Below are 91777 nucleotides of genomic sequence, written 5' to 3'. Positions count from 1 at the left end.
GCAGCAAACCCCGCACATACAGCCCACCCGTGGCGCGCTGATCCGACCGCGGCAATCCCGCGAACACCTCAGCCGCGAACTCCTCCAACCGCGACCGGACCGCGGTGATCTCCCCAGACCTCACACAAGATCATCGCCACCAAGATCACAAACGTAACAAAGCACTACTAGGGCCTGTCTCGAAGTCCCCGTCCGTAGCGAGCGGCGTCCAGGCGGCGCGTCGCAAGGCGGAGGAGGGAGTCAGCCTGGTGTTGGCTGGCGACCGACGACAACGCGGCGAGGCGTCGTCTGGACACCGCGCAGTAGGACAGCGGGGCTTTGAGACAGGCCCTAGCCGGCCGTGCTCCCGGCTTCCTCTTCCTCGATCTGGCGGTTCCACTCGCGCTTGCCGGCGCGCCAGCCCTCGTCGTCGGTGCCGTATCGCCAGTAGCCCGAGATGGACAGCTGCTCCAGCGGAACGCCGCGCTCGACGCGCAGGTGGCGGCGCAGGCGCTTGACGAAGCCCGCCTCGCCGTGGACGAACGCGTGCACCTCGCCGTCCGGGAACTCCAGCTCCTGCACCGCCTCGACCAGCGCGTCGCCGACCGGCGCGTCGCCGCGGTGCAGCCACACCAGCTTCGCGTCGCCCCGGGTGGTCAGCTCCTGCTCCTCCCCCGGGCCCGACACCTCGACGAACACCCGCGCCGGGGCGCCCGGCGGCAGGGCCTCCAAAGACGCGGCGATGGCCGGCAGGGCGCTCTCGTCGCCGACCAGCAGGTGCCAGTCGGCCTCCGGGGACGGCCGGTAGGCGCCGCCCGGGCCGAGGAACAGCACGTCGTCTCCCGGCTGGGACCCCGCGGCCCACGGGCCGGCCAGGCCCTCGTCGCCGTGGTAGACGAAGTCGATGCTCATCTCCAGCGCGTGCGGGTCCCAGCTCCGTACGGTGTAGGAACGTGTGCGGGGCCACTGGTCGCGGGGCAGGTCACGGTGGATGACGTCCATGTCGAACGGCTCGGGGTAGCTCACGCCCGGCACCGGGAACAGCAGCTTGACGTAGTGGTCGGTGAACGCGCCCGCGCCGAAGCCGGCGAGGCCCTCACCGCCGATGACCAGGCGGATCATGTGCGGGGTTATCCACTGGACCCGCAGGACCTTCGCCCGGGTCAGCTTTCTGCCCTTGCGGGCCGGTCGGTCGTTCGCCATCGAAGACTCCTCAACGGGTTGCTTAGGTCAACCTAACTAACGCCCCTGTGTGACAGGTTATCCCCTGCGGCAAACGCGCGCCGCTACGAGGCGAGCCCCGCGCCGAGAAGGTCGGCGATGCCGGCGAGGTCGAACGCCGGCAGGCCGACGTCGCGCCAGTGCGCGTGGTTGAGCAGGGCGACGGCGAAGGTGGTGGCGGCGGCGGTCCGTCGGCCCTCGGGCACCGCGGGGTCGGCCAGCGCGCCGTCGACGGCCCGGCGTACGAGGCCGATGAGCTTGGCGTTCACCTCGGCGAGCGCCCCGCTGACCTCGGGGTGGGTGGCCGCCTCGCGGAACAGGATGAGCCGCACCCCGGACGACCGGGTGTACCAGACGTCGAAGTCGGCGGCCACATTGCGCAGGGTCGCGGGGACGTCGCCCGGCACCACCTCGGTCTCCAGCGACGCGATCTGCTCGATCGGCACCCGGTCGACGAGGGCCAGCAGGATGTCGATCTTGCGGGCGAAGTAGTGGAAGACGAGCCCCTTGTAGACGCCGGCGCGCTCGGCGATACGCGACGTGGGCGTGGCGTCGTACCCCTCCTCGGCGAAGAGCGCCTCGGCCGCGTCCAGGATGCGCGCCCGGCTGTCCTCGGCCGACCGGACGCGTGAGGTGCCGGGCATGGGGACTCCTCCCTGAGATACGGCTCTCCGGGGATACGGCGAGGGGCCGGGCTGCCCGCCCGGCCCCTCGTCAGGGTACGTGTGTCGGTGGGGATCAGTGGGTGACGGCCCGGCGGTGCGTCAGGTCGCCGGTGACGCCGACGCCGAGGCCGGCCAGTACGGCGATGACACCGACGATCCAGGAGGTCCACGCGGCACCGCTGTGCGACGTGTAAGTGATCACCCAGGGGGCGACGAAGAGCAGGACGCCCCAGAGAGCGATCAGCCACTCCGTCACGGCACCGGCCGCGCGGGCGAGGGAGACGAGGCTCGTGACCACGAGCAGCGCACCCAGAACGATCAGCGAGGCCACGGCTCCGCCTTCGTGCGTGGTGTCGACCCAGATCGGAGAAAGAGCCGCGTACAGACCCGCGACCAACGCCACCCAGTCCTGCCATCGAGTCCAGGCTTTCATGATGCCACCTCCGTCTCGTTTGACTGGCCGGACGGTCAATCACCTCGTCATAACTGGCCGCCCGGTCAATCGATTCCCCACGGAGGAATGTGATGTGCGTCTCAGGTCGGCGATCCGTCGTCTGTGCTCGCCGGGAGGAACTCCGTACGCCGCCTTGAACGCCCGGTTGAAGGTCGCGGCGTCCTGGAAGCCCCATTGCGCGCCCACGTCCGCGACGGTCCGGTTGATCAGCCGTGGGTCGGCGAGGTCGGCGCGACAGCGTTCAAGGCGTTGCCGGCGGATGAGTTCGCCGAGGCTCCGCCCGTCCTCGTGGAACAGGTGATGGAGGTACCGCACCGAAATATGGTGTGCCGCGGCGATCATCGCAGGCGACAAGTCGGGGTCGTGGAGGTTGCCGAATACGAATGTCTTGATCTGCTGCAGGAGTGCCTGCTGCCGGGTCTGCGGCGGAATCTGGCATTCCGTATCGGTCAGGCCGGCGAGGAAGGCCGTCGCGAGACCGATGGCCGCGGACTCCAGCCGGTCGGTCACGCCGCGCCGAAGCACGGTCGCCTGTTCGGCGAGCCCTTCGAGGAATCGGGCCATGAGGACCCCCGCTCCCGCTCGCGACGGCATCGGCCGCGCCACCAGACTCCGAAGCGCCTGCTCCGGAACCGGCAGGGCCTGCCGCGGTAGGTGCAGCATCACGGAATGGGTGTCGCCTACGCCACGAATGGCACCTGATTCGTACGGCCGGGACGTGTCGTACATCACCAGGTCGCCGGCCTCCAGACAAGCCCGGTTACGACCCTGCTCGATCCAATAGGAGCCCTCGAGCACCAGCATCAGCTCCCACCATTCCGGGTCCGAACGCTGGACCAGATGGTGGGTGCGCACCACCGATCGCACCCCGGAGCACTCCAGCACCAACGCGGTGAGACGTCCCAGCTCCAGCTGCCGCGCAGAGGTCCGGAAATCCGCCACCGAGTCGACGGCGAACCGTGTGGGCACCAGGTCCTGAGCCGTCAGCTCACACCACCAGTCGAATCGGTCGGCGACCGGTACGTCGGAACTGCACACCTCCATCAACCGGAATCACCTCCCGTTGCCGTTGCCCTCCACGTCAATGATTCGTGCGCTCAGCGCCAATGACCTTCGAGTCACTCCCAGCAGACAATCAAATCGTCTCAGCCAATACATCGTGGAAAACCCTGATGTGGGCGATCCCGCCATGACCGAAAGGTGAAGTGAAATGATCAGGAAAGGCATGGCCGCGGGTGCGATTGCGGCCATCGGCTTGCTCACCGTGACGGCCGCCCCCGCGAACGCGGCCGCCACCACCCCCGCCGCTACCACCCGTGCCGCGTGCACGTCTTGGCGGACCGTTCACACCGCACGATCCGGGGCAGATGAGGTCGCCCTTCAATACAACTCGAATTGCCACTATGTACGCGCGTACATGATCGATTGGGACGACTCTCCCGGATGGGAGATCTGGGTGTACAACAAGGTCTCCGGGGCGACCGCTGCGGCTTACAACCCGCACGTCGTCACCACCTCGGTCAACGACTGGGGCATGCTCTCGCACGCATGCGTGCAGCAGCGGGGACGCGCGAAAAGCTGCACGCCGTACTACTGATCCCTGAGCACAGCGCCCGCTACTTCCGCGCCGGCTCGTTCGCGAGTGTTCCGCGGCCGGGCCATGCGATGTCGTCGACGGCGAGAAACGGCTCGGCGGCCACGGTCGCGGGGGTCGCCCCGGTGAACGCCATGACGTCCCGATGCAGGTGGGACTGGTCGGCGTAGCCGGCGTCGGCCGCGACCCGGGCCGCGCCGTCACCCGCGACCAGACGGTGGGCGGCATGGTCGAAGCGGACCAGCCTCACGGCGCGCTTGGGCGGCAGGCCGAGCTGCGACCGGAACCGGGACCACAGCCGCTTCCGGCTCCACCCGACCTCGGCCGCGAGTCCGTCGACCCGGGCCAGGCCGCGGCTGCCGACGATCCGGTGCCAGGCCCAGGCCACCTCCGGGTCCACCGGTGGCCCCTCTTCATACCGGCGGGCGAGCAGCGCGTCGATCAACGCGAAGCGCTCCTGCCACGACGAGACATCGCTCAGCCGCTCGCGGATCCGTGCCGCCTCCCGGCCCCACAGGTCACCCAGGGGCACGACGGCGCCGTCGAGGTCGGCGGGCGAGGCGCCCAGAACCGCGCCTGCGATCACCGGGGACAGGCGCACCTGCACGCACTCGACGTTCTGTCCCCGCGCCCGGAGCGCACCTCCGGAGCCGAGCCCGGGCCCCGCGACGAGGCTCCCCCGCTGCTGCCGCCCGGCCGCACTGCCAAGGACGGGCGAACCGGCGCCGAACTCCAGGAGCACCGTCACGGCCGGATGCGGGACCATCCTGAGCTCGTCCAGGTCACGGACCCGGAACCCGGCCATGGTGACCCCGGCCACCCGGCTGGGCCGCCGCGGGCACGCGACATCCCACACCGCCGCACCGTGCACGAACGTCCGCACCGTCCCATGCTACGGGAGTCGGTTCGAGGGGAACATTTGTCCAATCCTCCGGCGCGTGCCGGAGACGACAGTGGGCTCATGACCCTTTCTGACGGCGGTCCGTACGTGAACGGCGGCGCCGGGACCACGACCCTGTCGCTGGACGACGGCGACATCCACGTGTGCCAGGACGGCCCCCGCGACGCCCCCGCACTCCTGCTCATCCACGGGACCGCGTCCTCGACCCGCTCATGGGACGCGCTGGTTCCGCTGCTGGCCGGATCTCACCGCCTCATCCGGATCGACCTGCTCGGGCACGGCCGGTCCTCCGAACCCGCCGACGGCGGCTACGCGCTCCCGGACCAGGCACGCCGGGCCGGCGTGGTACTGGACCGGCTCGGCGTCGAGCGTGCCGTGGTCGTCGGTCATTCCAGCGGCGGCGCGGCCGCCACCGCCCTCGCCGAACAGCGGCCCGACCTGGTGACCGCGCTCGCGCTCATCAACACCGGACCCGGCCTGAACGCCTTCATCGCACCGGAGACGGCCGCGCCCTCGCAGTGGCCGCCGACGGACGAGCAGCTCCGGCTGTTCGCGAGCACCGGTTTCAGCCGCGCGGGCTACCAGATCCCCGAAGAGCTCCTGGACGACGCGCGCGGGATGACCCACCACACGCTCATGGCGACGATGCGGGCCACCACCTCCTACCTGGAGCAGCAGGCGCTGCCGGATCGGCTGGCGGTCCTCGGCAAGCCGCTGCTGGTGATCTTCGGCGAGGACGACCGCCGATGGCGATCCTCATCCGCCGCCGACTACCGCGCCGTTCCGGGCGCGAGGGTCGAGTTGCTGCCCGGTCTCGGGCACTCGCCCCTGCTCGAGGACCCGCCGCGGACCGCCGCCCTTCTGCTGGCCTTCACCGTACGGGGGACCGAATGAGGACGAGGGGTGCCAAGCGGGTTCTCGTCTCCGGCGCCAGCATCGCCGGCCCGGTGCTGGCGTACTGGCTCACCCGGCACGGCTTCTCCGTCACCGTCGTCGAGCGCGCGTCGGGTCTGCGCAAGACCGGCGGCCACGCGGTCGATCTCTTCCGGCCCGCGATGAACATCTCGGAGAAGATGGGCGTGCTGCCGCGCGTCGAGGAGCGGGCCACCGGCACGAACCGGATGACCGTCCATCGGGAGGGCGCGCGGCGTCCCGTCCGGGCGGACCTCTCCAAGATCTTCAGCGCCGCCTCCGACCGGCACGTCGAGGTCATGCGCGACGACCTGAGCGAGATCTACTACGACGCCACACGCGAGGACGTCGAGTACGTCTTCGACGACTCGATCACCACGATCTCGCCCGACGGCGAGGTGCGGTTCGAGAACGCCCCGCCGCGCCGTTTCGACCTCGTCGTCGGCGCGGACGGGCTGCACTCCAACGTGCGCCGCCTCACCTTCGGCGAGGAGTCTCGCTTCAGCAGCCATATCGGGGCCTACTTCGGGGTGCTGTCCCTGCCCAACACCGCCGGCCTCGACGGCGAACTCCTCATGCACGTCGGCGTCGGCCGCACGGCCGGCATGTACGGCGCGCGGCACCTCGGCGACGCGCGGGCGTTGTTCCTGTTCCGGAGCGAGCGCGAACTCGACCACCACCACCGCGACGTTCCCCGGCAGAAGGAGCTGCTGCGCGAGGCGTTCGCCGGCCTTCACCCCGACGTGGACCGCTGGCTGGAGGAGCTCGACCGCACCCCGGCGTTCTACTTCGACTCGATCAGCCAGCTCCACATGGACACCTGGTCACGGGGGAGGGTGACGCTCGTCGGCGACGCGGGCTACTGCCCCGGCCCGGCCGTCGGCGGCAGCACCACCCTCGCCGTCGTCGGCGCGTACGTCCTCGCCGGGGAGCTGGCACGGGCGGACGGCGACCACGAGGTCGCGTTCCCCGCGTACGAGCGTGCGATGGCGGACCACGTGCGCGCGAGCCGCGCGGTCGCGCTGAGCGCCGCGAGGACCCTGATCCCCACCTCACGCCTCGGCGTGTCCGGACTGGCCCAGGGCGCCCGCCTGATCTCCGCCCTCCCCGCGGGCCCCGGCCGCGCGCTCCTCCGCCTCACCACCGGAAGCGCACGTCTCTACAACTCCATGACGGTCGACGACTACCCGCCGTCGCCCGCCGTGCCAAGAGCCCGGGTCGAGTAGGGCGGGTCGACGAGCCCGGCGTACAGCTCGCGGGTGCGCTCGGCGATCCGCGCCCAGGAGAAGTGCTCGACCGCCCGGCGGCGGCCCGCCCGGCCCATCGCGGCGCGGTCCGGCGAGGCGATCAACGCGTTGACCCGCTCGGCCAGGTCGGCGACGAAACGCTCGGGGTCGACCGGCAGGCCCGTACCGTCGGCGACCTGCTCGATCGGCACCAGCAGCCCGGTCTCCCCGTCGGCGACGACCTCGGGGATGCCGCCCGTCGCGGTGGCCACGACCGGCGCCTCGCAGGCCATCGCCTCCAGGTTCACGATGCCCATCGGCTCGTAGATCGACGGGCAGGCGAACACGCTCGCGTGGCTGAGCAGTTGGACGACCTGCGGGCGGGGCAGCATCTCCGCGATCCACACGACTCCGTCGCGTTCGCGGCGGAGGCCGTCGACGAGCGCGTCGACCTCGGCGGCGATCTCGGGGGTGTCCGGCGCTCCGGCGCAGAGCACGAGCTGCACGGACGGGTCGAAGGACCGGGCCGCCCGCAGCAGGTACGGCAGCCCCTTCTGCCGGGTGATCCGGCCCACGAACACCACCGAGGGCCGGCCGGGGTCCACGCCGAACCGCTCCAGCACCTCCGTGCCGCGGTCGGGCGCGTACTGCGCCGTGTCGATCCCGTTGTGCAGCACGGTGACCCGCTCGGGGTCGACCTCCGGGTAGCAGGCGAGCACGTCGCGGCGCATGCCCTCGGAGACCGCGACGACCGCGTCGGCGGCGAGGATGGCGGTGCGCTCGGCCCACGAGGAGATCGCGTACCCGCCGCCGAGTTGCTCGGCCTTCCACGGCCGCAGCGGCTCCAGGCTGTGCGTGGTGACGACGTGCGGGACGCCGTGCAGCAGCTTGGCGACGTGTCCGGCCAGGTTGGCGTACCAGGTGTGGCTGTGGACGAGGTCCGCGCCGGCGCAGGCGGCGGCCATCTCCAGGTCGACGCCCAGCACCTGAAGTGCGGCGTTGGCCGACTCCAGGCCGTCGGGAACGCGGTGGCTGGAGACGCCCGGCTCGTCGCGCTCGGCGCCGAAGGCGTGCACCCGGACGTCGCAGAGCGCGCGCAGCTCCCGCGCGAGGTACTCCACGTGCACCCCGGCGCCGCCGTAGACCTCCGGCGGGTACTCACGGCTGAGCAGATCGACGCGCATGCTCAGTAGGGTAGAGCGAAAGATCCCATCACGTCTGTTCCGGGGGTGACCTGGGCGGTTATGGTCACTCCATGGCGACGCCTCAGGTCCTTTCCATGGTGCTGGCGGGTGGCGAGGGCAAGCGACTCTTGCCGCTGACGGCCGACCGGGCCAAACCGGCGGTGCCCTTCGGCGGCATGTACCGGCTCATCGACTTCGTGCTCTCCAATCTGGCCAACGCCGGTTACCTGCGCATCGTGGTGCTGACGCAGTACAAGAGCCACAGCCTCGACCGGCACATCTCCCGTACGTGGCGTATGTCGACCCTGCTGGGCAACTACGTCACCCCGGTGCCGGCCCAGCAGCGGCTGGGCCCCCGCTGGTTCTCCGGCTCGGCCGACGCGATCCTGCAGAACCTCAACCTCATCGAGGACGACTGCCCCGACCACGTCGTGGTGTTCGGCGCCGACCACATCTACCGCATGGACCCGCGGCAGATGGTCGACCAGCACATCGCGTCCGGCGCGGGCGTCACGATCGCGGCGATCCGCCAGCCGCTGTCGCTGGCGGACCAGTTCGGCGTCATCGAGACCGGCCCCGACGGGCGCGGTGTCGCGGCGTTCCGGGAGAAGCCGAAGGACGCCGTCGGCCTGCCCGACGCGCCCGACCAGATCTACGCCTCGATGGGCAACTACGTCTTCGACACCCGCGTGCTCATCGACATCGTCAAGCGGGACGCGCTGGACACCGCGAGCCGGCACGACGTGGGCGGGGACATCATCCCCAAGCTGGTCGAGGCCGGGCAGGCGCAGGTGTACGACTTCGCCGACAACCAGGTGCCCGGCTCCACCGACCGTGACCGGGGCTACTGGCGCGACGTCGGCACCCTGGACGCCTTCTACGAGGCGCACATGGACCTGATCTCGGTGCACCCGATCTTCAACCTCTACAACCGGCGGTGGCCGATCTTCTCGGGCCACGACCCGCTTCCGCCGGCCAAGTTCGTCTTCAACGAGGAGGGCCGGCGCGGGTACGCGGTCGACTCGATGGTCTCCCCCGGCGCGATCCTGTCCGGCGGCACGGCCGAGCGGTCGATCCTGTCGCCGGACGTCCACCTGGACTCCGGCGCGTCGGTGTGCGACTCGGTCCTCATGGACGGCGTACGGATCGGGCGCGGCGCCGTCGTACGGCACGCCATCATCGACAAGAACGTGAGCGTCCCCGACGGCGCGCGGATCGGCGTGGACCTGGAAGAGGACCAGGAGCGCTTCACCGTCACGCCGAACGGCGTCCGCGTGATCGAGAAGAACCAGATCATCCCGGGCTGACGCCGGGGGCCGCGGCCCCCGGCACGGGACGCTCAGGACCGGCGGACGTTGTAGGCCAGGTGGGTCACGCCCTGTCCCTCGATGACCTCCGGGCCCTCCAGCCGGGCCGGCGCCGTGGCGAGGTTCTCGAACCACCGGACGCCGGTGCCGAGCAGCACGGGCACCAGGTCGACGTGGATCGCGTCCAGCAGCCCGGCGTCGAGGCACTGCTGGGCGATCTTCGCGCTGGCGATCACGACGTTCTTGTCGCCCGCGGCCTCGCGGGCGACCTTCACCGCGCTCTCGACCGAGTCGGCGAAGGTGAAGGTGTCCGGGTTCGGCTTGTCGGCCGGCGGCTCGTGGGTGACCACGACGACCGGCACGCCCAGCGGGTGGGTGCCGCCCCAGCCGTGCGTGATGTCGAACAGGTGCCGGCCCGCCACGAGGGCGCCGACGCTCGCCATCGACTCGCGCATGTACGCCGCGCTCGCCGGCGACATGCGGAACGTCGCCCACTCCACGGCGGTGGGCACCTCCACCTCGCCGCTGCCCATCCAGCCGAACAGCTCGTCGATCCCGTCGGCGGGGTCGGCGATGAAGCCGTCCAGCGACATCGACATGTTCGCGATGACCTTGCCCATTTCGAATCTCCTTAGGTGTTCTCTCGGTGACGTGTTCAATGCTGGCGGAGCGCGCGACGCGGAACATCGGCCACCTGGCCGATGCCGGGAGCCCGGGTGGGTGAGGGCGGCTGGCAGACTGTGCCGAGATGTCCGCGATCCGACCTGACCTCCCGGTTCCGCCGACGACCTTCGTCGGCCGCGAACCGGAGCTGCGCGCCCTCGCCGCCGCCCTGGGCGACGCGCGGCTGGTCACCATCGCCGGGCCGGGCGGCTGCGGCAAGACCCGGCTGGCGATCGAGGCGGCGGCGACGGAGGCCGTACGCCGGCCGGACGGGGTCTGCTGGGCGGATCTGACGACCACGGCCGACGCCCTCATCGTTCCCGAGCTGGTCGCGACGGCCGCCGGGGTCCTCCCGGCGGCGGACCGGGACGCGATCCCCTCGCTGGCCCGGCAGCTCGGCGACCGCCGGATGCTCGTGTGCCTGGACAACTGCGAACACGTCGTCGAGGCCGTCGCGGAGCTGGCCGCCGCGCTGACGCGCGCCTGCCCCGGCGTGACGGTGCTGGCCACGAGCCGCGAACCGCTCCGCCTGCCGGGCGAGGTCGTCTGGCGCGTTCCGCCGCTCGGCGCCGAGGACGCGGTCGCGCTCTTCGAGGAGCGCGCCGGACCGGTGCCGGCGCCGGACCGGGACGCGGTGCGCACCGCCTGCGCGCGGCTCGACGGCATCCCGCTCGCCATCGAGCTCGCCGCGGCCTGGTCCGGCACTCTGTCGGCCCGGGAGATCCTCCAGGGCCTGGACGACCGGTTCTCCCTCCTCGTACGGGGCCCGCGCGGCGTCGCGGCGCGGCACCAGACGCTCGCCGCGTCGATGGCGTGGAGCCACGACCTGCTGGAGGAGGACGACCGGACCCTGTTCCGCCGTCTCGGGGCCTTCCACGGAGGTTTCACGCTCGACGCGGCGCGCGGGGTCTGCGGGTTCGGCCCGCTCGACGGGATGTCGGTGCTGGCCGGTCTGGGGCGGCTCGTCGACAAGTCGCTGGTCGTCGCGGACACGCGAGGCAGCGTCGCGCGGTACCGCATGCCCGAGACGGTCCGCGCCTACGCCGTGGCGCTGCTGGAGGCATCGGAGGAGGCCGACCGGGTCCGCGACCGGCACCTCGACACGTACCTGGCGCTGACGGACGACGTCCGTCCCCTGCTGGCCCGCGACAAGGACGCCTGGCGCGCCGCCGTCGGCGCCGAGCACGAGAACCTGTGCGCCGCCGCCGCGTGGGGCCTGTCCCGGGACGATCCCGGACGCGGCCGTCTGCTCCTGGCGGGCCTGCCCTGGCTGTGGCACCTGAACGGGCGCGGTCACGAGGGCCTGGAACTGCTGCGGCGGGCCGTCGACCGCGCGCCGGACGACCGCACCGCGCTCCAGGCCCGCCTGCTGACCGGCCTGGCGCTGGTCGCCGACACGACCCACCCGGCCGGGCCGGACCATGACGCGGCGGCGACGGCGCTGGACATCGCGGTCGAGGCCGGTGACGTCGCGACCGCCTGCCTGGCGCGGCTGCTCCGGGCCGTCGGCCTGTTCTTCGGAGACTTCGACACCGCCTGGAAACTGGCGGAGACGGCGCGGAGCGAGGCGCGGGAGTCCGGCGAGGAGTTCGTCGCCGACGGCGCGACCGCCCTCATGGGGATGATCCGGCACCTGCGCGACGAGCACGACGAGGCCGAGGACCTCTTCCGGACCGCGACGGAGGGCCTGCTGCGGCGCGGAGACCGCGGTGTCGCCTCGACGACGCTCGGGTTCTGGGCCTGCGGGGCGCTCTACACCGGCGACGTCGAACGGGCCCGCGCGCTCGCGGCCGAGGCGGTACGGACGGCCCGCCCGCTCGCCGACCACCATCGCGTCGGGTCGGCCGCCAGTGTGCTGGCGACCGTGGAGACGGCGGCCGGCCGCCTCGACGAGGCGCGTGCGGCCCTCGCCCCGCTGGTCCGGCTGGTCGAGGGCGCCGAGCGGCCGCCGTTCGTGCCCGGCCTGGCGCGGGCCATGGGCGAGCTCGAACTGCGGTCCGGCCGGCCGCATGAGGCGGTCGCCTGGTTCCGGTCGGAGACGAGCTGGCTCGGCGACGGCGCCGGTCAGGAGGCCGCCCTGTCCCCGCAGACCCTGACCGGGCTCGCCGCCGCGCTCCAGGCCACCGGGGACGACGCCGCCGCGGCGTCCGCCTGCGAACGCGCTCTCACCGTCGCCCGCGCGGTCGGCATGCCCGGGGTGATCGCCGACGCGCTCGAACGGCAGGCCCGCCTCGCCGAGCCGGCCGGCGCGGAGCGGCTGCACCACGAGGCCCTGGCGTTGCGCGCGGAACACGGCCTGTGGCTCGGCTGCGTCGGGAGTCTGGACGCGCTCGCCCGGATCGCGGTCGCGGCCGGGGCGCACGCGGAGGCGACCCGGCTGTTCGCCGCCTGCGACCGCGCGCGCACCGACATGGGCCTCGCCCCCGTGCCCGCCGATCCGGGCCCGCGCGCGGCGCTGGGCGAGACCGCGTACGCGGCCGCGTGGGCCGAGGGCGGTGCGCTCGACGTACCCGCGGCGGTCGAGTGGGCCCGGCGCGCCCGCGGCCCGCGCCGGCGGCCGTCGAGCGGCTGGTCGGCGCTCACCCCGGCCGAACGCAGCGTCGTACGGCTGGCCGCCGAGGGCCTCAGCAACCCCGGCATCGGAGCGCGGCTGTTCATGAGCCGCAGCACGGTCAAGACCCACCTGTCCCACGTCTACGCCAAGCTCGGCGTCACGAACCGCACCGAGCTCGCCGCGCTGGCCACGCCGCACCTCGCCGAAGACTGACCGCGTCCCGGTCATCCGCGCATCGGCGCGTACCGCTCGAAGGCGCACTCGAGCAGGCCCTCGCCGTGGGTCAGCCCCGGCAGCCGCCGTTCGAGCTCGTGCACTCGTGCCGCCGGGATCTCGCCCTCGACCGTACGGACCGTGCCGTGCACGTCGGTGGTGCGCGGCACGGCGCCCAGCCGGGCCAGCACCGGCGCGAGCCCGCCGTACGTGTCCTCGGGCACCTCCAGGTGGAACCGCTGCAGCGGCTCGCAGACGACCGTGCCGGCCCGCCGCAGCGCCGCCGTCAGCACCGACGGCGTCAGGCCGCGGAAGTCGCCGGCGGTGCTGGCCGGGGGGAAGTAGCCCGCCCGGGTCATGGTCACCGTGCAGTCGACGACCTGCCGGCCGCTCAGCCCCCGCCGCAGCGTCGCGCGCACGGTCTCCTCGACCGCGGCGAAGAAGGCGTACGGCAGGCAGCCGAGCTCGACCTCCAGCCCGAAACGCGTGCCGGAGCCCGCCGGGGCCGGATCGACGCGCAGCCCGATCGTGGCGAGGAACGGGTTGCCGTCCTTCTGCCCGACCGCCACGGCCTCTCCGGTGCCGGCGGGCCGCTCGACGCAGATCGTCGTGGTGTCGCGGAACTCCACGTCGAGGCCGAACTCACCGGCCAGTGTCGCCTGGATGACCTCCTTCTGCACCTCGCCGTAGAGGGACACGGAGATCTCCTGGCGGAGGTCGTCCTGCCGGAGGCCGATCAGCGGGTCCTGCTCGGCGAGTTCGGTGAGCGCGGCGTGGAGCGCGCCCCGGTCGGACCGGCGGCGCGGCACGACCACCGTCTCCAGCGTCGGGGGCGCGAAGTGACCGGTGGCGTCGCCGGACGGTGGTTCGCCCAGCGAGTCGCCGATCCGGACGCCGACGAGCCCCCACAGCCGGGCGATGTCCCCCGGTCCGGCGCGGCCGCGCGGCACCGCCCTCCCGCGGTCGAAGACGCTGAGCGCGGTCACCTTCGACTCTCTCTTGTCGCCGTACCGCAGCGCGTCCCGCACCCGGACGGTGCCGTTGAACAGGCGCGCGTAGGCGATCCGCTCCCCCGCCGCGCCCCGCTCGATCTTGAAGACGGTGCCCGAGACCGGGCCGTCCGGGTCGCCTCCGGCCCGGGGCAGCAGGTCGCGGATGCCGGCGGTCAGCGCGTCCACGCCCGTCCCGGTGATCGCCGAACCGAAGAACACCGGATGCGCCAGCCCCTGCCGCACCTGGGCGGCGAGCGCCCCGCCGAGCCGGGCGTGGGTGACCGCCGTCTCGTCCTCGACGTACGCGGCGAGCAGGTCGTCGTCGCGCCGGGTGAGCAGGTCGGCGAGCGCGGCGCGGAAGTCCTCGTCGGCCGGGCCGTTCGGGGTGACGGCCGCGTGGCGTGTGCCGAGGCCGCGCACCCGGCCCATCGGCACGATCGCGGGCGTCAGCCGCTCGGCCAGCGCCCGCAGCAGGCCGTCGTACCGCGCGCCCCGCCGGTCGACCTTGTTCACGAAGACGAGCGTGGGGATGCGCAGGCGACGCAGGGTGCGCATGAGGATGCGGGTCTGCGCCTGCACGCCCTCCACGGCGGAGACCACGAGCACGGCCCCGTCGAGGACGCAGAGCACCCGCTCCACCTCGGCGATGAAGTCCGGGTGGCCGGGCGTGTCGATCAGATTGACCGTGGCGTCGCCGAGACGGAACGACACGACGGCGGACTTGATCGTGATGCCGCGCCGTCGTTCGAGCGCCAGGGAGTCGGTCTGGGTACTGCCGTCGTCGACGCTGCCGACCGCCTCGATGACACCGGCGGCGTAGAGGAGCCGCTCGGTCAGGCTGGTCTTACCGGCGTCGACATGCGCGAGAATCCCGAGGTTGAGCGTTGTCACCGAGCGTCATGTCCTTGAGGTAGGCGATAACTCCTTCGCGTGTGGACATGGACGCCTGGCGCATTGGTCTCTCCGTGGGTCGGCTACCTGACAGCGGGATTACAGCAGGTGACCGCCCGGAGGGCAACGGAATTCACGCGGCCCCCGCCGGTCGCCGGGCGACGCGCCCGGCGCCGGGCGGGACGGTCGCGTCAGACGCGTTCGAGGACGACGACGGGGATCTCCCGCTCGGTCTTCTTCTGGTAGTCGTCGAAGGCGGGCCAGGTCTCGGCCATCGCCTTCCACAGCTCGGGCTTCTCCTCCGGCGTCGCCGTACGGGCCCGAGCGGCGAACCTGTCGCCCAACACCTGGACCTCGACCTCCGCGTTGGCCTGCAGGTTCGTGAACCACAGCGGCGGCTCGTCGGCCCCGCCCTTGGAGGCGATCACCGTGTAGGCGTCGTCGCCCTTCCTGCGGTAGATCAGCGGCGTCGTGCGCTTCTGCCCGCTCTTGCGGCCGACCGTCGTGAGCAGCAGGGTCGTCGTGCCCTGCCAGTCGTGCCCCTCGGCGCCGTCGGTCTCCTGGTAGCGCTCGACGTGCTCGCGGCCGAACAGCATGTGCCTCACCTCATCTGATCGAGATCTCCGTGCCGCACAACCAACGAGCACCCGCGATCCTTCCCCGGGCCCGTTGTCGCCCGGCGGCCTCCGTTGATCGATACTGGCTTCGTGAGCACCGATGAGACCGGGACGGTCCAGCTGGTGGAGGAGTACGGACCCGAGTGGGCGCCGGGCGTGTTCGAGCGCGGCACCGACGGTCCGCTGATGATCCTCGCCGGCGTGGACGGCTCGCCGACGGCCATGCGCGCCGGCGCGTACGCCGCCGGGCTGGCCCGCCGCCAGCGGTCCCGCCTGGTGTTCGTGTACGTCGCGGCGCCGTCGCTGTGGACCGGCATGTCGGCCGGGCCGGCGGTCGCCGCGCAGGAGCAATTGTTCGGGGAGCTGATCGACGAGCTGCGCACGCAGATCCGCGAACGCGCCGACGAGATCGCCGTGCCGATCACCTTCGTCGTACGGCGCGGCGACGCGTTCGTCGAACTGCGCGACGCCGCGACCGAGCTGCACGCCGACATGGTGGTGGTCGGCTCGTCCGAGCAGGCGGGCCACCGGCTCATCGGCTCGGTCGCCTCCCGCCTGGTCCGCGCGGGCCGCTGGCCGGTGACGGTCGTCCCCTAGACGAGGGGATCTTGGTGTCGGCCTTCAGTTGAGCTGCTCCGCCAGTCCAACGACGATGCCCTCGGGGCCGCGGACATAGCAGAGCCGGTAGACGTCCTCGTACTGCTCCAGCTCGCCGACGAGTTCGGCGCCGTGGGTGCGCAGACGGGCGATGACGTCCTCGATGTCGTCGACGGCGAACATGACGCGACGAATGCCCAGCGTGTTCGCCGGCGCGTCCTTCGGCTCGGGGGTGATGGCCCTCGGCTGGTGGAACTTCACCAGTTCTATCCCGTTGTGGCCGTCCGGGGTCCGCAGCATGGCGACGTCCTGGCGGACGTCCTTCAGCCCGACGACGCGTTCGGCCCCAGGCCAGTCGAGTGGCCCCTTGCCCTGCAGCTCCATCCCGAGTTCGACGAAGAACGCGATGACCGCGTCAAGGTCTTCGACGACGATGAGAACGTTGTCCATCCGCTGGATCGCCACGCTGGGCCCCCTTCGCTTGGTACGGCCACGGTGGCCGCGCCTGCCCCTGAGACGGAGCCGGCGAGCCATTATCGTCTTCGGCCCCGACGAAATTCGGTCGCCGCCGGCCGGGGTGGCTGTCTAGGGTCGGCCGGGTGCTGAGCGACGCGCAGATCAAGGAGTTCGCCGAGCGCGGTTACGTCCTGGTCCCGCAGGTGGTGCCGGGCGACCTCCTGGACGAGGCGGCCCGGCGGATCGACGAGGTCGCCGCGGCCGACCCGCCCGCCGAGGACGAGCGCGGGCCGCACTTCTACTTCCTGGAGACCAAGGACGAGCCGGCCCTGATCGCGCCGCTGACCGGCAGCCCGGCCTTCGGACTCGCCGAGGACCTGGCCGGCCGTGGCACGCTGGACGTCCCCTGGCAGGTCCAGGTCGCGCTGAACATCCCGCCGTACTCCCACCGCCCCGGCGGGCCGCACATCGACGCCGCCCACGCCGAGCCGGAGGACGGGCCGATCCGCGGCACGTTCACCCTGCTGGCCGGGATCCTGATGACCGACCAGCTCACGGAGAACGCCGGCAACCTGTGGGTCTGGCCGGGAACCCATCTGACCCATGCCGCGTACTTCCGCGAGCACGGCCCGCGCATGTTCTGCGCCTACCCGCCGATCGACCTGCCCGAGCCCGAGCAGATCACCGGACGCGCCGGCGACCTGCTGCTCGCGCACTACCTCCTCGGCCACAACATCGGCGGCAACTACGAGTCCGACCAGACGCGGCGCGCGCTGTACTTCCGGCTCAGCAACACCGACCACGCGTCCCACCGGAGCGCGTTCCTCCAGGACGCGTGGCTGGACTACGAGCCGATCAGGTCCCACCCGGCGACCGCCTGACGGCTCCGCGCTCTCTCAGGCGGGTGTTGTTCACGAGGAGCCGGCGCATCGCTCCGTAGCTCATGCCGAACTCCTCGGCGACGCGCCGGATCGACCACCCCTGGTCGTACAGGCGTACGGCGTCCTGTTCGGTTCGCTCTCGTCCGGAAGAGCGGACGGATCGCAGGGCCGCGGTGATCTCGGCACGGCGGTAACGGCGATGGCCGCCCGGCGTCGCCACGGCGGAGAGGATTCCGTCGCGCGCCCATCGGGCGATCGTCGTCGTGCGTACGCCGAACATCTCGGCGACCTCACGCGGCCGGAGCAGATCATCATCGGGCGAAGTGCTATGGGGAGGCACAGAGGAAGACCAATCCAGTTCGTCGGGAGAGAGAGGGGAACGGCATTCGCATTCATGGAGTCTTCGGCGTGCCGGCGAGAATGGCCCACACGCACTTGCCGGAGGTTGCGACGTGACACCCCCACGACTCCGCGAGGGCAGAGATCAGGTGCATGCCCCGCCCGTGCTCCTGCTCGAAGTCGATCGGGAGCACGATCGGACGGTGCGGCGACGAGTCCCATATCTCAAGGCGAACCCTTCCGCCGTTCCAGTCGACGGCGACGACATAGTCCGCACTCGGCGCGTGGATGAGAGCGTTGTTGAACATCTCGCTGACGAGCTGAACACCGTCGTCCACCTGGTGTGACCGCCCCCAAAGGCGAAGCCTGGAGGCGACGAAGTCACGCGCCACACCGGCAGAGGCGAGAAAGGGCGGCAAGCACCGTTCCTGCCGAAGTGGATTATCGGAATTATGCAGGATTAGTCCGAATTGTGGCGCGTTACAGCGGTCCATACTTGCCTCCTGGCTTTCTTTTAAGAAAGCCTGGCCCCATCACGCGAGGCGGCGATACCTTTTCTAAAGGACGGAAAGTCGAAAGGGGTCACCATGGTCGATGAACTGGTCGATCCGGATTCGTCGCTGTGGGCCTGGCTGGCTCACGACGTACGCTTCTATCGGAAGAAATACGGCCTCACGCTGCATCAGCTGGCCACGGTCATCCAGAGCAGCGGTCCGAATGTTTCAAATATCGAAGCCGGGCGGAGGAAGCTCACCGACGAGCAGGCCCTCGCCCTCGACGTGCGATTCAAGACCGGCGGCCACTTCTCCCGGCTGCTGCGGTTCGCTCGCCGGGGCCATGACCCGGACTGGTTCAAGCAGTACGCCCACCTCGAAGCCAAGGCCCGCCTGATCAAGACCTACCAGGCCATCACGGTGCCCGGCCTTTTCCAGGTCCCGGAGTACGCCACCGAACTGTTCCGAGCTTTGGGCATAGTCGACGTCGAGGACCCGCTGAGCAAGCGCATGGCGCGGGCGGACGTGTTCAAGAGGACTGACCCACCGCTGATCTGGGCCATCGTCACGGAGAACGTGATCGACTGGCCAATCGGCGGACCGGAGGTGATGCGAAAGCAGCTTGCCCACCTCCTGGACCTGTCCAATCTGCCCAACGTCAGCCTCCGGGTTGTGCCTCGGATCGCAGGGGCTCATGCTGGCATAGATGGATCATTTTCCCTCATATCGGGCAAGGACGGAGATGTCGCTTATACCGAGTCGCCAGGCGGAGGGAGGCTCGTGGCCTCCACCGATGAGGTCCGGGAATACGGACTCCAGTACGACCGAATCGGACAGGCGGCATTACCCGCATCAGCGTCTCGAGAAATGATCCGGCGAATCATGGAGGCTCTCTGATGGACAAGCAGGTCACCCACGATGGATGGCGGAAGAGCAACCGCAGTGGAAGCACTGAGTGCGTCGAAGGCAAGGTCGTCACGCGGGAAGAGGCCGAGTCTCTCGGGATGAAGTAACCACTTCCGACACTCGCGTCCCCCCGACCTCTGTGGCCCGACCTGCGTGTTCGCGAGCGCCCGATGTGGCGTGGACCTCAGCGGGCGGATGCTAGAGATGGCGAAACCGGGGTAGCGGAGGGCTCGTGACCCCATGGCAGCGACATGTCGAACAACGATTCACCGACGTCGCCGGGCTGCGCGTCCCGCTGCCCGGCAGCGGGGAGACGCGTGAGCGCTGGGCCCTGTTCGCCCTGCTCGCTGAGGAGGATCTCTCCCTCGCCCGGCTCAGCGAGGGGCATTTCGACGCTCTGGCGATCCTCGCCGAGCTGAACGGGCCGCGACCGGCCCCCGGCGACCTCTGGGGCGTGTGGGCGGCCAAGCCGCCGAGTCTGGAGGCCGACGGCGGGCGGGTCAGCGGCGTCAAGCCGTACTGCAGCGGAGCCCGCGTCTGCACGCGGGCGCTGGTCACCGCCGGCGACCTGCTGTTCGCGGTGGAGCCCGGCGAGCCGGTCGAAGGCACCTGGCCGGCCACCGGCATGGCGGCCAGCGACAGCCTCGACGTGCGGTTCGAGGGCGTTCCGGCCGAGCAGGTCGGGCCGCCGGGCGGGTACACCGGGCGGCCCGGGTTCCATCACGGGGGCGTCGGGGTCGCGGCGGTCTGGTACGGCGGGGCCCGTGCGGTGGCCCGTCCGCTGCTCGGTGTCCGCGAGCCGCACGCGCTGGCGCACCTGGGCGCGGTGGAGATCGCGCTGACCTCGGCGCGCGACGCGCTGGAACGGGCGGCGGACGAGATCGACGCGGACCCGCTCGACCACAAGGAGCAGGCTGCGGCGCGCGCCCTACGGGTGCGGTCCCTGGTCGCCGAGGTCGCGGCGGAGGTGCTGGACCGTACGGGCCGGGCTCTCGGCGCGGGACCGCTCTCCCACGACGAGGCGCACGCCCGGCGGGTCGCGGACCTGACCGTGTACATCCGCCAGCACCACGCCGAACGCGACCTGGCCGCCCTCGGCGCGATGGTCACCGGGGACGACTGGTGAGCGCCGACCCCATCGAGCCGAACCCCATCGACGCGCCCGGCACGACAGAGGACGAGTGGCGCGCGTGGGACGGCCTGGCCGAGCTGCCCGCCCTCGACGCGTCCGCGTGGCGCAGCGTCGTCGTGGTCGCGGCGCACCCGGACGACGAAATTCTCGGCGTGGGCGGCCTGATGGCGATGCTCGCCGACCGCGGCGTACGCCTGCGGCTCGTCGCCGTCACCGACGGCGAGGCCTCTCACCCCGCCGTCGCTCCCGAGGAGATCGCCGCCCGCCGGATCGCCGAGTCGGCCGCCGCGCTGGCGCACATCGGCGCGTGCGAGACCGTACGGCTGGGGCTGCCCGACAGCGGCGTGAAGGACGAGGAGCTGCGCCGGCTGCTGCCCGGCCTGATCGACGGCTTCGACGCGTGCCTCACCCCGTGGGAGTACGACGTGCACGCCGACCACGAGGCCGTGGGGCGCGCGGCGCTGGCCTGCGGCGGCCAGGTGTGGCGGTTCCCCATCTGGACCTGGCACTGGGCGCGGCCCGGCGACCCTCGGCTGCCCTGGGAACGGGCCGTACGGGTGCCGTTGCCGCCGCCGGCCCGTGAGCGGAAGCGGGCGGCGATCGACTGCTTCACCAGCCAGTTCGAAGGCGCCGAGCCGATCCTGCCGCCGGGCGTCGTGGCGCACTTCACGCGGCCGTGGGAGGTGCTCTTCCATTGACGCTCGGACCGGAGTACTTCGAGCGCGTCTACGCCGCCTCGTCCGACCCGTGGGGGTTCACGAGCCGCTGGTACGAGGAGCGCAAGTACGCGCTGAGCCTGGCGATGCTGCCGCGCCGGCACTACGAGGACGCGTTCGAGCCGGGCTGCTCGATCGGCGTGCTCACCGCGATGCTCGCGCCGCGCTGCGACCGGCTCCTGTCCTGCGACGTCTCGCCGGAGGCGGTACGGCAGGCCCGCGAGCGGGCGCCCGGAGCGCGGGTGGAGCGGCGGACGCTCCCGCAGGACTGGCCGGACGGAACGTTCGACCTGATCGTGTTCTCGGAGTTCCTGTACTACCTGGGCACGGCGGACCTGGGCCGGGTGCTCGACCTGGCCACCAAGTCCCTCAAGCCGGACGGCACCCTGCTGGCCGTGCACTGGCGGCACCCCGTGGCGGACTACCCGCAGACCGGCGACGCGGTGCACGCGGCCCTGGCCGCCACCGGCCTGGCCCGGCTCGCCGAACACCGGGAGGCCGACTTCGTCGCCGAGGTGTACGTGAACGGCGAACCGGTCTCAGTGGCCGCCGCCGAGGGCCTCACGTGATCACCCGAGCGGGAGCGACGGAGCGAGTGGAGTGGTCGGTGAGGGACGAGCCGCCCGCGGAACGAGTGAGGAGCGGACGCGACCAGGAAACCCGAGCGGGAGCGACGGAGCGAGTGGAGTGGTCGGTGAGGGACGAGCCGCCCGCGGAACGAGTGAGGAGCGGACGCGACCAAAAAGCCCGAGCGGGCGTGGTGGTGCCCGCGCACGACGAACAGGAACGGCTGCCGGCCTGCCTGGCCGCGCTCCGTGACGCCCTGGTCGTGGTCGTCGCCGACGCCTGCACCGACCGTACGGCCGAGGTGGCCCGCCGGCACGGGGCGCAGGTCGTGGAGATCGCCGCGCGCAACGTCGGCGTCGCCCGCGCGGCCGGCGTCCGGGCGCTGCTGCGGCACGGGGTGTCGTGGGTGGCCACCACCGACGCCGACACGCTGGTGCCGGCGGACTGGCTCGACTCCCAGCTGCGGTACGCGGCGCGGGGCTGGGACGCGGTCGTCGGCACGGTCAAGGTCACGGACTGGGCGGGGCATCCGCCCCGGCGGGTCGCCGCCTACGCCGGCCACTACGCGCGCGACCCCGCTCCCGTGCACGGCGCGAACCTCGGCTTCACCGCGCACGCGTACGTCACGTCCGGCGGATTCCCGCCGGTCCGCACGGGCGAGGATCGCGCGCTCGTCGCCGCGATGACCGCCGCCGGCCACCGCGTGCTGCACACTCCGCAGGTCGAGGTCATCACCTCCGCGCGGCGCCGCTACCGGGCACCGCAGGGCTTCGGCCACCTCCTCACCACGCTCGGCTGAGCGCATGAACGGCGGCCGCTGGGTAGGGCTCCAGGCGAGAGGAGGCCTCATGAGCAATATCGGGATTCTGGCGGTCATCGGGCTCATCCTGATCGTGATCGTCCTGATCGGCTGGATCTTCATGACCGTGCGAGCGAACCGGCACCCGATGAAGAGCAAGGACCCGGGCGGCAGGCTCAAGCGCGGCCCGGTCTCGGGCGGGGCGATCCACGGCGACCCGGGGCAGAACATCCTGACCGGTGAGGCCCCGCGTCAGGACGCTCCCGAGGAGCACCGGAAGAACGTTTAGTCACGTCCGTAACCTGGGTCGCGCCGGGCCTCCTGGGTGAGATTCCGGCGCGGCGGGTAGAGCGTTACCCATGCGCATCGGTGTCCTCGACGTCGGATCGAACTCCGCCCACCTGAAGATCGTGGAACTCCGGCCCGGGCGGCCGCCTCGGCCGGTCCGGTCGGTCAAGCACCCGACGCTGCTCGCCGACGCGATCACCCCGGACGGGCGGATCGGGGCACCGGCCGTCGAGCGCCTGGTCGAGGCGGTCGGCGCGACCGCGCGGGCGGCCGAGGACGAGCACCTCGACGAGCTGATCGCGTTCGCCACCTCGACGGTCCGCGACGCGGCCAACCGGGAGCCGATTCTCGAACGGGTGGCGGCCGAGACCGGGATCCGGCTGGGACACCTGTCCGGCCGGGACGACGCGCGCCTGACCTTCCTGGCCGCCCGCGCCTGGTACGGCTGCTCCGCCGGGCGGATGCTGCTGATGGACATCGGCGGCGGGACCACCGAACTCGCCTACGGCGACGGCGAGGAGCCGGCGCTCGCCCTGTCCCTGCCGCTGGGCGCCGGCCGGCTGACCCGCGCGTACCTGCCGGGCGACCCGCCGTCTCCCCGCGACGTACGGCTGCTGCGGCGGCTCGTGTACGAGCGCCTGGCCGAGGTCGGCGGGCGGATCCGCGGCCTGCCCCCGGCGCGGCGGGTGGTGGCGACGTCCAAGACCTTCAAGCAGCTCGCCCGCCTGACCGGTGCGCCGGGAGGCGCCGCCGGCCCGTACGCGCGCCGGGTGCTGAGCCTTGACCTGCTGCGCGAGCGGATCCCCGAGCTCGCCGCGTACGACGACCGGCGCCGGGCCCGGCTGCCGGGCGTCGCGAAGAGCCGGGTGCACCAGCTCGTCGCGGGAGCGATCCTGGCCGAGGCCCTGATGACGACGCTCGGCTTAGAGGACGCCGAGGTCTGCCCGTGGGCCCTGCGCGAGGGGATCGCGGTCCGCCGCACGCGGACCTCCCCGGCGCTCACGGTCACCGACGAGCTGGGCGGCCTGATCCAGCACTCCTTCGGCCGTCGGCGTCCCCCGCCGGCGTACGCCCGGGAGCGGGCCGGCCGGAACGCCACGGTCGCCGCGGGCCGGTCACGATGAACCGCCGTGGTCGGTGAGGATCTCCCAGACGGCCTTCTCCGCCGGCCCGCGCGTGGCGAGCTCGCCGAGGTCGCGTCCCTTGCCGAGGTCGGCGAGCGCCGGCTCGATCGTGATGCCCTGCTCGTACAGCTCGATGATCCGCGGGTCGATGTAGGAGGCCCGTGCGACGGCGGGGGTGTTGCCGAGGTACTCCGAGACCTCGCGGACCACCCGGACGACCGCACGCTTGCGCGCGTTCTCGCTGGTCGCGGCCGGTTTGGAGACGGCGAGTCCCACCGCGGCGAGCACGGTGGCGTGCCAGGTGCGGAAGTCCTTGGCGGTGAAGTCGCCGTCGGAGATCTCCCGGAGGTAGTCGTTGATGTCCCCGGCGGTGACGTCGTGCCAGCGCGGACCGCTCCGGTAGGCCAGCAGCTCGTCCCCGCCGCTCCGCCGCCGCTTCAGGCTTCGTACGACGGCCATGACCTGGTCGTCGACGAGGGCCTGCTCGCGCTCCTTGGCGCCCTTGGCGGTGTAGTCGAAGACGATCTCTCCGTGGGAGCACGTCACGTGCTCGCGGCGGATCGTCGCCAGGCCGTACGTGCCGTTCTCCGCGGCGTACTCCTCGCCGCCCGGCCGGAAGAAGCCAAGGTCGATCAGGCGTATCGCGGCGGCGAGCACGCGTTCGCGGCTCAGCCCGGACCCGCTCAGGTGGCGCTCCACCCGCTCGCGGACCCGGGGCAGGGCGGCGCCGAACGCCAGCATCCGGTCGTGCTTCTCCCGGTCGCGCTGCTCACGCCACCGGTCGTGGTAACGGTACTGCCGCCGGCCCGCCGCGTCGGTGCCGACGGCCTGGATGTGCCCGTTCTCGTCGGGGCTGATCCACACGTCCTCCCACGCCGGGGGGATCACCAGCGCCTTCACGCGGGCGAGCGTCTCGGGGTCCTTGATCGCGACGGCCTCTCCGTCGAAGTAGCGGAACCCGCGTCCGCACCGCCTCCGGCGGATGCCGGGGCCGCCGAGGTCGCTGCGCGCGAGCTCGACCGTCACGACGTCCTCCTGCGTGTCACTCACCCTCTTCGCGTTACCCGCCTCTCTTCCTGCCTATCACCGCGCCGGCGCGTACCCGTCAGCAGGTGTGAAACGCACAGAGCGGGTAGGCGAACGCGTGACGGCCGACCGCGAAAGGAGCACCTCGATGCCGAGAGCACAGATCAAGGACGAGAAGACCTACCAGAAGCTCCGCGACAAGGGCGAGAGCAAGGAGAAGGCCGCCCGGATCGCCAACGCGTCGGCGGGCAGCTCACGCTCCTCGGTCGGCAAGAAGGGCGGCAAGAGCCCGTCGTACGACGACTGGAGCAAGGATGACCTGGTCAAGCGCGCCCGCGAGATCGGCGTCAAGGGCCGCTCCACGATGACGAAGGCTCAGCTCGTCAAGGCCCTGCGCGACCACTAGGGGGTCGACGGAAGGCGGGCGCGGGTCAGGCCGCCCGTGGCGAAGACCACCGCGCCCGTACCGTCGATCAGGGCCGCCCGTCGCCAGGTCGGCAGGAGCGCCACCGCACCCGCGCACGTCGCCGCGTGGAGCAGGTCCACCGCCACGCCCGCGCGGGCGAGACCACGTGTCGGACGGGCCAGCTCGACGCCCGCCTGCAGGAGGTGGCGGGTGCCGAGCACCCGCAGGACCCGTGTCTGCGACCGCGTCGCCGGACGGCCCGTGAGCGTACCCAGGACCAGGTCCGGCCTGGTCACGAGCAGCCCGCCCCACGCGAGCCGCGCCGCCGCGAGGCCCCTCACCGGCACCGGCCCCGCAGCAGGCCCAGGCCGGCCAGGCCCAGTGCCGCGCCCGCGGCCGTCGCGAGGGCGACCCGGTGCTGCGCGGCCCACAGCTGGTAGCTGCGCGGATGGGCCCTGTCGTCGAAGTCGCCGTGCGCGCCGTAGTCGTGGCCGTCCTTGCCGTCGGCGGGTTTCCACAGGTTGGCCGGCTGGTGCGGGTCGCGCGGCTGGTCGGTCTGCTGGGAGTCAAAGCCCGTACGGGCGAGGTAGCGGTCCAGCAGGCCCGGGATGACCCGGTTCGCCAGCAGGGTCGCCACGGTGCTCCCGCCGACCCAGTACTCCCGCCGATTCGGATGGTCCGCGGCGTACACCAGCGCCCGCGCGGCCACCTCCGGCTGGTAGATCGGGGGCACCGGCTGGGCGTGGTTCGGCAGCTTCGACTCCACCCAGTCGAACTGCGGGGTGTTGACCGCCGGCATGTGCACGATGGTCGTCCGTACGTTGGTGCCCCGGTGCAGCAGCTCGGTGCGCAGCGACTCGTGGAAGCCCTGGACGGCGTGCTTGGCGCCGCAGTACGCCGACTGGAGCGGGATGCCGCGTTTGGCCAGGGCCGACCCGGTCTGCACGATCGTGCCGTGGTCGCGCGGCAGCATGAGGTCCAGCGCGACCTTCGTACCGTGAACGAAGCCGAGGTAGGTGACCTCGGTGGTCCGCTTGAACTCGGCCGGCTCGATGTCGACGAACTCGGAGAACACCGAGCTGAACGCCACATTCACCCACACGTCGATCGGGCCCAGCACGGCCTCCGCACGCTCGGCGGCGGCGCGTACCTGGTCGAAGTCGGCCATGTCGGTGGGAATGGCCAGCGCCTCACCGCCGGCCGCGCGCACGTCCTCGGCGGCGGCGTTCAGGCCGGTCTCACCCCGTGCCAGCAGGGCGACCTTGTCACCCTGGGCGCCGAACGCGCGGGCCGCCGCACGCCCGATTCCACCACTCGCGCCGGTCACCACCACGACCCGCTTACCGCCCATCGAGCTCCCCCTCGGTCACGTTCCTCTCCGTCCACGGTCACCGCTACCCACCCGCGCCGACGCCATGCCGGTGCCCGGTGTGATCCACTATTGGCATGGGGGGTGCGCTCACGAGCCTGGTCGCGGTGGCCGGCACGCTGCTCGGCTCGGCTCTGACCTATGTCTTCCAGCGACGAACCGCGGGGCGCGCCGAGCGGTTCGCGCGGGACGAGCGGCTGCGGCAGGAGCGTTTGTCGGCGTACAGCGCATTCGCCGAGGCGGTCATGGAGTACCGGCACGAAGAGCTGAAGGTATGGCTGCACCGTCATGGGGAACTCACCCATCCTCTTCCGGAGCGCTTCGAGGTCGAGCAAGGGCGTCTCCGCTCGGTGGCGTTGCGAGCGAGATACCGCGTCCAGCTCCTGGCCGATGAACAGGGACTGATCGAACTCGCCGACCAGTCCATCGATGCGGTGGCCGACATTCACCGCGCCAAAGACGCGACCGAGCTGATGGAGCACGGCGAGCGTACAGAGCGACAGGTCGAAGGCTTCATCCGAGCGGCGGCCGCCGAGGTGCGTTGAACCACCCGCGGCCCGGCGCCGCGCCCGCGCCTGGCATCCTCGAAGCGAGCGGACCGATGACGGCCAGGAAGGGAACGAAGCCGATGAACAGCGCCGAACTGCTGACCGACGCCTTCGAACGCGTTCGCGAGACCGTGCACGAGGTCGTGGACGGCCTGTCCCCGGACCGGCTCGCCGCGCGCCTGACGGAGGACTCCAACTCGATCGCGTGGCTCGTCTGGCACCTGACCCGCGTGCAGGACGACCACATCGCCGACGTGGCGGGCGTCGAGCAGGTGTGGACCGCCGGAGGGTGGGCGGAGCGGTTCGGCCTGCCGCTGCCGCCGTCCGACACCGGGTACGGTCACGACGCGGAGGCCGTAGCGGCGGTCCGCGTCGAGTCCGGCGAACTCCTCACCGGCTACTACGACGCCGTGCACGAGCAGACCCTGCGGTACGTCGCCGGGCTGAAGGACGCCGACCTCGACCGCGTCGTCGACGAGGCGTGGGACCCGCCGGTGACGCTGGGCGTGCGGCTCGTCAGCGTCATCAACGACGACACCCAGCACGCCGGCCAGGCCGCCTTCCTCCGCGGCATCCTTCCCTGAGGTCTGCGCGGCGGACGACGACGGCGGAATTGTCACCGTCGGCAATTACACGGCGCACGACTCTGGCTACGGCACTACTTTCCGTTATTAGTACCTTCCTTACCGAATAGTTGACATCAAGCCAGAATTCATGCTTTCATCCGCCAGCGCCATTCGCCGTACACCCCCGGCCCCTCAGGATCATTCGTGCCACGGAAATCCGCTCGATGGACGATCGCCGCCCTCGCCGTCCTTCTCGCCGGTGGTGTGTCCGCGCTGCTGACCTTCCCCCGTGACGGGCACCCCTCCAGAGCGCGGGCCGCGCTCTCCGCCCGGGCGACGGCCGTCGACCTGAATGACCCGCGCGAGAAGGACATCGCCATGCAGGTGGTCTCCAGCGCGGAGAACTCCTCGCTCGACTGGCGGGCGCAGTACAAGTACATCGAGGACATCGACGACGGGCGCGGCTACACCGGCGGCGTCATCGGCTTCTGCTCCGGCACCGGCGACATGCTCAAGGTCGTCCAGGCCTACACCGACGCGGAGCCGGGCAACGCCCTCGCCGAGTACCTGCCGGCGCTGCGCGCGGTGAACGGCACCGACTCCCACGAGGGCCTCGACCCGGGATTTCCCGCCGCCTGGCGCAAGGCCGCCGCCGACCCGGCGTTCCAGCGGGCCCAGGACGACGAGCGCGACTCGGCGTACTTCGACCCCGCCGTCCGGCAGGCGAAGAGCGACGGCCTGCGGGCGCTCGGGCAGTTCATCTACTACGACGCCATGGTCATGCACGGGCCGGGAAATGACGCGGACAGCTTCGGCGGAATCCGCGCGGCCGCCCTGGCGAAGGCCGAGCCCCCGGCACAGGGCGGCAGCGAGGTCACCTATCTCAACGCGTTCCTCGACGCGCGGAAAGTCGCGATGAAACGCGAGGAGGCGCACAGCGACACGAGTCGCGTCGACACCGAGCAGCGCGTCTTCCTGAACAACGGAAATCTCGACTTCACCCCGCCGCTCACCTGGAAGGTGTACGGCGACGGCTACGCCATCGGCGCATAGAACTCCGGCGGGCGAACACGGCTCCCGACCGCGTCCGCCCGCCGGTCCGCCGACCCCGGCTCAGCAAGGGCGCAGGCCATCGAGTACCAGGTCGAGGAGCCGTCGCCAGTCGCCGCTGCCGGTGCGGATGGCCGCGGAGAGCGAGCCGGCGATCATGTAGACGTCCCCGACCGTGCAGTCTTCGCGGAGCGCTCCCGCGGCCTGGTCTTTTTCGATCAGGAGTCGCACGGTCGATTCAAGGTCGGCGCGTACGGTTCCCCGGGGTTCGCTTCCGGGCGTGGCACGGGACGTTTCGATGGCGATGGACAGTCCCCGGTCGCCCGCCAGGACCTCTCCGACGTGACGTAGGTAGCACGCCAGCGCCGTACCCGGGCTCGCGTTGTCCAGGCATTCGGTGCGGGCGAAGTCCTGGATTTCGGCGAACCGGTGGTCGGCGGCGGCCTCGATGAGCGCGCGCTGAGTCGGAAAGTGCCGGTAGACGGTGCCGATCCCGACGTCGGCGGTCCGCGCGATCTCGGGCATCTGGACCTCGGCGCCGCGTTCGGCGAAGAGCGTACGCGCCGCGTCCAGTATGCGGAGGCGGTTGCGCTCGGCGTCGGCACGCGGTCTACGGCTGGCGGATGGCGGCCTTGACAAGGATGACGCTCCTCTGCGACGCTCCCCGAAACGGAAGCGGATTCCTATTCCATTTATCTACCGAAGAGGATACTACCGATGTCTGAAGATCGTTTCCTTGTGCTCGAGCCCGGCGAGGCGCGGCCGGGCCGTGTACCGATGCCCCCCGCGTTCGCGGTCAAGGCGATGACCGAGGACACCGAAGGACGGTTCTCGTTGCTGGAGGTCCGCCTGGAGCGCGACATCCCCCGGCACACCCACCACGTGGCGGACGAGTGCGTCTACGTGCTGGACGGCGACCTCGGGGTCGACTTCGACGACCGGAGTCTCACGGTGACCAAGGGGTCCTTCGTCCTGCTACCGCACGGGGTGCCGCACGCCCTGCGCCGCGCCTCCGATCCGCCGCCCCGTGTGCTGCAGATCTCCTCACCCGGCGGATGGGAATGCTATTTGGCCGACCTCTTCGAGGCCGGTCCGTCGGTACTCACCGACGGCGCACTGGACCCGGCGAAGATCAACCCGATCGCCGCGAAGTACGACATCCACTACGAGGTACCGCCGAAGCCCTAGCGGCGCTAGGACACCCGAAACGAAATGGGCCCGGCCCTTTCGGGCCGGACCCACGTACCGCCGTACCGGGCCGGGAGCGATCAGTGCCCCTCCCCCGGCCGCCGGCCCGGCAGGAGCTGGACGAGCGCGGCCGTGACGAGGCAGCAGGCGATCACCGTCGTGAGGCCGGCGACGAACGCGGCCGAGAAGCGGGTCGTGCCGAGGACGTCGTAGAAGACGACGCCGACGACCGCGACGCCGATCGCGCCGCCGGACTGCAGCGAGGTGGAGACGACACCCGCGGCCGAGGCGGCGTACCGCGGCTCGACCCCGGTCAGCGCGGTCGCGGGCAGCGGCGCCATCACCAGGCCCATGCCGCAGCCCGCGAGGAGCAGCCCGGGGATCAGCCAGCCGATCCCGCCGTCGGTCGCCCCCGCGACGAGGGCCAGCAGGCCGTACCCGAGGGCCATGGTCAGCGCGCCGAGGGCGAGGACCTGACGGCCGAGCCGGGCCGCGACCTGCACCGCCCGCGAGGACGAGACGAAGTAGCCGGCCCCGAGCGCCAGGAAGATCAGGCCCGACTCCAGCGGCGACAGCCCGCGGCCCTGCTGGAGGTACAGCGCGAGGATCAGGAAGAACGAGGCGACGGCCATCTGGCTGAGCAGCGCGATCACGGCGCCCACGCTGAACGCCCGGTGCCGGAACAGGCCGAGGTGGATCAGCGCGCGCTCACCGGCACGCCGCTGGTACACGGCGAAGGCGGCGAGGACGAACGGCGCCGCGCCCAGGCACAGCCAGGTCCACAGCGGCCAGCCCTCCTGGCGTCCCTCGACGAGCGGCAGCACGATCAACACCAGCCCGGCGGTGACGAGAAGGGCGCCCACCACGTCGAGCCGGGCCTTGCCCGCCCGCGACTCCGGCACCAGGCGCATCGCCGCCGGCACCGCCACGAGCCCCACCGGCACGTTGATCAGGAAGACGGTGCGCCAGCCGAGCCCGGCGATGTCCGCCTTGATGAGCAGCCCGCCGATGAGCTGCCCGAACACGCCGCCGAACCCCATCGCCAGCCCGTACGCGTTGAAGGCGCGCGCCCGGCGCTCGCCGGTGTAGACGGTGCCGATGATGCCGAGCACCTGCGGCATGAGCAGCGCCGCCGCCATGCCCTGCGCGACGCGTGCCCCGACGAGGAACCCGGCAGTCGGCGCGAGCCCGCACGCGAGCGAGGCGAGGGTGAACAGGGTCAGCCCGAGCGTGTACATCCGCCGCCGGCCGTACAGGTCACCGAGCCGTCCCCCGGTGATCAGCCCGGCGGCCAATGCGAGCCCGAAGCCGGCGACGACGAACTGGATGGTGGACGGCCCGGCGTGCAGGTCCCGCTGGGTGGCCGGGATCGCGACGTTGACGATGAAGAAGTCGAGCGTGGTGACGAAGGTCCCGGCGAGCAGGACGAGCAGTGTCCCGAGGCCGGGTACGGCGGCGGCCCGCTCCTGGGCCGGTCTTTCGATGATCGCGGTGCTCATGCCGTAAGGTTCGCCGCCGCGGGGTCATCCGGTCGATTACCTCTCAGGTAAGCCGGATGCGTTCCATGAAGCCTGCCATCTCACCGGCGAGGGCCCTCGGACGTCACGGGTCGACATGATCGCGCGGTGAGACCAGCCGATTCTCATACGCGTACACGACGGCATGGACCCGATCGCGCAGGTCCAGCTTGTCCAGCGCGTGACCGAGATGGGTCTTGACGGTGGTCTCGGCGATGCGAAGCGCTCGGGCGATCTCGGTGTTGGTCCGACCTGCGACGACCAGGTCGAAGACCTCGCGTTCACGGGCGGTCAACCGGGCGAGTGCGGCAGGGGGACGAGCGGATGCGGGGGGCCGGGTGGTGAATGCCCCGATGAGGCGCTTGGTGACGGCCGGTGAGACCAGCGCACCGCCTTCGGCGGCGGCGCGTACGCCGAGGAGCAGTTCCTCCGGCGGCGCGTGTTTGAGCAGGAAGCCGCAGGCCCCGGCGCGGAGGGCGTCGTAGACGTACTCGTCCAGGTCGTAGGTGGTGAGGACGACGACCCTGGGCGCACTGGCCGAGGCGCCGGTGACGATCCGGCGGGTCGCCTCCAGGCCGTCCATGACGGGCATCCTCACGTCCATCAGGACGATCTCCGGTGCGAGCTCGTGGGCGAGGGCGATGGCGTCGGCGCCGTTGGCGGCCTCGGCGACGACGGTGATATCGGGTTGCGACGTCAGGAGCGCGACGAGGGCCGCACGGACCATCGCCTGGTCGTCGGCGACCAGCACCTTCAGCGGCCCATCGGGCTTCACGGCCGTCCCCCGCGGTCGTCGTAGGGAAGCGTGGCGGCCACCGCGAACCCGCCGGACGCCGCCCTGGCGTGCAGCCGCCCACCGTAAGGCTCCGCCCGCTCTCGCATGCCCGGCACTCCACGGCCGCCCGTGCCCGGACGCGCCACCGCCGTCCGGATCACGGCGGTGGCGTTCCCCTGCGGAGGGGGTCCGTTCACGACCCGCAGCGCCAGGTGGTCGGTCTGATAGCGGAGGGTCACGAAGGTTCGGGCGCCCGGGGCGTGCTTGAGCACGTTGGTCAGTGATTCCTGCACGATCCGGTAGGCCGACAGCTGCAGGCCCGGACTGAGATCCCGCTCCGGTCCGATGACCGCCAGGTCCGCCGGGGTACCGGCGTCCCGGGCGGCTTTCAGGAGCGAGCCCAGCTCGGCCAGGGAGGGAGCCGGACGCCGGCCCGGGTGGTCCGCGTCGTCGTCTCGGAGCACACCGAGCAGGTGATTGAGTTCGGTGAGCGCTTCGCGGGACAGCCGTTCGACCGTGGCGAGCGCGTCAGGGTCCGAGCCGGTGATCCGGGCCACGCCGGACTGGAGGGTGATCGCCGAGAGCTGGTGCGCGAGAACGTCATGGAGCTCGCGGGCGATCCGGGTGCGTTCGGCCAGGTGGGCGGCCTCCGCGGCGGCAGCGGCCTCGTTACGGCGCGCGGCGGCCGCGTCGCCGGCCAGGAAAGCGGCACCGATCAGCGCGAACGGCAGGCCCGCCATCCGATCGTTGTTGAACGTCACCCCGATCACGGCGGCGATGATCAGGCTGAGCCGGCCGAGCCGACCGGCGTGGCGCCCGGCGCCGGTGGAGTAGGCGCCCAGCCCGTACGCGGCCACCAGCACCGCGGCGAACGCCGCGATCTGGTTCTGGTGCAGTGCGTGGCGGGTCAGGAGCACCGCGGCCGCGAGTGCGAACACCAGAACGGGAGAACGCCGGCGCCATGCGAAGGGAACCGACGCGGCCAGCGCCAGGACCAGGTACCCCAGGACGACCGGGGTGGCGGGTACGTGTCCGGCCGGCCGCCACCACCACGGCACGTCCGGAGCCGCCCACGCGAACAGTCCTACCGCCATGAGCAGGTCGACCCGCCGCGCGGTGGCCGGATTGAGCGGCATGATCCGACTGTGGGTTCTCATCAGGTCACCTCGGCGCGGCGGAACAGGGCCAGGGCGGCCACCCCGCACACGGCCAGCGTCGCGGACAGTCCCACCAGGCCGAACAGATGGCCGGGCGTCGCGCCGCCGGAGCCGATGAACCGGGACCAGAAGTTGTCCGGCAGCGCGGTGATCGAACGCTGCCCGGCCGCGAATCCCATCCAGCCCTGCACCCAGGTGGCGGGCGTCCACCGGCCGATGCCGGGCACCGCGGCCGCGACGAGCATCGCGATGTCGATCCCGGCGGAGGTCGCCATCGTGCCGATCGTTCCGCGGGTCACGGCGGCGGCGAGCAGGCCGATCCCGGCGAACGCGGCGAGTACCAGCAGCGACCGTCCCGCCTGGGAGCCCGCCCACGTCGCCGCCTGTCCCACCGGCTCGTGCGGATCCGGCAGCCGGTACGCACGGGTGAGGATCGGGCCGGCCACCGTGAGTGCCGCCCAGCACGCGGCGATCACTCCGACGCCGGCCAGCCAGAGGCTGACGAACTTCGCGACCAGCACCCGCCACCGGTGGCCGCACTGGGTGAGCACGTTCTTCAGCGTGCGGCCCGACCATTCCCCGCCGACATGCCCTCCGGCCAGCAGCGCGAGAACCAGCGCCCCCGGCAGGGAGGCCATGAGCCCGGCGGCCTCGGCGCCGGCGGCCACCGGATTCAGCTGCGCGGAGGTGCGCGTCGCGGCCGACAGCATCTGGCGGCGGTTCTCGGCGAGCCGGTCCCCCATCCGTGCCCGTACATCCGCGCAGGCAGGCCCCTCGGGCACGCCCATCGCCGAGCAGGAGACCGGACGCGTCGCCTCCACCGTGTACCGGTGGGCGTTGGCGGCACCGCCGATGGCCAGCAGCACGCAGAACAACATGGCCGCGAGCGTCACCCCCCACAGCAATGGCCGGTTGAGTTTGCGCAGTTCAGCTCGCAGAAGACGCATCGCGTTCCTCCTCGGTGAGGGTCAGCCGCAGGAAAGCCTCTTCAAGCCCAGGGCGCTCGGTCCGGATCTGCCGCGCCCACACTCCACCCCGGCCCAGCGTCTGGTTCACCTCACGCCCGTCCGCACCGTCGACCACGAGCATCCGCTCACCGTCCGTGCGTACCGGCCATGCGGAAAGGAGCGCCTGCGCGGCGTCCTGCTCGGTCTCGTCCACGGCGACACGCACCCTCGGCCGGGTCGCCGCCAGCTCACCGACACGGCCGTGTTCGACGAGCCGACCCCGGCTCATCACGGCGACCTGGTCGCACACCTGCTCCACCTCGCTCAGCAGATGGCTGGACAGGAACACCGTCATGCCGTCGCCGGCCAGGGAGCGCAGCAGGTCACGGAACTCGCGGATGCCGGCCGGGTCCAGGCCGTTGGTCGGCTCGTCCAGAAGCAGCAACGCGGGCTCGCGCATCAACGCCGCCGCCAATCCCAGCCGCTGCCGCATGCCCTGGGAGTACGCCTTGACCTTCCGCCGCGCGACGGCGGTCAGGCCGACCCGCTCCAGCGCGGCGGGGACGCCGTCGGGGTTCGGCAGCGGCGGCCCGTGCAATGCCAGGACCTCGAGGTTGCGCTGGCCGCTCAGCCATGGATGGAACGCGGGCTCCTCGACCATCGCTCCGATCCGGGACAGCCCGGAGGGATCCGGAAGCCGCCGCTCGTTCACCCAGGCTCGCCCGCTGCTCGGTCTGATCAGGCCGAGCAGCATCCGCATCGTCGTCGTCTTGCCCGACCCGTTCGGCCCGAGAAAACCGAACACCTGACCGGATTCGACGACCAGATCCAGGCCGTCGACGGCGACCGTGGATCCGTACCGCTTGGTCAGCCCCTCGCATCGGATGACTCGCATGACGCGAACGTAGGCCGGGGATTCCGCGGCGTCCTCATCCTCCGCGACGAATCCCGTCTCGTCGATTCGACGAGGGGCGGTGCGGCGTCAGGTCAGGAGTCGACCCAGCCGCGGTCGCGGGCCAGCTCCAGCAGGTGCCGGCGCAGCTGGAGTATCTGTTCGCCGGTCAGGCTGGGCACGCGGAGGAGCACTTCGGTGATGTCCTGGGTGAACTCACCGGCCGAGAGCACGTCGCACAGCTCGTCGGCGTCCGGCAGGTCGCCTCGCCGGGACGGCGGGCCGGACTGCCGTACGAGGCGCACGGTCGACGCCTTGAGTCCGCGGTCGCCTTCGGAGATGTCGAACTCCACCCGGGCGCCGACCTTGTACAGGGCCTTGTCCGCCACGAGGTCGTTGGCGTGGACGAAAACGTCCTCCCCGCCACCCTCCGGCGCGATGAAACCGTACCCGCGAACCTCGTCGAACCGCACAATGCTGCCAGCCGCCACCGCACAACCTCGTTATCCGCAAACTCCCCATCAAAGGCGAGGCCATGCTACCTCCGCCCCTGCACCGGCCTAGCCTAGAATGACGTTCTAAAAAACGCTTCCGCGATCAACGGAGGGGCCGATGGGCGGCGAGTTGAAGGTCACGTGCGATCCGGCGGATGTGGGCCTCGATGCGGGGCGGCTGCGCCGCATCGACTCCCACTTCGCCCCCTACGTCGACGACGGACGACTGCCCGGCTGGCTGACTCTGGTCAGCCGGCGCGGTGAGATCGCCCACCTGTCGGCGTACGGCGCGCGCGACCTGGCCTCCGGCGCTCCGGTCGAGACCGACACCCTCTTCCGCATCTACTCGATGTCCAAGCCGATCACCTCGGTGGCGGCGATGATGCTGTACGAGGAGGGTGCCTTCGAGCTGACCGACCCGATCAGCCGCTTCCTCCCGGCGTTCGCCGACATGCGGGTGTACGAGAAGGGCACGGCCGAGGCGCCCATCACCCGCCCCGCGGCCGAGCCGATCCGTGTCTGGCACCTGCTCAGCCACACGTCCGGGCTCGTGTACGGGTTCCAGCACGTCAGCGTGGTCGACGAGCTGTACCGCGCGGCCGGCTTCGACCGGTCGACGCCGCGCGGCCTCGACCTGGCCGGCGCGGTCGACCGGCTGGCCGAGCTGCCCCTCCTGTTCGAGCCCGGCTCTCAGTGGAACTACTCCATGGCGACCGACGTCCTCGGGCGGCTGGTCGAGGTGGTGTCCGGGCAGCCGCTGGACCGCTTTTTCGCCGAGCGGATCTTCGACCCCTTGGGGATGACCGACACGGCGTTCCACGTCGGCACGGACGACGCCGACCGGATGGCGTCCCTGTACTTCGCCGGCGCCGACGGCCGCGCCAAGCTGCTCGACATGGGCGACACCGCCTTCCGGCCGCCGCGCGCGCTGTCGGGCGGCGGAGGCCTGATCTCCAGCGCGGGCGACTACCACCGGTTCTGCCAGATGCTGCTGCGCGGCGGAGAACTGGACGGCGTACGGCTGCTGGGCCCGCGCACGGTCGCGTACATGACGCGCAACCACCTGCCGGGCGGGGCCGACCTGGAGGAGTACGGCCGTCCGGTGTTCGCCGAGGTCTCCTACGCGGGGATCGGCTTCGGCCTCGGGTTCGCGGTCGTGGAGGACGCGGCGAAGACGAAGTCGCTGACGTCGAAGGGCGAGTACAACTGGGGCGGCGCGGCGAGCACGGCGTTCTGGGTCGACCCGGCCGAGGAGCTGACGGTCGTCTTCCTGACCCAGCTGCTGCCCTCGAACACCCACCCGATCCGCACCCGGCTGAAACAGCTGGTCTACCAGGCCCTGGTCGACTGAGCCGGCCGGGTCACGCCCGCGCGGCACGCGTCTCGCTGCGGAAGCTCCGGCCCAGCTCGGGGCCGAGGCCGAAGTAGTGACGGAAGTTGTAGATCAGCGGGCTCCAGCGCGCCGGGTCGACGTGCTGGGTGCCCGGCACGACGAGCCGGGGATCGGCGTGGACCCGCAGGACGTGCGCCTCGACGATGAGGAACGCGTCCGTGCTGTCGGGCCGTACGTCGGCCGCGCGGGCCTCCAGCTGGATCGGGCACTCGGCGACGCGCGGCGGCCGGACCAGCTCGGCGGGCAGCGGACTCAGTCCCGCGGCGCCGAACTTGGCCGGCTCGTACCGGAACGTGCCCCGCTTGTGCGGGGGAACGGGATCGTGCCCGGTCAGCGGCGCCAGCCGTTCGACGGCCGCCCAGTGTTCGGGCGCGGGCAGGTTGATCACGACCTCGGGACGCGCGAGCAGGTTGCGCCCGGTCTGTCCGTGCGCGCCGAGCCCGAGGACCACCGTCTGCCCGAGCGCCCAGGCCGACGACATGGGCGCGAGGTTGGCCGTGCCGTCCTCGTTCTCGGTGCTGAGCAGCACGACCGGCGTGCCGAAGTACAGGATGCTGGGCGTGATGACCTGGTGTTCCGCCGTGTGGATCTCCATGAGCCGAGACCGTAGCCGCGGATCATTTCCACGCCGGTCGAATCGTCGGCGCTCGGCCCCCTGGCGGCCCGCCGTCTTGGTCAGAGCCAGCCGGCGTCGCGGGCGATGCGGATCGCGTCAAGTCGGTTGCGGCCGCCGACTTTGCTGATGGCGTGGGACATGTAGTTGCGCACGGTGGCCGGCGAGAGGGCGAGTTGTCTGGCGATCTGATCGGTGGGCTTGCCGCTCTCGGCTGCCAGTAGCACCTTGCGTTCCTGGTTCGTCAGCGGGGAACTGCCGGTCTCCAGCGCGGCTGCGAGCAGGTCGGGATCGATCACGCGGTCGCCGGCCGCGACCCGCCGGATGCCATCGATGAGGGTATGGGCCGGCGCGTCCTTGACGATGAAGCCGCGTACATGGACCTTGAGCGCGCGCAACAGATTGCCGGGCTGGCTGAGGCCGGTGAGCACGAGGATTCGGCAGCCCGGCAGCTCGGCCGCGAGCTGTTCGGCCACGGCCAGCCCGTCCATGCCGGGCAGGTCGATGTCGAGCACGGCGACGTCCGGGCGGGTCCGCAGCGCGGCGGTGAGCACCTCGTCACCACGGTCGAGCTCGGCGACGACCTCGAGGTCGGCTTGCAGTGACAGCAGGGCGACCAGGGCGGCGCGGATGATGTGCATGTCCTCCGCGAGCAGGATTCTGATCATCGTGTCTTCCGGTGGGGAGCATGGGGAATCGAGACGCCCAGACGGAAATGTTCGCCGTCGTGGGAGGCCGTGACGGTCCCGGACAGGGCGCGGGCCCGATCCGCGAGGCCGGCCAACCCGCTGCCGCGGCCCCTGTCGGCCGAGGCACCGTCGTTGACGATCGTCAGTTCGACGGTCCCGGCTCTCGGGGCGATGGTGATCGCGCAGGTGCGAGCTCGGCTGTGGCGCAGCAGGTTGGTCACGCCTTCGCGGACGGCCCAGGCCAGGAGCCTCTCCTCCGGTGACCCGAGGTCGGCCGGGAGATCCGCGGTGATGTCGGTCTGAATGCCGGCGGTGTCGAGTAGCACGGCGGCGCCGTCGAGCTCCGATCGGAGTGACACGGAGTGTTCGCCGCGGGTGATGGCGCGAATGTCGCGCAGCGCGTCGCGAGCCACCTCGGCCATGCCCGCCACCTCCGCGCGAGCCATGAGACGGTCCTGGTCGAACAGGGCGAGCGCGAGATCGCCCTTCAGCGAGACCGCGGACAGGCTCTGGCCCAGCAGGTCGTGCAGGTCACGCGAGAGCCGCAGCCGCTCTTCGCTGACGGCCGCCGCCGCCAGCGCCGGCCGGGTCTCCCGCAGTTCCTCGACCACCTGGACCAGGAGCACCGATCCGTAGAGCGAGCCTGCGGCGACGGTCAGCGCCGCCAGGTCGTAGGCCGCGCTCAACATGCCGAAGAGCGGGCCCAGCCGGACCGCGTCGATCAACGCGGGAGCGATCAGCAGCCCGGCCGCGATGGGCAGCCACAGCTTCGGACGCGGCCGCAACAGCAGGGCGAGCGAGGCCACGCCGAAACACTGGGTGCTGACCCAGCTCCAGCTCCACCACTGCAGCGGCAGGTAGACCAGGACCATCAACAGTGCAAGCGACACCGGCCATCCCGGCGATGGGCCGCCGCGCAGGCAGGACATCGCGTGCCACACATGGAGCGCTCCGACGGCGAGGGCGATGACGACCACGAGCAGCGGGTTTCCGACGCTCGTCCCCGGTTCCTGCCCGGTGACCGTGTACGCCACCGGTGGCACCAGCCAGGCGACGGTGACCGCCACGATGAGCCACCGGGAGCCGCTCATCGGCCGCGCTCACGCAGGATGACGTCACCGTCGGCATCGATGGTGAGGACGTACGAACCGCCGGGTCGCCGAAGCAGCTGGGCCACGGCCTCCCGCACTGCCGGCCGCGCCCGCTCATCGGCCGTGGGGCGCAACGGCTGACGCGGCGCCACGACACCGACCGACACACCGGCGGCCGCCAAGAGCGCGACCGCCGTGTCGAGTTCGCGGCGTAGCGACGGCTGCTGGTAGCCGCGGATCAGGAACCGGGCGCCGGCCAGGGTCCGCCGGGACGCGGCCACGAGGTCGTCGAGTTCGGGAGTCACCGGCCGGTCCGTGACCGCCAGGGCCTGCGCCCTGTCCGCTATGGCGGCCAACTCGGCTCCGATCGAGTCGCGCAGTTCGTCGTCGACGCGCTCGCGCTCGCGTACGACCGCCTGCGCCGCCAGCAACTGCCGCGCCGATTCCAGTCGGCCGATGGAGCGCGCCAGCAACAACAGCACATACGGGCCCAGCACGGCGTTGACGCTCAACGAGCCCCAGATCCACTCCTCCGGCGCCCCCAGCAGCAGGTCGACCGGGATCGGCGCCACCAGGAGAAGCCCGTAGAGCATCGGCGACCACGGTCTGCGGACGACGATCAGCACGGCCAACGCCAGCGGCCCGAACGAGCGCGGCCACAACGGCCCGGCCCACGGAGCCAGGCCGATGATGATCAGCGCCATCGCCACCAGGAGCCACCATGCGTGCCCCGGCCGCCGGCCCTGGGTTTCCCTCCACACCAGGCGGAGGAAGAACGGCACGTACAACGCGGTGCCGATGGAGTAGATGACCAGCGGCGACCGCGACGTGGTGCTCAGAAAGACCGCAGTGATGTTCATCGCCGGCACGGTGAGGCTGAAGACCCGCACACCCACGATGGCCCAGCGGGGCAGCCGCGCGGTCATCCGGTCCAACGTGCCCTTCACCGCCTCCGATGCGTCCCGGCGTGCCACGGCGTGCCGGGCATCGGGGGCATTCGCTGCCGCCGACACCGAACAGGGGTGGTGCCCAGCGGCGGCGAGCATCACGGTCATGCCCGCATCCTGCACCGTCACCGGCCGCGAGAGCAGATCCAGATGTCGTCGATCACTGATGACGAACATCATCGCCTATCTGCGACTTCGGCATCTACCGGCCGGGCGGACGCGTCCTCCAGAGTTGGCCACGTCGCCGGACGACATCCCCTCACCGTCCGGGCCGGCGATCACAATCATGGAAAGGATCTGCGATGACCTCCACCGTCGCGCTCAGCGATGAGATCAAGACCGTTTTCGACCAGGTGTACGCGGCCTGGGCGGCCGGGGACGCCGACGCGTTCGCCGCCGTGTACACCGACGACGTCACCGTGGCGATGCCCGGGGTGTTCAACAAGGGGCGCACGGCCGTACGTGAGCACATGGCCGCCGGGTTCGCCGGACCGCTGAAGGGTTCGCGCGGTGTCGACCAGCCCCTGGACATCCGGGTGTGGGGCGACACCGCCATCGTCGTCAGCAGGGCCGGGATCGTGCTGGCCGGCGAGACCGAGGTATCGGACGACCGGGAGGTCCGCGCCACCTGGGTCCTCATCCGTGCGGACGGCCAGTGGAAGGTCGCGGCCTACACCAACACCCCCGCGAACCGATGACCACGCTCACCAACGTCAGCACCGGCACCGGCGCATCGGCCATCGTGCGCCGGCGGCCGATGCTGGCCGTCCTGCTGCTCGGGCAGTTCATGGGCCTGCTCGACGTGTTCGTCGTCAACGTGGCCATGCCGGTGATCGGCGTCGAACTGCCCGCGTCCGGCAGCTCGCTGCAACTGGTCGTCGGCGGGTACACCGCCGCTTACGCGATGTCGCTGGTCACCGCCGCGCGGCTGGGCGAGATCTTCGGCCATCGGCGGATGTACCTGATCGGCGTCATCATGTTCACCGCCGCGTCGCTGTGTTGCGGACTGGCACCCGGCAGCCTGGCGCTGATCGCCTCTCGGATCGTCCAGGGCGCCGGCGCGGCCGTGATGGCACCACAGATCATGAGCATCATCCAGACCAGATTCGAAGGCCCCGAGCGAGCCAGAGCCCTGTCCGCGTACGGGGTGGTCCTCTCCATCGGCGCCGTCGCCGGACTGATCGCCGGTGGCCTGCTGGTCAACGCCGACCTCTTCGGCACCGGCTGGCGCCCGGCCTTTCTGGTCAACGTCCCCATCGGCATCCTGCTCGCCGTCCTGGTTCCGCGTCTGGTCCCCGCCGACCGGCCGGCGCGGCGCCGCGGGCTCGACCTCCTCGGACTGCTCATCGTCGCGCCGGCGGTGTTCCTGGTGGTCCTGCCGCTCGTCCTCGGACGGGAGCTGGGCTGGCCCGCCTGGACCTTCGTCGCCATCGGCGCGGGTCTCGTCCTCGCAGGCCTGTTCGCCCCCGTCCAGCGACGGGTCATGGCGCGCGGCGGCGACCCGCTGCTGGACCTCGGAGTCCTCCGCGCGCCCGGCCTTCGCGCCGGCGTAGCGACGTTGTCGGCGATGCAGGTGACTTACGGCGGGTTCCTGTTCGTCTTCACTCTGCACCTGGAGAACCGGCTCGGCGCCGGTCCACTGATGGCCGGCCTGACCTACCTGCCGATGTCAATAGCGTTCGGCCTGGTCGGATTCTGCTGGCGGCGACTGCCCCATCGCCTGCACTCCATGGTGACCCCGGCCGGTCTCGCCCTGTGCGCGCTGGCGTACTCGGCCATCGCCATCGACGGCGACCACAGCGGTCCGCTGACCTGGACCGCGTTGATCCTGACAGGAGTAGGCATGGGGCTGTCCGCCAGCCCACTGCTCACCCAGTCCTTGCGGCAGGTGCCCCACGGCCAGGCCGCCGACGCCAGCGGTCTGCTCGGCACCACCATGCAACTCGGGCAGGTCATCGGCGTCGCCGCCTTCGGGACCCTCTACCTCTCCCACGGCAACACCACCGCATTGCCCACCAGCACCCTGTGGATGGCGATCGTCAGCGTCGCCGGCGTCCTCGCCGCGACCAGACTCGCCCGAACACTCCAGTCATGATCGGTGCCGGCCGGTCGAACCATCAGCGCCGCGAGCGGCGGGGGCAGGCCTTCGCCCGGGTCAGCAGGGCGCGCATCTGCAGCACGCCGTGGGCCGGATTGCGCAGCGGGACGGGGAACGGCAGGCGCACGTCGTGGTACCCGCTCGCCCGGCTGAGGCGCAGGACGATGCCGTAGCGGTCGACCCGCAACGGGTCCACGCGGGTCACGCCGAGCAGCGACCGGTGGTCGACCAGCTGGGCCAGCAGCTCGACGGCGTCCCCGTGGGCGCCGGCGAGGTGGGTGAGCAGCTCCGCCTCGGTCGCCGCGAGCGGGTCGGGTTCGGCGGCGGTCAGCTCGTCCACCTCCAGCTCGAACCGCCGCCCGTCGTGCCCGAGCTCGGCGGTCACCGTCTCGAAGCACAGCGCCTCCGCGTTCGCGCGCTGCCCGTCGACGCTCAGCCATCCGCCCAGCAGCACGCGCGCGCGGATCCGGTCGGGCACCGACACCGGCGCGACGTCGATGAACTCCAGCGAGGCCGCCAGGTCACCGCCCGGCGCCCGGGCGACCTCCGCGCCCACGTGGCTGCCGGCCGGCACGTTGAGCAGCAGGCGGCCGGGGGCCTCCAGCGAGTGCAGGCCGACGAGGTCGACGCGGTGCGCCTCGGTCGTCAGGGTCAGGGACCGGGCCGCGGCGAGCACGGAGCGGACCAGCTCGGCGGGGGTCGGCTCCGCGACGGGCGCGGTGGGGTGATCGGTGGCGGACATCCAGCCTCCCTAAGTAAGGTAAGCCTAACCTTAGTCACCGAAGGGACGTCCGTGAACAGCTCACGCCCGAAAACCAAACGCTCCCGCGCCCTGGGGATCCCGCTCACGCCCAAGTGCGTCCGCTACTTCGAGCGCCGCCCGTACCCGCCCGGCCAGGTTCGCCCGCACGATCTACCAGGCCCGGCAGTTCGTCTCCCACCGGCACATCCTGGTGAACGGCGAGCGCGTCAACGTGCCCTCCTATCGCGTACGGCCCGGCTCGGTGATCAGCGTGGCCGAGCGCAGCCGGGCGATGCCGCCCTTCCGGGAGGCCGCGGCGGGCGCGCACGCGCCGGAACGCCTCCCGGACTACCTCCAGGCCGACCATCCCCGGTTGGCCGCCCGGTTCGTACGCCTCCCGGAGCGGCACGAGATCCCGGTACGGTGCGACGTCCAGCTCGTCGTGGAGTACTACTCACGCTGACCGAGGACCTCGGGCACGGGGGCGCCCAGGCGCTCCAGGAGGGCGGCGAGCCGGTGGTCCAGCTCGACCCCGACCGCGGCGATCGCCGCGTCGCCGAAGCTCGCGAACCGCGTGCTCGGCTGGTCCACCGCGAACCACGTCCGGCCATCGGCGTCCTCGTAGATCGCGGTGCGCAGCGGGGCGTACAGCATGACGGCCGGGTCCCGGGTGAACATCCGCTGCGCGGTCGTGTGGTCGCCCATGAGGTACTCCACGCAGTTCCACCGGTCGCCGGCGAGGTTCATGAGCGGGGTGACGTCAAAGCCCCAGTAGCGGAGGAACCCGTGCGGCGCGCTCTCCTCGGTGGCCCGCCGGACGGTCTCCCACGGCGCGCCGGCCCGCTGGAGTTCGGCGAACCGATCGGCGTCGAACGCCGGCACCGCCCGCTCGTACCGTCGGCGGAACTCCCCGTAGGGCACGCCGGCGGCGACCTCCAGTCGGTTCACCTCGTGGGTGACGCTCCGGATCACAGCACGGGTCATACCCCGGTCGCACGGCCCCCGCCCACGTCAGCGCGCCGGGACGGACCAGCAACGGGTCAGGAATCACTTCACAACTTTAATCAAGCCAATAAAGAAGCGATTAACCAGCGAGTTCGATCTCTTGACGGGTCTGTTTTCCCCTTGTTTAATCACGCCATGAATTAAGCCCCAGACCGTGTGGAGACCCCAGGCCCCGCCAGAGCCGCCCGGTCTCCACTCCCCCTCAGGAGACGATCCATGAGATCTCTGCCCCGTCCCCGCGTGGCCACGGTCCTCTGGGCCATGGTCGTCGCACTCACCGTCATGTTCGTCGCCCCGCCGCGGGCCGCCCACGCGGCGGACACCCTGCTCTCGCAGGGCCGGCCCGCCACCGCCTCCTCCACCGAGAACGCCGGCACCCCCGCCTCCGCCGCGGTGGACGGCGACACCGGCACCCGCTGGTCCAGCGCCTTCAGCGATCCCCAGTGGCTCCAGGTCGACCTCGGCGCCTCCGCCACCATCAGCCAGGTCGTGCTCAACTGGGAGGCCGCGTACGCCACCGCGTACCAGATCCAGGTGTCGGCGGACGGCTCCAGCTGGAGCACCGTCTACTCCACCACCACCGGCGCCGGCGGCACGCAGACGCTGACCGTCAGCGGCACCGGCCGCTACGTCCGGATGTACGGCACCGCACGGCACACCCAGTACGGCTACTCGCTGTGGGAGTTCCAGGTGTACGGCTCCACCGGCGGCGGCACGCCCCCGCCCGCCGGCGGTGGAGACCTCGGGCCGAACGTCAAGGTCTTCGACCCGTCGATGTCGAGCAGCAGCGTCCAGAGCCAGCTCGACTCGGTCTTCAGCCAGCAGGAGAGCAACCAGTTCGGCTCACAGCGGTACGCGCTGCTGTTCAAGCCGGGCAGCTACAACGTCAACGCCAACATCGGCTTCTACACCTCGATCGCCGGTCTGGGCCGCAACGTCGACGACGTGACCATCAACGGCGGAGTCACCGTCGACGCCGGCTGGTTCAACGGCAACGCCACCCAGAATTTCTGGCGTTCGGCGGAGAACCTGTCGATCACCCCGTCCGGCGGGTACGACCGCTGGGCGGTCGCGCAGGCGGCGCCGTTCCGCCGCGTCCACGTCCGCGGTGACCTCAACCTCTCCCCGACCGGGTACGGCTGGGCCAGTGGCGGGTACATCGCCGACTCCAAGATCGACGGCACCGTCCAGCCGTACTCCCAGCAGCAGTGGCTCACGCGCGACAGCCAGATCGGCGGCAACCTCAACGGTGTCTGGAACATGGTGTTCTCCGGGGTGGTCGGCGCGCCCGCGCAGAGCTTCCCCAACCCGCCGTACACCGTCCTGGCCAACAGCCCGGTGACCCGGGAGAAGCCCTACCTGTACGTCGACGGCGCGGGCAACTACAACGTGCTCGTGCCGAGCCTGCGGACCAACTCGCGCGGCACCACCTGGGCGAGCGGCTCGACCCCGGGCACGTCGATCCCGCTGAGCCAGTTCTACGTTGCCCATCCCGGTGACAGCGCCGCCACCATCAACGCCGCGCTGAGCTCCGGGCTGAACCTGCTGTTCACGCCCGGCGTCTACCACGTCAGCCAGTCGATCAACGTGACCCGCGCCAACACCGTCGTCCTGGGCCTCGGCTACGCGACGATCGTGCCGGACGGCGGGGCGACCCCCATGACGGTCGCCGACGTCGACGGCGTGAAGATCGCCGGGCTGCTGTTCGACGCCGGGACGACCAACTCGCCGGTGCTGCTCCAGGTCGGCCCGAGCGGCTCGTCGGCGAGCCACGCGAGCAACCCGACCTCGATCCAGGACGTCTTCTTCCGCATCGGCGGCGCCGGGGCGGGCAAGGCGACCAACAGCCTGGTCGTGAACAGCGCCAACACGATCATCGACCACATCTGGGCCTGGCGCGCCGACCACGGCTCGGGCGTCGGCTGGACCACCAACACCGCCGACACCGGCCTCATCGTGAACGGCGCGAACGTCACGGCGTACGGCCTGTTCGTCGAGCACTACCAGAAGTACAACGTCATCTGGAACGGCCAGGGCGGCAAGACGATCTTCTTCCAGAACGAGCTGCCGTACGACCCGCCGAACCAGGCCGCCTACATGAACGGGAGCACGCGCGGCTACGCCGCCTACAAGGTGGCCGACAACGTCACCAGCCATGAGGGCTGGGGCCTGGGCAGCTACTGCTACTTCAACGTCGATCCGTCGATCGTCGACGAGCACGGCTTCGAGGTGCCGAACAACTCGGGAGTGAAGTTCCACGACCTGCTCACGGTGTCGCTCGGCGGCAACGGAGTCATCAACCACGTGATCAACAGCACCGGTGCCGCCGCGCAGGGCACCGACACGGTGCCGGTGGACATCACCAGCTACCCGTGATCGCGGCGTCGGCCGCGCCGCAGGGCCCGGCCGGCGTGTTTCAATGAGCGCGAACCGGTCGGCCCGTGCCCACCATGGCTGGGTGCGGGCCGACCGGTTCCCGGCCTCAGCCCCAGGCCAGGAACCGGTAGTGCAGCCCGGTCGACGATTCCTGCCACGCCCCGACGGAGTCCGGCGGGCGCCCCACGTCCGGTGCGTGCGTGTCACCTTCGAAGGACTCCCGGATCTCGGTGACCACGATCCGGTCCGCGAACGGCAGCGCCGCCCGGTACACCGCGGTGCCGCCCATCACCCACACGTCACCGGACACCGCGGCGAGCGCCTGCGGCAGGTCGGGGAACGTCTCCACGCCCTCCTGCGGCGTGCGCGACAGCACGAGATTGCGCCGGCCCGGCAGCGGCCGGAACCGCGGCGGGAGCGACTCCCAGGTGCGGCGGCCCATGAGCACGGCCGCGCCCGCGGTCAGGGAGCGGAAGTGCTTCTGGTCCTCCGGCAGGCGCCACGGCAGCGTGCCGTCGCGGCCGATGACGCCGTTCGCCGACTGCGCCCAGACGAGCCCGATCACACCGCCACCGGTGCCTTGATGCCGGGGTGCGGGTCGTAGCCGTCGAGCGCGATGTGCTCGTAGGTGTAGTCGAACAGGCTGTCCGCCGGCTTCAGGCCCAGCGTGGGGAACGGCCGCGCCTCGCGGGCGAGCTGCGTGCGGACCTGGTCCTCGTGGTTGTCGTAGATGTGACAGTCGCCCCCGGTCCAGACGAAGTCACCGACGCCGAGGCCCACCTGCTCGGCGATCATGTGCGTCAGCAGCGCGTAGCTCGCGATGTTGAACGGCACGCCGAGGAACAGGTCCGCGCTGCGCTGGTACAGCTGGCAGGAGAGCCGGCCGTCGGCGACGTAGAACTGGAAGAACGCGTGGCACGGCGGCAGCGCCATTCGCGGGATGTCGGCGACGTTCCACGCGGACACGATGATCCGCCGGGAGTCGGGGTTCTCGCGCAGCGTGCGGAGCACCTCGCCGATCTGGTCGACGTGCCCGCCGTCGGGCGTCGGCCACGACCGCCACTGCACGCCGTAGACCGGGCCGAGGTCACCGTCCGGCGCGGCCCACTCGTCCCAGATCGTCACGCCGTTCTCCCGCAGCCACGTGACGTTCGCGTCGCCGCGCAGGAACCACAGCAGCTCGTACGCGATCGAGCGGAAGTGGACCTTCTTGGTCGTGATCAGCGGGAAGCCGTCGGACAGCCGGTAGCGCAGCTGGTGCCCGAAGATCGACCGGGTGCCCGTACCGGTGCGGTCCTCCTTGCGGGCGCCCGTGTCGAGCACGTGGCGGAGCAGGTCTTCGTACTGGGTGTCCGGCATGCCCGTGACCTTAGTGCCCCCGCCGTACCGGGAGGGTCGCCAGCCGGTTGATGATCAGGGACGGCAGCCGTTCCAGCGACTCGGCGGGCACCGCGAGCGTGAGGTCGCCGAACCGGCGCAGCAGCGCGGCCAGCGCGATCCGGGTCTCCAGCCGGGCCAGCGGGGCGCCCAGACAGTGGTGGACGCCGTGGCCGAACGCCAGGTGGCCGCCGGCGTCGCGGGTCAGGTCGAGGACGCCGGGGTCGGGGAAGCGCGCCGGGTCGCGGTTGACCGCCAGCAGCGCGACGACGATGTTCTCCCCCGCCGGGATCCGCCGCCCGGCCACCTCGATCGGCTCGGCGGTGATGGCCGGGATCGGCACCTGTGCCGGAGAGTCGTAGCGCAGCAGCTCCTCGACCGCGGCGGGCAGCCGCTCCGGCTCGGCCCGCAGTAGCGCGAGCTGGGCGGGATCGGCGAACAGGGCGTTCATCCCGTTGGCGATGAGGTTGACGGTCGTCTCGTGCCCGGCGAGCAGGAGCAGGTGGACCATCGAGGTCAGTTCGTCCTCGGTCAGCCGGTCCTCGCCGTCGCGGACCGCGATCAGCGCGGACAGCAGGTCGTCGGCCGGGTCGCGGCGCTTGTCCGCCAGCAGCCCGCGCAGGAACGCCACCATCTCCTCCGACGCGCGGTGGTAGGCCTCGTACCCGGCGAACCGGCCCGCCAGCAGCGGCCCGGCCCACGCGCGCACGTCTTCCCGCGATCCGGGCGGCACGCCGAGCAGCTCGCAGATCACCGTGATGGCCAGCGGCGCGGCGAACGCGGTGATCAGGTCCGCCTCGCCCTCCGCCTTCAGCGTCTCCTCCAGCCCGTCGAGCAGTTCGTCGCAGATCCGCTCGATGCGCGGCGCCAGCGCCTCGACCCGCCGCCGGGTGAAGGCGGCCGACACCAGGCGCCGCAGCCGTGTGTGCTCGGGCGGGTCGGTGTTCAGCATGTGGGAGTCCAGCGCCGTCACCAGCTCGGCCGGCAGCTCGGCCCCGTACGGCGAGGTGGACGCGCCGCTCTTGACCACCCGCGGGTCGGTCAGCACGGCCCTGGCCTCGGCGTGACCGGTCACGACCCAGGCGTCCGCGCCGGTCGCGAGCCTCAGGTGGTGCACCGGGCCGGCCGCGGCCAGCTCGGCGAGCGCCCGGTGCCGCGCACCGTCGCGTACGGCGATGAAAGGGTCGTCAGCGGTCGTCATGCGGCGATCCTGCCATGATCCTTCCGGAACTCGCAGCCGTCAGTGGGTCACGTAGGGGGTCAGGGCGTCACGGATCTGGCGGATGTACGGGGTGCCCTCCCGCACGCTGCCACGGGGGTCGTTCGCGTGGACGACCGTCGCCGGTGAGCAGGGGTCGCCGTTCTCGTCCTCGTCCGCGCCGAACCGGTCGCCGGAGAACCGCGCGGTGGCGACGCGTGCGCCGGTGCGGGCCGCGTACAAGGTGACGCGGAACTCCGTTTTGTACAGGTCGACGGAGTAGTTGCCCGTGGGCCCGCCGGGGCCTCCGAGCGGGCCGTCGATGGGCCCGGACTGCGCGGTGTAGTCGCAGCGCTTCACGAACGCGCCCCGGCCGGCGGTGTCGACGCACGCGACGAGCTGGACCTTCGCGGGATCGGCCGGATCCCAGACGTCGAGCGCCCCGGCGCCGAACGCCTCCGGATGGTCCTCACGCACGTTCCAGTAGCCGTACACGAAGACCGGGTGCGGTTGCGTCGCGGAACGCGCCGCCGCCTGCTTGAAGCCGTGCGGCTTGTCGCACATGGCGCGGTAGCGGGAGACCGTGAACGTCTCGTCGTCGTGGAACAGCGCGAAGGCGCCGCCGCCGAGGACGACGACTCCGGCGAGCACACCCGCCACGATCGTCAACCGTCTCACCCGTTTGATCCTTCCGCCCGGCCCACCCCCACCCGACCGTACGGCAGAGCCGCCGTGCGTCAAGTGCCCGTCGCCCGGCCGGGCGACGGTCATCGTGCGGCCGGGGCCGACTCTCGTCCACGGCCGCCCCGGCTGAGGAAGTCGGCGAGCGGCAGCGTCGCGGCGCCCACCGTGACGGCGTCCGGGCCGAGCCGGCCCAGCTCGATCGTGGTGCGTTCGACCGGGTGGCGCAGGGCGTACGCGCCGGCCGCCCGGCGCACGGCGGGCAGGGCGTGCCGCCCGAGCATGAGACCCGCCCACCCGCTGATGATGATCCGCTCGGGGTTGAAGAGGTTCACCAGGTCGGCGATGCCGGCGCCCAGGTACTCGGCGGTCTCCTCCAGCAGCGCGGCGGCCTTCTCGTCCACGGCGCCCCGGTCGCCCTCGTCGGCGGGCGCGGCGGACGCGAGGAACGCGGCGAGCGCGGTCTCCTCGTCGGCGTCACCCGGATCGCCGCCGATCTCTGCCCAGCGTTCCAGGACGGCCTCGGCGGAGGCGTACGCCTCCAGGCAGCCCCGCGCGCCGCAGCGGCACGCCCGGCCGCGCACCTGCATCGTCGTGTGGCCCCACTCGCCCGCGCTGCTGTGCGCGCCGCCGTACAGGACGCCGTCGGTGATGATGCACGCGCCGACGCCGGAGCCGATCAGCGCGATCACCGCGTGACGCGCTCCCCGGCCCGCGCCGAACCACATCTCCGCCTGGCCGAGGGTCTTCGCGCCGTTGTCGATGAACAGCGGCACCTCCGGCGGCAGGGCGGCGGCGTCGCGCAGCAGCGACTCGATCGGCACGGCGTCCCAGCCGACGGTCTGCCCGTGCACGACCGCGCCGCCGGGCGAACTGCGGTCGACGATGCCGGGCACGCCCACGCCGACGCCGAGCAGCGACTCGGGCGCGACGTCCGCCTCGCGCAGCACGTCGGCCACCGCGTCGCGGATGAACCCGACGATCCGGTCGACGTCGTACCCGCGCGCGGCGAGCGGCCGCTCGGCGCGCGCCAGCTCGGTCAGCGCGAGGTCGAACAGCTCCACGCGCACCCGCGTCTCACCGACGTCGACGCCGATCAGGTAAGCGCTGCGGCGCGCGACGCGCAGCAGAGTGCGGGGGCGGCCTCCGTCCGAGCCGACCGAGCCGGCCTCCTCCAGCAGCCCGTCGGCGGTGAGCTCCGCGACGACGTTGCTGATCGAACCGGAGCTGAGCCCGGTGGCCGGTGCCAGTTCCTGCCGGCTGAGCGGCCCGTCGAAGTAGAGCTTGCGCAGCACGGCCGAGCGGTTGGTGCGGCGCAGATCGCGCACCGTCCGCTTCTCTCGATCCCTCATCACGGCCATCCTCCCCGATGACGCAACCTACCGCCCCCAAAGTCTTGACGAGGATCTTCTCTCACGTCTTAACTCATAACCTAAATTAACTTCCCCGCCGAAGTCGCCTCCGGAGAGGGCCCCGACCATGCGCAGGACCCGGATCACCGCTGCGATAGCAGCCATCACCGTCGCCACCGCCGCCCTGACCGCATGTGGCGGCGGCACCGCCACCGGCAACGGCGGTAACAAGAGTCCCAAGACGCTCACCTACTGGGCGAGCAACCAGGGCAAGAACCTCGACGATGACAAGCAGAAGCTCACGCCCGAACTGCAGAAGTTCGAGAAGCAGACGGGGATCCACGTCAAGCTCGAAGTGGTCGGCTGGCCGGATCTGCTCAACCGCATCCTGACCGCCGCCTCCTCGGGCCAGGGCCCCGACGTCCTCAACATCGGCAACACCTGGTCGGCGTCGCTACAGGCCACGGGCGCGCTGCTGCCCTTCGACGACGGCAACTTCAATGCCATCGGCGGCAAGCAGCGGTTCGTGGCCTCCGCGCTCGGCTCGACCGGCGCGGCCGGCAAGGACCCGGCGGCCGTGCCGCTCTACTCCCTCGCCTACGGCCTCTACTACAACAAGAAGCTCTTCAAGGACGCCGGCATCGCGAACCCGCCGGCCACCTGGTCCGAGCTGATCACCGACGGCAAGAAGCTGACCGGCGGCGGAAAGTACGGCCTGGCCATCGAGGGCGCGAACAACGCCGAGAACATCCACCACGCGTACATCTTCGCCAAACAGCACGGCGGGGACTTCTTCGACGCCGCCGGCAACCCGACCTTCACCTCCCCCGGTGCCGTCGCGGGCGTCAAGCAGTTCGTCGACTTCATGGCCAGCGACAAGATCACCGCGGCGGGCGACGCCGAGTACGCGCAGAACCAGTCGCTGGAGGACTTCGCCAAGGGCAAGGCCGGGATGCTGCTCTGGCAGGCCGCGGGCGTCCAGCTCGCGCAGCGCGGCATGAAGGCGGACGACTGGGGCATCGCCCCGGTGCCCGTGCAGTCCGGCGCGCCGGGCCAGGGCACCCAGGTCGACACGATGGTCGCCGGCATCAACCTCGCCGTCTTCAAGAACACCCAGAACCGCGACGGCGCGCTGAAGTTCGTCAAGTTCATGACGAGCGACGAGGAGCAGAAGATCCTCAACGGCAAGTACGGCTCGATCCCGCCGGTGACCTCCGCGCAGTCGGACCCGCAGTTCTCCAACCCGGAGCAGACCGTCCTGCGTCAGGGTCTCGCCAAGAGCGCCGTGGCGCTCCCCCAGGTGGCGAAGGAGTCGCAGTTCGAGGACGTGGTCGGCCCCGCGCTGAAGGACCTGTTCGCCGACGCCGCGGCCGGCCGGCCGGTCACCGACGACTCGGTCCGCAAGCGCCTTGAGAAGGCCCAGCAGCAGATGGCGGGCTGAGGTCGCCCCATGGCCGCGACCACCAGCGCGACCGCGCCGAGCCGGGAGGACGGTTCTCTTCCCGGCTCGGCGCGGGGGCGCAAGAAACCTCGGCGGAGCTACTCGGTCGGCCGGGGCGCCGTTCCGTACCTGCTCGTGCTGCCCGCCATCCTCATGGAGCTGCTGATCCACCTGGTGCCGATGGTCGTCGGCGTCGTGATGAGCTTCAAGGAACTCACCCAGTTCTACATCCGCAACTGGGGACAGGCGCCCGGGGCGGGCCTGCGCAACTACCGCGTCGTCGTCGACGTCAACGGCGCGGTCGGCAGCGCACTGCTGCACTCCTTCCTCATCACCTGCGCGTTCGCCGTGCTCGCCGTCGGGTTCTCCTGGCTGCTCGGGATCACGGGGGCGATCCTGATGCAGGACACCTTCCGCGGGCGGGGCTTCCTCCGCGCGCTGTTCATGACGCCGTACGCGCTGCCCGTCTACGCGTCCGTCATCATCTGGGCGTTCATGCTCCAGCACGACAACGGCCTGGTGAACCACGTGCTGCACGACCAGCTGCACCTGACCTCCAAGCCGGCGTTCTGGCTGATCGGCGGCAACAGCTTCATCTCCGTGGTCGTCGTCTCGGTCTGGCGCAACTGGCCGTTCGCGCTGCTCGTGATCATGGCCGGCCTGCAGAACATCCCCGACGAGCTGTACGAGGCCTCCGCGATCGACGGCGCCGGTATCTGGCAGCAGATCCGGCGGATCACCATGCCGTCCCTGCGCCCGATCAACCGCGTGCTCGTCCTCGTGCTGTTCCTGTGGACGTTCAACGACTTCAACGTGCCGTACGTGCTGTTCGGCCAGTCGGCGCCCCCGGCGGGCGACCTGATCTCCGTGCACATCTACCAGGCGTCGTTCCACACCTGGAACTTCGGCTCCGGCTCGGCGATGTCCGTGCTGATGCTGCTCTTCCTCCTCGTGGTGACCGCGGCGTACCTGGCCGTCACCTCCCTGAGCAACCGGAGGAGCAATGCCTAGCGCGTACCGGTCGCCGACCGCCCGGCCGATGTCGTTCGTGTGGACCCGGCGGATCGTGCTGACCCTGATGGGGCTCTTCGCCGCCGTGCCGGTCTACGTCATGATCAGCACGTCGCTGAAGCCGCTGCAGGACGTCACTGACAAGTTCCGCTGGTTCCCCGGCCGCCTCACGCTCCGCCCGTACGTGGACATCTGGCACACCGTGCCGCTCGCGCACTACTTCGTGAACTCCACGATCGTCTCCGCGGCGGCGACCGGCCTGTCGGTGCTCATCGCGATCTTCGCGGCGTACGCGGTGAGCCGCTACCGGTTCAAGGGCAAGCGGATCTTCACGATCACGGTGCTGTCCACCCAGATGTTCCCCGGCATCCTGTTCCTGCTGCCGCTGTTCCTGATCTTCGTCAACATCGGGAACGTCACCGGCATCGCCCTGTACGGCTCGCGGGGCGGGCTCATCATCACCTACCTGACCTTCTCCCTGCCGTTCTCCATCTGGATGCTCGCCGGGTACATGGAGTCGATCCCGCGCGGCCTGGACGAGGCGGCGATGGTCGACGGGTGCGGGCCGCTCGGCGCGCTGTTCCGCGTCGTCATCCCGGCCGCCGTTCCCGGCATCGTCGCCGTCGCCGTCTACGCCTTCATGACGGCGTGGAGCGAGGTGCTGTTCGCCTCCGTCATGACCAACGACGTCACCCGGACCCTCGCCGTGGGCCTCCGCGGCTACTCCACCCAGTACGACGTCTACTGGAACCAGGTCATGGCCGCCTCGCTGGTCGTCAGCGTGCCGGTCGTCGCCGGGTTCCTGCTCCTTCAGCGCTACCTCGTCACCGGCCTCACCGCCGGGGCCGTCAAGTGACCCACACAGAAGGGCAGTCCGTGCACGACCTCACCTCTCTCCCGGCCGACTTCGTCTGGGGCACGGCCACCGCCGCGTACCAGGTCGAAGGCGCCGTCGCGGAGGACGGCCGATCGCCGTCCATCTGGGACACGTTCTCCCACACCCCCGGCAAGATCGACGGGAACGACAACGGCGACGTCGCCTGTGACCACTACCACCGCTGGCCCGAGGACATCGAGCTCATGAAGCGGCTCGGCGTGAACGCCTACCGCTTCTCGATCGCCTGGCCGCGCGTCGTGCCCGGCGGCGACGGCCCGGTCAACCCGGCCGGCCTCGCCTTCTACGACCGGCTCGTCGACGCGCTCCTCGAGGCCGGCATCACGCCCTACCCGACCCTGTACCACTGGGACCTGCCCCAGGTGCTCCAGGACCGCGGCGGCTGGCCCGCCCGCGACACCGCCGAGCACTTCGCCGCGTACGCCGCCCACGTCGCCGCCGCGCTCGGCGACCGGGTGACCCAGTGGACCACGCTGAACGAGCCGCTCTGCTCGGCGTGGATCGGCCACCTCGAGGGCACGATGGCGCCCGGCCTGTCGGACATCGCGGTCGCCGTGCCGGCGTCGTACCACCTGCTCCTGGGCCACGGCCTGGCCACCCAGGCGATCCGCGCGGCCGTACCGCACGCGCAGGTCGGCATCGTGAACAACCTCGGGTACGCCGAACCGGCCAGCGACTCCGAGGCCGACGTCGCGGCGGCCCGCCGCGCCGACGGGCACTCGGTCCGCTGGTGGCTCGACCCGGTCCACGGCCGCGGCTTCCCGGCGGACATGGTCGAGGTCTACGGCGTCGATCTGCCCGAACGCCCCGGCGACCTGGAGACCATCGCCGCGCCGCTCGACTGGCTCGGGCTCAACTACTACTTCCCGACCACCATCGCCGACGACCCGTCCGGACCCCCGCCGTTCACCCGGGAGGTGCACCGGCCGGACGTCCGCCGCACGGCGATGGACTGGGAGATCCGCGACGAGGGGCTGGAGCGGCTGCTCATGCGGCTGACCGATGACTACGGCGCCTCACGGATCCACGTGACGGAGAACGGCTCCGCCTGGCCCGACGTGGTCGGCCCGGACGGACAGGTCGACGACCCGGAGCGGATCCGGTACCTGGAGGAACATCTGGCCGCCTGCGTCCGCGCGTCCCGCCGCGGCGCGCCGGTGGCCGGCTACTTCGTGTGGTCGCTGCTGGACAATTTCGAGTGGGCGTACGGGTACGACAAGCGCTTCGGGCTCGTGTACGTCGACTATGAGACGCAGCAGCGGATCATCAAGGGCAGCGGGCACCGGTACGGCGACCTCATCCGCACCCACCGCCGCGACGGCGAACGCGCCGCCTGACGCAGCCCTGCCCCCGGCGGCCTGGTCACGGGCCGCCGGCGGTACCGGCCGTTCACCTGGGCGGCTACCTTGAGCGCATGGAGGAGAACCGAGCACGACGGGTCGTGGACGCGCTGCGCGACCGGGGCATCAACGCGCATCTGCTCCGGGCCGGCGTCGGCCAGTTCGGCGTACGCGTGTCGCTGCCCGGCGGACGCGACGCCGAGTGGGACACCGACGGCACCGCCGGCCTGGAGGCACAGGTCATGCGCAACGGGATGCTCGTCGGCTTCGTACCGAAGATCGAGGGTTCGGCGGACTTCACGGAGGAGCAGGTCGTCGACGCCATCGCGCGGACCGACTACGACCAGCCGGTGGCGCGGCAACGCGAGACGGCACCCCCACCGTCCAAGCCCCTACCGCGCGAGGGTGGCGTGTTCCGCCGCTTCCTCGACGGCTTCCGTTATCGGTAGCCCGTCGTCTGCCCGCAGGGCGGGCTCGCCCCCCGCCCACCCGCACCGCCACCCGCCGAACCGCCACCACGCCAGGACGGCATGTCCCGCCACCTCCTCCACGGCTACCGCTACCGGTAGCCCGCCGTCTGCCCCGCGAGGCGGGCTCGGCTCCCGCCCACTCCCACCGCCACCCGCCGAACGCCACCACGCCAGGACGGCATGTCCCGCCACTTCCTCGACGGGCTACCGCTACCGGTACGTGTGCCCGCGGGGCGGGCTCGCCCACTCCCACCGCCACCCGCCGAACCGCCACCACGCCAGGACGGCATATCCCGCCACCTCCTCCACGGCTACCGCTGGCCGGTTCCGCGGATCGGCCCACCCCGCGGCCGGTAGGCCGTTCCGCGTGCCGCGCGTGTGGGGAATGCATGACTCTCACTGATCACGGCGCCATACCGGGGACCCGTTCTCTATGGTGTGCGCGCATGGTGGACATCGGGCGATCGGGCCGGGTCATCGCGGTCGTGGCCGTGGTCGGAGCTCTGGTGGCCGCGTCGGACGCCATCGCGGTGCGCCGGTACACGCGGACTGGCGACGGGATGCCCGGCGGATCAGGCTGGCGGACGACGCCCAGCGTGGCGTGCCGGAACGTGATGGGACGCCGCGACGTGTTCGGCGAGTTGTCGGGGATCACCGCGACGGGGCCGCACGACGCGTGGGCCGCCGGCTACTGCGGCACGACCGGAGCCCCCGGTGTGTGGGGGACGTACGTCGGCCTGATCGAACACTGGAACGGACGCCGGTGGCTGCGAGTCCCCACGCCGCGGGCACAGAGCTATACCTCGGTCGTGGCTGTCTCGCCGCGCGATGCGTGGGCGACGGCCGGTCCCTCGCACGCGCCGGGAATCTCTCCGCCTGCCGCGATCCACTGGGATGGACACCGCTGGTCGCCGGCGGCCGACGGCCTGCCGAGGAACGCCGCGTTCGAGGCCCTGGCCGTGACGTCGTCGGGGGTCTGGGGCGTCGCCGACACGGGCGACGCCTCCTCACCGTTCCTGGTCCGCCGGCAGGCGGGTTCGTGGTCACGGGTCACGGTGCCGGGACCGCCCATGGGGGACCTCGACTACTCGTCCGCCATGGGCGTGGATCCGGCCGGAGGGCTGTGGCTGGGCCTCCAGGGGACCCCGGACAGAGCCGAAATCGCGCACTACCAGGACGGGCGGTGGGCCCTCCTGCCCGTACCGCGGTCGAGAAGGTACAGCGATCTCACGGCGGTGGCCGTGACGAGTGACGGCACGTGCACGGTCACCACGGAGGAGTACGACAGCCAGGAAGACGCGTCGCACCGGACACTGGTACGCGCGTGGGATGGACGTCGCTGGACCCGACGGAGCACTCCCATGGGCTTCGACATCGACAAGGCGACCAGTGACGGCCATGGGGGCCTGTGGCTCTGGTCCTCCGACGGCCACAGCCTCATCCGCGGCGACAGCCGGCATTGGACGGGCGCGCCACAGCCCCTACGGGGTGCGACGACGAAGAACGGTGAGACGCCGACCGCCGAAGTCCCCGGCACGTCGACCCTCTGGAATGTGGGGGCGGACCACTTCCGCACCGTGCCCCGATCGACGTTCCCCTTCTCCGCGTGGGGCCAGCCGGTCATCAAGATATTTCGCCCGTAACCGTCGACCAACCGGCCTCACCCTCCGCCTGAGCCCGTCGCCTGGGACCCTCTCGCCCGGGGCCTCGCCCTGGGTCCTCCCATCCGCGGTTCCTCTCCCGCCGGAGCCCTTCCGCCGGAGCCCTTCCGCCGGAGCCCTTCCGCCGGAGCCCTTCCGCCGGAGCCCTCCCGCCGGAGCCCTTCCGCCGGAGCCCTTCCGCCGGAGCCCTTCCGCCGGAGCCCTTCCGCCGGAGCCCTTCCGCCGGAGCCCTCCCGCCGGAGCCCTCCCGCCGGAGCCCTCCCGCCCGGGGGACCATCCCACTTCCAGTGTCCAGCGTGGGGGCTTGTCGGCGGAAGGCGCTCCTATGGCTTGTGGATAACCATGAACGCCTTCCGCCGACCGCTGGTCGCCTCGCTCAGTTACCGGCGTACGGGTCGGGGCCGTCGGCCTTGACCACGTAGGTCTTGACGACCTTGTCGTGCAGGGCCTGCTTCTTGGAATCCCACAGGATCCACAGGTCGTCGAGGAGGCCGCCGAGTCCGCAGGTGACGTACGTGATGAGGTAGGTGAACAGCACACGCCAGGCGGCCGTGCCGTAGCCGATCGGGCCGCCGTCCTGTGCCCGGACGACCCGGATGCCCAGGGCCCGTTTGCCGATCGTCCGGCCCCACTTCCCGTGCTGCCACGTGAAGTAGATGATCGCGATGATCGCGGTGACGCCGTTCGCTGCCAGCCGGCTGCCGAGGTGTTTGTTGTCGTACATCGCACTCGCGCCGGCGAACGGTGCCGCGATGATCCAGCCGATCACGCTGTAGATGATTCCGTCGATGATCGCGGCGAACAGGCGCGACCAGCGGCCTGCGAGTTCCGCCGTGATTCCGGGCGGGGCCGACTGTCCGTACGGTTCCGCGATCGGCGGTGCGGCGGGGTACGGCTCCGCGGCCGGGGGTGGGGGCGCCGCGGAGGTGGTTTCCGGGGCTGGGTCGGGTGGCGGGGCGGCGCCTTCGGCGCCTGCTCGTTCCTCTGGGTGATCAGGCGGTTGCGTCATGTCAGAACAATAGACCCGATTTGCTAGAAATGGTCGAAATCGTTGTTGAACCGTTTCGTGTGCCTCCAGCCGAGGGGCGGCCGATTGCGCCGGAGTAACGTGCGGCGCATGAATTCGCCCGACCGGCTTCGATGGAACGCCAAGTACGCCGCGCGGACGACATCGTCCTTTTCCGTCCATCCCCTGGCCAGTCGCGCGCTGGCCCTGCCCCTGCCGGACGGTCCGGTGCTGGATCTGGCGTGCGGGATCTCGGGCGATCCGCTGTCGGCGGCGGAGGCCGGACGGGCGGTGACCGCGGTGGACGTCTCCGACGTCGCCCTCGAACGTCTCGACGCGGAGGTACGCCGGCGGGGCCTCGGGGACCGGATCACGCTCGTCCACGCCGACCTGCTCGAATGGCGTCCGCCCCGGTCGTCGTACGCGGCGGTGCGCTGCTTCGGCTACTGGGACCGGGAGCTCTTCGGCCCGGCCGCCGCCGCGGTACTCCCCGGCGGCGCGATCGCATGGGAGGCGTTCACCGAGGACGCCCGACGGCACCGCCCGCTGCCCGCGTCGTGGTGCCTGGCCCCGGGCGAGCCGGCCGCGCTGCTGCCGGAGGACTTCACCGTGCTCGACCTCACGGATGAACGGGGAAAACGCCGGATGCTGGCCCGCCGCGGCCCGACGCTTTAGACGGTCAGCCCTAGCCGGCTGTCGAGGTACGCCCGATTGAGAAAACACCGCATGGCCACTTTTCCCGACGTGCGAGTGACTCAGCGCGGGGAATGTCGGCGGGTGCTGGTGAAATGAAAGGCGTGACAGAGCATGACGAAAGGCAAGGGCTGTTCTGGGACGTACTCGCCGGGCGGGTCGCTCCCCCTCCTGCGGCCGAGACGCTCGGCTGGCAACTGGTCTCGGTGGACCCGGCGCGCGGCACCATCGAGGTGGCTTTCGAGGCGAGCGAGCGGTTCGTCAACCCGGCGGGCGTGATCCAGGGCGGCTTCCTCGCCGCGATGCTGGACGACACGCTGGGCCCGGCCCTGGTCGCAACGCTGCCGGAGGGCCAGTTCGCCCCCACCCTGGACCTGCACGTCCAGTTTCTGCGCCCGGCGCGCCCGGGCCGCCTGACCGGCCGCGGCCGCGTCGTCCAGCGAGGCAGGGAGGTGTGCTTCCTGTCCGGCGAACTCTCCACCCCCGATGGCAAGACGGTCGCCGTGGCCACCGCCACCGCCCGCATCCAGACCCTGCCCTGACAGCATCTCCGCCGGCCCCGACGCCCCCGGACGAACGCTCCCCACGGCGTCACCGCTTCCGGCCTAGCCTCGCCGGTCGTTGGGAGGTTCGGCGAGGCGGTTCTCCCAGGCCCAGGCGGCGATCTCCACTCGGTTGCGCAGGCCCAGCTTCGTCTGGACGCTGGCGACGTGGCCCTTGACGGTGCTCATGGAGATGAACAGCTCGGTGGCGATCTCCTGGTTGGTACGGCCTCTGGCGATGGCCCGGACGACCTCGGTCTCCCGGTCGGAGAGCCGGCTCGCGGTGTTGGAGACGCCCGGCGCCTTGACGGGGGCGAGATGCTTGAGGAGCCGTACCGTGATCGATGGGGAGATCAGGGCGTCTCCCGTGCCGGCGGCCCGTACCGCTTCGACGAGCAGGGTGGGACCGGCGTCCTTGAGGATGAAGCCGACGGCCCCGGCTCGCAGCGCCCCGTACACGTATTCGTCGAGGTCGAAGGTCGTGACGATGACCACCCGGAGCGGGTCGTGGACGTCGGGACCGGCGAGGGCGCGGGTGACCTCGATGCCGTCGAGACGGGGCATCCGGATGTCGATGAGGCACACGTCGGGACGCAGGCGCCGGGCCAGGGCGATGGCCTCCGCACCGTCCGCGGCCTCCGCCACCACGGTGATGTCGGGCTGGTCTTGCAGGATGAGGCGTAGTCCGTTGCGGACCATCGCCTGATCGTCGGCGATCAGGACACGCACGGTCATGCCTTGCCAGGAGCGGGCAGTGCGGCGTGCACCGACCAGCCGACATCGGGGCGCGGGCCGGCGATGAGGGTGCCGCCGAGGGCCTCGACCCGTTCGCGCATCCCGACGAGACCGTACCCGCTGCCGTGATGGAACCGGGGCGAGGCGGCCGGGGGCGCGTCGTCGATGATCTCCACGGTGATGGCCCGTTCGTCGTGGGTGAGGGTCACGGTGGCCTGGCGCGTGCCGGATGCGTGACGCTTGATGTTGGTCAGGGCTTCGGTGACGATCCGGTGGATGGTGGTGGTCACCTCTGGCGGCCAGGTCGGATCGGGCGGGCCGTTCGGCAGATGGAGCCGCACCCTGGGGCCGTGCTGGGCGAAACGGTCGACGAGGTCTGTCAGCTGTTCCGGGGCGGGTGCGCGTCCGCCCGCGTCGTCGCCGTTGCGGAGCAGAGCGATGACCTGGCGCATGGAGGTGAGCGCGTCGTTCCCGGCGGACTCGATCTCCGCCAGGGTGGCGTCCAGTGTCTCGGTGTGCTTGCGGGCGGCGATACGGGCGCCCTGTGCCTGGAGCACGACGCCGGTGATGTGGTGCGCCGCCGAATCGTGCAGTTCCCTGGCCAGTTCCAGGCGCTCGTCCCGCCGTACCGCTTCGATGACGGCCCGGCGGCGGGCGTCGAGGAGGCGAAGCCACAGCCCGGCCGCGAACGCGGTGCCCCAGCCCAGTCCGAGGATGCCCATCACGGCGGAATGACCGCTCATCGCACCGATCGCCACCGCTCCCCCGCCGGCCACGATGAGCGCTGCCGACTGGAAGGGAAGCACCCGGATCGCGGAACCGACGAGGACGAACAGGGCCAGGCTGGCCGCGATGCCCGGCTGGCCGCGCAGATCCCAAAGCTCGGCGACCAGCTCGGCGGCTCCGGCGACGACGAGGCTCACCCCTGCCGTCCACACGTGGCTGCGCGCACGCAGGAGGGCGGCCGTGCACACCACCAGTCCGACGGCGCAGTCGAGCAGCCAGATCTGGTGGAGGACCGCGATGTTGTGGTCCTCCACGGCGAGCACGACGGCGAACACGACGGCGAGGCCGGTGTTGACCGCTGCCCCGCGCCATCTGGCGAGGCGATCCAGCAGGTTCACGCGGTTCAGGCTACGCAGACGGCGGGGCTCGGGACACCGGTCGAAAGTACTGTCCGGCCTGCGCGAACCGTACTTTCAGCCGGTACACGCTTCCGATCGGCATCGGCACAGTTGACCGCATGCTCTTCCGACCAACCACCCACAAGGAGCCGGCATGACCGCTGTCTTGCAGGCCCGGCACCTGGGCAAGAGATACCGGCGGCGCTGGGCGCTGTCGGAGTGCACCCTCGACGTCCCGGCCGGGCGCGTCGTCGGCCTGGTCGGCCCCAACGGCGCCGGGAAGACCACCCTGCTGAGCCTCGCCGGCGGCCTGCTGACACCGACGGCGGGCACGATCGAGGTGTGCGGCGGGCGGCCAGGCGCCGACCGGGCGCAGCTGGCCAGGGTCGGCTTCGTCGCCCAGAACACACCGACCTATGCCCGGCTGACCGTCGCCGACCACCTCAAGCTCGGCGCCAGGCTCAGCCCCCGATGGGACGCGGGGCTGGCACGACAGCGGATCCAGCGCCTCGGCCTGCGCTCCGACCAGCAGGCCGGGAGCCTGTCCGGCGGCCAGCGCGCTCAGCTGGCCTTGACCGTCGCCCTCGCCAAGCGGCCCGAGCTGCTCATCCTCGACGAGCCGGTCGCTGCACTCGATCCGCTCGCCCGCCGCGAGTTCCTGGAGGATTTGCGCGACGCGACCGCCGAGCAGGAGCTCAGTGTCGTGCACTCCTCCCACCTGGTCTCCGACATCGAGCGGGTCTGCGACCACCTCATCGTCCTCGTCGCCTCCCGCGTACGGCTGGCCGGTGACGTCCGTGAACTGCTGGCCACCCACCGTGTGGTGACCGCCCCGCGCCTGGACCCTGCCGCCCTTCCGGCTGGGCTGCACGTCGTCTCGGCCGACCACACCGACCGGCGGACCACGATGCTCGTCCGGTCCGACTCAGGGGTGGACGACCCCGCCTGGATGACCAGTCCGGTGAGTCTGGAAGATCTCACCCTGGCCTATATGAGCCAGTCCGTTCCCGTATCGGAGGCGCTCCGATGATCTGGCTGACCTGGCGCCAGTTCCGCACGCAGGCAACGGTGGCCTTCGGCGCCGTCGTCGTCATCCTCGCCGCCCTCGCGGCCACCGGCCCGCACCTTGCCCACCTGCAGCAGACCCGCGGTGACCGATTCCTCGACGGCATCGGCGGTCTCGAGACGAACCTCTACCTCGGCACCGTCCTCGCGCTGCTGGTCCTGCCCGCCCTCATCGGCATGTTCTGGGGTGCCCCGCTGGTCACCCGCGAGCTGGACGCCGGCACCCATCGGCTGGCTTGGACCATGACCACACGCACCCGCTGGCTGGTCGCCAAGCTCGGTCTCATCGGCTTGGCCGCCATGGCCGCCTCCGGGCTGCTCGGCCTCGCGGTGACCTGGTGGGCCGGTCCGATCGACAAGGCCATCGCGGCCAGAAACGGCGCTCCCGGGCCGGGGTTCCTCCTCTTCCCGAGGCTGGCCCCCGAGGTGTTCGACTCACGCGGCATCGTCCCCATCGGTTACGCCGCGTTCTTCTTCGTTCTCGGCGTCACGATCGGGATCCTCGTACGCCGCACCCTGCCCGCCATGGCGATCCTCGGCGTCCTGTTCGTCGCCATTCAGATCACCATGTCGATGGCGGTCCGGCCGCACCTCACCGCCCCTGAGCGCATCACCACGACGATCTCGAGCCACAACATGCTGAACATCAACATGTTCGATCACGTGACGGTCACCATCGACGAACCCGGCGCCTGGCTCGCCGCTCAGCAGACCGTCGACGCGGCCGGTCGCCCGGCCGCGGTGCCCTCCTGGTTCGTGGACTGCGTGGGCCGGTCGGAGCAGGAACGCCAGGCGTGCTTCGCCAAACTCGCTCACCTGGGCTACCGGCAACAGGTGACCTACCATCCCGCCGGCAGCTTCTGGAGCATTCAGCGAAACGAAACGGCCCTCTACCTCGGCCTGACTCTTCTGCTGGCCGGGTTCGGCGCCTGGTGGATCCGCCGCCTGTCCCGATGAGACACGGCACCGAGCTCGCATTTCACGCGATGGAGAGAGGACGACACGAGAAGATGCAACGAGACCGCGCGTCGACCGCCGACCATTCCGCTCACCGACCGCGCTCCGCCCGGCCTCGCGCGGTCGGCACCCGATCTCCGCGGCCGACCGCCGCGATATGGGCGCTCGGCCTGCTCGCCGTCGTGTCCCTATCCGTCGCCACGTCACAGCCAGGCGATGCAGCGACGCCGGCCACCGCCTCGACGTCGACCGCACCGCCGGTGCCAAAGCTGGACTGGAAGACCTGCGACGGGGACTTCCAGTGCGCGACGGCGCGGGTCCCCTTGGACTACCGGGACCCGCGCGGCAAGACGATCACCGTTGCCGTTGAGCGACACCGGGCGACCGACACCGCGCACCGCATCGGCTCACTGTTCGTCAACGGCGGTGGTCCCAGCGTGCAGCTGGCGGGCTTCACGGCCGGCTACGAGCAGCTTCCCGCAGCCTGGCGAGCCCGATACGACATCGTCGGGTTCGACCTGCGAGGGTTCGGCTCCAGCACCGCCGTGCGGTGCTTCCCGACCACCGAGGCGGAAGACGAGTTCCTGTCCGGCGCGCCGATCGGGTTCCCCGTCGGCGCGAAGGAGACCTCGGCCTGGATTCGCACGTGGACCGACTTCGACGCGCGATGCGCCGAGCTCAACGGCAGCCTGCTCCAACACACCAGCACGGCGGACGTGGCCCGCGACATGGACCTGCTACGCCAGGCCGTCGGTGACCCGAGGCTGAACTACATGGGCCTGTCCTACGGCACCATACTCGGCGCCACGTACGCCAACCTGTTCCCCGCCGAGGTCGGGCACATGGCGCTGGACGGGGTCCTCGACCCGGTCGCCTACACCAACGGGAAGGACGGACTGCCGACCTTTCTGAGCACAGGCAACGACCAGGCGTCCGCCGCGGTGTTCAAGGACTTTCTCGACCTGTGCGGCGAGGCGTCCACGACCGCGTGCGCGTTCTCCGCGGGCACTCCGGCCGCGACACACGCCAAATACGAGACGCTGCTGCGCCGCCTGCGTCGACATCCGGTGACCGTCGGCGACACGCAGAACTGCGGCTACGCCTGCGGGGTGCTCAGCATCCCCCTGGGCAGCGTGTCCCAGTGGGCGTTGGGCGCCGACCTGCTGCAACAGATGTGGGTGGCCTCATCGGGCGCACCGGCGGCCTCCTCCCCGTCCGCTCCGAAGCGGCAGGCCAGGGGATCCGGCGCCGACGCACCGTCGACGGCCGTCTACACCGGCAGGGAGCAGTTCCTGGCCATGGTCTGCTCCGACAGTCCCAACCCGCGTGACCCGAGCGCCTACACGAGCGCCGCGCGGCTGGCCTACGCCAGGTCGGGCCCGATGGGGCTCGATCCCGCCTGGAGCACAGAGCCGTGCGCGGGATGGCCGCAGGGCGAAGACCGGTACACGGGACCGTGGAACAAGCGCACGGCCAATCCCGTCCTCCTTCTCAACAACTCCAAGGACCCCGCCACCTCTTACAAGGGAGCGGTCGCCATGTCCCACGATCTGGCCCGTGCCCGCCTGCTGACCGTCGACGGGTACGGCCACACCGTCTTCTCGAACCCCAGTGCCTGCGCCATGGAGTACGAGACCCGCTACCTGCTGACCGGCGCCCTTCCTCCCACCGGCACCGTCTGCGAGCCGGACGCCACCCCATTCGCGGAAGCATCCGCCCCATGAAGCCGAGCCGCAGGCGACTCGCGGCCCCAGCCGCCACCGCATCGGGTCGGTCGTCGGTCCAGCCACGCCGCCGAAAAGCGCCATCGGCTCCTACCGACTCCCCCAAGCGCCGCCGGACCGTCCGCGGGTCAGCCGCCGGGCCGGAGCCAGGACTCCAGGCCATCGAGCAGGCGTTGCAGGCCGAATTCGAAGCCGTCCTCGCGCAGCCGCTCCAGGTCCGCGTCCTTGTTCTGCGACCACCACTTCGTGTAGCTCGGGTACTCCCCGGCGATGCGGTCGAAGTACGGCTCCAGCTGCTGGACCAGCTCGTTCGCGCCCTTGCCGGATCGGGTGGTCGCGGTGTGCATCGCCACGTCCATGACGGCCGAGCCGAGCGCGTGCGACATGAGCAGCGAGCTCGCATGGGCCAGTTCGAGGCCCGAAAAGCCGGCGGCGGTCAGCACGGCGATGAGCCGGTCGCTCAGCCGCATCGCCTGGGGGCCGATCGCGGGGTGGATTCCGTACAGGCCGGCCATCCAGGTGTGGCGGAGGATCACCGTCCGTACGCTCCGGACCGATTCCGCCACCGCGGACCGCCAGCCGGTGGCGGCCGGGTCGGGGAGCTCGACCTCGCCCATGGCCTCGTCCAGGGCTAGTTCGAGCAGTTCGTCCTTGTTCGCCACGTACCAGTAGACCGAGGTGGCGCCCGCGCCCAGCTTGGCGCCGAGCCGGCGCATGCTCAGGCCGCTGAGACCCTCGGCGTCCAGCAGCTCGATGGCGGCGCGCACGATGTGCTCCCGGCTCAACGTTGGCTGCTCGCTCCGGCGCGGCCGGGACGGTCGCACCCAGACCGAGGTGGAGATCGGGTCGGTGTCGCGTGGCATCGGACGCCTTTCGCACGAGAAACGCTCCATCGCAGGATATCGGCTCTCGCACACTGTTCGAGGACGGTAGTACGCTGTGCGACAGACTCGCACACCGTACGAACGGAGGACCCATGTCCACTCCCCCGACCCCGGAAGGCCCCGCGCCCTCGGCGGGCTCCGCGGGCGAGACGTCACCTCATCCGCGCCGATGGCTGATCCTCGGCGTCCTGTGCCTGAGCCTGCTCGTCGTCGTGATCGACAACACGGTCCTCAACGTCGCGATCCCCTCGCTCATCCGCGACCTGCACGCGAGCAACGCCGACATCCAGTGGGTCCTCGACGCGTACGTGCTGGTCCTCGCCGGGCTTCTCCTCACGGCGGGTTCCCTCTCCGACCGGTACGGCCGGCGCACCGGCCTGGTCATCGGGCTGATCCTCTTCGGCGGCGCGTCGGTCCCGGCGGCCTTCTCCGGTTCCTCCGGCCAGCTCATCGCCTCCCGGGCGCTGATGGGCGCGGGCGCGGCCTTCCTCATGCCGGGCACGTTGTCCATCCTCACGACGGTCTTCGACGACGAGGAGCGCAAGAAGGCCATCGCCATCTGGAGTTCGGTGCTCATGCTGGGCGCGCTCGGCGGTCCCGTCGTCGGCGGCCTGCTGCTGGACCACTTCTGGTGGGGATCGGTGTTCCTGCTGAACGTCCCGATCGCCGCGCTCGGCATCGTCGCGTCCCTGCTGCTCATCCCCGAGAGCCGCGGCCCGGCGGGCCGGCCCGACCTGCCCGGCGCGTTCCTGTCGACCGTCGGCATGACGGCGCTGGTCTGGGGCGTCATCGGCTCGGCGAAGGACGGCTGGTCGTCCGCGCAGACGATCGGCGGCTTCGTCGTCGCGGTCGTCGCGCTGGCGGCGTTCGCGGTCTGGCAGCGCGTCAGCCGGGCGCCGATGCTGCCGCTGGCCCTGTTCCGCGATCGCGACTTCAGCGGCGCCGGCCTGTCCGTCGTCCTGCTGTCGTTCGCGTCCGGCGGCCTGATGCTGGCGCTCACCCAGTTCCTGCAGTTCGTGCTGGGCTACAGCCCGATGAAGGCGGGGGTCTCGTTCATCCCGCTGCTGGTGACCGTGATCGCCTTCAACGGCATCGGCGTGGCCGTCGACAAGCGGTTCGGGGCCCGCGCGACGCTGGCCACCGGGCTGGTGCTGCTGGCCGCGGGCTTCGGCCTTCTCTCTCTGCTGTCGCGGGACGACGGCTACGGGACGCTCGTGATCGCCCTGATCGTCATGGGCGCCGGCAGCGGCACGGCGGGCCCCGCGGCGTACGCGACGCTGCTGGGCGCGCTGCCGAAGGACCGGGCGGGCGTCGGCTCGGCCGTCAACGACACGGTGTCGCAGATCGGCCAGGCGCTGAGCATCGCCGTGCTGGGCAGCGTGCTGACCGCCGCGTACGCGGCCAACATGCCGGACGACGTCACCGGCCCGGCCCGCCACTCGATCGGTGAGGCCCTCGCCGTCGCGGCCTCCCGGGGTGACGCGGCCCTCGCCTCGACGGCCAAGGGCGCTTTCGTGGACGCCATGACGACGATCTCCGTCGTCGGTGTGATCGCCGGCCTGGCCTCGGCGGTGGTCGCCGTACTGATGCTGCGGGCCCGCCCGCGGCGGCAGGCGTCCGCGCCCGTGACGGCCGAACCCAGCCACCGGTAGCACACGCCGAGTGGACAGCATCCGGTTTCGTCTGTCCGTACCGCCGGGCTTGGGGCCACGACATTCGGAAAGCGTGGAGCGCCTTTCCGAATGGCCGTTGCCCCAGCGCTTCTCCGCGATGCAGACCGCGTTGTTCCTGCAACTCGACGAACGCTTCCGAATCGCCGGCCGTTCGATCGAACCGACGGTGCGAGGTGAGCGGGCCTCTCGCGCACTCGTGCCGGGATTCGCTCACCACCGCGCTGCGGGCGGCGAGTCCGTCGTCCTGGCGCAATTACTGGTATCGGGTGCAGTGCCCGTCGCGGATCGCGCACTATGAGGCGCTCCGGCGGCTGAGCGGCGAACCGTTCACGGCGGATCAGACGCGGCGGTTCGACCCGTGGGCGGTGCCGGCCCGCTCCTGCGGCTGGTGGTGGCCGCGCGAACGCGTCTGCGTCGTCTCCGACCGCCCCGTCTCGCTCAGCACCGAGGTGTGGCAGGACAACGGGAACGTACGCCTGCACGACCCGGAAGGCCCCGCCGGCCGGGCGTCCGCTGGACGCCGGTGCCTCCGGAGGGGGTGGAACCGCTGCGCGGTACGGCCGGCGGCCATTCGCACACGCTGGTCGCCGCGCCGGGCACCTGCCGCTGGACCGGCATGGGGACCGACACGAACGGGCTGACTCTCGGCGCCTTCGAGGCCACCGCCCCGGTGTACCTGCTGCACGCGGAACACGGCGCGACAAGCTGCGCCCCCGGAAAGTACGCGGTTCGCCGCCAACGCGAGGTCGAGGGCCGCCGCGCCCGCCTGGTCGCCGACTGATCCGAGCGGTGGCCCGGGCCACGAGCGCTCGATGAGCTAGACGGTGGCGGAGCGGCGTACGGCGGGGATGACCATGGGAGTGTCGGTCTCCGGGTCGGGGATGACGCGGCACGGCAGGCCGAAGACCTCCTCCACCAGTTCCGCCGTCACGACCGTGGACGGGTCGCCCTCCGCGACCACCTCGCCGTCGCGCATCGCGATCAGGTGGGTCGCGTAGCGGGCCGCATGGTTCAGGTCGTGCAGGACGGCGACCAGCGTGCGGCCCTCCTCCTGGTGCAGCCGGGCGCACAGGTCCAGGACGTCGATCTGGTGGGCGATGTCGAGGAAGGTCGTCGGCTCGTCGAGCAGCAGCAGCGGCGTCTCCTGGGCGAGCGCCATCGCGATCCAGACGCGCTGCCGCTGGCCGCCGGAGAGTTCGTCCACGTACGCGCCGGCCAGGTCCGTGACGCCCGTCGCGGCCATCGCCTCCGTGACGACCCGTTCGTCCTCGCCGGACCACTGGCGCAACAGGCGCTGGTGCGGGTAGCGGCCGCGGGCGACCAGGTCGGCGACGGTGATGCCGTCCGGCGCGATCGGTGACTGCGGGAGCAGGCCCAGCGTACGGGCGACGGCACGCGTGGGCAGCGTGTGGATGTCGTTCCCGTCCAGGAGTACGGTGCCCGAGCGCGGCTTCAGCGTGCGCGCCAGGGCGCGCAGCAACGTCGACTTGCCGCAGGCGTTCGGGCCGACCACCACGGTGAACGACCGGTCGGGCACGGCCACGCTCAGTCCCTCGGCGACCGTGCGCCGCTCGTAGGCGAGCGTCAGGTCGTTCGCCCGCAGGCGTGTCATATCCGGCCCCTCCTTCGCTGGGTGGCGAGCAGCCACAGTAGATAGCCGCCGCCGAGTACACCGGTCAGCACGCCCACCGGGAGCTGGTGTCCCGGGATGATCCGCTGGCCGGCCAGGTCCGCGCCGGTGAGCAGCGCCGCGCCCATGCACAGGGAGGCGACGAGGTTCGGGCCCGGGTCGGCGGTGAGCCGCCGGGCGAGCTGCGGCGCGGTGAGCGCGACGAACGAGACCGGGCCGGCCGCGCCCGCGGCGAACGAGGCGAGTAGCACGGCCGCGGCCAGCAGCATCAGCCGCAGCCGCTCGACCCGCACGCCGAGGGCGTACGCCGTCTCGTCGCCCATCTCCAGCATGCGCAGGCCGCGCCCGCCGCCGAGTACGACCGGCGGCACGGTGACCGTCACCGCGACGAGCAGGGGCACCACGTCGTTCCAGCCGCGCCCGTTGAGGCTGCCGGTCAGCCAGAGCACGGCGCGGGTGGCGTCCGGGATGTCCGCGCGGGTCAGCAGGTAGCCGTTCACGCCGGTCAGGATGGCCGCGACGCCGATGCCGATGAGCACGAGCCGGTAGCCGTGCACGCCCTGCCGCCAGGAGAGGGCGTAGATCAGCACGCCGGTGGCCACACCGCCCGCCACCGCGCCGCCCATGAGCGCGACGCTGCCGCCGCCGGCCACCACGGTCACGAGCGCGCCCGCCGCCGCACCCTGGGTGAAGCCCAGCAGGTCGGGGCTGCCCAGCGGGTTGCGCACGAGCGACTGGAACAGGGCGCCGGAGAGTCCGAGGGCCGCCCCGGTCAGGAGGGCGGTGAGGACCCGGGGCAGGCGTACCTGCTCCACGATGAACGCGTCGGCGGCCGAGCCGTACCCGGCGAGCGTGCGCACCACCGCCGCCGGGCTCATGGGGTAGTCGCCGCTGCCGATCGCGACGACGGCGAACACGAGCGCGGCCAGCAGGCAGAGCGCGCCCACGGCCAGGGCGCGCGTCCGTACGCGCACCGACCATCCGCCGGGAGTCCGCAGGATCATGCGCGCGCCCACCGTCCGCGCCGGACCACGTGCAGGAAGAACGGGCCGCCGAGCACCGCGGTGACGATGCCCACCTGCACCTCGCCGGGCCGGGCGAGCACCCGCCCGAGCACGTCGGCGCCGAGCAGGGTCGTGGGCGCGAGAAGCGCGCAGTACGGCAGCAGCAGGCGCAGGTCGGGACCGGTCAGGGCGCGTACGACGTGCGGCACCATCAGGCCGACGAAGACGATCGGCCCGCACGCGGCGGTGGCGGCGCCGCACAAGAGGGTGACGGCGACGATCGTGCCCGCTCGCGTACGGGCGGGCCGCGCGCCGAGCGCGTTCGCGGACTCCTCGCCCAGCGCGAGGGCGTTCAGCGGGCGGGCCAGCAGGAGCGCGAGCACGGTGCCGGCCGCGACGAAGGGCAGGATGCCGGTCACCGTGGCGGGCCGCGCGGAGGCCAGCGAGCCGACCGTCCAGAACCGCATCCGGTCCAGCGAGTCGGTGTCGAGCAGCTGCACCGCGTTGACGTAGGCGTACATCACCGCGTTGACGGCCGTGCCGGCGAGCGCCAGCCGTACCGGGGTGGCGCCGCGCCCGCCGCCGACCGCCCAGACGAGGACCGACACCGCGCCGGCGCCCGCGAACGCGAACCACACGTAGCCGGTGAAGGAGTTGATGCCGAAGAACGAGATGGCCGAGACGACGGCGGAGGCCGCGCCGGCGTTGATGCCGAGCAGCCCGGGGTCGGCCAGCGGGTTGCGGGTCAGGGCCTGCATGAGGCCGCCGGCGAGGCCCAGCGCCGCTCCGGCCAGCAGGCCGAGCAGCGTGCGCGGAAGCCGGATCTGACGGACGACGGTGTAGCCGGGCGCGTGGGGGTCGGTCAGCCCGTGCCACACCTCGGCCGGGGAGAGTTGCTTGGCGCCGAACGCGAGGCTCAGCACGAGCACGGCCAGCAGGAACAGCGCCGCGGCGAACGGACCGGCGACGCGCACCGCGCGGGGGCGGACGCCGGTCGGCGCGTCCGGTCGCGACTCGACGCGCGCCAGGTCGGTGACAGGCACGTACCAGCTCCGATCCGGATCGAGAGGCCCGGCCCCTACTGGACAGGCGGGACTTAGGTTAGGTTAACCTAAGTTCGGCCCGACGATCAGCCCCCGCATGACTTCGGTGACCATTCCCTCCTAGTGACGAGAGAAGGCCTCGCCATGCCCGGAACGCACGATCTGTCCCGTCGCGGTCTCCTGGCCGCCGGCGGCGCCGCCGGACTCGGCGCGCTGCTCGCCGCCTGCGGCGGAAACGGCGGCGCCCGCGCTACGACCTCCGGAAGCTGGTCGTTCACCGACGACCGCGGCCAGAAGGCCACCGCGAAGAGCCGGCCGAAGCGGGTCGTCGCCTACGTCGGCACCGCCGCCGCGCTGCACGACTTCGGCGTCGGCGACCAGCTCGTGGGCGTCTTCGGGCCGACGAAGCTGAAGGACGGCCGCCCCGACCCGCTGGCCGGGAGCCTCGACGTGAACAAGGTCACGATCATCGGCAACGCCTACGGCGAGTTCAACATCGAGAAGTACGCCGCGCTCCACCCCGACCTGCTGGTCACCGAGATGTTCCAGCCGCCGAACCTGTGGTTCGTCCCGGACGACAGCAAGAACAAGATCCTCCCGCTGGCGCCGAGCATCGGGTTCACCGACTCACACGTCAGCCTGCCCCAGCCGATCCAGCGGCACGAGCAGCTCGCCGCCGCGCTCGGCGCCGACCTCAAGGCCGCGCCGGTCACCGCCGCCAAGGCGCGCTTCGACCAGGCTGTGGAGTCCGTACGCGCGGCGGCCAAGGCCAACCCCGGCATCAAGGTGCTGGCGGCGTCCGGCAGCCCCGACCTGTTCTACGTCTCCGACCCGCGCGTGTACGCCGACCTGTCCTACTTCCAGAGCCTGGGCGTCGACATGATCGTGCCGAACAAGGTCACCGGTGGCTTCTTCGAGAACCTGAGCTGGGAGAACGCCGACAAGTACCCCGCCGACATCATCCTGCTCGACAACCGGACCGCCGCGTTGCAGCCGAAGGACCTCACCGCCAAGCCGAGCTGGTCGAAGCTGCCCGCCGTCAAGGCCGGCCAGATCACCCCCTGGCTGAGCGAGGCACGGTTCAGCTACGCGGGCTGCGCGCCGGTGCTGGAGGCCTTCGCCAAGGCCGTACGCGACGCCAAGAAGGTGAGCTGACGTGGCGCCCGCGGCGACGCGCCCGCGGACGGCGCCGTTCTGCTTCTTCGACGTCCACGTCGTCCGCGCCGAACTCGTCGGCCGCACCATGAGGCGGATCACCTTCGGCGGCGAGGGGCTGGCCGGCCTGACGTGTGGGGGCCGCGACCAGCGGGTCAAACTGTTCCTCCCCCATCGGCACCAGGAGACGCCCGCGATGCCCGGCGGGGACGACGACTGGTATCCGCGCTGGTGCGCCATGGACCCGGACGTACGCGCGGTCATGCGCACCTACACCGTGTGCGGGCAGCGGCGCGAGCCGGAGGAGTTCGACGTCGAGTTCGCGCTGCACGGCGACGGGGGGCCGGCCTCGCGCTGGGCGGCCTCGGCGCGGCCCGGCGACCGCGTGGCCGTCCTCGGCCCGACGGCCGCCGACAACGGCGGCGTCGACTTCCGCCCGCCGCCGGACACCGGCTGGGTGCTGCTCGCCGCCGACGAGACCGCGCTGCCCGCCGTGGCCGGGATCCTGTCCTGGCTGCCGCCCGGCACGCGCACCCGCGCGTGGATCGAGGTGCCGCACGCCGATGACATCCGGCGGCTGCCGACCGAGGCGGACGCGGAGATCACCTGGCTCGTCCGCGGACAGGCCGCCCCGGCCCGCCCGACCGTGGACGCGATCCGCGACGCCGCGCTCCCCGCCGGCACCCCGTACGCCTGGATCGCCGGTGAGGCCGGATCCGTCCGCGCGCTACGCCGCCACCTGGTCGGCGAACGCGGTTTCGACCGTCGCGCGGTCAAGTTCACCGGCTACTGGCGCCGGGGCGCGTCGGAGGAGGACCTCCTCGCGGAGGCCGCACGAGCCTCTTAGAAGATCGCGACGTATCGGACCGGGCGGGGGGCAGGTGAGAAGAAGCCCGCCATCGGCCACCCGGCGCCCCTCGCCGGCCGGCCGTCGGCCGGCACGGGACCCGGCTCTAGCCGAGGTTCCACTCCCCGGTCTGGCCGGCACCCAGGTCCATCGCCCAGCGGACCTTGGTGATCGTCGCGTCCTGGGGCACCTCGAAGGGGATGTAGCCGGTCTGCGTGCCGCCCGCCGGGACGTTGACCGTACTGATCAGCGGGTTCACGGACAGGTGCAACGCGACCTTGTCCTTGTAGGACTTGCCCTGGGCGTCGACGACGGTCGCGGCGTCGACCGCCGTCTTGAAGGGGTTCACGCCCCGGTCGGTGAAGGTGAACTCGACCGCGACGAGACGGTTGCCGGGAGCCGGACTCGCCAGTGGGTCGTCCCCGCCCTTGACCGGGTCGGCGACCTTGGTGGCGGCCACTTCGATCTCCGACGGTCCCAGGTTCGGGTCCGGTTTGTCGGTGCCGACGCCCGACCTCAGCTTGATGGTGCTGCCGAGCGCGGCGGCGATCGTCGTCTGCGTGGGCAGAGGACTCAGCGCCGACTCACTCGGCTCGTCCGTCGCGCCGTTCCCCGAGCAAGCGGTGAACAGGGCAACGGACAGACCGAAACCGGCGAGTGCCCGGAAGAACCGGTAAGGGCTGTTCACCCCTGGAGGCTAATGCCCGCCGACGAAGCGTCTCTCCGCCCGTGCGCGAAATGGCGAAGGCCGGTGCGCTCCATGGCGACCACACCGTTGGGGCCGGCTCTAACCGCGCGTTTCGGCGAACCGGTCCTGACCCAGCACCGCGAGCAGTTGCAGCTTCTCGTATCCCTCGGTGCGCGGGGGCGCGGTGAGCACGAGCAGCGCCTGTGACTGGTCCTCGGTGAACAGCACCTGGCAGTCCAGTTCGATCGGGCCGATTTCGGGGTGGATGAGCGTCTTGTGGTCCTCGAAGCGCTTGGCGACCTCGTGCCGGTCCCACAGCTCGGCGAACTCCGTGCTCTCCTTCCGCAGGGCCCGTACGAGCTCGCCGGCTCGGGACCGCGAGCCCATCGGGCCGTAGGCGGCGCGCAGGTTCGCGACCATGGCGCGGCTCTGCCGGTCGCGGTCGTCCTCGGGGTAGCGCAGCCGCTCGGAGGGGTCGGTGAACCAGCGGTAGACCTCGCTGCGGGCCAGGCCCGTGTAGCCCGACCTGTCGCCGAACAGGGCGTCGGCCATGCGGTTCTGCACGAGGGTCTCGCCCAGGTTGGACAGGATGAGCGCCGGAGTGTCGTCGAGGCGGTCCAGCACCCGCATCAGGGCGGGGGCGACGTGCGTCGCGGCCGACACCGAGGTCGGGGCGCTGTGCCCCGCGATCTCGAACAGGTAGTCGCGCTCGTCGCCGGTCAGCCGGAGCGCGCGGGCGAGCGACGCGAGCATCTGCTCGCTCGGCTGCGGACCGCGTCGCTGTTCGAGGCGCGTGTAGTAGTCGGTCGACATCACGGCGAGGGACGCGACCTCCTCACGCCGCAGGCCCGGGGCCCGGCGCCGGGCGCCCGAGGGAAGGCCGACGTCCTCCGGCTGCAACGCCTCTCGGCGGCGGCGCAGGAAGTCCGCCAGTGCTGCGCGATCCATGGACACCATTATCGGCCGGTTTCGCAGGTGAACCAGGGATCGCCGATCCCCCGATGAACGGTCTCTGCCACCGGGACGGCCGCGTGGACAGGATCGGGGCATGAACATCTCCGGAAACACCATCTTCATCCCCGGCTCCACCAGCGGCATCGGCCTGGCCCTCGCCCTGGAACTGCAGGCCAAGGGCAACACCGTCATCGTCGGCGGCCGCCGTACCGAGCTGCTCGAACGGATCGCCGCCGAGCACCCTGGCATCGACACCGTCCGGATCGACACGGCGGACGCCGCGAGCATCGAGTCCGCCGCGAAGGAGGTGCTGGCGAGGCATCCCGGCCTCAACGTCCTCGTCACGATGGCCGGCATCATGAAGATCGAGGACTGGCACCGGCCCGAGTCGTTCCTCGCCTCGGCCGAGTCGGTCGTGACGACCAACGTGCTCGGGCCGATCCGGCTCATCGCCGCGTTCGTCGAGCACCTGCGGGCCCAGCCGGACGCCACGATCGTCACGGTCTCCTCGGGTCTGGCGTTCACGCCGCTCAAGGTCACGCCGAGCTACAACGCGTCGAAGGCCGCGATCCACATGCTCAGCGAGTCGATCCGGCTCCAGCTCGCCGACACGAGCGTGAAGGTCGTGGAGCTCGTGCCGCCCTCCGTCCGCACCGCGCTGCTGCCGGGGCAGGAGAGCAGTGAGTTCGCGATGCCGCTGGAGGAGTTCGTGGCGGAGGTCGTCGCGCTGCTCGAGACGGAGCCCGACGCGAAGGAGATCCAGGTCGAGCGGGTCAAGTTCCTGCGGTACGGCGAGGCGCGCGGCGACTACGACCAGGTCGTCGCGACGCTCAACGCCGCCGACCCGCACGGGAATTGACCAGCGGGAGGAAGACGTCGTCGACGATCTCGACGAGCGTGGACTCCGGAACCGGGGCGGACGTCAGCAGCATCTCGTGCCGGAGGAGGTCGGCCGGCAGGGTGGTGATCCGCCGGCCGACCGCCCCGGGCCGGATCTCGCCGCGGTCGGCGGCGCGCCTCAGGATGGTCTCCATCACGCCGGTCATGATCGAGAAGAACACGGGGTCGAGGTCGCGCGCCTCGGCCATCAGGCCGTGCACGACGTCCGGGCCGACGTCGTCGTAGCGCCGCGCCATCCGGTCGAGCACGGCGAGGACGTCGCCGCGCAACTCCCCGGTGTCGGGAACGTCGTCGGCGATCGACACGACGCGGGACCGCATGGCGGCCAGGACCAGCTCGGCCCGGTTGCGCCAGCGGCGGTACAGCACCTGCTTGCCGGTCCGGGCGCGGTCGGCGACGCCCTCCATCGTGAGGTTCATGTAGCCGACGGCGCCGAGCTCCTCCCAGGTGGCGCGCAGGATCGCCGCCTCCAGCTCGGAGCCGCGCCGGCGTCGTACGGCCGGGGCGTCGTCGTTCATCGCACCCTCCATAAGAGACCTTGCGTCTCCTAACGATGCCACTCTACACTCCTCGGCATTAGAGACAGGGCGTCTCTTATTCGGGTGGAGGTGGACCGTGGCGGACACGGCACGGGCGGAGCGGCTCGACCCGGCGGTGCTCAAGCTCGCGATGATCCTGGTCGTCGGTGCGCTGGCGCCGCTGCTGGACAGCACGATCGTCAACGTCGCGATCGACGCGCTGGGCCGCGACCTGCACACGTCGCTGGCGGCGATCCAGTGGGTGGTCACCGCGTACCTGCTGGCCCTCGCGATGGCGATCCCGGCGACCGGGTGGCTGACCGGGCGGTTCGGGGCCAAGCGGATGTGGCTGATCTCGCTGGTGCTGTTCCTGGCCGGGTCGATGCTGTGCGGCCTGGCCTGGAACGCCGGCAGCCTCATCGCCTTCCGCGCGCTGCAGGGCGTGGGCGGCGGGCTGATGCTGCCGATCCTGCAGACGCTGCTGCTGCGCGCCGCGGGCGGGCGGTCACTCGGCCGGCTCATGGCCACGATCACCATCCCGGCGCTGGTCGGCCCGATCCTCGGCCCGGTGATCGGTGGGCTGATCGTCGGCAACGCGAGCTGGCGGTGGATCTTCTACGTCAACGTCCCGATCTGCGCCGTCGCGCTGATCCTGGCCTGGCGCGGCCTGCCCGCGGACGCGCCGCGCGGCGGGCAGCGCCTCGACCTGGTCGGGCTGGTGCTGCTGTCACCCGGGCTGGCCGCGATCATCTACGGGCTGTCCCAGGTCGGCGCGCACGGCGGCTTCGGGCACGCGACCGTCCTGTACCCGCTGGCGGCGGGAGTGCTGCTGCTCCTGGGCTTCGTCGGGCACGCCCTGCGTACGGGCGGCGAACCGGCCGTGGACCTGCGGCTGTTCCGCGTACGGTCCTTCGCCGCGTCGTCGGCCCTGCTCTTCCTGTCGGGCCTGTCGCTGTTCGGGGCGATGCTGCTGCTGCCGCTGTACTACCAGCAGGTCCGCGGTCAGGGCGTCATCGCCGCCGGGCTGCTGCTCGCGCCGCAGGGGCTGGGCAGCCTGCTCACGCGCGGTCCGCTCGGCACGCTCGTCGACCGCGTCGGCCCGCGGCCGTTCGTCCTCATCGGCACCGCGCTGACCGCGCTCGGCACGCTGGCGTTCACGCGCGGCGAACCCGAGTGGCTGCTCGCCGTCTCCCTCGTCGTACGCGGCGCCGGGATGAGCGGGGCGAACATCGCCGTCATGGCCGCGGCGTACCAGGGGGTGGACCCCGCCGACATCCCGCACGCCGGCAGCGCGACGCGGATCCTGCAGCAGGTCGGCGGGTCGTTCGGCGCCGCGCTGCTCGCGGTGATCCTGCAGTGGCAGCTCGCCGCGCACCCACGGGGCACGGCGTACGCGCACACCTTCTGGTGGGCGATCGGCTTCAGCGCGCTCGCCCTGGTGCCCGCGCTCCTCATGCCCGGCGTAAGAGCCCGCGAGGTCACGGCCGGAACATGATCACCAGCCGGCCGCGGACGCCGCCCGCCTCCAGGCGGCGGTGGGCGTCGGCCGCCCGCTCCGGGGGGTACGTCTGGGCGACGCGCAACGTGACGGCGCCGGTCTCGGCGAGACGGCGCAGTTCGTCCAGCTTGTCCCACTCGCGGGCGTACTCGCTGACCCAGATTTCATGGACCGCGATGTCGCGCTCGGTCTCGGCGCCGAAGCCGCGCACCGCGGCGAGCGCGCCGCCGTCGCGTACGGCCGCGAGCAGAGGGGCACCGATGACGGCGCCGTCGGCCACGGCGTCCACGCCGTTCGGCAGCGCCTGCCGGATGCGCAACGCGACCCCGTCGCCGCGCGCCACGATCACGTCGGCGCCGAGCCTGCGGACGAGCGGCTCGTCCTCGGGCGAGGCGTCCGCGACGACCCGCAGGCCGCGGGCCTTGGCGAGCTGCACGACGTACCCGCCGTACGCCCCGGCGGCCCCGGTGACCGCGAGGGTACGGCCGGGTTCGAGCGCGAGACGGTCGAGGGTGAGCTGCGCGGTCATGCCGTTCATCGGCAGGGTGCACGCCTCGGCGTACGTGGCGCCGATCGGCATCGCCGTGGCCGAGTCGGTCGGCACGACGACGTGCTCGGCGTACCCGCCGCCCAGTCTGCTGCGAGGCAGGGTGATCGCCATGACGTCGTCGCCGACGGACTGGCGGACGTCCTCGCCGACCTCGTCGACGACGCCCGCGACGTCCATGCCGGGGATGTACGGAGGCGGCCGGTCGCGCAGCGCCTCGGCGCTCGTCACGCCGGCGCGGAAGAGCGTGTCGGTCGGGTTCACGGCCGCCGCGTGCACGCGGACGCGGATCTCACCCGGCCCGGGATGAGGCTCGTCCAGCTCGACGACCTCGAGCGCCTCGGGCCCGCCGAAACGGGAAACACCTACTGCCTTCATATACCTGCCATCCAATCCGATCCGCGGCCCGCGCGGAAGGGCGGACCCCAGACCAGATCCGCGACGCACCCGCCGTCCCCGGGCTACCGGCCGGGCTTCGGGCGGCGTCCGGCGACCAGGTCCGCGACGGCCGCGCACAGCGCGATCAGCACGAACGCCGTCACCACCAGCAGTCCCCGGCGGAAGGCCGTCGCCCAGTCGCCGTGGGAGGCGCCGACGGCCGCGAAGAAGACCGCGCCCACACCGGCGATGCCGATCGCCGTGCCGATGCGCTGGCCCGTCTGCAGGACGCCCGCGGCGCTTCCGCCGCCCTCCGGCGGCACCTCCGACAGTGTGATCGCCTGGTTCGGGGAGATCACCAGGCCGCTGCCGAAGCCGCCCAGCAGCAGCGGCAGGGCGGTGGCGAGCGCGGCGTGCGAGCCGGGCACCGCGCGTACGGCCAGGAAGGCCGCGGTCAGGCCCACGGCGACCAGGACGAGTCCCAGCGCCACCAGGGGCCGGCCGAGGCGGCCGACCATCCGGCCGCCGATCGTGGACCCGGTGGCCGAGCCCAGCGCGAACGGGGTGATCGACAGGCCGGCGAACAGGGCGCTGTAGTGCAGGCCGTTCTGCAGGTAGAGGGTGAAGATGAAGAAGATCGAGGTGAACCCGGCGAAGTAGAGCAGGGCGATCGTCGAGCCCAGAGCGTACGACCGGCGGCGGAACAGGGACAGGTTCACCAGAGGCTGCCGGTGCCGCCGCTCCCACTGCAGGAAGCCCAGCAGGATCACCGCGGCGGCGGGGATGAGCAGCCACTTCGCGCTCCCGTGCCACTGCTGCTCCTGCACGAACGGCAGGAGCAGGCCGACCACGCCGGCGCCCAGGAGCAGCACGCCGACCGGGTCCAGGCTCTCGCGGCGACGGCCCTCGCCCGGCGGCGGCAGCAGGCGCCAGGCGAGCGGTAGGGCGACGAGACCGACCGGGATGTTGACGTAGAACACCCAGCGCCAGCCGTCCTGCGCGCCGGCGAGGGAGATCAGCGCCCCGCCGAGGATGGGGCCCGCGGCGGTCGCGATGCCGATCGTGGCGCCGAGCGCACCGAACGCGCGACCTCGCTCATGTCCGCGGAACAGGATCTGGATCAGCCCGGCGATCTGCGGGTTGACGATGCCGGCGGCGACTCCCTGGACCAGACGGGCCACCACCAGCCACTGGATGGCCGGCGCGATCCCGGCGGCGGCGCTGGACAGCGTGAACAGCGTCAGCCCGGCCATGAAGACGGCGCGGCGGCTGCGGGCGTCGCCGAGCCGGCCGGCCGGGACGAGCACCAGCCCGAACGCCAGCGCGTACCCGCTGAGGATCCACTGCAGGCCGTCCGGCGAGGCGTGCAGGCCCGAACGGATGGACGGCAACGCGACGTTGACGATGCTCACGTCCAGCAGGGTCATGAACGCGGCGACGAGACAGACCGCCAGCGCCCGCCAGCGCCGCCCGGTGACCTCGTCCGAGGCCGGGCGGCCGTCATCACGGGTGTCAACGGACAAGCGTCGGCACTCCTCCCGGGTTCCCGCGGCCGGGCTCAGCGCATCCGACGCACCCCGATGCCGCTTTATGTACTGATTTGACCTTCCCTGCATCCCTACCCCGTCGTTCCCGGCCATGCCTCCGCCGGCGATCGGCTCCTACGCTGGGCGCATGCGTACGCTGACGACGGCACGGCTGGAACTCCGGCCCTGGGACGCGCGCTTCGAGGATGACTTCCTCCGGCTCGCCTCGGACGAACGGGTGACGCGCTTCATCGGCGACGGACGGCCGTGGAGCCGCGAGCGCGTCGCCGAACGCCACCGGGAGCACCTGGAGCACTGGGCACGGCACGGGTACGGCTGGCGGGCGATCCACCACGACGGCGACTTCGCCGGTGTGGCCGCCCTCAACCGCCTGGGTTCCCTGGTGCCCGGCATCGAGGAGTCGGCGCTGGAGATCGGCTGGTGGATCGACCCGCGATGGTGGGGACGGGGGTTCGCCACCGAGGCCGCCCTCGCACTGCGCGACGAGGCGTTCGCCGACCTGGGCGCCGAGCGCATCGCCGCTCGTTACCAGCCCGCCAACACCGGCTCCGAACGCGTCATGATCAAGATCGGCATGCGCCGCCACAGCGACACGGTGGGCCGCGTGGGCGAACCGGTGCGGGTGTACGAGCTGAGCCGTCCGGACTGGCTCGCCCTGCCGGACCAGGAGGTTTGACACCCCGGCCGACCGGGCATCCCGGAGTCTCATCGAGCCGACCGGCACGACGAGAGGACGCTCCCATGAGCGACCGGACAGCACCCGAACAGCACGATGCCCAGGCCGCGCCGAAGCGCGAGCCGCAGGTCCTGAGCGGCGACGAGCTGATCGTCTATGAGGCGATCGCTACTCTGCGCGGCCCCGTCGACGTCGACGGGCTCGCCGGCAAGACGGGCCTCGCGGAGGACACCGTACGCGCCGCGGTCGACCGGCTGACCGCGCTCGAGATGGTGGAGACCGGCGAGCACGGCGCACGCATCGGCCCGAACGACTGGGACGTACGCGGCGCGCGCTGACGTACGTCCGCCGCGGCCCGTGACACGGGGCCGCGGCGGTCACGTCAGGCGGACACCTCCGGAAGCACCTGCTCGGCGTAGAAGGCGAAGAACTCCTCCTGGTCCGGGCCGATCTGGTTGACGTAGACCTCGTCGTACCCGGCGTCGACGAAGGCCCGCAGGGCCTCGATGTGCCGCTGCGGGTCCGGCCCGCAGGGCACGTTCTCCCCCACCATTTCCTCGGTCACCAGCGACGAGAGCTGCTGGAAGTGGCGGGGCAGCGGCAGGAGCTGCGCGGCCTCCCCCGGAAGCTGGTCGTTCGGCCACAGGCGGTGCGCGGTACGACGGGCCTGAGCCTCATCCGGCGCCCAGCACACCTTGAACCCGCCCTGGGCCGGCTTGTCCCCTCCGGCCGCCGCACGGAACGTCTTGACCAGGTCGGCGTCGGGCTTCACGCACATGAAGCCGTCCGCCACCCGCCCGGCCAGCTCGGCCGCGCGGTCGCCGAAACCCGACATGTAGATCGGCGGAGGCCGGTCCGGCAGGGAGTACAGCCGGGCGGTGTCCACGTGGTAGTGCTTGCCGTGGTGCGTGACCAGCTCTCCGGTGAACAACCGCCGGATCAGGCCGATCGCCTCCTCCAGCATCTCCAGCCGCTCGCTCGCCGGCGGCCAGCGGGAGTCCAGGATGTGCTCGTTCAGTGCCTCCCCCGAGCCCACCCCCAGCACGAAGCCGTTCTCGTTCAGCGCCGCGCTCGTGGCCGCGGCCTGGGCGATGACCGCCGGATGGATGCGGATCAGCGGGCAGGTCACCGCCGTGGTGATCGGCAGGGACACCGCCTCGGACAGTGCCCCGACGACCGACCACACGAATGACGCTTCGCCCTGTTCGTCCAGCCACGGGTGGTAGTGGTCGGAGATCCACAGCGCCTCGAACCCGGCCTGCTCGGCCAGCCGTGCCTGGCGGACCAGTTCACGCGGTGAGTGCTCCTCGCTCGACAGGAAGTACCCGAACCTCGTCATGCGTCTCCTTCGGCGTCAGCCCTTGCGGGCGAACATCTCCTGTGCCTTGGTCTTCAGGCCCTTCCGCACGACGCCGTAGGCGTCCGGGTCGCCCTTGATGATCGCTTCGGCGGCGTCCTTCATCTGCTCGAAGTCCGCGTGCGGCGGGATCGGCGGGATGTCGGGGTCGCAGCGGACGTCGATGACGACGGGCACGTCGGCGGCCAGGGCGCGGTCCCACGCGGGGCCGATGGCGTCCGGCTTCTCGACCTCGATGCCCTCCAGGCCGATCGACCGGGCGAACCCGGCGTACGACATCTCGGGCAGCGCCTGGGACTCCACGAACTTCGGCGCGCCGGACATCGCGCGCAGCTCCCAGGTCACCTGGTTCAGGTCGTTGTTGTGCAGGACCGCCACGATCAGCCGCGGATCGCTCCACTCGGACAGGTAGCGCTTCATGGTGATCAGCTCGTTCATGCCGTTCATCTGCATCGCGCCGTCGCCCACGAAGGCGATGACCGGGCGGTCCGGGTGGGCGAACTTCGCGCCGATGGCGTACGGCACGCCACAGCCCATCGTCGCGAGCGTGCCCGAGAGCGAGCCGCGCATGCCGGCCCGGAACCTCAGGTCACGGGCGTACCAGTTCGCCGCCGAACCGGAGTCGGAGGTCACGATGGTGTCCTCGGGCAGACGCGGGTTCAGCTCCCAGAACAGCAGCATCGGGTTGACCGGATCGGCCTCGACGTGGGCCTGCCGCTCGATCACCGACCACGAGCGCGCGACGTTCTCCTCGACCGTCTCGCGCCAGGAGCGCTTCTTCTTCCGCTTGAGCAGCGGGATGAGCGCGCGCAGCGTCTCGGCCGCGTCGCCGACGAGGTTGACCTCGGTCGGGTAGCGCATGCCGATCATGCGACCGTCGATGTCGATCTGGATTCCCCTGGCGTCCCCGAACTCGGGCAGGAACTGGCTGTAGGGGAAGTTGGATCCGACGATCAGCAGGGTGTCGCAGTCGCGCATCAGCTCATACGACGGGCGCGTTCCGAGGAGGCCGATCGCGCCGGTGACGTAGGGCAGGTCGTCGGGCAGGACGTCCTTGCCGAGCAGTGCCTTGGCCACTCCGGCGCCGGTGAGCTCGGCGACCTCCATGACCTCCGCCGCGGCGGACCGGGCCCCCTGGCCGACGAGGATCGCCACCTTCGACCCGGCGTTGAGGATCTCGGCGGCCTTCTCGATCTCCTTCTGCGGCGCCCGCGTCACCGGTGGCACATAGCCGGGTGTGGACGACGGGACGTTCTTGAACGCGTGGGACGGCGGCTCGTACTCCTCCTCCTGCAGGTCGGAGGGGATGATGATCGCCGTGGGCGCGCGCTCGGCCATGGCGATCCGCATCGCGCGGTCGAGCAGGTTCGGCAGCTGCGCGGAGACGTTCGCCTCCTGCACGTACGCGCTCGCGACGTCCTTGAACAGGCTCAGCAGGTCGACCTCCTGCTGGTAGTTGCCGCCCATCGCGCTGCGGGCGGTCTGCCCGACGATCGCCACCACCGGAACATGGTCGAGCTTGGCGTCGTACAGGCCGTTCAGCAGGTGGATCGCGCCGGGTCCGCTGGTCGCGAGGCATACTCCGGGCTTCCCGCTGAACTTGGCGTAACCGACCGCCTCGAAGGCGGCCATCTCCTCGTGCCGGGCCTGGACGAACCGGGGCTGGTCATCGGCCCGGCCCAGCGCCGCGATGATCCCGTTGATGCCGTCACCCGGATAGCCGAACAGCCGTTCGACCCCCCACTCCCGCAGACGCTGCAACAGGTAATCCGCAACGGTAGGAGCCATCACGATCTCTCCTTTCCACCGTGGCCTCTCTTCACGGCCTTCCCCGGCGGCGCGGCGGAAACCCGCGTACGGGTATCCCGCAGGTAAAGCCGCCAAAAGCAGGCGGAAAGGGGCCGGTGGGCCCGTAACGGATGTCAGGGGCCCACCGGGTCAGACGTCAGCTCACCAGCGATACCAGCGGCCGCGACCGCCGCCCGAACCGGCGCCGCGGAAGACGAATCCGAGGAGCCACAGGACGAGCACGATGATCGCGATCCACCAGAGGGCCTTGAGCGCGAAGCCCGCGCCGAACAGGATCAGCACGAGGAGTAGCACGAGGAGCAACGGGACCATGGTCAGTCACCTCCTGTGCCCGCATATGCCCTTATAAGCGAGGTTCATGCCGAATTACCCTCAGGGGCCCTCGGCCCGGATGAGCTTCGGCAGCAGGTACCACAGCCCGACGAACAGCGCCGCGATCGCGGCGCCGAGCCCGGCCGCCCAGCCGAGGCCCGCCACGACGTCCAGGACGAGGAACACCGCGCCGATCATGGCGACCAGCAGGGCCGCCAGGCCCGCCTGCGCGAGGGTCGAGGCGGTGCGGACGAGCTGGGGCTTGCGGCCCTGCCGGAAGACCTGGCGGTGACCGCTGACCGGCGCGATCAGCAGGGCCGTCGCGGCCGCCGCCGCGACCAGGGTGATCACGTAGACGACCTTGTCCCGGTCGCCGACGTCGCCGAACCGGTTCGTGAACGGGAGCGTCAGCAGGAACGCGAACAGGATCTGCACGCCGGTCTGGGCGACCCGCAGCTCCTGTAGCAGCTCGACGAAGTTGCGGTCCCAGCGTTCCATGCCGGTCTCGTCGCGGTTCTCCTCCGCCCGCTCCGCGTCGCCACGCGTCCCGCGCCGCGCCGTTCCGTACGAGCCGGTCTCGTCGCGGTTCTCCTCCTCGGGGCCCTGGTCGCCACCGCCCGCGCCCCGCTCCGTTCCGTACGTCTCGGTCATCCGCCTACTTCTTCTTCCCGAGCTTGCGCAGCGGCTTGCGCTTGGCCGCCTTCTTCGCCGCGGCGGGCAGGTCCTCCAGCACGCGCGCCGCCTCCCGCCGCTCCACCTCGGCCAGCCGGCCGGCGACGAACGTGTCGGCGGCGGGCGTGTCCGGCCATCCGGTGGTGGCGGCGAGGCGCTCGGCGGCGACGACGCCGTCGTGGTGCTCGCCGAGGACGTCCTGGAGCCGTTCGGCGCGACGGGCGAGCTTCGCGGCGGGCGAGCCGAGCGCCGCCGAGGCGGCTTCGGCGGTGTACCGGGCGCGCTTGGCCGCCTTACGCGTGTCGTGCAGCGCGGCGTCGCGGTCCTGCCCGGCGGGCAGACGGGCGGCCCGGTCGTACCGGCGCATCATCTTCCGCCACGCCCTGGCCACCAGCCGGGGCGTCTCCTTGGCCGCCGGACGGGCCGCGCGGGCGCGCAGCGGCGGATCGGCCAGGAAGGCGTCCAGGGCGTCGAGCAGGTCGTAGTACCGCCGGGTCAGGAGCACCTCGCGCACCTGGTCGCGGGCGCGGTGCTCCTCGTCCGCCATCGCGAGCAGCCACGCCGGGCTCGGGTGGGCGCCGGGCAGTTCGGCGAGGCGGCGGTGGAAGCGCGCGTTCTGCACCTCCAGGTCGCGGACGTCACCGAGCGCGCCGGCGAGCCACCTCAGCTCCGTGTCCAGGGTCCGGATCCGTACCGGGTCGAGGAGGCGCCGGTGGGTGCGCAGGACGCTGCGAGTCCGGCGGACGGCGACGCGCATCTTGTGCACCGAGTCGTCGTCGTTCTCGGCGAGCCGCACCCGCGGGTCGTACGCGAGCAGTTGCTCGACCTGCTCGCCCAGGTACCTCAGCAGCACGTCCCCGGCGGTACGGGTGGCGGTGGGCCGCCGGACGGGAGTGATGTCGTCCTCCAGCGCCCGCGCCAGCTTCGAGGCGGCCGCCGACTCGCGGGCGCCGGACTCGCGCAGGCGTCCGCCGATGCTCTCCACCACCTCGCGGGAGCCCTCGACCGCCTCGACCTCCAGCTCGCGCCAGCGCATCAGCGCGACCTCATGGCCGTCCCGGCTCAGGCGGCGGGCGTGCACGGTGTCGTCCGCGAGCTCCGCGAGGACCGTGCCGTCCTCGCCCAGCAGCCCGCGTTCGGTGCGGTGGGTCTCCACTTCCGCGACTCGGATGAGGGGGCGGCCGCGGACGTGCGCGGCGACGAGCTCGGACAGCTCCGCGGGCACCGTGTGCGTCCCGGCGTCGAGCGGCGTCCGGATCTCGCGTTTCATGTCCTTGCCGGCCGGCAGCTTCAGGTGCCAGCCCTCGTCGCCGCCTCCCTCCCGGCGCCGCAACGTGATCCCGCGCGCGGCCAGCCGCAGGTCCTCGGTGTCGAAGTAGGAGGCGCGGAGGATGTGGGTCTCCGGCGGGCCGACCCTTGCGCATCCACCGACCTCGCGCAGGTCGGGCAGTGCGAGATCGGCCTCGGCGTCGTACTTGCGCTCCAGCTCGATGTGGCGTGCCACGGTCTCTCCCTCGATCCGGTATCGGCACTTCAGGCGGTACTAACGCCTTACCCGTACAGAGAGCCTCAAAAGTGAACTTTTGCGGCACCCCGCGACCGCGACGACTACTCGGGCGGCAGGAGAGGTCCGAGGGGACCGAGATCGAGGTTGAGGTCGCGGGCGTCGAGGCCGAAGCGCTCCCGCAGTTCCGTCATCGCCTCTTCCAGCCGCATGAGCGCCAGCCCGAGTTCCTCGACCTTGTCGTCGGGCAGGTCGCCCGCGTCGACGCGACGCAGGGCCTGGCGCTCCATGAGCTGACGCACGAGCTCTATCACGGTCAGCACGAGACGTACGAGATCGCGCTCCACCTGCTCGGAGTCGGTCTCCAGGCGGTGCGGCATCCGGTGACCGCGCCCGTCCTCGGGGGCGGCGTGACGCGGACGGTACGCGCCGCCGTGCCTGTCGGACCGCTCGCTCACGGCGGGGGATCCTCCCAGGTCACCACGCCCTCGATCGGCTCGTCGGAGCGCTCGGCCGCCACCACCCGCTCCATCTCCGGCCGGATCGAGGCGATGATCGCGCGCAACGAGACCCGTACGAGGTCGACGTCGGCGATCGAGATGGTCACGTCACCGGTGATCACGACGCCGCCGGCCAGGAGCCGGTCCAGCAGGTCCACGAGGGCGATGCGCCGGCCCCGCGCGGGCACCGGCGTACGCGTGTCGGGCAGGTCGCTCAGTACTCGGTCCACGCCTCCTCCTCGGCGGCGAACGAGTAGGGCGCCCAGGGGCCGGTGAGCTGGAGCCGCAGCTCCGGGCGCGTCCCGGCGAGCCGCGCGACGGCCGTGCGGAAGTCCTCCGCGCGCTCGTCGTCGACGAGGTAGGCGGCGTTGAGGATCATCCAGCCGCGCTCGCCGGACAGCTGGGGGTCCTGCGGCCGGTGCAGGCGCCGGGTGGCGGCGATCGCGCACAGCTCGTCGTCGACGTGGCCCGCCAGCGTGAGGATCTCGCGGCGCGTCTCCTCCTCGTCGTGACGCTGGGCGCTGCGCCGCCGCAGGTACGCGGTGCCGGGCCGGGCGTCCGCCGGAGCCGGCGCCGCCTCCCGTGACGCGGCCTCGGCGAGGTCGGCGTACATCTTGACGCCCCATTCCGTACGGCCGGTGATCCGTCCGAGCGCCCGGGTGAACTCGTCGTGCCGCTCGCGCAGCGCGCCGCGCGCCCGGTCCTCGTTCCGGTACACCGTGGCCAGGCCGAGCGGGACGATCACCCCGTGCTCCGCGACGGCGTCGACGACGGCGTGGTGCGCGCGGGCGGTCGCCTCCAGCCAGTCCAGGTGTTCCAGGTTGCGCCGCAGGGCGTCCTCGCCGAACTCGGCCAGGCTCACCCGGCTCACCACCGCGGTCAGCCCCTCCGCGTCGAGAGTCGCCACGGGCGCGCCGGCCACGCCGCGGACCCCCGCCACCGCCTCGGCGGGCACGTCGCGGGCGATGCCGTACACGTAGATCGCGGTCTCATCCACGGTCGGTCTCCTCCGGTGGACGCCGCCGGCCCCGGCGACCGCGGGGCTCCCGCTCCTCCTCGTACTCGTCGTCGTAGTCGTACTCGTACTCGTCGTCAGGGTCGTCGCGGGCCGCCCGGCTCACCGCGCGGCGGTCCCGGTGCCGGAGTTCCGGCTCGGCGCGCTCCTCCTCGTCGTCCGCGCCCTCCAGTGCGGCGAGCCGTTCGCGCAGCCGGCGGTTCTCCGCCGCGATCTCCTCGCGGTGGGCCGCGGACGAGAGGGTGGGGTCGTGCTCCCACCAGTCGATCCCCATCTCCTTGGCCCGGTCGACCGAGGCGATCACCAGCCGCAGTTTGATGGTCAGCAGCTCGATGTCGAGCAGGTTCACCTGGATGTCGCCGGCGATGACGATGCCCTTGTCGAGCACCCGCTCCAGAATGTCGGCGAGGTTCGCCGACTCCGGGCGCCGTGTCTGCGCGGGCTGCCGTCCATAGCCGTATCCGGTCAGCCCCCGCTCCATCGGATCCGTCACGTCACCTCTCCCCCACCTGGCACCGGATGTAGCGGTCGACGCGGCGGTAGGCCAGCAGCTCGCCCTCCGGGTCCAGCTCGGCCTCGTACACGGCGAGGATGTCGGTCGTCGCGGGGATCCGGTGCGTCTCGACGACCTCCACGCCGACCGTCCACCGGCCGTCCTCCGCCTGTGCCAGCGAGGTGATCCCCTCGAAATCCTTGCCGGTCATCTCGGCCACGTGGTCGGCGGCCAGCCGCGCGGCGCGGTCCGCGGTCGGCGGAGGCGGGCGCCGGGTACGGCGCCTCGGCTCATCGTTCCGGCGGTCGTCCATTCCCGCCCTCCGGGAAGCCGGAGCGTTGCCGCGACATCATCCGGGCCAGCAGTTCGTTCTCCAGCGCGGCCGCCTCGTCCTCCGGCAGCCGGCCGGCCCGTACCTCCGCCTCGATCTCGGCGATCTGCTTACGGATCAGCGCCGGGTCGTACAGCTGGCGCTCGGCCTGCTCCAGGATGCGCTCGGCCAGCCAGGCGACGCTCCGCACGGGCGCGAGCGGCAGGGTCAGCAGGCCCGTGAGCAGTCCCATGTCTCAGTTCCCTCCTCCGGGCGGCGGCGGAACGAAGTCGTACGGCGCGAGCGGGCCGACCATGCGCAGCCGGACACGGTCGCCCCAGCGTTCGCCGAGCCGGTCCACGGCCCGCTCGAACTCCTCCAGGTCCCGGTCGGCCACCAGGAACGCCGCGTCGGCCGCCGCGTCCTCACCGGCCGGCGCCCGCGGCGCCACGGCACGGGAGTACGGCTCCAGCGTGTCGATGAGCTCGTCGGTGTCGGCCTGCCGCTTCTCGTCCAGCGCCTTGACGATCAGCTCGCCCAGGCGGATGCGGTCGTAGTAGGCGGCGTCCTCCGGCAGTTCGCGGACCCGTTCCCGTAGCCGCGCCGCCTGCGGGTCCTCCCGGAGAACCTCGCGGAGGACGACGTCCTCGGCATAGACGCCCGAGACGGCGAACTCCCGCGCGCCGCCCAGGTCGTCCAGGACGTCCAGGAACCAGTCCTCATGCGGTGCCAGCATCTCCTCGGCCAGCGCGTCCGCCGTGGTGACCACCGCGCCGAACCGCAGCGGCAGGGTCGTCGTCTCGTTCGCGAGGGCCTCGACGACCGCCTCGTGCGCGAGCAGGTCGTCGCGGGTGCCCAGCGCCTGCACCGGGGAGATCTCGCTCACCGCGGCCGCCAGGTCGCCGTACCGGACCAGGAACACCTCGCCGCCCGCGATCCCGGTCAGGTCCTCGGGCAGCCGCGCGTCCGCGCGGACCACGCCGTACACGTAGCAGGCCAGGGCCATGTCGCCGGGGGCGCGCTCGGGCGCCTCGCTCCTCGGTCGTGTCGTCACCGCTCACGCTCCCTACGCGAGGACCGGCGGCGCTCCCGCTCCTCCGCCCGTTCCTTGCGCTCGTCCAGCACCTCGCCGACCGTCTCCCGCGCGGCGTCGAGCATGCCCTTGGTCTTGCCCTTGGCCCCGCCGCGTGTGCCCTTCTCGGTCAGCTCGCCGACGAGATCGGGCAGCCCCGTGCCACCCTTCTCGTACAGGTCCAGGCGGTTGGTGGCCTCCGCGAAGCGCAGGTAGGTGTCCACGCTCGCCACCACGATGCGCGCGTCGATGGTGATCAGCTCGATGCCCACCAGGGACACGCGGACGAAGGCGTCGATGACGAGACCCTTGTCCAGGATCGTGTCGACCACATCCACCAGCGCGCTTCCGGACGACCGTTGGACGGGCCCCGACCCTTCGTACGGGGAGACCGTCATGGGGAGTCACCTCCGTTCGGCGTGTTTCCTTCCGGTCACTCGGACTCGTCCTCGCGAGGGCGGGCGGGCCCACGGCGCCTCGGCATCCGCGCCGGCCGTTCCTCGTCCTCGTCCTCGGGCTCCTCGGCCGGGCGACGGCGCCGGGCCGGGCGGCGGGGCCGTTCCTCGTCCTCGTCCTCGGGTTCCTCGGCCGGGCGACGGCGGCGGGGCCGTTCCTCCTCGGCCTCCTCCTCGGCGCGCCGGCGTCTCGGCCTCCGGGGGCGCTCCGCCTCGGGCTCCTCGCGCTCTTCTTCCGGCTCCTCCGGCTCCTCTTCGCCCTCTTCGCGTTCGGCGGCCTCGCCAGGCTCCTCCTCTTCCTCGCCCTCTTCTTCCTCTTCGGGGGCCTCCTCGCGCTCCTCCTCTTCGGGCTCCTCTTCTTCGCCGCGCGCCCGCTCTTCCTCCTCCTCGCGGGCCCGTTCCTCCTCGTCGAGCGCCTCTTCGTGGGTCTTGACGACCTCGCCCTCGCGGATCTCTCCGCGCCAGCCCTCGATCTCGTCGGTCCGGAGCAGCGCGTGGACCAT

102 protein-coding genes and 3 pseudogenes (1 of these 105 only partly in view) are annotated in these 91777 nt (G+C 71.6%); 45 read left to right on the top strand and 60 right to left on the bottom strand.

Going from position 1 to position 91777, the window contains the following annotated elements; translation table 11 throughout:
* The 5 genes and pseudogenes from QSK37_RS51850 to QSK37_RS29545 form a co-directional block, all read right to left on the bottom strand.
* A pseudogene (locus tag QSK37_RS51850) lies at nt 1-124 on the bottom strand (IS701 family transposase); the annotation flags it as partial.
* Between the two features lie 206 nt (nt 125-330).
* Nucleotides 331-1182 carry a siderophore-interacting protein gene (locus QSK37_RS29560; protein ID WP_285627558.1) on the bottom strand — a complete coding sequence of 284 codons (852 nt, stop codon included), beginning with the start codon at nt 1180-1182 and terminating at the stop codon, nt 331-333.
* Between the two features lie 83 nt (nt 1183-1265).
* On the bottom strand, nt 1266-1844 hold the full coding sequence (locus tag QSK37_RS29555; RefSeq protein WP_285627555.1) for a TetR/AcrR family transcriptional regulator: 579 nt from the start codon (nt 1842-1844) through the stop codon (nt 1266-1268).
* 94 nt (nt 1845-1938) lie between these two features.
* The gene (locus QSK37_RS29550) at nt 1939-2298 is read right to left on the bottom strand and encodes an SPW repeat domain-containing protein (protein WP_285627552.1); all 360 of its coding nucleotides are present in this window, start codon (nt 2296-2298) and stop codon (nt 1939-1941) included.
* A 39-nt stretch (nt 2299-2337) separates the two neighbouring features.
* The gene (locus QSK37_RS29545; RefSeq protein ID WP_285627590.1) at nt 2338-3363 is read right to left on the bottom strand and encodes a helix-turn-helix domain-containing protein; all 1026 of its coding nucleotides are present in this window, start codon (nt 3361-3363) and stop codon (nt 2338-2340) included.
* A gap of 166 nt (nt 3364-3529) precedes the next feature.
* Between QSK37_RS29545 and QSK37_RS29540 the strand changes: the two genes are divergently transcribed.
* On the top strand, nt 3530-3916 hold the full coding sequence (locus QSK37_RS29540) for a hypothetical protein (RefSeq protein ID WP_285627549.1): 387 nt from the start codon (nt 3530-3532) through the stop codon (nt 3914-3916).
* A gap of 19 nt (nt 3917-3935) precedes the next feature.
* Here the strand turns inward: QSK37_RS29540 and QSK37_RS29535 are convergent, their stop codons facing one another.
* Nucleotides 3936-4796: an AraC family transcriptional regulator gene (locus QSK37_RS29535; protein ID WP_285627546.1), complete on the bottom strand. Its 861-nt coding sequence runs from the start codon at nt 4794-4796 to the stop codon at nt 3936-3938.
* 78 nt (nt 4797-4874) lie between these two features.
* On the opposite strand from QSK37_RS29535, the gene QSK37_RS29530 reads away from it, so the two are divergent.
* Together QSK37_RS29530 and QSK37_RS29525 are read left to right on the top strand one after the other, a co-directional pair.
* Nucleotides 4875-5708 (top strand): alpha/beta fold hydrolase, encoded by an 834-nt coding sequence (locus tag QSK37_RS29530; RefSeq protein WP_285627543.1) that lies wholly within the window; start codon nt 4875-4877, stop codon nt 5706-5708.
* Nucleotides 5705-6952, top strand: a complete 1248-nt coding sequence (locus QSK37_RS29525) for an FAD-dependent monooxygenase (RefSeq protein ID WP_285627540.1) — start codon at nt 5705-5707, stop codon at nt 6950-6952. Before QSK37_RS29530 ends, QSK37_RS29525 begins: the two co-directional genes overlap by 4 nt.
* Here the strand turns inward: QSK37_RS29525 and glgA are convergent.
* On the bottom strand, nt 6910-8136 hold the full coding sequence (gene glgA / locus QSK37_RS29520) for a glycogen synthase (protein WP_285627538.1): 1227 nt from the start codon (nt 8134-8136) through the stop codon (nt 6910-6912). The two genes, QSK37_RS29525 and glgA, sit on opposite strands and share 43 nt — an antisense overlap.
* A 71-nt stretch (nt 8137-8207) precedes the next feature.
* On the opposite strand from glgA, the gene glgC reads away from it, so the two are divergent.
* Nucleotides 8208-9443, top strand: coding sequence for a glucose-1-phosphate adenylyltransferase (gene glgC, locus QSK37_RS29515; RefSeq protein ID WP_285627535.1), 1236 nt, complete (start codon nt 8208-8210; stop codon nt 9441-9443).
* 32 nt (nt 9444-9475) lie between these two features.
* Here glgC and QSK37_RS29510 read toward each other — a convergent pair whose 3' ends face one another.
* Nucleotides 9476-10063 (bottom strand): dihydrofolate reductase family protein, encoded by a 588-nt coding sequence (locus tag QSK37_RS29510; protein ID WP_285627532.1) that lies wholly within the window; start codon nt 10061-10063, stop codon nt 9476-9478.
* Between the two features lie 128 nt (nt 10064-10191).
* Here QSK37_RS29510 and QSK37_RS29505 point away from each other — a divergent pair, with 128 nt between their 5' ends.
* A complete protein-coding gene (locus QSK37_RS29505; RefSeq protein ID WP_285627529.1) occupies nt 10192-12873 on the top strand; it encodes a helix-turn-helix transcriptional regulator in 2682 nt (893 codons plus the stop codon).
* An 11-nt stretch (nt 12874-12884) separates the two neighbouring features.
* Here the strand turns inward: QSK37_RS29505 and QSK37_RS29500 are convergent, their stop codons facing one another.
* Together QSK37_RS29500 and QSK37_RS29495 are read right to left on the bottom strand one after the other, a co-directional pair.
* Complete coding sequence (locus tag QSK37_RS29500; RefSeq protein ID WP_285627527.1) at nt 12885-14756, bottom strand: elongation factor G; 1872 nt, start codon at nt 14754-14756, stop codon at nt 12885-12887.
* A 191-nt stretch (nt 14757-14947) separates the two neighbouring features.
* Nucleotides 14948-15352, bottom strand: a complete 405-nt coding sequence (locus QSK37_RS29495) for a nitroreductase family deazaflavin-dependent oxidoreductase (protein WP_285572983.1) — start codon at nt 15350-15352, stop codon at nt 14948-14950.
* Between the two features lie 111 nt (nt 15353-15463).
* Here QSK37_RS29495 and QSK37_RS29490 point away from each other — a divergent pair, with 111 nt between their 5' ends.
* On the top strand, nt 15464-15970 hold the full coding sequence (locus tag QSK37_RS29490; protein ID WP_285627525.1) for a universal stress protein: 507 nt from the start codon (nt 15464-15466) through the stop codon (nt 15968-15970).
* A 24-nt stretch (nt 15971-15994) separates the two neighbouring features.
* Here the strand turns inward: QSK37_RS29490 and QSK37_RS29485 are convergent, their stop codons facing one another.
* The gene (locus tag QSK37_RS29485; RefSeq protein ID WP_285627587.1) at nt 15995-16420 is read right to left on the bottom strand and encodes a VOC family protein; all 426 of its coding nucleotides are present in this window, start codon (nt 16418-16420) and stop codon (nt 15995-15997) included.
* A gap of 149 nt (nt 16421-16569) precedes the next feature.
* Here QSK37_RS29485 and QSK37_RS29480 point away from each other — a divergent pair, with 149 nt between their 5' ends.
* Nucleotides 16570-17307 carry a phytanoyl-CoA dioxygenase family protein gene (locus QSK37_RS29480; RefSeq protein WP_285627523.1) on the top strand — a complete coding sequence of 246 codons (738 nt, stop codon included), beginning with the start codon at nt 16570-16572 and terminating at the stop codon, nt 17305-17307.
* Here QSK37_RS29480 and QSK37_RS51845 read toward each other — a convergent pair.
* Nucleotides 17282-17647, bottom strand: a complete 366-nt coding sequence (locus tag QSK37_RS51845; protein WP_285627521.1) for a helix-turn-helix domain-containing protein — start codon at nt 17645-17647, stop codon at nt 17282-17284. The two genes, QSK37_RS29480 and QSK37_RS51845, sit on opposite strands and share 26 nt — an antisense overlap.
* A gap of 52 nt (nt 17648-17699) precedes the next feature.
* Nucleotides 17700-18140: an ATP-binding protein gene (locus QSK37_RS51510; protein WP_349498000.1), complete on the bottom strand. Its 441-nt coding sequence runs from the start codon at nt 18138-18140 to the stop codon at nt 17700-17702.
* A 93-nt stretch (nt 18141-18233) separates the two neighbouring features.
* Between QSK37_RS51510 and QSK37_RS29465 the strand changes: the two genes are divergently transcribed.
* From QSK37_RS29465 to QSK37_RS29435, 7 genes are all read left to right on the top strand, one after another.
* On the top strand, nt 18234-19037 hold the full coding sequence (locus QSK37_RS29465) for a helix-turn-helix domain-containing protein (protein WP_285627515.1): 804 nt from the start codon (nt 18234-18236) through the stop codon (nt 19035-19037).
* A gap of 241 nt (nt 19038-19278) precedes the next feature.
* A complete protein-coding gene (locus QSK37_RS29460; protein WP_285627512.1) occupies nt 19279-20172 on the top strand; it encodes an acyl-CoA dehydrogenase family protein in 894 nt (297 codons plus the stop codon).
* The gene (locus QSK37_RS29455) at nt 20169-20876 is read left to right on the top strand and encodes a PIG-L deacetylase family protein (protein ID WP_285627509.1); all 708 of its coding nucleotides are present in this window, start codon (nt 20169-20171) and stop codon (nt 20874-20876) included. The genes QSK37_RS29460 and QSK37_RS29455 overlap by 4 nt, the downstream gene beginning before the upstream one ends.
* Nucleotides 20873-21463 (top strand): class I SAM-dependent DNA methyltransferase, encoded by a 591-nt coding sequence (locus tag QSK37_RS29450; RefSeq protein WP_285627507.1) that lies wholly within the window; start codon nt 20873-20875, stop codon nt 21461-21463. Before QSK37_RS29455 ends, QSK37_RS29450 begins: the two co-directional genes overlap by 4 nt.
* 125 nt (nt 21464-21588) lie before the next feature.
* Nucleotides 21589-22260 carry a glycosyltransferase family 2 protein gene (locus QSK37_RS29445; protein ID WP_285627504.1) on the top strand — a complete coding sequence of 224 codons (672 nt, stop codon included), beginning with the start codon at nt 21589-21591 and terminating at the stop codon, nt 22258-22260.
* A 49-nt stretch (nt 22261-22309) separates the two neighbouring features.
* Nucleotides 22310-22549 (top strand): hypothetical protein, encoded by a 240-nt coding sequence (locus QSK37_RS29440; RefSeq protein WP_285627499.1) that lies wholly within the window; start codon nt 22310-22312, stop codon nt 22547-22549.
* 70 nt (nt 22550-22619) lie between these two features.
* Complete coding sequence (locus tag QSK37_RS29435) at nt 22620-23672, top strand: Ppx/GppA phosphatase family protein (RefSeq protein ID WP_285627496.1); 1053 nt, start codon at nt 22620-22622, stop codon at nt 23670-23672.
* Here QSK37_RS29435 and QSK37_RS29430 read toward each other — a convergent pair.
* Nucleotides 23664-24722, bottom strand: coding sequence for a DNA topoisomerase IB (locus QSK37_RS29430; protein ID WP_285627493.1), 1059 nt, complete (start codon nt 24720-24722; stop codon nt 23664-23666). The two genes, QSK37_RS29435 and QSK37_RS29430, sit on opposite strands and share 9 nt — an antisense overlap.
* A 124-nt stretch (nt 24723-24846) precedes the next feature.
* Between QSK37_RS29430 and QSK37_RS29425 the strand changes: the two genes are divergently transcribed.
* Nucleotides 24847-25104 carry a DUF7218 family protein gene (locus QSK37_RS29425; RefSeq protein WP_285572956.1) on the top strand — a complete coding sequence of 86 codons (258 nt, stop codon included), beginning with the start codon at nt 24847-24849 and terminating at the stop codon, nt 25102-25104.
* Here QSK37_RS29425 and QSK37_RS29420 read toward each other — a convergent pair.
* Nucleotides 25101-25445: a hypothetical protein gene (locus tag QSK37_RS29420; RefSeq protein ID WP_285627487.1), complete on the bottom strand. Its 345-nt coding sequence runs from the start codon at nt 25443-25445 to the stop codon at nt 25101-25103. The two genes, QSK37_RS29425 and QSK37_RS29420, sit on opposite strands and share 4 nt — an antisense overlap.
* Complete coding sequence (locus QSK37_RS29415; RefSeq protein WP_285627484.1) at nt 25442-26455, bottom strand: SDR family oxidoreductase; 1014 nt, start codon at nt 26453-26455, stop codon at nt 25442-25444. Before QSK37_RS29415 ends, QSK37_RS29420 begins: the two co-directional genes overlap by 4 nt.
* A gap of 125 nt (nt 26456-26580) precedes the next feature.
* Between QSK37_RS29415 and kilB the strand changes: the two genes are divergently transcribed.
* The 3 genes from kilB to QSK37_RS29400 all read left to right on the top strand — a co-directional run bounded on the left by kilB (nt 26581) and on the right by QSK37_RS29400 (nt 28640).
* Complete coding sequence (gene kilB / locus QSK37_RS29410) at nt 26581-27018, top strand: plasmid transfer protein KilB (RefSeq protein ID WP_285627481.1); 438 nt, start codon at nt 26581-26583, stop codon at nt 27016-27018.
* Between the two features lie 83 nt (nt 27019-27101).
* Nucleotides 27102-27605 (top strand): mycothiol transferase, encoded by a 504-nt coding sequence (locus QSK37_RS29405; RefSeq protein WP_285627478.1) that lies wholly within the window; start codon nt 27102-27104, stop codon nt 27603-27605.
* A gap of 186 nt (nt 27606-27791) precedes the next feature.
* Complete coding sequence (locus QSK37_RS29400) at nt 27792-28640, top strand: chitosanase (RefSeq protein WP_285627474.1); 849 nt, start codon at nt 27792-27794, stop codon at nt 28638-28640.
* A 60-nt stretch (nt 28641-28700) separates the two neighbouring features.
* Here QSK37_RS29400 and QSK37_RS29395 read toward each other — a convergent pair whose 3' ends face one another.
* Nucleotides 28701-29276 (bottom strand): TetR/AcrR family transcriptional regulator, encoded by a 576-nt coding sequence (locus QSK37_RS29395; protein WP_285627471.1) that lies wholly within the window; start codon nt 29274-29276, stop codon nt 28701-28703.
* Nucleotides 29277-29354: 78 nt separating this feature from the next.
* Between QSK37_RS29395 and QSK37_RS29390 the strand changes: the two genes are divergently transcribed.
* Complete coding sequence (locus QSK37_RS29390) at nt 29355-29825, top strand: cupin domain-containing protein (protein WP_285627467.1); 471 nt, start codon at nt 29355-29357, stop codon at nt 29823-29825.
* An 80-nt stretch (nt 29826-29905) separates the two neighbouring features.
* Here the strand turns inward: QSK37_RS29390 and QSK37_RS29385 are convergent, their stop codons facing one another.
* The 6 genes from QSK37_RS29385 to QSK37_RS29360 form a co-directional block, all read right to left on the bottom strand.
* Nucleotides 29906-31324 (bottom strand): MFS transporter, encoded by a 1419-nt coding sequence (locus QSK37_RS29385; RefSeq protein WP_285627464.1) that lies wholly within the window; start codon nt 31322-31324, stop codon nt 29906-29908.
* A 103-nt stretch (nt 31325-31427) separates the two neighbouring features.
* Complete coding sequence (locus QSK37_RS29380; RefSeq protein ID WP_285627461.1) at nt 31428-32117, bottom strand: response regulator; 690 nt, start codon at nt 32115-32117, stop codon at nt 31428-31430.
* Nucleotides 32114-33274, bottom strand: coding sequence for a sensor histidine kinase (locus tag QSK37_RS29375; RefSeq protein ID WP_285627459.1), 1161 nt, complete (start codon nt 33272-33274; stop codon nt 32114-32116). Before QSK37_RS29375 ends, QSK37_RS29380 begins: the two co-directional genes overlap by 4 nt.
* The gene (locus tag QSK37_RS29370) at nt 33274-34221 is read right to left on the bottom strand and encodes an ABC transporter permease (RefSeq protein ID WP_285627456.1); all 948 of its coding nucleotides are present in this window, start codon (nt 34219-34221) and stop codon (nt 33274-33276) included. Before QSK37_RS29370 ends, QSK37_RS29375 begins: the two co-directional genes overlap by 1 nt.
* Nucleotides 34202-35116, bottom strand: coding sequence for an ABC transporter ATP-binding protein (locus QSK37_RS29365; protein ID WP_285627453.1), 915 nt, complete (start codon nt 35114-35116; stop codon nt 34202-34204). Before QSK37_RS29365 ends, QSK37_RS29370 begins: the two co-directional genes overlap by 20 nt.
* Nucleotides 35117-35208: 92 nt before the next feature.
* Entirely contained in the window at nt 35209-35604 is a 396-nt protein-coding gene (locus QSK37_RS29360) for a cold-shock protein (protein WP_285627450.1), read from the bottom strand.
* Nucleotides 35605-35725: 121 nt separating this feature from the next.
* Between QSK37_RS29360 and QSK37_RS29355 the strand changes: the two genes are divergently transcribed.
* Entirely contained in the window at nt 35726-36958 is a 1233-nt protein-coding gene (locus tag QSK37_RS29355) for a serine hydrolase domain-containing protein (RefSeq protein WP_285627447.1), read from the top strand.
* 10 nt (nt 36959-36968) lie between these two features.
* On the opposite strand, the gene QSK37_RS29350 is transcribed toward QSK37_RS29355, so the two are convergent.
* From QSK37_RS29350 to QSK37_RS29335, 4 genes are all read right to left on the bottom strand, one after another.
* A complete protein-coding gene (locus QSK37_RS29350) occupies nt 36969-37595 on the bottom strand; it encodes a flavin reductase family protein (protein WP_285627444.1) in 627 nt (208 codons plus the stop codon).
* Between the two features lie 80 nt (nt 37596-37675).
* Nucleotides 37676-38281: a response regulator transcription factor gene (locus QSK37_RS29345; RefSeq protein ID WP_285627441.1), complete on the bottom strand. Its 606-nt coding sequence runs from the start codon at nt 38279-38281 to the stop codon at nt 37676-37678.
* Entirely contained in the window at nt 38278-39393 is a 1116-nt protein-coding gene (locus QSK37_RS29340) for a sensor histidine kinase (protein WP_285627438.1), read from the bottom strand. The genes QSK37_RS29345 and QSK37_RS29340 overlap by 4 nt, the downstream gene beginning before the upstream one ends.
* Nucleotides 39390-40448, bottom strand: coding sequence for a sensor histidine kinase (locus tag QSK37_RS29335; protein WP_285627435.1), 1059 nt, complete (start codon nt 40446-40448; stop codon nt 39390-39392). The genes QSK37_RS29340 and QSK37_RS29335 overlap by 4 nt, the downstream gene beginning before the upstream one ends.
* 194 nt (nt 40449-40642) lie before the next feature.
* On the opposite strand from QSK37_RS29335, the gene QSK37_RS29330 reads away from it, so the two are divergent.
* Complete coding sequence (locus tag QSK37_RS29330) at nt 40643-41038, top strand: SgcJ/EcaC family oxidoreductase (RefSeq protein ID WP_285627432.1); 396 nt, start codon at nt 40643-40645, stop codon at nt 41036-41038.
* On the top strand, nt 41035-42435 hold the full coding sequence (locus QSK37_RS29325) for an MFS transporter (protein ID WP_285627429.1): 1401 nt from the start codon (nt 41035-41037) through the stop codon (nt 42433-42435). The genes QSK37_RS29330 and QSK37_RS29325 overlap by 4 nt, the downstream gene beginning before the upstream one ends.
* A 22-nt stretch (nt 42436-42457) precedes the next feature.
* On the opposite strand, the gene QSK37_RS29320 is transcribed toward QSK37_RS29325, so the two are convergent.
* Nucleotides 42458-43180: a DUF2470 domain-containing protein gene (locus QSK37_RS29320; RefSeq protein WP_285627426.1), complete on the bottom strand. Its 723-nt coding sequence runs from the start codon at nt 43178-43180 to the stop codon at nt 42458-42460.
* A 51-nt stretch (nt 43181-43231) separates the two neighbouring features.
* On the opposite strand from QSK37_RS29320, the pseudogene rpsD reads away from it, so the two are divergent.
* Nucleotides 43232-43643 (top strand): annotated as a pseudogene (gene rpsD, locus QSK37_RS29315) (30S ribosomal protein S4).
* On the opposite strand, the gene QSK37_RS29310 reads toward rpsD, so the two are convergent.
* The gene (locus QSK37_RS29310) at nt 43631-44152 is read right to left on the bottom strand and encodes a DUF302 domain-containing protein (protein ID WP_285627423.1); all 522 of its coding nucleotides are present in this window, start codon (nt 44150-44152) and stop codon (nt 43631-43633) included. The pseudogene rpsD and the gene QSK37_RS29310 overlap by 13 nt on opposite strands.
* Before the next feature lie 249 nt (nt 44153-44401).
* On the opposite strand from QSK37_RS29310, the gene QSK37_RS29305 reads away from it, so the two are divergent.
* A complete protein-coding gene (locus QSK37_RS29305) occupies nt 44402-46561 on the top strand; it encodes a discoidin domain-containing protein (RefSeq protein ID WP_285627421.1) in 2160 nt (719 codons plus the stop codon).
* 106 nt (nt 46562-46667) lie between these two features.
* Here QSK37_RS29305 and QSK37_RS29300 read toward each other — a convergent pair whose 3' ends face one another.
* From QSK37_RS29300 to QSK37_RS29280, 5 genes are all read right to left on the bottom strand, one after another.
* Entirely contained in the window at nt 46668-47126 is a 459-nt protein-coding gene (locus QSK37_RS29300) for a dihydrofolate reductase (protein ID WP_285627418.1), read from the bottom strand.
* A complete protein-coding gene (locus tag QSK37_RS29295; protein ID WP_285627415.1) occupies nt 47123-47920 on the bottom strand; it encodes a thymidylate synthase in 798 nt (265 codons plus the stop codon). The genes QSK37_RS29300 and QSK37_RS29295 overlap by 4 nt, the downstream gene beginning before the upstream one ends.
* Before the next feature lie 10 nt (nt 47921-47930).
* Complete coding sequence (locus QSK37_RS29290) at nt 47931-49139, bottom strand: cytochrome P450 family protein (RefSeq protein WP_285627412.1); 1209 nt, start codon at nt 49137-49139, stop codon at nt 47931-47933.
* A gap of 39 nt (nt 49140-49178) precedes the next feature.
* Nucleotides 49179-49814: a hypothetical protein gene (locus QSK37_RS29285; RefSeq protein ID WP_285627409.1), complete on the bottom strand. Its 636-nt coding sequence runs from the start codon at nt 49812-49814 to the stop codon at nt 49179-49181.
* A gap of 89 nt (nt 49815-49903) precedes the next feature.
* The gene (locus tag QSK37_RS29280; protein ID WP_285627406.1) at nt 49904-51169 is read right to left on the bottom strand and encodes an ROK family transcriptional regulator; all 1266 of its coding nucleotides are present in this window, start codon (nt 51167-51169) and stop codon (nt 49904-49906) included.
* A 127-nt stretch (nt 51170-51296) separates the two neighbouring features.
* Between QSK37_RS29280 and QSK37_RS29275 the strand changes: the two genes are divergently transcribed.
* The 6 genes from QSK37_RS29275 to QSK37_RS29250 all read left to right on the top strand — a co-directional run bounded on the left by QSK37_RS29275 (nt 51297) and on the right by QSK37_RS29250 (nt 57969).
* Nucleotides 51297-52610, top strand: coding sequence for an ABC transporter substrate-binding protein (locus QSK37_RS29275; RefSeq protein ID WP_285627404.1), 1314 nt, complete (start codon nt 51297-51299; stop codon nt 52608-52610).
* A 9-nt stretch (nt 52611-52619) separates the two neighbouring features.
* Entirely contained in the window at nt 52620-53621 is a 1002-nt protein-coding gene (locus QSK37_RS29270) for a carbohydrate ABC transporter permease (RefSeq protein ID WP_285572911.1), read from the top strand.
* Entirely contained in the window at nt 53614-54477 is an 864-nt protein-coding gene (locus QSK37_RS29265; protein ID WP_285572908.1) for a carbohydrate ABC transporter permease, read from the top strand. Before QSK37_RS29270 ends, QSK37_RS29265 begins: the two co-directional genes overlap by 8 nt.
* Nucleotides 54474-55853 carry a GH1 family beta-glucosidase gene (locus QSK37_RS29260; RefSeq protein ID WP_285627401.1) on the top strand — a complete coding sequence of 460 codons (1380 nt, stop codon included), beginning with the start codon at nt 54474-54476 and terminating at the stop codon, nt 55851-55853. Before QSK37_RS29265 ends, QSK37_RS29260 begins: the two co-directional genes overlap by 4 nt.
* A 77-nt stretch (nt 55854-55930) precedes the next feature.
* Nucleotides 55931-56305, top strand: a complete 375-nt coding sequence (locus tag QSK37_RS29255; RefSeq protein ID WP_285572906.1) for a hypothetical protein — start codon at nt 55931-55933, stop codon at nt 56303-56305.
* 467 nt (nt 56306-56772) lie between these two features.
* Nucleotides 56773-57969 carry a hypothetical protein gene (locus QSK37_RS29250; RefSeq protein ID WP_285627396.1) on the top strand — a complete coding sequence of 399 codons (1197 nt, stop codon included), beginning with the start codon at nt 56773-56775 and terminating at the stop codon, nt 57967-57969.
* 394 nt (nt 57970-58363) lie between these two features.
* On the opposite strand, the gene QSK37_RS29245 is transcribed toward QSK37_RS29250, so the two are convergent.
* The gene (locus QSK37_RS29245; RefSeq protein WP_285627393.1) at nt 58364-58996 is read right to left on the bottom strand and encodes an RDD family protein; all 633 of its coding nucleotides are present in this window, start codon (nt 58994-58996) and stop codon (nt 58364-58366) included.
* 108 nt (nt 58997-59104) lie between these two features.
* Between QSK37_RS29245 and QSK37_RS29240 the strand changes: the two genes are divergently transcribed.
* Together QSK37_RS29240 and QSK37_RS29235 are read left to right on the top strand one after the other, a co-directional pair.
* Nucleotides 59105-59668 (top strand): SAM-dependent methyltransferase, encoded by a 564-nt coding sequence (locus QSK37_RS29240; protein ID WP_285627391.1) that lies wholly within the window; start codon nt 59105-59107, stop codon nt 59666-59668.
* 122 nt (nt 59669-59790) lie between these two features.
* Entirely contained in the window at nt 59791-60228 is a 438-nt protein-coding gene (locus tag QSK37_RS29235) for a PaaI family thioesterase (protein ID WP_285627389.1), read from the top strand.
* A gap of 63 nt (nt 60229-60291) precedes the next feature.
* On the opposite strand, the gene QSK37_RS29230 is transcribed toward QSK37_RS29235, so the two are convergent.
* Together QSK37_RS29230 and QSK37_RS29225 are read right to left on the bottom strand one after the other, a co-directional pair.
* Nucleotides 60292-60963 (bottom strand): response regulator, encoded by a 672-nt coding sequence (locus tag QSK37_RS29230; protein ID WP_285627388.1) that lies wholly within the window; start codon nt 60961-60963, stop codon nt 60292-60294.
* Nucleotides 60960-62087, bottom strand: a complete 1128-nt coding sequence (locus QSK37_RS29225) for a sensor histidine kinase (protein WP_285627386.1) — start codon at nt 62085-62087, stop codon at nt 60960-60962. Before QSK37_RS29225 ends, QSK37_RS29230 begins: the two co-directional genes overlap by 4 nt.
* A 154-nt stretch (nt 62088-62241) precedes the next feature.
* Here QSK37_RS29225 and QSK37_RS29220 point away from each other — a divergent pair, with 154 nt between their 5' ends.
* The 3 genes from QSK37_RS29220 (at nt 62242) to QSK37_RS29210 (ending at nt 65833) form a co-directional block, all read left to right on the top strand.
* Nucleotides 62242-63117, top strand: a complete 876-nt coding sequence (locus tag QSK37_RS29220; protein WP_285627383.1) for an ABC transporter ATP-binding protein — start codon at nt 62242-62244, stop codon at nt 63115-63117.
* On the top strand, nt 63114-64109 hold the full coding sequence (locus QSK37_RS29215; RefSeq protein WP_285627381.1) for an ABC-2 membrane transporter-related protein: 996 nt from the start codon (nt 63114-63116) through the stop codon (nt 64107-64109). Before QSK37_RS29220 ends, QSK37_RS29215 begins: the two co-directional genes overlap by 4 nt.
* A gap of 260 nt (nt 64110-64369) precedes the next feature.
* Complete coding sequence (locus QSK37_RS29210) at nt 64370-65833, top strand: alpha/beta hydrolase (protein WP_285627379.1); 1464 nt, start codon at nt 64370-64372, stop codon at nt 65831-65833.
* A gap of 128 nt (nt 65834-65961) precedes the next feature.
* On the opposite strand, the gene QSK37_RS29205 is transcribed toward QSK37_RS29210, so the two are convergent.
* The gene (locus tag QSK37_RS29205) at nt 65962-66696 is read right to left on the bottom strand and encodes a TetR/AcrR family transcriptional regulator (RefSeq protein WP_285627377.1); all 735 of its coding nucleotides are present in this window, start codon (nt 66694-66696) and stop codon (nt 65962-65964) included.
* Nucleotides 66697-66809: 113 nt separating this feature from the next.
* On the opposite strand from QSK37_RS29205, the gene QSK37_RS29200 reads away from it, so the two are divergent.
* The 4 genes and pseudogenes from QSK37_RS29200 to QSK37_RS52075 all read left to right on the top strand — a co-directional run bounded on the left by QSK37_RS29200 (nt 66810) and on the right by QSK37_RS52075 (nt 69171).
* Nucleotides 66810-68369: an MFS transporter gene (locus QSK37_RS29200; RefSeq protein ID WP_285627374.1), complete on the top strand. Its 1560-nt coding sequence runs from the start codon at nt 66810-66812 to the stop codon at nt 68367-68369.
* Between the two features lie 10 nt (nt 68370-68379).
* Nucleotides 68380-68688 carry a hypothetical protein gene (locus QSK37_RS29195; protein ID WP_285627372.1) on the top strand — a complete coding sequence of 103 codons (309 nt, stop codon included), beginning with the start codon at nt 68380-68382 and terminating at the stop codon, nt 68686-68688.
* Nucleotides 68657-68836: pseudogene (locus QSK37_RS52080) on the top strand (DUF6745 domain-containing protein); the annotation flags it as partial. The gene QSK37_RS29195 and the pseudogene QSK37_RS52080, both read left to right, overlap by 32 nt.
* Nucleotides 68749-69171 (top strand): DUF8820 family protein, encoded by a 423-nt coding sequence (locus QSK37_RS52075; RefSeq protein WP_490246506.1) that lies wholly within the window; start codon nt 68749-68751, stop codon nt 69169-69171. The pseudogene QSK37_RS52080 and the gene QSK37_RS52075, both read left to right, overlap by 88 nt.
* A gap of 36 nt (nt 69172-69207) precedes the next feature.
* Here the strand turns inward: QSK37_RS52075 and QSK37_RS29185 are convergent, their stop codons facing one another.
* The 3 genes from QSK37_RS29185 to QSK37_RS29175 are packed head-to-tail and all read right to left on the bottom strand — an operon-like array spanning nt 69208 to nt 72067.
* A complete protein-coding gene (locus QSK37_RS29185) occupies nt 69208-70002 on the bottom strand; it encodes an ABC transporter ATP-binding protein (RefSeq protein WP_285627365.1) in 795 nt (264 codons plus the stop codon).
* The gene (locus QSK37_RS29180; protein ID WP_285627362.1) at nt 69999-71024 is read right to left on the bottom strand and encodes a FecCD family ABC transporter permease; all 1026 of its coding nucleotides are present in this window, start codon (nt 71022-71024) and stop codon (nt 69999-70001) included. Before QSK37_RS29180 ends, QSK37_RS29185 begins: the two co-directional genes overlap by 4 nt.
* Entirely contained in the window at nt 71021-72067 is a 1047-nt protein-coding gene (locus QSK37_RS29175; RefSeq protein WP_285627359.1) for a FecCD family ABC transporter permease, read from the bottom strand. The genes QSK37_RS29180 and QSK37_RS29175 overlap by 4 nt, the downstream gene beginning before the upstream one ends.
* A 144-nt stretch (nt 72068-72211) precedes the next feature.
* Here QSK37_RS29175 and QSK37_RS29170 point away from each other — a divergent pair, with 144 nt between their 5' ends.
* Together QSK37_RS29170 and QSK37_RS29165 are read left to right on the top strand one after the other, a co-directional pair.
* On the top strand, nt 72212-73222 hold the full coding sequence (locus QSK37_RS29170) for an ABC transporter substrate-binding protein (protein ID WP_285627357.1): 1011 nt from the start codon (nt 72212-72214) through the stop codon (nt 73220-73222).
* A gap of 1 nt (nt 73223) precedes the next feature.
* Nucleotides 73224-74069, top strand: a complete 846-nt coding sequence (locus QSK37_RS29165) for a siderophore-interacting protein (protein ID WP_285627354.1) — start codon at nt 73224-73226, stop codon at nt 74067-74069.
* A gap of 106 nt (nt 74070-74175) precedes the next feature.
* Here the strand turns inward: QSK37_RS29165 and QSK37_RS29160 are convergent, their stop codons facing one another.
* Nucleotides 74176-74757 carry a DUF4352 domain-containing protein gene (locus QSK37_RS29160; protein ID WP_285627351.1) on the bottom strand — a complete coding sequence of 194 codons (582 nt, stop codon included), beginning with the start codon at nt 74755-74757 and terminating at the stop codon, nt 74176-74178.
* 99 nt (nt 74758-74856) lie between these two features.
* Nucleotides 74857-75705, bottom strand: a complete 849-nt coding sequence (locus QSK37_RS29155; RefSeq protein ID WP_285627347.1) for a helix-turn-helix transcriptional regulator — start codon at nt 75703-75705, stop codon at nt 74857-74859.
* A gap of 100 nt (nt 75706-75805) precedes the next feature.
* Here QSK37_RS29155 and QSK37_RS29150 point away from each other — a divergent pair, with 100 nt between their 5' ends.
* Complete coding sequence (locus tag QSK37_RS29150; RefSeq protein ID WP_285627344.1) at nt 75806-76570, top strand: SDR family oxidoreductase; 765 nt, start codon at nt 75806-75808, stop codon at nt 76568-76570.
* Here QSK37_RS29150 and QSK37_RS29145 read toward each other — a convergent pair.
* The gene (locus tag QSK37_RS29145; protein ID WP_285627342.1) at nt 76542-77129 is read right to left on the bottom strand and encodes a TetR/AcrR family transcriptional regulator; all 588 of its coding nucleotides are present in this window, start codon (nt 77127-77129) and stop codon (nt 76542-76544) included. The two genes, QSK37_RS29150 and QSK37_RS29145, sit on opposite strands and share 29 nt — an antisense overlap.
* Nucleotides 77130-77226: 97 nt before the next feature.
* Between QSK37_RS29145 and QSK37_RS29140 the strand changes: the two genes are divergently transcribed.
* Nucleotides 77227-78624, top strand: coding sequence for a DHA2 family efflux MFS transporter permease subunit (locus QSK37_RS29140; protein ID WP_285627339.1), 1398 nt, complete (start codon nt 77227-77229; stop codon nt 78622-78624).
* On the opposite strand, the gene QSK37_RS29135 is transcribed toward QSK37_RS29140, so the two are convergent.
* A complete protein-coding gene (locus tag QSK37_RS29135; protein ID WP_285627336.1) occupies nt 78608-79552 on the bottom strand; it encodes an NADP-dependent oxidoreductase in 945 nt (314 codons plus the stop codon). The two genes, QSK37_RS29140 and QSK37_RS29135, sit on opposite strands and share 17 nt — an antisense overlap.
* Nucleotides 79553-79635: 83 nt before the next feature.
* Nucleotides 79636-81075 (bottom strand): DHA2 family efflux MFS transporter permease subunit, encoded by a 1440-nt coding sequence (locus tag QSK37_RS29130; RefSeq protein ID WP_285627333.1) that lies wholly within the window; start codon nt 81073-81075, stop codon nt 79636-79638.
* A gap of 151 nt (nt 81076-81226) precedes the next feature.
* Between QSK37_RS29130 and QSK37_RS29125 the strand changes: the two genes are divergently transcribed.
* A complete protein-coding gene (locus tag QSK37_RS29125; protein ID WP_285627330.1) occupies nt 81227-81775 on the top strand; it encodes a GNAT family N-acetyltransferase in 549 nt (182 codons plus the stop codon).
* 65 nt (nt 81776-81840) lie between these two features.
* The gene (locus QSK37_RS29120; protein WP_285627325.1) at nt 81841-82113 is read left to right on the top strand and encodes a hypothetical protein; all 273 of its coding nucleotides are present in this window, start codon (nt 81841-81843) and stop codon (nt 82111-82113) included.
* A 44-nt stretch (nt 82114-82157) separates the two neighbouring features.
* Here QSK37_RS29120 and QSK37_RS29115 read toward each other — a convergent pair whose 3' ends face one another.
* The 14 genes from QSK37_RS29115 to QSK37_RS29050 all read right to left on the bottom strand — a co-directional run.
* Nucleotides 82158-83114 (bottom strand): TIGR03557 family F420-dependent LLM class oxidoreductase, encoded by a 957-nt coding sequence (locus QSK37_RS29115; protein WP_285627322.1) that lies wholly within the window; start codon nt 83112-83114, stop codon nt 82158-82160.
* Between the two features lie 15 nt (nt 83115-83129).
* Nucleotides 83130-84920: a thiamine pyrophosphate-requiring protein gene (locus tag QSK37_RS29110; protein ID WP_285627319.1), complete on the bottom strand. Its 1791-nt coding sequence runs from the start codon at nt 84918-84920 to the stop codon at nt 83130-83132.
* Between the two features lie 162 nt (nt 84921-85082).
* On the bottom strand, nt 85083-85253 hold the full coding sequence (locus tag QSK37_RS29105; protein ID WP_285627316.1) for a DUF5670 family protein: 171 nt from the start codon (nt 85251-85253) through the stop codon (nt 85083-85085).
* 60 nt (nt 85254-85313) lie between these two features.
* The gene (locus QSK37_RS29100; protein WP_285627314.1) at nt 85314-85904 is read right to left on the bottom strand and encodes a DUF6328 family protein; all 591 of its coding nucleotides are present in this window, start codon (nt 85902-85904) and stop codon (nt 85314-85316) included.
* A gap of 4 nt (nt 85905-85908) precedes the next feature.
* Complete coding sequence (locus QSK37_RS29095) at nt 85909-87429, bottom strand: CYTH and CHAD domain-containing protein (protein WP_285627311.1); 1521 nt, start codon at nt 87427-87429, stop codon at nt 85909-85911.
* A gap of 104 nt (nt 87430-87533) precedes the next feature.
* Entirely contained in the window at nt 87534-87887 is a 354-nt protein-coding gene (locus QSK37_RS29090; RefSeq protein ID WP_285627309.1) for a gas vesicle protein K, read from the bottom strand.
* Complete coding sequence (locus QSK37_RS29085) at nt 87884-88159, bottom strand: gas vesicle protein (RefSeq protein ID WP_285627306.1); 276 nt, start codon at nt 88157-88159, stop codon at nt 87884-87886. The genes QSK37_RS29090 and QSK37_RS29085 overlap by 4 nt, the downstream gene beginning before the upstream one ends.
* Nucleotides 88144-88926: a GvpL/GvpF family gas vesicle protein gene (locus tag QSK37_RS29080; protein ID WP_285627304.1), complete on the bottom strand. Its 783-nt coding sequence runs from the start codon at nt 88924-88926 to the stop codon at nt 88144-88146. The genes QSK37_RS29085 and QSK37_RS29080 overlap by 16 nt, the downstream gene beginning before the upstream one ends.
* A complete protein-coding gene (gene gvpJ / locus QSK37_RS29075; protein ID WP_432705608.1) occupies nt 88919-89437 on the bottom strand; it encodes a gas vesicle protein GvpJ in 519 nt (172 codons plus the stop codon). The genes QSK37_RS29080 and gvpJ (QSK37_RS29075) overlap by 8 nt, the downstream gene beginning before the upstream one ends.
* A 1-nt stretch (nt 89438) precedes the next feature.
* Nucleotides 89439-89750 (bottom strand): gas vesicle protein GvpO, encoded by a 312-nt coding sequence (gvpO, locus tag QSK37_RS29070; protein ID WP_285627301.1) that lies wholly within the window; start codon nt 89748-89750, stop codon nt 89439-89441.
* Nucleotides 89728-90000, bottom strand: coding sequence for a gas vesicle protein GvpG (locus QSK37_RS29065; RefSeq protein ID WP_285627298.1), 273 nt, complete (start codon nt 89998-90000; stop codon nt 89728-89730). Before QSK37_RS29065 ends, gvpO begins: the two co-directional genes overlap by 23 nt.
* 3 nt (nt 90001-90003) lie before the next feature.
* Complete coding sequence (locus QSK37_RS29060; RefSeq protein WP_285627295.1) at nt 90004-90801, bottom strand: GvpL/GvpF family gas vesicle protein; 798 nt, start codon at nt 90799-90801, stop codon at nt 90004-90006.
* Complete coding sequence (gene gvpJ / locus QSK37_RS29055; protein ID WP_285627294.1) at nt 90798-91217, bottom strand: gas vesicle protein GvpJ; 420 nt, start codon at nt 91215-91217, stop codon at nt 90798-90800. Before gvpJ (QSK37_RS29055) ends, QSK37_RS29060 begins: the two co-directional genes overlap by 4 nt.
* Before the next feature lie 35 nt (nt 91218-91252).
* A protein-coding gene (locus QSK37_RS29050) for an SRPBCC family protein (protein ID WP_285627289.1) crosses the window boundary here: on the bottom strand, nt 91253-91777 show its final stretch. It continues 753 nt past the right edge of the window; only the last 525 of its 1278 coding nucleotides appear in the window; its start codon lies off the right edge, out of view; it ends in the stop codon at nt 91253-91255.

It is taken from the genome of Actinoallomurus iriomotensis (assembly GCF_030269445.1).
Taxonomy (GTDB): Bacteria; Actinomycetota; Actinomycetes; order Streptosporangiales; family Streptosporangiaceae; genus Actinoallomurus; species Actinoallomurus iriomotensis.
The sequence above is the reverse complement of the archived record's forward strand: the minus strand, read 5'-3'. Positions and strand labels throughout refer to the sequence as shown.

Bases quoted from the DNA above. Each gene is read 5' to 3' on its own strand.
- QSK37_RS29560 (WP_285627558.1), bottom strand. From the start codon at position 1,182: ATGGCGAACGACCGACCGGCCCGCAAGGGCAGAAAGCTGACCCGGGCG.
- QSK37_RS29555 (WP_285627555.1), bottom strand. From the start codon at position 1,844: ATGCCCGGCACCTCACGCGTCCGGTCGGCCGAGGACAGCCGGGCGCGC.
- QSK37_RS29550 (WP_285627552.1), bottom strand. From the start codon at position 2,298: ATGAAAGCCTGGACTCGATGGCAGGACTGGGTGGCGTTGGTCGCGGGT.
- QSK37_RS29545 (WP_285627590.1), bottom strand. From the start codon at position 3,363: ATGGAGGTGTGCAGTTCCGACGTACCGGTCGCCGACCGATTCGACTGG.
- QSK37_RS29540 (WP_285627549.1), top strand. From the start codon at position 3,530: ATGATCAGGAAAGGCATGGCCGCGGGTGCGATTGCGGCCATCGGCTTG.
- QSK37_RS29530 (WP_285627543.1), top strand. From the start codon at position 4,875: ATGACCCTTTCTGACGGCGGTCCGTACGTGAACGGCGGCGCCGGGACC.
- QSK37_RS29525 (WP_285627540.1), top strand. From the start codon at position 5,705: ATGAGGACGAGGGGTGCCAAGCGGGTTCTCGTCTCCGGCGCCAGCATC.
- glgA (WP_285627538.1), bottom strand. From the start codon at position 8,136: ATGCGCGTCGATCTGCTCAGCCGTGAGTACCCGCCGGAGGTCTACGGC.
- glgC (WP_285627535.1), top strand. From the start codon at position 8,208: ATGGCGACGCCTCAGGTCCTTTCCATGGTGCTGGCGGGTGGCGAGGGC.
- QSK37_RS29510 (WP_285627532.1), bottom strand. From the start codon at position 10,063: ATGGGCAAGGTCATCGCGAACATGTCGATGTCGCTGGACGGCTTCATC.
- QSK37_RS29505 (WP_285627529.1), top strand. From the start codon at position 10,192: ATGTCCGCGATCCGACCTGACCTCCCGGTTCCGCCGACGACCTTCGTC.
- QSK37_RS29495 (WP_285572983.1), bottom strand. From the start codon at position 15,352: ATGCTGTTCGGCCGCGAGCACGTCGAGCGCTACCAGGAGACCGACGGC.
- QSK37_RS29485 (WP_285627587.1), bottom strand. From the start codon at position 16,420: ATGGACAACGTTCTCATCGTCGTCGAAGACCTTGACGCGGTCATCGCG.
- QSK37_RS51510 (WP_349498000.1), bottom strand. From the start codon at position 18,140: ATGGACCGCTGTAACGCGCCACAATTCGGACTAATCCTGCATAATTCC.
- QSK37_RS29465 (WP_285627515.1), top strand. From the start codon at position 18,234: ATGGTCGATGAACTGGTCGATCCGGATTCGTCGCTGTGGGCCTGGCTG.
- QSK37_RS29440 (WP_285627499.1), top strand. From the start codon at position 22,310: ATGAGCAATATCGGGATTCTGGCGGTCATCGGGCTCATCCTGATCGTG.
- QSK37_RS29435 (WP_285627496.1), top strand. From the start codon at position 22,620: ATGCGCATCGGTGTCCTCGACGTCGGATCGAACTCCGCCCACCTGAAG.
- QSK37_RS29425 (WP_285572956.1), top strand. From the start codon at position 24,847: ATGCCGAGAGCACAGATCAAGGACGAGAAGACCTACCAGAAGCTCCGC.
- QSK37_RS29415 (WP_285627484.1), bottom strand. From the start codon at position 26,455: ATGGGCGGTAAGCGGGTCGTGGTGGTGACCGGCGCGAGTGGTGGAATC.
- QSK37_RS29405 (WP_285627478.1), top strand. From the start codon at position 27,102: ATGAACAGCGCCGAACTGCTGACCGACGCCTTCGAACGCGTTCGCGAG.
- QSK37_RS29390 (WP_285627467.1), top strand. From the start codon at position 29,355: ATGTCTGAAGATCGTTTCCTTGTGCTCGAGCCCGGCGAGGCGCGGCCG.
- QSK37_RS29385 (WP_285627464.1), bottom strand. From the start codon at position 31,324: ATGAGCACCGCGATCATCGAAAGACCGGCCCAGGAGCGGGCCGCCGCC.
- QSK37_RS29375 (WP_285627459.1), bottom strand. From the start codon at position 33,274: ATGAGAACCCACAGTCGGATCATGCCGCTCAATCCGGCCACCGCGCGG.
- QSK37_RS29370 (WP_285627456.1), bottom strand. From the start codon at position 34,221: ATGCGTCTTCTGCGAGCTGAACTGCGCAAACTCAACCGGCCATTGCTG.
- QSK37_RS29365 (WP_285627453.1), bottom strand. From the start codon at position 35,116: ATGCGAGTCATCCGATGCGAGGGGCTGACCAAGCGGTACGGATCCACG.
- QSK37_RS29355 (WP_285627447.1), top strand. From the start codon at position 35,726: ATGGGCGGCGAGTTGAAGGTCACGTGCGATCCGGCGGATGTGGGCCTC.
- QSK37_RS29350 (WP_285627444.1), bottom strand. From the start codon at position 37,595: ATGGAGATCCACACGGCGGAACACCAGGTCATCACGCCCAGCATCCTG.
- QSK37_RS29345 (WP_285627441.1), bottom strand. From the start codon at position 38,281: ATGATCAGAATCCTGCTCGCGGAGGACATGCACATCATCCGCGCCGCC.
- QSK37_RS29340 (WP_285627438.1), bottom strand. From the start codon at position 39,393: ATGAGCGGCTCCCGGTGGCTCATCGTGGCGGTCACCGTCGCCTGGCTG.
- QSK37_RS29335 (WP_285627435.1), bottom strand. From the start codon at position 40,448: ATGACCGTGATGCTCGCCGCCGCTGGGCACCACCCCTGTTCGGTGTCG.
- QSK37_RS29330 (WP_285627432.1), top strand. From the start codon at position 40,643: ATGACCTCCACCGTCGCGCTCAGCGATGAGATCAAGACCGTTTTCGAC.
- QSK37_RS29325 (WP_285627429.1), top strand. From the start codon at position 41,035: ATGACCACGCTCACCAACGTCAGCACCGGCACCGGCGCATCGGCCATC.
- QSK37_RS29320 (WP_285627426.1), bottom strand. From the start codon at position 43,180: ATGTCCGCCACCGATCACCCCACCGCGCCCGTCGCGGAGCCGACCCCC.
- QSK37_RS29305 (WP_285627421.1), top strand. From the start codon at position 44,402: ATGAGATCTCTGCCCCGTCCCCGCGTGGCCACGGTCCTCTGGGCCATG.
- QSK37_RS29295 (WP_285627415.1), bottom strand. From the start codon at position 47,920: ATGCCGGACACCCAGTACGAAGACCTGCTCCGCCACGTGCTCGACACG.
- QSK37_RS29290 (WP_285627412.1), bottom strand. From the start codon at position 49,139: ATGACGACCGCTGACGACCCTTTCATCGCCGTACGCGACGGTGCGCGG.
- QSK37_RS29280 (WP_285627406.1), bottom strand. From the start codon at position 51,169: ATGAGGGATCGAGAGAAGCGGACGGTGCGCGATCTGCGCCGCACCAAC.
- QSK37_RS29275 (WP_285627404.1), top strand. From the start codon at position 51,297: ATGCGCAGGACCCGGATCACCGCTGCGATAGCAGCCATCACCGTCGCC.
- QSK37_RS29270 (WP_285572911.1), top strand. From the start codon at position 52,620: ATGGCCGCGACCACCAGCGCGACCGCGCCGAGCCGGGAGGACGGTTCT.
- QSK37_RS29265 (WP_285572908.1), top strand. From the start codon at position 53,614: ATGCCTAGCGCGTACCGGTCGCCGACCGCCCGGCCGATGTCGTTCGTG.
- QSK37_RS29255 (WP_285572906.1), top strand. From the start codon at position 55,931: ATGGAGGAGAACCGAGCACGACGGGTCGTGGACGCGCTGCGCGACCGG.
- QSK37_RS29250 (WP_285627396.1), top strand. From the start codon at position 56,773: ATGGTGGACATCGGGCGATCGGGCCGGGTCATCGCGGTCGTGGCCGTG.
- QSK37_RS29245 (WP_285627393.1), bottom strand. From the start codon at position 58,996: ATGACGCAACCGCCTGATCACCCAGAGGAACGAGCAGGCGCCGAAGGC.
- QSK37_RS29240 (WP_285627391.1), top strand. From the start codon at position 59,105: ATGAATTCGCCCGACCGGCTTCGATGGAACGCCAAGTACGCCGCGCGG.
- QSK37_RS29230 (WP_285627388.1), bottom strand. From the start codon at position 60,963: ATGACCGTGCGTGTCCTGATCGCCGACGATCAGGCGATGGTCCGCAAC.
- QSK37_RS29220 (WP_285627383.1), top strand. From the start codon at position 62,242: ATGACCGCTGTCTTGCAGGCCCGGCACCTGGGCAAGAGATACCGGCGG.
- QSK37_RS29215 (WP_285627381.1), top strand. From the start codon at position 63,114: ATGATCTGGCTGACCTGGCGCCAGTTCCGCACGCAGGCAACGGTGGCC.
- QSK37_RS29205 (WP_285627377.1), bottom strand. From the start codon at position 66,696: ATGCCACGCGACACCGACCCGATCTCCACCTCGGTCTGGGTGCGACCG.
- QSK37_RS29200 (WP_285627374.1), top strand. From the start codon at position 66,810: ATGTCCACTCCCCCGACCCCGGAAGGCCCCGCGCCCTCGGCGGGCTCC.
- QSK37_RS29185 (WP_285627365.1), bottom strand. From the start codon at position 70,002: ATGACACGCCTGCGGGCGAACGACCTGACGCTCGCCTACGAGCGGCGC.
- QSK37_RS29180 (WP_285627362.1), bottom strand. From the start codon at position 71,024: ATGATCCTGCGGACTCCCGGCGGATGGTCGGTGCGCGTACGGACGCGC.
- QSK37_RS29170 (WP_285627357.1), top strand. From the start codon at position 72,212: ATGCCCGGAACGCACGATCTGTCCCGTCGCGGTCTCCTGGCCGCCGGC.
- QSK37_RS29155 (WP_285627347.1), bottom strand. From the start codon at position 75,705: ATGGATCGCGCAGCACTGGCGGACTTCCTGCGCCGCCGCCGAGAGGCG.
- QSK37_RS29150 (WP_285627344.1), top strand. From the start codon at position 75,806: ATGAACATCTCCGGAAACACCATCTTCATCCCCGGCTCCACCAGCGGC.
- QSK37_RS29145 (WP_285627342.1), bottom strand. From the start codon at position 77,129: ATGAACGACGACGCCCCGGCCGTACGACGCCGGCGCGGCTCCGAGCTG.
- QSK37_RS29135 (WP_285627336.1), bottom strand. From the start codon at position 79,552: ATGAAGGCAGTAGGTGTTTCCCGTTTCGGCGGGCCCGAGGCGCTCGAG.
- QSK37_RS29125 (WP_285627330.1), top strand. From the start codon at position 81,227: ATGCGTACGCTGACGACGGCACGGCTGGAACTCCGGCCCTGGGACGCG.
- QSK37_RS29120 (WP_285627325.1), top strand. From the start codon at position 81,841: ATGAGCGACCGGACAGCACCCGAACAGCACGATGCCCAGGCCGCGCCG.
- QSK37_RS29115 (WP_285627322.1), bottom strand. From the start codon at position 83,114: ATGACGAGGTTCGGGTACTTCCTGTCGAGCGAGGAGCACTCACCGCGT.
- QSK37_RS29110 (WP_285627319.1), bottom strand. From the start codon at position 84,920: ATGGCTCCTACCGTTGCGGATTACCTGTTGCAGCGTCTGCGGGAGTGG.
- QSK37_RS29105 (WP_285627316.1), bottom strand. From the start codon at position 85,253: ATGGTCCCGTTGCTCCTCGTGCTACTCCTCGTGCTGATCCTGTTCGGC.
- QSK37_RS29100 (WP_285627314.1), bottom strand. From the start codon at position 85,904: ATGACCGAGACGTACGGAACGGAGCGGGGCGCGGGCGGTGGCGACCAG.
- gvpO (WP_285627301.1), bottom strand. From the start codon at position 89,750: ATGGACGACCGCCGGAACGATGAGCCGAGGCGCCGTACCCGGCGCCCG.
- QSK37_RS29065 (WP_285627298.1), bottom strand. From the start codon at position 90,000: ATGGGACTGCTCACGGGCCTGCTGACCCTGCCGCTCGCGCCCGTGCGG.
- gvpJ (WP_285627294.1), bottom strand. From the start codon at position 91,217: ATGACGGTCTCCCCGTACGAAGGGTCGGGGCCCGTCCAACGGTCGTCC.